82 protein-coding genes and 2 pseudogenes (1 of these 84 running past the window's edge) are annotated in these 115,343 nt (G+C 58.1%); 31 read left to right on the top strand and 53 right to left on the bottom strand.

Going from position 1 to position 115,343, the window contains the following annotated elements; genetic code table 11:
• Window positions 1-270 precede the first annotated feature (270 nt).
• The 11 genes from QA639_RS33930 to QA639_RS33980 all read left to right on the top strand — a co-directional run bounded on the left by QA639_RS33930 (window position 271) and on the right by QA639_RS33980 (window position 13,874).
• A complete protein-coding gene (locus tag QA639_RS33930) occupies window positions 271-615 on the top strand; it encodes a hypothetical protein (RefSeq protein ID WP_283088219.1) in 345 nt (114 codons plus the stop codon).
• Window positions 616-1,519: 904 nt separating this feature from the next.
• Entirely contained in the window at window positions 1,520-2,989 is a 1,470-nt protein-coding gene (locus QA639_RS33935; RefSeq protein WP_283088220.1) for an acetyl-CoA carboxylase biotin carboxylase subunit, read from the top strand.
• A gap of 1 nt (window position 2,990) precedes the next feature.
• On the top strand, window positions 2,991-3,491 hold the full coding sequence (locus QA639_RS33940; RefSeq protein ID WP_283088221.1) for an acyl-CoA carboxylase biotin carboxyl carrier protein subunit: 501 nt from the start codon (window positions 2,991-2,993) through the stop codon (window positions 3,489-3,491).
• Window positions 3,492-3,495: 4 nt separating this feature from the next.
• Window positions 3,496-5,103, top strand: coding sequence for an acyl-CoA carboxylase subunit beta (locus QA639_RS33945; protein ID WP_283088222.1), 1,608 nt, complete (start codon window positions 3,496-3,498; stop codon window positions 5,101-5,103).
• A 782-nt stretch (window positions 5,104-5,885) separates the two neighbouring features.
• Window positions 5,886-6,911, top strand: a complete 1,026-nt coding sequence (gene trpD, locus QA639_RS33950) for an anthranilate phosphoribosyltransferase (protein WP_283088223.1) — start codon at window positions 5,886-5,888, stop codon at window positions 6,909-6,911.
• A 3-nt stretch (window positions 6,912-6,914) separates the two neighbouring features.
• On the top strand, window positions 6,915-7,730 hold the full coding sequence (trpC, locus tag QA639_RS33955) for an indole-3-glycerol phosphate synthase TrpC (RefSeq protein WP_283088224.1): 816 nt from the start codon (window positions 6,915-6,917) through the stop codon (window positions 7,728-7,730).
• A 246-nt stretch (window positions 7,731-7,976) separates the two neighbouring features.
• Window positions 7,977-8,306 carry a hypothetical protein gene (locus QA639_RS33960; protein ID WP_283088225.1) on the top strand — a complete coding sequence of 110 codons (330 nt, stop codon included), beginning with the start codon at window positions 7,977-7,979 and terminating at the stop codon, window positions 8,304-8,306.
• A gap of 465 nt (window positions 8,307-8,771) precedes the next feature.
• Entirely contained in the window at window positions 8,772-9,227 is a 456-nt protein-coding gene (locus tag QA639_RS33965) for a flavin reductase family protein (protein ID WP_283090662.1), read from the top strand.
• A gap of 1,175 nt (window positions 9,228-10,402) precedes the next feature.
• A complete protein-coding gene (locus QA639_RS33970; RefSeq protein WP_283088226.1) occupies window positions 10,403-10,672 on the top strand; it encodes a hypothetical protein in 270 nt (89 codons plus the stop codon).
• Between the two features lie 180 nt (window positions 10,673-10,852).
• A complete protein-coding gene (locus QA639_RS33975) occupies window positions 10,853-12,388 on the top strand; it encodes a class I adenylate-forming enzyme family protein (protein WP_283088227.1) in 1,536 nt (511 codons plus the stop codon).
• Window positions 12,389-12,557: 169 nt separating this feature from the next.
• A complete protein-coding gene (locus QA639_RS33980; protein WP_283088228.1) occupies window positions 12,558-13,874 on the top strand; it encodes a preATP grasp domain-containing protein in 1,317 nt (438 codons plus the stop codon).
• A gap of 206 nt (window positions 13,875-14,080) precedes the next feature.
• On the opposite strand, the gene QA639_RS33985 is transcribed toward QA639_RS33980, so the two are convergent.
• Window positions 14,081-14,746, bottom strand: coding sequence for a 2OG-Fe(II) oxygenase (locus QA639_RS33985; RefSeq protein ID WP_283088229.1), 666 nt, complete (start codon window positions 14,744-14,746; stop codon window positions 14,081-14,083).
• Window positions 14,743-15,717: a GFA family protein gene (locus tag QA639_RS33990; protein WP_283088230.1), complete on the bottom strand. Its 975-nt coding sequence runs from the start codon at window positions 15,715-15,717 to the stop codon at window positions 14,743-14,745. Before QA639_RS33990 ends, QA639_RS33985 begins: the two co-directional genes overlap by 4 nt.
• A gap of 1,244 nt (window positions 15,718-16,961) precedes the next feature.
• Here QA639_RS33990 and tcuC point away from each other — a divergent pair.
• Window positions 16,962-18,308: an MFS transporter gene (tcuC, locus tag QA639_RS33995; RefSeq protein WP_283088231.1), complete on the top strand. Its 1,347-nt coding sequence runs from the start codon at window positions 16,962-16,964 to the stop codon at window positions 18,306-18,308.
• Window positions 18,309-18,473: 165 nt separating this feature from the next.
• On the opposite strand, the gene QA639_RS34000 is transcribed toward tcuC, so the two are convergent.
• From QA639_RS34000 to QA639_RS34055, 12 genes are all read right to left on the bottom strand, one after another.
• Window positions 18,474-19,316 (bottom strand): electron transfer flavoprotein subunit beta/FixA family protein, encoded by an 843-nt coding sequence (locus tag QA639_RS34000; protein WP_283088232.1) that lies wholly within the window; start codon window positions 19,314-19,316, stop codon window positions 18,474-18,476.
• A 505-nt stretch (window positions 19,317-19,821) separates the two neighbouring features.
• Entirely contained in the window at window positions 19,822-21,606 is a 1,785-nt protein-coding gene (gene nifA / locus QA639_RS34005) for a nif-specific transcriptional activator NifA (protein ID WP_283088233.1), read from the bottom strand.
• 153 nt (window positions 21,607-21,759) lie between these two features.
• The gene (locus tag QA639_RS34010) at window positions 21,760-22,545 is read right to left on the bottom strand and encodes an SDR family NAD(P)-dependent oxidoreductase (RefSeq protein WP_283090663.1); all 786 of its coding nucleotides are present in this window, start codon (window positions 22,543-22,545) and stop codon (window positions 21,760-21,762) included.
• A gap of 575 nt (window positions 22,546-23,120) precedes the next feature.
• Window positions 23,121-24,140: a nodulation protein NodZ gene (locus tag QA639_RS34015; RefSeq protein ID WP_283088234.1), complete on the bottom strand. Its 1,020-nt coding sequence runs from the start codon at window positions 24,138-24,140 to the stop codon at window positions 23,121-23,123.
• Window positions 24,141-24,307: 167 nt separating this feature from the next.
• Window positions 24,308-26,341 (bottom strand): carbamoyltransferase family protein, encoded by a 2,034-nt coding sequence (locus QA639_RS34020; protein ID WP_283088235.1) that lies wholly within the window; start codon window positions 26,339-26,341, stop codon window positions 24,308-24,310.
• A gap of 171 nt (window positions 26,342-26,512) precedes the next feature.
• Window positions 26,513-27,301 carry an ABC transporter permease gene (locus tag QA639_RS34025; protein ID WP_283088236.1) on the bottom strand — a complete coding sequence of 263 codons (789 nt, stop codon included), beginning with the start codon at window positions 27,299-27,301 and terminating at the stop codon, window positions 26,513-26,515.
• A 4-nt stretch (window positions 27,302-27,305) separates the two neighbouring features.
• On the bottom strand, window positions 27,306-28,226 hold the full coding sequence (nodI, locus tag QA639_RS34030) for a nodulation factor ABC transporter ATP-binding protein NodI (RefSeq protein ID WP_283088237.1): 921 nt from the start codon (window positions 28,224-28,226) through the stop codon (window positions 27,306-27,308).
• Window positions 28,227-28,228: 2 nt separating this feature from the next.
• Window positions 28,229-29,938 carry a nodulation protein NodU gene (gene nodU, locus QA639_RS34035; protein WP_283088238.1) on the bottom strand — a complete coding sequence of 570 codons (1,710 nt, stop codon included), beginning with the start codon at window positions 29,936-29,938 and terminating at the stop codon, window positions 28,229-28,231.
• A gap of 13 nt (window positions 29,939-29,951) precedes the next feature.
• Window positions 29,952-30,581 (bottom strand): nodulation methyltransferase NodS, encoded by a 630-nt coding sequence (gene nodS / locus QA639_RS34040; RefSeq protein WP_283088239.1) that lies wholly within the window; start codon window positions 30,579-30,581, stop codon window positions 29,952-29,954.
• A 51-nt stretch (window positions 30,582-30,632) separates the two neighbouring features.
• Window positions 30,633-31,955 (bottom strand): chitooligosaccharide synthase NodC, encoded by a 1,323-nt coding sequence (gene nodC / locus QA639_RS34045; RefSeq protein WP_317248070.1) that lies wholly within the window; start codon window positions 31,953-31,955, stop codon window positions 30,633-30,635.
• 15 nt (window positions 31,956-31,970) lie between these two features.
• Window positions 31,971-32,630, bottom strand: a complete 660-nt coding sequence (gene nodB / locus QA639_RS34050; protein ID WP_283088240.1) for a chitooligosaccharide deacetylase NodB — start codon at window positions 32,628-32,630, stop codon at window positions 31,971-31,973.
• Entirely contained in the window at window positions 32,627-33,262 is a 636-nt protein-coding gene (locus QA639_RS34055) for a NodA family N-acyltransferase (protein ID WP_283088241.1), read from the bottom strand. The genes nodB and QA639_RS34055 overlap by 4 nt, the downstream gene beginning before the upstream one ends.
• Window positions 33,263-33,750: 488 nt before the next feature.
• Between QA639_RS34055 and nodD1 the strand changes: the two genes are divergently transcribed.
• The 8 genes and pseudogenes from nodD1 to QA639_RS34095 form a co-directional block, all read left to right on the top strand.
• Window positions 33,751-34,695: a transcriptional regulator NodD1 gene (gene nodD1 / locus QA639_RS34060; protein WP_283088242.1), complete on the top strand. Its 945-nt coding sequence runs from the start codon at window positions 33,751-33,753 to the stop codon at window positions 34,693-34,695.
• Window positions 34,696-35,400: 705 nt separating this feature from the next.
• A complete protein-coding gene (locus QA639_RS34065; RefSeq protein ID WP_283088243.1) occupies window positions 35,401-36,408 on the top strand; it encodes a LysR family transcriptional regulator in 1,008 nt (335 codons plus the stop codon).
• Between the two features lie 509 nt (window positions 36,409-36,917).
• On the top strand, window positions 36,918-37,127 hold the full coding sequence (locus QA639_RS34070) for a hypothetical protein (RefSeq protein WP_283088244.1): 210 nt from the start codon (window positions 36,918-36,920) through the stop codon (window positions 37,125-37,127).
• A 118-nt stretch (window positions 37,128-37,245) separates the two neighbouring features.
• On the top strand, window positions 37,246-37,959 hold the full coding sequence (locus QA639_RS34075) for a MerR family transcriptional regulator (protein WP_283088245.1): 714 nt from the start codon (window positions 37,246-37,248) through the stop codon (window positions 37,957-37,959).
• Window positions 37,960-38,656: 697 nt separating this feature from the next.
• Complete coding sequence (gene hisC / locus QA639_RS34080) at window positions 38,657-39,760, top strand: histidinol-phosphate transaminase (RefSeq protein ID WP_283088246.1); 1,104 nt, start codon at window positions 38,657-38,659, stop codon at window positions 39,758-39,760.
• A gap of 266 nt (window positions 39,761-40,026) precedes the next feature.
• Window positions 40,027-41,055, top strand: a complete 1,029-nt coding sequence (locus QA639_RS34085) for an LLM class flavin-dependent oxidoreductase (RefSeq protein WP_283088247.1) — start codon at window positions 40,027-40,029, stop codon at window positions 41,053-41,055.
• A 1,358-nt stretch (window positions 41,056-42,413) separates the two neighbouring features.
• Complete coding sequence (locus QA639_RS34090) at window positions 42,414-42,887, top strand: NolY (RefSeq protein WP_283088248.1); 474 nt, start codon at window positions 42,414-42,416, stop codon at window positions 42,885-42,887.
• Window positions 42,888-43,244: 357 nt separating this feature from the next.
• A pseudogene (locus QA639_RS34095) lies at window positions 43,245-44,204 on the top strand (IS481 family transposase); the annotation flags it as partial.
• A gap of 3 nt (window positions 44,205-44,207) precedes the next feature.
• Here the strand turns inward: QA639_RS34095 and QA639_RS34100 are convergent.
• Window positions 44,208-44,369, bottom strand: a pseudogene (locus QA639_RS34100) (transposase); the annotation flags it as partial.
• 411 nt (window positions 44,370-44,780) lie between these two features.
• Here QA639_RS34100 and QA639_RS34105 point away from each other — a divergent pair.
• Entirely contained in the window at window positions 44,781-45,515 is a 735-nt protein-coding gene (locus QA639_RS34105; protein ID WP_283088249.1) for an outer membrane protein, read from the top strand.
• Between the two features lie 405 nt (window positions 45,516-45,920).
• Here the strand turns inward: QA639_RS34105 and QA639_RS34110 are convergent, their stop codons facing one another.
• Entirely contained in the window at window positions 45,921-46,646 is a 726-nt protein-coding gene (locus QA639_RS34110) for a LuxR family transcriptional regulator (protein WP_283090664.1), read from the bottom strand.
• Between the two features lie 1,244 nt (window positions 46,647-47,890).
• Window positions 47,891-48,637, bottom strand: a complete 747-nt coding sequence (locus tag QA639_RS34115) for a hypothetical protein (RefSeq protein ID WP_283088250.1) — start codon at window positions 48,635-48,637, stop codon at window positions 47,891-47,893.
• 1,008 nt (window positions 48,638-49,645) lie between these two features.
• On the opposite strand from QA639_RS34115, the gene hemN reads away from it, so the two are divergent.
• Complete coding sequence (gene hemN, locus QA639_RS34120; RefSeq protein ID WP_283088251.1) at window positions 49,646-50,980, top strand: oxygen-independent coproporphyrinogen III oxidase; 1,335 nt, start codon at window positions 49,646-49,648, stop codon at window positions 50,978-50,980.
• A 1,317-nt stretch (window positions 50,981-52,297) separates the two neighbouring features.
• Window positions 52,298-53,602, top strand: coding sequence for a carbohydrate porin (locus QA639_RS34125; protein ID WP_283088252.1), 1,305 nt, complete (start codon window positions 52,298-52,300; stop codon window positions 53,600-53,602).
• A gap of 332 nt (window positions 53,603-53,934) precedes the next feature.
• Here the strand turns inward: QA639_RS34125 and QA639_RS34130 are convergent, their stop codons facing one another.
• The 11 genes from QA639_RS34130 to QA639_RS34180 all read right to left on the bottom strand — a co-directional run bounded on the left by QA639_RS34130 (window position 53,935) and on the right by QA639_RS34180 (window position 62,371).
• A complete protein-coding gene (locus QA639_RS34130; RefSeq protein WP_283088253.1) occupies window positions 53,935-54,972 on the bottom strand; it encodes an EscU/YscU/HrcU family type III secretion system export apparatus switch protein in 1,038 nt (345 codons plus the stop codon).
• Window positions 54,969-55,790 (bottom strand): type III secretion system export apparatus subunit SctT, encoded by an 822-nt coding sequence (gene sctT, locus QA639_RS34135; protein WP_283088254.1) that lies wholly within the window; start codon window positions 55,788-55,790, stop codon window positions 54,969-54,971. The genes QA639_RS34130 and sctT overlap by 4 nt, the downstream gene beginning before the upstream one ends.
• An 11-nt stretch (window positions 55,791-55,801) precedes the next feature.
• The gene (locus tag QA639_RS34140; RefSeq protein WP_283088255.1) at window positions 55,802-56,077 is read right to left on the bottom strand and encodes an EscS/YscS/HrcS family type III secretion system export apparatus protein; all 276 of its coding nucleotides are present in this window, start codon (window positions 56,075-56,077) and stop codon (window positions 55,802-55,804) included.
• Window positions 56,078-56,079: 2 nt separating this feature from the next.
• Window positions 56,080-56,745, bottom strand: a complete 666-nt coding sequence (sctR, locus tag QA639_RS34145; protein WP_283088256.1) for a type III secretion system export apparatus subunit SctR — start codon at window positions 56,743-56,745, stop codon at window positions 56,080-56,082.
• On the bottom strand, window positions 56,738-57,616 hold the full coding sequence (gene sctQ, locus QA639_RS34150) for a type III secretion system cytoplasmic ring protein SctQ (protein ID WP_283088257.1): 879 nt from the start codon (window positions 57,614-57,616) through the stop codon (window positions 56,738-56,740). Before sctQ ends, sctR begins: the two co-directional genes overlap by 8 nt.
• A gap of 236 nt (window positions 57,617-57,852) precedes the next feature.
• Window positions 57,853-58,386, bottom strand: a complete 534-nt coding sequence (locus tag QA639_RS34155; RefSeq protein ID WP_283088258.1) for a hypothetical protein — start codon at window positions 58,384-58,386, stop codon at window positions 57,853-57,855.
• On the bottom strand, window positions 58,362-59,672 hold the full coding sequence (sctN, locus tag QA639_RS34160) for a type III secretion system ATPase SctN (RefSeq protein WP_428841197.1): 1,311 nt from the start codon (window positions 59,670-59,672) through the stop codon (window positions 58,362-58,364). Before sctN ends, QA639_RS34155 begins: the two co-directional genes overlap by 25 nt.
• Before the next feature lie 44 nt (window positions 59,673-59,716).
• Window positions 59,717-60,340: a type III secretion system stator protein SctL gene (gene sctL / locus QA639_RS34165; protein ID WP_283088260.1), complete on the bottom strand. Its 624-nt coding sequence runs from the start codon at window positions 60,338-60,340 to the stop codon at window positions 59,717-59,719.
• Window positions 60,337-60,969, bottom strand: coding sequence for a nodulation protein NolU (locus QA639_RS34170; protein ID WP_283088261.1), 633 nt, complete (start codon window positions 60,967-60,969; stop codon window positions 60,337-60,339). The genes sctL and QA639_RS34170 overlap by 4 nt, the downstream gene beginning before the upstream one ends.
• Before the next feature lie 13 nt (window positions 60,970-60,982).
• Complete coding sequence (gene sctJ, locus QA639_RS34175) at window positions 60,983-61,849, bottom strand: type III secretion system inner membrane ring lipoprotein SctJ (RefSeq protein WP_283088262.1); 867 nt, start codon at window positions 61,847-61,849, stop codon at window positions 60,983-60,985.
• A 9-nt stretch (window positions 61,850-61,858) separates the two neighbouring features.
• Window positions 61,859-62,371 carry a nodulation protein NolB gene (locus QA639_RS34180; RefSeq protein ID WP_283088263.1) on the bottom strand — a complete coding sequence of 171 codons (513 nt, stop codon included), beginning with the start codon at window positions 62,369-62,371 and terminating at the stop codon, window positions 61,859-61,861.
• A 201-nt stretch (window positions 62,372-62,572) separates the two neighbouring features.
• Here QA639_RS34180 and QA639_RS34185 point away from each other — a divergent pair, with 201 nt between their 5' ends.
• Window positions 62,573-63,268, top strand: coding sequence for a secretin N-terminal domain-containing protein (locus QA639_RS34185; RefSeq protein ID WP_283088264.1), 696 nt, complete (start codon window positions 62,573-62,575; stop codon window positions 63,266-63,268).
• A 579-nt stretch (window positions 63,269-63,847) separates the two neighbouring features.
• On the opposite strand, the gene QA639_RS34190 is transcribed toward QA639_RS34185, so the two are convergent.
• Both QA639_RS34190 and QA639_RS34195 read right to left on the bottom strand, forming a co-directional pair.
• Window positions 63,848-64,669 (bottom strand): Effector protein NopP, encoded by an 822-nt coding sequence (locus QA639_RS34190; protein WP_283088265.1) that lies wholly within the window; start codon window positions 64,667-64,669, stop codon window positions 63,848-63,850.
• A 1,056-nt stretch (window positions 64,670-65,725) separates the two neighbouring features.
• A complete protein-coding gene (locus QA639_RS34195; RefSeq protein WP_346283709.1) occupies window positions 65,726-67,318 on the bottom strand; it encodes an NEL-type E3 ubiquitin ligase domain-containing protein in 1,593 nt (530 codons plus the stop codon).
• 612 nt (window positions 67,319-67,930) lie between these two features.
• Here QA639_RS34195 and QA639_RS34200 point away from each other — a divergent pair.
• Window positions 67,931-70,411, top strand: coding sequence for an NEL-type E3 ubiquitin ligase domain-containing protein (locus QA639_RS34200; protein ID WP_283088267.1), 2,481 nt, complete (start codon window positions 67,931-67,933; stop codon window positions 70,409-70,411).
• Window positions 70,412-70,730: 319 nt separating this feature from the next.
• Here the strand turns inward: QA639_RS34200 and QA639_RS34205 are convergent, their stop codons facing one another.
• From QA639_RS34205 to QA639_RS34235, 7 genes are all read right to left on the bottom strand, one after another.
• Complete coding sequence (locus QA639_RS34205) at window positions 70,731-70,952, bottom strand: hypothetical protein (protein ID WP_283088268.1); 222 nt, start codon at window positions 70,950-70,952, stop codon at window positions 70,731-70,733.
• A gap of 10 nt (window positions 70,953-70,962) precedes the next feature.
• Window positions 70,963-73,083: a type III secretion system export apparatus subunit SctV gene (gene sctV, locus QA639_RS34210; protein ID WP_283088269.1), complete on the bottom strand. Its 2,121-nt coding sequence runs from the start codon at window positions 73,081-73,083 to the stop codon at window positions 70,963-70,965.
• Window positions 73,064-73,510 (bottom strand): type III secretion apparatus assembly chaperone SctY, encoded by a 447-nt coding sequence (gene sctY, locus QA639_RS34215; protein ID WP_283088270.1) that lies wholly within the window; start codon window positions 73,508-73,510, stop codon window positions 73,064-73,066. The genes sctV and sctY overlap by 20 nt, the downstream gene beginning before the upstream one ends.
• 3 nt (window positions 73,511-73,513) lie before the next feature.
• A complete protein-coding gene (locus QA639_RS34220; protein ID WP_283088271.1) occupies window positions 73,514-74,026 on the bottom strand; it encodes a hypothetical protein in 513 nt (170 codons plus the stop codon).
• A gap of 23 nt (window positions 74,027-74,049) precedes the next feature.
• Window positions 74,050-74,940, bottom strand: a complete 891-nt coding sequence (locus tag QA639_RS34225; protein WP_283088272.1) for a SctD/MshK family protein — start codon at window positions 74,938-74,940, stop codon at window positions 74,050-74,052.
• 124 nt (window positions 74,941-75,064) lie between these two features.
• A complete protein-coding gene (locus QA639_RS34230; RefSeq protein ID WP_283088273.1) occupies window positions 75,065-75,364 on the bottom strand; it encodes a hypothetical protein in 300 nt (99 codons plus the stop codon).
• Window positions 75,365-75,430: 66 nt separating this feature from the next.
• Window positions 75,431-75,616, bottom strand: a complete 186-nt coding sequence (locus QA639_RS34235) for a hypothetical protein (RefSeq protein ID WP_283088274.1) — start codon at window positions 75,614-75,616, stop codon at window positions 75,431-75,433.
• 644 nt (window positions 75,617-76,260) lie between these two features.
• On the opposite strand from QA639_RS34235, the gene QA639_RS34240 reads away from it, so the two are divergent.
• The gene (locus QA639_RS34240; RefSeq protein ID WP_283088275.1) at window positions 76,261-78,102 is read left to right on the top strand and encodes an HrpF/NolX family T3SS translocon protein; all 1,842 of its coding nucleotides are present in this window, start codon (window positions 76,261-76,263) and stop codon (window positions 78,100-78,102) included.
• Window positions 78,103-78,861: 759 nt separating this feature from the next.
• On the opposite strand, the gene QA639_RS34245 is transcribed toward QA639_RS34240, so the two are convergent.
• The 6 genes from QA639_RS34245 to QA639_RS34270 form a co-directional block, all read right to left on the bottom strand.
• Complete coding sequence (locus QA639_RS34245) at window positions 78,862-79,425, bottom strand: YopT-type cysteine protease domain-containing protein (RefSeq protein WP_283088276.1); 564 nt, start codon at window positions 79,423-79,425, stop codon at window positions 78,862-78,864.
• A gap of 713 nt (window positions 79,426-80,138) precedes the next feature.
• Complete coding sequence (locus tag QA639_RS34250) at window positions 80,139-81,377, bottom strand: alpha,alpha-trehalose-phosphate synthase (UDP-forming) (protein ID WP_283088277.1); 1,239 nt, start codon at window positions 81,375-81,377, stop codon at window positions 80,139-80,141.
• Between the two features lie 8 nt (window positions 81,378-81,385).
• Window positions 81,386-81,877: a hypothetical protein gene (locus tag QA639_RS34255; RefSeq protein WP_283088278.1), complete on the bottom strand. Its 492-nt coding sequence runs from the start codon at window positions 81,875-81,877 to the stop codon at window positions 81,386-81,388.
• Between the two features lie 304 nt (window positions 81,878-82,181).
• Entirely contained in the window at window positions 82,182-88,535 is a 6,354-nt protein-coding gene (locus QA639_RS34260) for a shikimate kinase (protein WP_283088279.1), read from the bottom strand.
• A 272-nt stretch (window positions 88,536-88,807) separates the two neighbouring features.
• Entirely contained in the window at window positions 88,808-89,053 is a 246-nt protein-coding gene (locus tag QA639_RS34265) for a hypothetical protein (protein ID WP_283088280.1), read from the bottom strand.
• A gap of 2,699 nt (window positions 89,054-91,752) precedes the next feature.
• Window positions 91,753-91,959, bottom strand: coding sequence for a cold-shock protein (locus QA639_RS34270; protein ID WP_283088281.1), 207 nt, complete (start codon window positions 91,957-91,959; stop codon window positions 91,753-91,755).
• Between the two features lie 414 nt (window positions 91,960-92,373).
• On the opposite strand from QA639_RS34270, the gene QA639_RS34275 reads away from it, so the two are divergent.
• On the top strand, window positions 92,374-92,550 hold the full coding sequence (locus QA639_RS34275) for a hypothetical protein (protein WP_283088282.1): 177 nt from the start codon (window positions 92,374-92,376) through the stop codon (window positions 92,548-92,550).
• 158 nt (window positions 92,551-92,708) lie between these two features.
• Here QA639_RS34275 and QA639_RS34280 read toward each other — a convergent pair whose 3' ends face one another.
• The 4 genes from QA639_RS34280 to icmH all read right to left on the bottom strand — a co-directional run bounded on the left by QA639_RS34280 (window position 92,709) and on the right by icmH (window position 99,461).
• Entirely contained in the window at window positions 92,709-93,425 is a 717-nt protein-coding gene (locus QA639_RS34280; protein WP_283088283.1) for a sulfite exporter TauE/SafE family protein, read from the bottom strand.
• A 430-nt stretch (window positions 93,426-93,855) separates the two neighbouring features.
• Window positions 93,856-94,764, bottom strand: coding sequence for a serine/threonine-protein kinase (locus QA639_RS34285; RefSeq protein ID WP_283088284.1), 909 nt, complete (start codon window positions 94,762-94,764; stop codon window positions 93,856-93,858).
• A gap of 248 nt (window positions 94,765-95,012) precedes the next feature.
• Window positions 95,013-98,570, bottom strand: coding sequence for a type VI secretion system membrane subunit TssM (gene tssM / locus QA639_RS34290; RefSeq protein WP_283088285.1), 3,558 nt, complete (start codon window positions 98,568-98,570; stop codon window positions 95,013-95,015).
• 12 nt (window positions 98,571-98,582) lie between these two features.
• Window positions 98,583-99,461, bottom strand: a complete 879-nt coding sequence (gene icmH, locus QA639_RS34295; protein WP_283088286.1) for a type IVB secretion system protein IcmH/DotU — start codon at window positions 99,459-99,461, stop codon at window positions 98,583-98,585.
• A gap of 951 nt (window positions 99,462-100,412) precedes the next feature.
• On the opposite strand from icmH, the gene QA639_RS34300 reads away from it, so the two are divergent.
• Window positions 100,413-100,610, top strand: a complete 198-nt coding sequence (locus QA639_RS34300; RefSeq protein WP_283088287.1) for a hypothetical protein — start codon at window positions 100,413-100,415, stop codon at window positions 100,608-100,610.
• Window positions 100,611-100,780: 170 nt separating this feature from the next.
• Here the strand turns inward: QA639_RS34300 and QA639_RS34305 are convergent, their stop codons facing one another.
• From QA639_RS34305 to QA639_RS34320, 4 genes are all read right to left on the bottom strand, one after another.
• The gene (locus QA639_RS34305; protein WP_283088288.1) at window positions 100,781-101,767 is read right to left on the bottom strand and encodes a pectinesterase family protein; all 987 of its coding nucleotides are present in this window, start codon (window positions 101,765-101,767) and stop codon (window positions 100,781-100,783) included.
• A 163-nt stretch (window positions 101,768-101,930) separates the two neighbouring features.
• Window positions 101,931-103,220, bottom strand: a complete 1,290-nt coding sequence (locus QA639_RS34310; RefSeq protein ID WP_283088289.1) for a glycoside hydrolase family 28 protein — start codon at window positions 103,218-103,220, stop codon at window positions 101,931-101,933.
• A 504-nt stretch (window positions 103,221-103,724) separates the two neighbouring features.
• Window positions 103,725-104,678: a class I SAM-dependent methyltransferase gene (locus QA639_RS34315; protein WP_283088290.1), complete on the bottom strand. Its 954-nt coding sequence runs from the start codon at window positions 104,676-104,678 to the stop codon at window positions 103,725-103,727.
• 501 nt (window positions 104,679-105,179) lie between these two features.
• Entirely contained in the window at window positions 105,180-105,401 is a 222-nt protein-coding gene (locus QA639_RS34320) for a hypothetical protein (RefSeq protein ID WP_283088291.1), read from the bottom strand.
• 1,494 nt (window positions 105,402-106,895) lie between these two features.
• Here QA639_RS34320 and QA639_RS34325 point away from each other — a divergent pair.
• Window positions 106,896-107,105 carry a hypothetical protein gene (locus tag QA639_RS34325; RefSeq protein ID WP_283088292.1) on the top strand — a complete coding sequence of 70 codons (210 nt, stop codon included), beginning with the start codon at window positions 106,896-106,898 and terminating at the stop codon, window positions 107,103-107,105.
• A gap of 37 nt (window positions 107,106-107,142) precedes the next feature.
• On the opposite strand, the gene QA639_RS34330 is transcribed toward QA639_RS34325, so the two are convergent.
• Window positions 107,143-107,265 (bottom strand): hypothetical protein, encoded by a 123-nt coding sequence (locus tag QA639_RS34330; protein ID WP_283088293.1) that lies wholly within the window; start codon window positions 107,263-107,265, stop codon window positions 107,143-107,145.
• 1,114 nt (window positions 107,266-108,379) lie between these two features.
• Complete coding sequence (tssA, locus tag QA639_RS34335) at window positions 108,380-109,978, bottom strand: type VI secretion system protein TssA (RefSeq protein WP_283088294.1); 1,599 nt, start codon at window positions 109,976-109,978, stop codon at window positions 108,380-108,382.
• A 1,031-nt stretch (window positions 109,979-111,009) separates the two neighbouring features.
• Between tssA and QA639_RS34340 the strand changes: the two genes are divergently transcribed.
• Both QA639_RS34340 and QA639_RS34345 read left to right on the top strand, forming a co-directional pair.
• Window positions 111,010-112,251, top strand: coding sequence for a cytochrome P450 (locus QA639_RS34340; protein ID WP_283088295.1), 1,242 nt, complete (start codon window positions 111,010-111,012; stop codon window positions 112,249-112,251).
• Between the two features lie 731 nt (window positions 112,252-112,982).
• Window positions 112,983-115,343: the 5' portion of a Ulp1 family isopeptidase gene (locus QA639_RS34345; protein ID WP_283088296.1), read on the top strand. The gene runs 321 nt beyond the window's last position; 2,361 of the gene's 2,682 nt are visible here — the first part of the coding sequence; it begins with the start codon at window positions 112,983-112,985; the stop codon falls past the right edge of the window.

Here is a 115,343-nt window from a genome sequence, read left to right on the forward strand (position 1 = left end):
CGGGTCAAACAAGTATTCCGACCTGCCCGCACAAACGAGGCTGCCGCAGATCATGCGTACGTGCGGCTCAACGTGAACGGAGATCGTCAGTCGGCAAGATATGGGCTTGAATTCGCGCGCCTGCGCTCGGATCTGCAAGACTGATATATATTCACAGGCCCCTTCGACGAGGGACTTGAATCGTACGTAGCGTGAGATTGTACGATCCTCGACAAGTGAGAAGCACCTCGGACACACGAGACGCTTCCTGACAGGTAATGGAAATTGCAAATGTCTGACAGTTCCAAGATTGCGCCGCGACAATCAGTTTCGTTTCTCACACTTTCTATCGAACTCGGACTGCGCTGCGCACTGGATAACACGACCGGCAAGTCTCCACTGAACGACCACGAACGCGTCAAACTTGAGGTATGCCGTTCTCTCTTCAGCGCCTCCGAGGCTGTCATGACGGATGGAACACGTCGTATTGCAAACGGCCTCTGCGGTTCTTCGAACGAGCCGGATGATAAGCCAGAGTTCTTCACCGACCATCGTTCCGGCGCATCGCCCCTCGATGGCTTGCTATTCTCGGTCGGATACGATCTCGGCGACACACCTAACCTCGTCCGCTTTTGATCGTCTCACCGTTACTACGCCTCCAAGTATCATTTCGTATGGGCAACGACGGGCTCATCGACCGTCTTGCCGGACGACTGACTCCCGACCGGAGGCTGCGAGCATGTCACAAACCTAGGCCCAGACCTTGAGATTCCTAGCAATGAAAACGCCAACTGCACGGTCATTGGGAGCTAACGAATCAATTGCTCGGTCAGTCCAGCTGCAGTGCTGCGGGACGCTCGGTAGCGTGGTCCGACTTTAACAACGGCTCGTGCCGCCATTGTCGCACGGAGACGACTTACACAGCGCGTTGTTGAGTCAGCAGATACAAAAGGCAGTTCAAATTGCCACTGATCCTTCGGTTCCGACCTGTTTCCGGTGGGCGGATTATATCGCCCCCTTCGCAGGAATAACAACACCGCATAACAGAACGCACAGAGGACATTATGAATCAAACGCAACGAGCACTTTGGTCTTCTTCGCTGTTCAAGGTCCGCCAACTAGCAACTGTTTTCGTTGTTGCGACGATAGTTCTATGTCCCGAGTGGACGCTTGCGCGCGACCAAGCTCCTACAACCGAGGAAAAGGAGGCCTGCATAGACGACGTATTTCGCCTGTGTAGCGGCCACATACCCGACCGGGCCGCGATCACCGCCTGCCTCAGGGCCAAGCAGGCGAGCTTGAGTAAGCAATGTCGGTACGTAATATCAGTCCGAGATAGTGACAAAGGCAAAGCCGATTTGAAATAGGATAACCACCTGCTCCTTAAGCGGTAAGGGCTGGGCCTATTCCCCGGCCCGAACCGCAGAGCGGAGATGCCGGATCTCGAATACCAGCAGCTGAGCTAACGGAGGCAGTCGGCGTGCGAAACCGATAGCCACTTACGGAACGCCTTCTTCAGGTGTCGTTCGGACAGAAGCAGATGTACACACTACCCTTTGATACTGTTTTAGTCGCCAACAGGGGCGAGATTGCCGTACGAATCGTCAAGACACTGCGCAAGCTGGGGCTTCGTTCTGCAGTTATCTACCACGAGGTGGATGCACACACTCCTGCCATCTCCATGGCGGATACCGCAATTGAGATCGGCGGTCATTCACCCGTCGCGGCCTATCTGGACATCGCGCAAATGATAGCTGCCGCGCGGAAGGCTCGCGCTGGCGCGCTGCATCCGGGTTACGGATTTCTCTCCGAGAATGCGGAGTTTGCCAGGGCTGCAACGAAAGCCGGCATTACATTCATCGGGCCGGCACCCGAAACAATAGAACTGATGGGCGATAAGATCCGGGCCCGAAAGTTCGTTCAGTCCAACGGCTTTCCGGTCGCTCCATCGGCGGTCGACGAAGATGACCCTGAGGAGTTTGTTGTTAGGGCGCGGGCTATTGGTACCCCCCTGCTTGTGAAACCATCAGGGGGCGGTGGGGGCAAGGGCATGCGGATTGTGCGCGACCTTGATTATCTGGAAGACGCGATTGAGCAAGCACGCCGTGAAGGCCAGCGGCATTTTGGGGATAGCCGCGTTTACGTCGAACGTTATATTGAAAAGCCACGCCATATCGAGGTGCAGGTGCTCGGCGACTCCTTTGGAAACGTCGTCCACCTCTTTGAGCGGGAGTGCTCAGTGCAACGCCGCTTCCAGAAGATCATTGAGGAGACGCCCTCGCCAGCACTGTCACCCCAATTGCGTAAACGGATCTGCGAGACTGCCGTTGGCATCGCCCGTGCCGCCAATTATCAGAATGCCGGTACTGTTGAATTCATCTTCAGCGCCGGAGAGTTCTATTTTCTTGAGATGAATGCTCGCTTACAGGTCGAGCATCCCGTGACCGAGATGATTACTGGTATCGATCTTGTTGCCGAACAGGTCTATGCCGCCGCCGGCCGAGCGCTCGGATATACGCAGTCAGATATCGTGTCGAATGGGCATGCAATCGAGATCAGACTGTACGCGGAAGCTCCCGAACGTGGATACGCTCCGACCACGGGCAAAGTCCTACTTCTCGAGTACCCCGATGGAGTACGGATCGACGGCGGCATCTTGCAAGGCCAGAGAATTACGACAGCGTTCGATCCCATGCTCGCCAAGATCATCGCGCACGCGCCGACACGGATAGAGGCGGCGCAGAAGGCGCATCGCGCAATCCGGGAGACGATTCTCCTCGGCTGCCAGACAAATGCAAACCTTCTCGCACGTATACTTGCCGACGAGGCATTCCTCAGAGGAGAGATCCATAGCGGATATCTTGAGGACAATCCGCACATCGCAACGGACAATTTTTCTTTTGGCTTATCCGCGTTTCTCGCTTCAGCCGCTCTACTGACGAGGCCAGTTCGCGAATCGGCCGACGCCGTGCCCCCGCTTCACGCGGTGCTGGGTAACTGGAGGAATTGACGTGTATCATTCCTTCGAGCTTGATGGTGTAGATCATCAGGTATGGCTTTCAGCGTCCCAGCAGGGCTACCGTCTTCACTTGCGCGATCAAGTGATTGCTCCGGTCGCGTTCGCCCATCACAGCAATAGTAGCGGCATCTTGACTATTGCCGGCGAGAGCGAGCCGGTCAGGTTCGTCATCGACGGCGACATGATTCACGTGCATATCCGTGGCAGGACACGCACGTTGCGCTACCGCGATCCGTTGCAAACGTTGGCTTCCGCAAGTCAAGAAGCAAGCTCCCTCGTGGCCCGCGCACCCATGCCGGGTGTGGTCGTCACGACCAGGGTCTCACCCGGCCAACCAGTCACCGCCGGCATGGCGCTTATGATGATCGAGAGCATGAAGCTGGAGACCATTATACGCTCTCCGCAGGACGGCGTGGTCGACCGAATTCACTTCAATGAAGGCGAGAGCTTCGAGCGAGACGTCGCGCTGGTCACGCTTTCGAAGGAAGGATGATGACATGCTGCGAATCGCTTCAGTGGTCGACGTCAACTCGCAGGATTTCCGTCACAACGAGCTGCACAACAAGCGGCTTGCGGCCGATTTGAAGAATCGACAGCGTGCTGTTCGATTCCACCGAGCCGAGCGAGAGCTGGAGCGATTGCGGCGTCAAAACAAGCTATTTGTCCGGGACCGGATTGAGGCCTTGCTCGACCCACAGACCCCGTTCCTCGAGCTTTCGACCTTGGCCGCTAACAAGGCCTACGACGGCGAGGTGCCTGGCGCAGCGCAGGTCGTCGGCATCGGCATCGTCGCGGGGCGCGAGGTGATTGTTCACGCAGATGACGCTAGTGTAAAAAGCGGCGCATGGTATCCGCTCTCTGTCAAGAAGATCGTGCGAGCGCTGGACATAGCGATCGAGAACCGTCTGCCGGTCGTTCATCTGTGTGATTGTGCGGGTGGCTTCCTCCCTTTGCAAGCGGAGTTCTTCGCGGATCGTTACTACGCGGGTCGAATTCTCCGCAATCAATCCGTTCTTTCCAAGATGGGAGTTCCGCAAGTCGCAATTGCCATGGGCCATTGCACGGCTGGCGGCGCCTACGTGCCTGCACTTAGCGAGTACAACATAGTTGTCGAAGGCACAGGAGCGATTTTTCTTGGCGGTCCACCGGTCGTAAAGGCCGCCACCGGCGAGAATGTGTCGGTCGAGGAGCTTGGCGGCGCCAATATGCATACCGCCGTATCAGGCACGAGCGATTATTTCGCAAGCTCCGAGATGCATGCGATTGCAATCGCCCGAGATATCGTCGCGCGTTTCCATCGTCCTGAGAAGACCTGGATCGACCAAGCCGCTCCGGAGCCGCCAGCCTACGATGAATCTCAGCTGTACGGTATCATTCCCAAAGACACCCGAGTGCAGTTTGATATGCGAGAGATCATCGCCCGCCTTGTCGATGGCAGTCGCTTCCACGAATACCAACATCGCTATGGCACCTCTCTGGTGTGCGGCTTTGCGCGGCTTTATGGATACCAAGTCGGGATTCTTGCGAACAATGGTGTGCTGTTCGGCGATAGTGCCCTTAAAGGCGCTCATTTTATCCAATTGTGCGACAAGAACCGGACGCCCCTTCTCTTCCTGCAGAACGTCACAGGATTCATGGTGGGTCGCGAATACGAGCGGCAAGGCATCACCAAGCATGGCGCCAAGTTGATCATGGCCGTATCCAGTGCATCGGTGCCCAAGTTCACCGTCGTTTGCAACGGCTCTCATGGCGCAGGAACTTACGCTATGGCGGGACGCGCTTTTGATCCTCGCTTTGTCTTCAGCTGGCCGCAGTCTACGATTTCAGCGATGGGCGCCGAGCAAGCTGCCGGCGTGCTCACTCACGTCAAGGCAAGACAATTGGCCCGCGAAGGCGGCCGCTTGTCCGACATGGAATTGGCAACCATACGCGAGCCGATTCTCGAGGAGTATCGGGAGCGATCCAGCGCTTACTATGCTACTTCCGAAATCTGGGACGACGGCATTCTTGATCCGGTCGACACCAGAAGCGCCCTCGCAATCGCGCTGAGTGTATCACTAAACGCTCCGATCGCAGCCCCGCATTACGGCGTATTCCGAATGTAGGAGCAGACGTCACATGGATCCGTCCTCCGCTCCCTTGGAACCAGAGATAACTGATGACAAGTTCTGCCATGCACTTGGACGATGCTGCTCGAAACCTCAGCACCGAATCTGACGCAACGTGCCGCCAACTTTGTAGACGCGGCTTATGCCATTTGGGCCGGCGTTCTCCTCATGTTGAATTGTTTTCAACTTCTCTTAGCCGGATCAGATTTCACAGTTGGTCCAGCATCGGTTTCTCGCAACGCGATGAGTTGGTATTGCATCGCCCCGCCTGAATTGGATTGGAGCGAATGGATCACGCTTGTCGGACCCGAGTGGAATGGGGGCTTGAATCTTACGTAACGTCAAGTTGTAGGCTTGCAAAGCAAACCTAGGATCAAGCCAAGAGCTCACAGCGGGGGCTGCTACGCCAGGGGACGGTGGCTCCGTTGGCAATGCCGATATGGATGACGCCCGTTCGGCTCGATGGCCGAGCCGAGGATCTTGGCATTTCATGGCGAGCCTGCGGTCCGGCAAGGCGATCCGCTGAGGATCAGAACAAGGCGGAGGCGAGTCCACGAAGTCCCGCTGAGGTTGAGAAGAATATGGCTGAAGACGTGATCAAGTTACCGCATGTATTCGAACCCGGGACGAGAAGGAGATTTTGACACTGGTCGGAGCGACTCATGATGCAAGGTCATCGGCAGTCGTAGAGCTGAATGTATGGGATATCGGCCGTCGATCTCTCCTATCCGCACCACCTCGGCTGAGATTGTCAACGAAAAGGAGCACTATAGCGCGCGATGGACGTCCTTAGATCGATCATTAGCAAAGTTGCTACCGGCGCCACGTTGACCCGTGAGGAAACCGCTATTGCCTTCGACAGCATGATGTCGGGTCAGGCGACGCCCTCGCAGATCGGCGGGCTGTTGATGGCGATGCGGGTGCGTGGCGAAACGGTAGAAGAAGTCACCGGCGCAGCTTCCGCGATGCGGAGCAAAATGCTGCGAGTGAGTGCGCCATCCGACCCTGTAGACATTGTCGGCACGGGCGGCGACGCCTCATGCTCGGTCAACGTATCGACGTGCGCATCCTTCATTGTTGCCGGCGCAGGCGTCCCCGTCGCCAAGCACGGCAACCGCGCGGTATCCTCACGATCAGGCGCCGCGGACGTCTTGGCCTGCCTCGGCGTGAATATTGACCTCGCCCCTGAAGACGTTGGTCGCTGTGTGCACGAAGCCGGCATCGGTTTCATGTTTGCGCCAACTCATCATCCGGCGATGCAGCGCGTCGGCCGGATCCGAACCGCACTTGGCGCTCGCACCATCTTCAATCTAATCGGACCGCTCTCCAATCCCGCCGGAGTCAAGCGGCAGATCGTCGGAGTGTTTTCACCCCAATGGGTGCAGCCCTTGGCGCAGGTGTTGAAGAACCTTGATGCCGAATCGGCGTGGGTCGTGCATGGCTCGGACGGCCTCGACGAGATCACCCTCACGGGGAATACCTTCGTTGCCGCACTTGAGGCGGGTACGATCCGTACGTTCGAAGTGACCCCGGAAGAAGCTGGACTGGCTCGTTGCGACCCCGGGGCGCTGAAGGGCGGCAATGCCGACGCCAATGCAGTGGCACTGCGAAGCGTGCTTGACGGCGCGCCAGGCCCCTACCGCGATGTCGCGCTTGTGAATGCGGCCGCGGCATTAATTGTGGCTGGCCGAGCCTCGACATTGAAAGATGGCGTCATGCTTGGGCAGAAATCGCTCGATAGCGGTGCCGCGGCGGCGCGATTGGCGCACCTAATCGCAGTCTCCAACGCTCGACTGCCGAGCTGACCTATGTCTGACACTCTGACCAAGATCGAAGCCTACAAGCGCGAGGAAATTGCGGCTGCTAAGCGTGCGTTGCCGCTGCCGGACGTCGAGGCACTCGCGTGTCTTGCGCCGCCTCCGCGCGGCTTCGTCAGCGCGATTCGTGCTAAACACGCCGCGCGTGAGTACGCTCTGATTGCTGAGATTAAGAGAGCCTCCCCGTCCAAGGGCTGCATTCGCGCCGACTTCGATGTGCCCTCGCTTGCGAGCGCCTATGAGGCGGGAGGCGCGGCCTGCCTCTCGGTTTTGACGGACACACCGTCCTTCCAGGGACATCTCGACTTCATGGTGGCGGCGCGCGCGCAGACCAGCCTTCCGGTGCTGCGGAAGGATTTTATGTTCGATACCTACCAGGTTGTCGAGGCGCGCGCCCATGGCGCTGACTGCATCCTGATCATCATGGCCGCGCTAGATGACGGGGCTGCCCGCGAGATCGAGGCTGCCGCCCTGGCCCATGGCATGGACGTGCTGGTCGAAGTCCATGACGGTGCGGAACTCCAGCGTGCCCTCACCCTCCGCTCACCGATGATCGGCATCAACAACCGCAATTTGCGCACATTCGAGACCACGCTCGCAACCAGCGAGGCACTAGCTCCCCTGATTCCGAAGGATCGTCTGATTGTCGGCGAAAGCGGCATTCTCGGGCCAAACGATCTCGTCAGGCTTTCGCGCGTTGGCATATCGACCTTCCTCATCGGCGAGAGCCTAATGAGACAAGCCGATGTGACCGCGGCGAGCCAGCGGCTGCTGCGCGGAACGGCGATGGGGACCGGATTGCACTAATGACCGGAAAAGCCACTCAAGGAGGCCGAATTCGCTTCGAATTCTCATCGCAAACGGCATCAAGGCGTCGCGGTAGTTCGATAAGCAACTCAGAACTTGTCAGTTCATGGCACCGAGTTAAGCCAGCTCTGAAACGCCACGGGCTGTCATTCCAGCTGCGCGCTCCAGTAGACGGGCGCGGAAGATGGAATTGCTACATGCGTCATCGCACCGCCGAAGGCGGGATGCAGCGACGAGCTTGGCGCATTGGGCGAGGCTCTACTGACGACGGACCACTACCAGCTCGCAATATCAGGTGCGACGCTCTCACCGAACAACCAACACGCTGTTGGCGAGATCAAGATTCTCAGCATCGTGCGCGCCGCGCGGCCAAGGAGACAATCAATGACGCCCCCGCCAATGACGGCCGCCTTCGATTTAATCGCACAGATCGAATACATTGTGCGGAAGTTTCGAGAACTGATCGACACAGACGCATCGATCCCGGCAGAGCTGCGCGGTGTGCTGCACGCAACGCTCGATCACCATCTTATCGCTGCTAAAAAGCGCGTTCTCAACGTTGTCAGAACTCAATAGAGGTGCTGATGCTTCACAACAGTGAGAATGCGGAATCCCACTGCTACGGGACTCGACGTCAGTCGGCATCCCAGCGCCTACCGACGTCGTTCAGAGCAACCAGGCACCGATCGCGACCTCGGCTTCTCAAAGCATCTTACCACTAGAGTTTCGCTGCAATCAGCCGAACTGGTCTGGTCCTTGAGACTGCGGTTGTCGAGTGCAGTTCGGCGCCATGCGACGAGCCGTTCCCGGCCTTCTAGGTTCATCTTCGCTACCGACACACGGGATAGTCGTGCCCAGCTGCACTCTGGCCATGGTCACCTCGAACAACAAGCACGAGACGCCAGATTAAAGCAACCAAGGGTGCGCATAGCGATGCACTGGAAACCGCGTACTCAACTCTATAGGCAGGTTATGAGCTCTCAGTTTCCGTTCCCCATGTGGGACATTCCATCCATCCAAGCGAGCGAGTTCCGTCAGGCCATGCGAAACCTGGCGAGTGGCGTCGCCATTGTGACGACCGGAAAAACCGTCTGCCGACGAGGGCTAACGGTAAGTTCTGTGACCTCAATGTGCATTGACCCGCCCTGCTTGCTGGCCGCCATCAATTCCAGATCCGAGACTCATGACGCGATACTCGCCAACAGACGTTTTGGAGTGAGCCTTCTCCGGGGCGATCAGGAGGACCTGGCGCTACGATTTGGCGGCCTTGATGCTGCTAAAGGTGCCCATCGCTTCGATACGGCGCAGTGGAATCAGGGCGTTATCGATGTGCCACTTTTGCAGGGCGCAATGTGCACGCTCGAGTGCATTTTGTACGATCACAAGACAATTAGCACGCATAGCATCTTTATTGGCCGGGTTGTCGCGACCCTTCCCGGTCATGGCGAACCATTGATCAACTTGCAAGGTGCGCTTCGAACCCTATCGCATGATTGAACGCAGCCTCTGTGTACTTTCTATCGGGACCAAACATCGGCCGAGCTAATTCGAAGGCCCAACGAGGAGCCGCGCAAAGGGGATAGAAGTATTCGCTACAAGCGGGGCTCAAGTTGACGATTCGTCTGTATTCTTGCAACTTCGAGGTTGTATTGAAAGATCCGGTTTGCCGTGACATTCTAGCTCTGAGAGAGATCACGCTCGTTGACTAAGACAATGCATTGGTCGGCTGTTTGATCTAGTGGCCATGTTGCCCGGTGGCCCCAAGAACTATGAGACCTGAGATCGGCGTACGCCCAGATGGTTGCAAGCGCCTGGGAACACGGCTGGATTGACCCCGACGCCCAATCCCATTCGCGCTTACTGCAAGCGGCCCCTGATCGGGGTCGTTCCAGCCGACCGATTGTCCACGTTGTGGACTCAGCATTAGCCTCGATACCCCTTAGCTCGGCAGCGCCGAATAATGTCGATAGCCAGCGACAGTTTTTTGCGAGAAGACCAAACTCAGCGCTCACAGCCAACCCACCACAATTGGTAGGTTGGTGGATCTTTCCACTTTCGTGCGGCGAACGTAATCTTCTAAGGTCGCAAGTTCGTGAAAAGAAGCCTTGCTCGTTGCCGCCTTGGCCTAGTCGCCTTGCTCATCAGCGCCCACGCAAATGCCGGGCTTCCAATTCGTGCCAGACGCCGGGGCTGCGTTCAGTCAATAAGCCGGAGCTTCGGACATATTCACAATGCGGAGCCAAAGGGCTTGAATCGGACGTAACGTTAAGTTGTACGGTTTCAGGGAGGTGTCATCAGTCTCGGGACAGGCCGAGGTAAGGATTGCGAATGTCTCAACGTCTCAGAATCACGCAAGAGTTCACTTCAATCCTGCCTACTGATGACGGGCGTCGTCAAAATCCATCTTACTCTCCCGCGCGCTTCCAGAGCTTTGCGCGCTCGAAGCCGAGCTTTTTGGCTGGCTGGAACACGTCCCCAAGTCGGTTCGGCGAACGAGCCTTTTCGTTCTGTTCGTCACAGCTGGCGGGCGGTGCTGATATAGCGCCAGTATCTCTCAAATGCACGAGGATCAATTCAATCGCCGGCCTTCTCAACGGGCTTGGGTTGTAAGTGTCGCCCGAAATGACTGGTGTGACATTGGAAGAGATTGCCGGGCATCTCGGAGCGGCACGGTGAAAAAACCCGATGGCACCAAGAAGGTTCTATTGACCGACCACACCGAGGGACAATGCCGAGCCGTTGTCGGATTCAAAGATGGAGATCTCCGAGCCGCCTATATGTGCGGCGAACCGGTCATTCGACGACCGGGCAAGAAACAATCGTCGTGGTGCGAGTATCACCACTGGCAGATGCATGCAAACAATGCCGAGCAAAACTCGGCCGTGAACCAGGTGCCGAGACTTTCAATTCTCAAGAGAGATCCATCGAGGCAAGGTCCATGACAAGCAACATCGTCAAAAGCTCCACCTTTCCACTGAGACCGCCTGACGATCGTGCGCGCCTGAGAGACTCTCGACGCAAGCGCTCGCGATTGGGATCTCGCGATGAAATTCATGGGCGCAGCGAGCTGACGCCTCGAGGCAGACTTATTGCGGAGATCTCAACGACGGAGAAGAACTGAGGTGAATCTCTGCACACTGATTGAGCGTAACGCAGCGTTCGCTCCCGACAAACCTGCGATCCGTTTCGATGGCCAGACTTTAAGCTATGCCGCCTTCAATCAAAGGATTGAATATATCGCCCGCGCCCTGCAAAGCGAACTCGGCATCGACAAAGGTGACCGCGTCGCGATCCTAAGCCAGAACTGCCCTGACTATCTGGCCCTGCTTTATGCTTGCGCACGGCTGGGCGCAATCCTCGTGCCGCTGAACTGGCGACTTGCGGTCGGCGAGCAGCTCTTCATCCTGTCCGACGCCGGCGCCAAGGTGCTCGTGCTTGAACACGTCTTCGCGGCACTCCTGCCAGCTTTGAAGGAGCAACTGCCCGACACGCTCGTTGTCGGCCTGGATTTTGCGCCTTCCAGCGGGAGCAAGTGGGACAGGCTGCTGGAGCGAGGCTGCGGCGACGGCCGCAATCCCGGGGCAGACCTGCCCTGCCCTTTGCTGCTTGTCTATACGTCTGGGACTACAGGGCGACCGAAAGGGGCCGTGCTGCGTCAGGAAGCGTTGCTCTGGAATGGAGTGATGAGTCAGCACATGCATGACCTCAGCTCGGCCGATCATGTCTTGACAGTTTTGCCTTTGTTTCACGTTGGCGGGCTGAATATTCAGACCACGCCTGCGTTGCATCACGGCGCGACGGTAACCATTCACTCACGCTTTACGCCAGAGGCGACGCTTGCCGCGGTTGAGCGCGACCGGCCTACGCTGGTCGTTTTGGTACCCGCCACGATGCAAGCACTAACCAACCATCCTCGCTGGCCGATGACGGATTTATCCTCTGTGAAGGCCATTTGCACTGGTTCAGCAATGGTGCCGCAACACCTTATCGAACGCTTTGTCGTACGCGGGGTGCCAGTTCTGCAGGTTTACGGCTCGACAGAGACTTGCCCCATTGCAGTGTATACGAAACTCGGCGGCGACCTTGCGCGTAGCGGGTCGACCGGCTTACAGGGTCTATGCTGTGAGGCGACGATCATTGACGAAGCAGGCAATGCCTTGCAGCCAGGCACCCCAGGCGAGATCGCAGTGCGCGGCCCTAGCGTCTTCTGCGGATATTGGGGCAATGAACAGGCAACGCGCGAGGCGTTTCACAACGACTGGTATCGTACCGGTGATATCGGCCACCGCGATGCCGATGGGTATTTCTCAGTCCTTGATCGGAAGAAGAATCTGATCATTTCTGGCGGAGAAAATATCTACGTGGCGGAAATCGAGCGTGTGCTGATCGAACATCCCGATGTCTTCGAATGTGCCGTCATTGGTCGGCCCGATCAGCGCTGGGGTGAAGTGCCTATCGCTTTTGTGGTCAGGCGGCCGGGAGCTCGTATCGAAGCGGACGCACTGACAGCGCATGTCCAATCGCAGCTCGCCCGCTTTAAGACGCCGCGCGAAATTATCTTCACGGAAAAGCTCCCGCGAACGGCGTTAGGTAAGGTCCAGCATTTCATGCTGAAGGAGCTCGATACTCGATCGAGTCGGCAGGAACACCGCACTTAAATACCGCGGAACGTCGCCTGGCAAGACTTCAATTGCCAACCGCAAGGTGACCTTACGTCTCAAGAGTTCAAACACTTGCCAGCTCCTTTACGCGAGGGCGCTGCTGCGAGCTTCTCGTGACGGAGCATTGGGCTGTGTCCATTAGCGCCAAACGCTCCGGAGATTGTTGATGCCACGGATCCTGATTATGAATGCCGGTACCGCGCAAATGTCGGGCGCGGACCTGACAAAAACTCAGCTTTCGCTTGCCGCCAAGTCGGCTTTGCGTTCCGTTTGGTTTGCACAAGAGGACGACCTAATAGTCTCCCCCATAGCTATCCCAACGGAACTGCTATCCTTGGTTGGCGCGACGCTCAACTTCGATGTTTCGACCCTGTCGGTGCTTGTGCCCGAAAGCGCGGGCGAAGCGTCGATCCTTAGCGATTCCACCCTGCAGTCCGATCCCATCGTCGAACGAATCAACCGCCACATTCGTCGGACCACACCTTGGAGAATATCTGCTTGCTACCCTTCCGAAGGTGTTGCGCGCTTGGCCGCAGCGCTCGGCATACTTCAAAACGGGGACGACTTCACTCTGCAGCGGGGGCCTGATCTATTGAATCGCAAGAGCCACTTCCGTCAATTGGCAGCAAGCGCCTCACTTCCGGTACCCAGTGGTTGCGCAATAACAAGCCCAGACGAGCTTTTCAGAGCGGTCACCTCCCTGAGGTGTGAGACCGGAAGCGTGATTGTAAAGCTAGATAATGGGGCCGGCGGGCTTGGAAATGTCATACTAACCGGCACCGAAAGCGATCCATTACCGGGGGCAAGAGAAACCCGGCAAGTCCTTTGGCCGTCGTTTGATCCGAACACAATTTGGACAGAGATGACAACTCCGTCCTGCAGGACAGCGGTCGTCGAATCGTATCACTTGGCTCGCTCTATATTTTACCTTGAGTTCGAAATCGAGGCAAGCGGCTCAATTGCGTACGTCAATACTGGGAGCATACGTCTGCGTCAAAGCAAAGATAGATCCGAAAGGGCTCTTGTGTGGACTGGACTCGAGCTTCCAAGCGATCTGAGCAATGAGCAATGCTCGACCGCTCGGGCGCATGCCAATCGATTTGTAGAGCTTGCGCGAATCTTGGGATATCGCGGAATGATCAACATCGACGCCATCTTCACAACCGACGGGCGGTTGCTGTTTAATGAAGCAAACGGCCGATGGGGCGGAGGCTCGGTGTTACATAGCATTGCTGCCCGACTGCTTGGCCCCGATTATTCCGATTCTTACGTGATTTCGTCTGTGCGAAACGTTCGATCAAACTCCCTCCAAACAGCCGTTGATCATTTCGCCAATGATGGATGTCTATTCGACAGCACACGGAAGGAAGGGGTGATTCCGCTTGCCGCGGACCAAGAGGCAGGCACGGTAGAGTGTATCGTGATAGCGCGAAGCAGGCTGGCGTGCCGCGATTTGGAACATCGGCTGCTGAGGATGACCTGATCGGAATCATTGCGCGCTGTTTTAAGTCCTTCAATTGTCTCGAGCGGTCCTCCCCCATGCCCAACCAGCGCGCTTGAAATCCGGTGCTTGCGACTGCTGGGTGAGCAGTGATGCGCAGAGGCCAGCCAAGCTTACGGATCTACGCCATCTATTTTAGACACGGTACGATCAAGCTATGCACAGCTGCGGCGCGCCGGCCGCCAAGCTCAACCGTCATGGGCGGAGTTCTTGATGATGCGGCGGTTCGCACCACCGCGCTTCGAACAAAAATAGACCAGTGACCGGCGCTCCCCGGCGTGCACCGGCTTTACTTCATGGCGGAACCTGCATGTAGTGATAACTACGGTCCCCAACAGGGGACGAAATACTTGGGCGTCGCGCTCTGTTGGATATACCACAAATTCACCGCCCTCGAAACCTTCGGCGAGCTGAACGATCACCGAATACTCGAAGTCAGGGTCGCTCTCAGCATCCAAATGGACGCCAACAAAAGACCCAGGCGGCATGCGATGCATTTGGCATCGGCGAATGATGTAGTCTGACGACGCTCCGAAGATGTTTCTAAGCGCGAAGGCCCGGTCATTCCTTTCGAGCAATTCGACGATCTGCGCTGAAGCTGTACCATTCACGTTGCTAGGACAACGGCCGGGGCGATCTTCGCGCAGTCGTTTTACAAAGACCCTGTGGGAATCGCCAGCATCTCCCTTCCGGACCTCCGCTTCCGGAATGTCTAACTGCAGCCGATCGATCTCCGCCAAGTCATTTTGGGTGAACAGCGTTCCTGGGGCAACCAGGACCGTACCTTTATCTCTCAGCTCTACGCGGTATTTGGCGAGGACCTCTTCTGAAAGCAGACCAGATTTATCACTCATTGTGGAGGCCTTTCAGGTTCATTCGAAACCTCATACTTCAGGGAGCTGCCTAATGCTCCTGGCATCCGGCAGATCGCCTGTTCCCACTCTTCGCCGTCGAAAACCTCTACGCTTACGCTTTCAATGGTCGTTCCATCTAGGCATTGAACATTTACGCTGAATCCTGAAGGATTTGATCGCGGCCGATAAAATGGCTTTACACCACAAACCCGACAAAATGTGTGCTGAGCGATATTCTTGTTGAACCGGTACGTAGTGAGGATTTCTTCACCGCACTCTATGCTCAGGTTGTCGCCAGGAACGAGCATGTGCAAGAATCCGGACATTCGGCAGATTGAACAATTGCACTTCACCGCGGAGATCTTTTCTGGCGCTCTGACGCTAAACTTGACAGATCCACAATGACAGCGGCCACGGTGCAGGATCTGCGGACGACTATCTCCGTCAAGTTGACGAATTCCGATCAGATCGCGGCACCACTCCAAGCTGACGCTATAAGCACGATCGAATACATCCAAGAAACGATCATTGTCGTCGGCCGGGACCAGTTCGCTAACGAGCCTGCTCGTCATCTCTGCATGATATTTCTCTGCGGGATCGTAGCCACCCACATGGATCCGGAAATAATCGAGATCCTCGGGCCGCACGTCAAAGGCATTGACTAAGGTCGTCCATAGCGACTGGATCATTTCTGCAGCATGTAGCTCGAACGCGACCATATGAGCGCAACGCGCTATGGGATCCCTCGACGCCAAACCATGATACAGCGTGCGCAGGTACCTTTTGGTTGTGGTGCTGTAGTTTGGCTGTATTGCTCGACCAAGTAGCCGCGACGCATCTCTTCTAAACAGCTTTGAGTGAACGTTTTCTGTGTCCAGAATATGCGGTAGCGCAGCGTTGCCGCCTTCAAGAATCCGACTATGGCCTCCCGTCTCATCCCAGCAGATGAAATTCGCGACCACACTGGTCATCTCGACGTCCCGCGGAAGGCCTCGATTCTGCTGAATTGCGTCAAATATGAACTCTTTTTGCGATCCCGCTAGCAAGTACGGGAATGCTTGTGACATCGCGAAATATTCAGGTAATAGCTTGACTAACTTATCTTTTGAGATCTCCGCAGCGAAGGGATGCGGGCCAAACGCAACCCGGACTCGGTCACCCAAGTACTGGTCGACCGGTCTCTCTGAACGCTTATGCAGTTTAAAACGAGAAACATGGGAGGAAGTCATTTAACACCGGCTATGCTGGGAGAACGTTCGTTGGACGAAAGGAGCTAATAGTAGCGAACTGACATGCGCTAACGTTTTCCCAACAGCCCCGCCAGCGCTGAATGTCTGCAAGCGTGGCTTCCGTTTCGTCTTGTATCAGCGCCAATGATATAACGATTCCGTCCATTCGATCGTCGATGACGGCTTTGTAAAGTGAGAAACGAGAAGACTTTTGCTCGAGTTCGATGAAGTGCAATGCTCCATTGTTGAACACGACCACCTTCACCGGCAGTCTGCACTGAGCAGGCATGTCCACCATCGCTAGTTCGAGCTTCCTTGCCAGACTGCGGCTTGCTCCAGATCAGGGTAGCCATCACCGCTGGCATAATCTCCAAGATAGTCTGCTCCGATGCCGCCCGTCGCGGATTGTCTGAGTGACGACGTGTATCTTTTCCTCATCGACTTGAAAGCAGTTGCGCGTGTTGCGGCACGGATTCAAGGAAAGGAGAGCATCGCTCATCTTGCAAGCCTGCGTACACTCATCCCCGCTCCGGGTGGCTCCATGCACTTAGCAACCGCCGTGCCAGCGTTGCCCTTTGCTCCTTAAGTCTACGCCGAGAACTTGCGGCCGACCGATACGCCAGGCGTTTTGCGCCTGACAGGATTGTGCAATGCTAGAAACCGAACAACGATCGCAACGACTGTTGGCATTCTTTCTTCGTGGCCCGCTTAGCCATGAGGGTTGGTCTGATGGCGCATCGGCCTATAATGAAGATCAGCTTATGCTCCGCTCGGTCCCCGGCCGGTTCCTCGCAACAACATGCAACAACCTTCAAAAAACCTGTGCGCCCGTGCGGCATTTGCCGAAAATATGCCGAAAAGATCGGGCGCTTTCGGGTCGGTCGTAGTGTCTATGATGAGACATTCCGGCCTAAGTTGCAGTTGGGCTGGCGTGAAGATTTCCGCAACCGGCCATTTCAGACGGGGAGGAACTCGCAGTGCCACAAATGACCATCGCTCAGGGAGCTAGGGTAAAATCGCGCATCGGCGCAATCTTGCGTGCGACTAGCGGCAATTTTCTGGAGCAGTTCGACTTTTTTCTGTTCGGCTTTTACGCCAGCGCCATTGGGAAGGCATTCTTCCCGTCCGAGAGCGAAACGGCTTCGCTACTCAACACCTTCGGCGTGTTCTGGCTGGGCGCCTTGATGCGTCCGTTCGGCGCGATCGTGCTCGGAGCCTATATTGACAAGATCGGCCGTCGGAAAGGTCTGATCGTCACGCTCTCAATCATGGCAATCGGCACTGTGATCATCGCCTTTTGTCCCAGTTACGCGACGATCGGCATTGCCGCCCCCATCATCGTGCTAATCGGACGGCTGCTGCAGGGCTTTTCAGCTGGCGTCGAAGTTGGCGGCGTCTCGGTCTATCTGTCGGAAATTGCAGCTCCGGGCAAGCGTGGTTTCTACACCTCGTTCCAGTCTTCCAGCCAGCAGGTTGCGATCTTTGTCGCGGCGATCGTCGGCTATGTGCTGAACGAATCGATGGCGGCGGAAACAGTAGCTGCCTGGGGCTGGCGCATCCCGTTCTTTATGGGTTGCCTCATTATTCCCCTTATCTTCTTCCTGCGCCGGACGCTCGAGGAGACGCCAGAATTTCTGACCATGAAGAAGCACCCTACGGCCCGCGAGGTCTTTACCTCGGCCCTCACCAATTGGCGCGTCATCATTCTCGGCATGATGATCGCGATCTTGACTACCACAACGTTTTATTTCGTTACAGTCTACACGCCCACATTCGGCAGGAACGTCTTGAAGCTATCCAGCCAGGACGCTCTCTTGGTGACGCTTTTGGTTGCTGTCAGCAACTTCATCTGGAATCCAATTGGCGGCGCCGTCTCCGATCGAATTGGTCGCAAGCCGGTTTTGCTAACCATTGCCGGCCTTGCGTTGGTGACCACCTACCCGGCCTTGCACTGGTTGGTGAGCGTCCCCACTTTCGGCAAGATGCTGGCAGTAGCAATGATGTTCTCGTTCTATTTCGGCATCTATAGCGGCACCATGCTGGGCGCTCTTGTTGAGATTGTGCCATCGCATGTGCGCACAACCTGCTTCTCTCTGGCTTTCGCACTCGCGGCCGCATTGTTCGGCACTTTTACGCCACTCGCCTCGACTTGGTTAATCGACCGAACGGATGACAAGGCTTCGCCCGGCTTTTGGCTGATGTTTGCAGCCCTGCTCGGCATCATCGCAGCACTTACTGTCTATCCAGGGACCGCTAAGCCATCGAAAGTTGCGAAACCATCCCGGTCTGAACGGCCGGGCAGGGCTTTAAGCGTACACGCCACACCAGGCTAGCATCGCCATGGTCGACGCCTTCCTGGTTTCCGGCGCAATCTGGCCCCGACCATTGCTATCGACCTCTTGGTTTCGATCAGGCCCTCTCATTCCTGGCAGTGGTGTCCCCTCAGCGGGCGAGCCGTGTGCTCTGATAACATTTGCTCATCGCCAAGCTCCTCAAGATCAGGCATCTCGTGCCAGTGTCGCAAGGTCGGTTTCAAGTTTTGGTTGATGCTTGAAGATGGCATCGATCAACGCTTGCGCCGGCTGCTCGGCGGCCTCCACCAGCGCCGCCTTCTCCGCTCGCGCAGAGGGGGCAAACACCCGCTTGACGACGGTCGGGGAGCCCTTGAGACCGCACCTGGAGAGGTCTTCGACACCAGCATCTTGCGCGCTCCATTTCACGATTGGCATGCGAGCGGCACGCAATGCATCGGCCATGGCACCGCGGCGAATTTGGTTGGTCGCCTCCAGCATAGTGATGAGGCACGGCAACCTGGTGTGCAGGACCTGGACACCGCCCTCAGAGCGCCGCTCCGCTTCAATCGTACGCGCGGTAAGATCCAGGGCTTTGACCTTGGCGACATAGGTCAACTGCAGCACGCTGAGCCGTTTAGCGATGCCGGGGCCAACCTGCGCGGTGTCCCCGTCGATCGTCTGCTTGCCGGTAAAGATGAGGTCTGGCATACCATATTCCTTGGCGATCTTTCGGATGGCAGTTGCCAGTGCGTAAGTTGTTGCCAGCGTGTCGGAGCCCGCGAAGCAGCGGTCGGTGAGAAGAACGGCACGATCGGCGCCGAAGGTCAGCGCCTTGCGTAGGGAATCCTCCGCCGAGGGGGGGCCCATTGTAAGTACGGTGATTTCGCCGCCAAACTGATCGCGCAGCTGCAACGCAGCCTCCAGCGCGAAGAGGTCGTACGGATTGATGATAGTCGGCACGCCCTGACGCATGATCGTATTAGTCACAGGGTGCACCCGGATCTGCGCGGAATCAGGGACCTGCTTGATGCAGACGACACTGTGCATTGCTCCTCCAGAAGCTGCTAGCCTGGCGAAGAGAACAGCAAGTGTCATACCAACGCGCGACGGCTCATACTCGACATCAAAGGCAATGACCTAAACGAAACACCGGTACTGCCGCCTCGCGCTCGCCGACGAAATAAACTCGACATTCGTCGTTGCTGCGACAGCTTCTCGCAACGACATGGTGTGCAGCCAATATGATCGAGGAACGCTTAACCGAACGAAAGGCGCCTCTATCCCGAGTCAATCCGGACGCAGAATCAACCCGCCGCAGCTGGTTCAGCGCCTAGGGCGGCCTGGATCCGCACCCAATTTTCAGCGAATGGCGCCTTGCACGGCGAGGAGCAAGTCGATCACTCGTGGAGCATGGTGCACTTCTCCTGTACGCCTGATTAGCACGGCATCGTCGATCATGACCAAATTCGGCACCGGGCGTATCCGATCTTGCACCCGATTGGCATCGTCAGGATCGCTGCGATTAGGATAGGCCTCGCGTCCAATAGCCTGGTCAAAACCGCTTGATCTCGATGCCGTATTTTCTCAGCGCGTAGCCGATCTGGCGCGGCGTTAATCCAAGCAGGCGCGCCGCCTTGGCCTGTACCCACCCGGATCTTTCCATGGCCGCAATGACCCGCTCACGATCAGTTATCTTCGCGCCACCTACCAAGGCTGTGCCAGCAGGTGCCGGCGGAGCGAGATCGCCCCCGACAGGCGAGGCTGGTGCAGCAGCTTCTGCTAGCGGCGCTGCGACGCTCGCGGCCATAGATGCTCTCGGTCCCGGCTCGTGCGCTATCTCGTCCGATCTGCTCTTCCATAGCACCGCAGACAGACACTGGCCATGGCAGCATGCAAAGTCATTTCTGCCGATCGATGGACCGGGCGCTAGAGTCGCAGTACGCGCGACGCAATTATCGAGCTCGCGGATATTGCCGGGAAAGCCGCACTTCATCAGTACTTCAATAGCACTCACATCGAAGGTCAGTTCACGGCCGTTCTCGCGATTGAATTTTTTGAGAAACTCGGCGGCGAGAAGCGGAATATCACTGCGCCGCTCACGCAGTGGCGGCAGCAGCAAAGGAACCACGCTGACCCGATAATAGAGGTCGGCGCGGAACTCATTTCTTGCCACGGCCTCTTCAAGGTTCTTGTTGGTCGCGGCAATCACGCGAACATCGACCTTGATTGTCTGGTTACTACCGACACGTTCGAATTCCCGCTCTTGTAGCACCCGCAGCAACTTCGCTTGGAACGACGCTGAGATCTCGCCGATTTCGTCCAAGAACAACGTCCCTTTGTCGGCGAGCTCGAAGCGTCCCTTGCGGGAATTGAACGCGCTGGTAAAGGCACCCTTCTCATGCCCGAACAGTTCGGATTCCAAGACTGTCTCAGGAAGGGCCGCACAATTAAGTTTAACGAAGGGTCGTTTGGCACGCGGCGAGAGCTCGTGAATAGCCTTGGCGACGAGTTCCTTGCCAGTACCGGATTCGCCCCGTACCAAGACCGTGCTATTCGATTTGGCTATCACCGCGATCTTCTCCAGCAACGCACGCAATGGCGGGCTGTCGCCAATGATCCCGTCGATATGGACCTTTTTGCGTTCTCGCGGAGGTTGTTTGAGCTCTGGCTTCTGCAACCGATCCTTCTCGGTCACCAACCGTTCGCGGTCGCCCGCAGACATGCGATGTAGCTTCACCGCCTGGCCCACCAGATTGGCGATCATGGCGAGGAAGCGCACGTCGTAATCGAGCCGTCCGCTCAAGCTTTCATCGAAGATGCGGTCGATAGTCAGAGTACCCGCGACTTTCGCATCAATCCGAATAGGAACGCCGATGAACGACACTGATATGTTGTCGCCGGCTCCGAGCGCATTTACATCCGCAGCACTGAAAGCCGCCTCCGTTGTTACGTTCTCCGCAATCAGCGGTTTATCGGTCGCTACGATATGGTCAATGGCCTTCTTCGGCAGGCTCATTCGGTAGCGCTCATCGCTATCTTCGCTCCAGCCCGCGCCCACAGTCATGTCCGGCATTCCATTATCGTCGAAGAGCAAGACAATGCCGTTTCGCATTTTCACAAACGATTGAAGAAGATTGACGACATTGGTCAACGTAACTTCGAGCCGGCCTGGCGCCGCCAGTACCTTCGATATTTCGGCAATTCCGGTTAGCGCGCTCTCGCGTGACGACTCAATAGAGACTTCACGGCCGCCCTCGGACTGTGAGATAAGCTTTTCGCGTGCGGAAGGGATATGCAGCATGACACCTTGTTCGGGTTTGCGAGCTTCGCGTTGCATGTCATTGTCGATCTAGCGTCAAGTTTTGACGAGATGACATAGAAAGATGGCATCTTTTCCTGCACGGCAATCAATTGCATACGCGGATCTGGCGGCAAGCAGGAGTTTCATTGACGTGGCTCAAATCAACTGCGAATTGCCAAGTCTCGCCGACTAGAGGTGTTGCCCACCATTGATCGGCATTTCGGTACCCGTGACATAGCTTGCAGCATCCGAGCAGAGAAAGAAGATGACCTTGGCCACTTCCTCAGGTGTGCCGACGCGGCGCAGGGGGATATTTGGCACAAGACGCGCTTCCGTGTCCGGCGACAGCATGTCTGTCCTGATCTCTCCGGGCGCGATTGCATTCACACGAATGCCATGCGGTGCATAATCATGTGCCATTTCGCGGGTGAGGCTCGCGAGCGCGGCCTTCGAAGTCGCATAGGCGCTGCCGGCAAACGGATGGACCCGCGAGCCCGCGATCGAGGTGACGTTGACAATCGATCCTGACGCGGCCTTCAGTTCGTCCAACAAACCTTGCGCCAGCAGGATCGGCGCCACGAGATTGAGGTGGAATACCCTCATCCACGTTTCGATTGATGTGGTCAACGAGGTCAGCCGGGCGCCGTCTGACGTTTTCGGTGAAGTTCCAGCGTTATTGATCAATGCGTTCAACGGCGCACCCGCGAGCCGCCTTTTCACCTCGGCGATCGCGCGGGGCAGTATTCGATGGTCACTGAGGTCAACCTGCAGATGGTCGTCGGCCCCTGACTCCCAAGGACAGCGCCCGCCATCGAACGGTTGACGAGCGCATGAAATGATGCGCCATCCCGCTTCCGAAAACAGCTTGGCGGTAGCGTGACCGATACCGCGGGACGCCCCGGTCAGAAACAGTGTCTTCCGTTGTTCGTGCTGGACGCACGCCCTCTCGACGTGAAACCGACGGCCTACGTCCACCGCCGACCCCGCACCGGCGACCGTGTTGCCGTTTGGTAGATCGATAAGCAAGGGGCACCTCCCATCCTCTAGTCGCGCCCACGTGCGCGCTGCAGGATTTGGGCCACAGCGATGACGCGGAATGCTCGGCAATTTCACGGCCAAATGTCTTGTTCTGTCGGATTCGAGACCCTGTTTGCTTGCTTTCCGACAGCAGCAACGCTTGATCTGGCGAGCCTGGCCTAGAGTGCACTCAACCGTGAACATGGGTTGGGACACCGCGTGTCGTGGATCCTCAAGAACTAACCAACCGAGCCGCGATGCTGGTTGCTTCCTCCGCATCGTCCACGCACGATCTCAACGAATGAGTGGGTCGGATGGCTGCAGCCTCTGATCTCGGCGTTAGCTTTAAGCTACCCTCATATTACTAAACAATGTGCGGAATAAAATTCCAGTCAAGAACTCCACCGGGAAACAGCATGCTGTCCTTCAAATGGGTCATCAGTTGACGTGAAAGGCAAACCTGACGTGACGCACTTGCTAGGTGAGGTTCGTCCGCAACGGGCCACAACTGTTATAGGCCTTCATCGTCTGCTTCAGCGGGAGGAATCGACCAAATTTAGGCTTTCACGGAGCTCGAGATCTCCGGGCAGTTCCTCAATCACGGTTATCCGGCTCGGATCGTTCAAATCGAACTCAACAATCCGCGGCACAAAGAGGCGGGCATAACGTGTAAACGCGCTCGTTGGCGGGAAGCGGATCACGGTGTCGCAGCGCGCGAGGAGATACATCTCGACGAGAGCGGAGACGCCACCATCGACCCCGAGCGCCGGACTGTGCAAGGGGCCGGCCTGCTGGGTGAGAAAGTGCTTTGGGATAGTCATGAGTTCAGGAAACGCGGCCGTGAGCCGCTCAAGCACTTGCGCGCTGTCCGTGCACAAAAGCACCTTCACGGGCTTGGGATGCGGAGATTCCTTTACCTTGTGAATGGCCATGCATACTTGCTGCAACGCGAATTCCGGATCGGCCCAGTATGGAGTATGCCCCATGATATCTTCGCCGTTGCCGTGCCGCACATGAACGCCGATTATGCTATGTCCCGCAAACTGATCTCGATAGATGGCGTCGATCCGCCTCTGGATTTCAGACCGAGGCCGGACGCTCCGAAAGATCTGCCGTTCGGCATCTTCACCGCACCCCCACATCAAGCAGGCGTCACACACGACCGTGTTGGCGTCGCAATCAGCTTGGCTTTCGAACAGCTGACGCAGCTCGTCGCGCTCTCGGAAAATTTGTTCATCTGGACGGAAGATGCTGTCGATCGATGGCTTATTCCACCACCGTGGGAAGAATGGGCCGGGGAACGAGAATTGATTGATCTGATCATCGCAGATGACCCGTACGCCAGCAATGTCTTGAATCGGTTCAAAGAACACCGAAAAGGCATTCACGAATGGCTGATCGAGATAACAGGAGCCCCGCCAGTCGATAGCGAGTGTCCGATGAGTTCGCTTCGCATAACTCCAAGCCGCCGCCAGTGACCACAGGCAATCGCCGAACCCCGTACGTCGGCGAGAAACCACGAATCGCTGATTCATCGAGCCACTAATCTGCATTAGCCCTGCCTCGTTCCCGGTTACCGCCTGGATGGCGGCGCATTTACGTTAGACTCTTCCCAATGCTATCGTCGTCGAACATAATCCAGATCAGTTCCGCTGCTAACGCTTCACAGCATGGCGCGCTGACTTGTCAGGACGACGCAGAAAGCGCCGCATTCGTCGCCTTACGTTTGAGCGGTGCCTGGATGCGTGCGTGCGGCGTGTGAAGGATACAGGTTGACGCGGCGCTGCTCCCACAGACGCCGCAGTTCGTTCACGAGAGCTTCACGCCTCGCCTGATCGAGCGTCACTGCGTCAAGGAGGTCTCCGATAACGCCCTCGCCTTTGATCCGCGTCAGCAGATCGAACACGTCATGTGAGAGCCGCACACTGTTACGACTGGAGTGGCCAGTACGGATTTCGCACACGGTCTCCTGGCGATCTGGCGAGGTATGCGCACGAACTTGATAGAGAGACGCATAAGGCGGCAACGAGATCGAGAACGCTGTCCAGTCCTCAAGCTTTGTCGCCCGTTTTTTGACTAGGAACGGCCCAACCACAAGTCCATCCAGGTCTGTTGTCAGAAAGGTTGCGATCGCGTCTCCAACCGAATCCACGATCGGCTCGGCATTATTGTTAAATGAAGTATTGAGCAGGACCGGAATGCCGGTCTTCCGCTTGAACGCATTGATGACATCCCAGTAGGCCGCATTTGTCCTCTGCGACACCGTTTGCAGCCGCGCTGTGCCGTCGACGTGAGTGACGGCACCCAGCAAGCCGCGCTTATCGTTGCGGACGCGAACGACAAAGTTCATAAAGGGGAAATGGCGCGTGCCATCAGGAAGTTCAAAGAATTCGTCCGCATCCTCCTCGAGCACTGACGGCGCAAACGGTCGATAGCCCTCACGCTTCTTGACCATCGCATTGATTCGGTCCTTGTTGGCGGCCGGCCGCGGATCGGCAAGAATGCTACGGTTACCAAGAGCACGTGGCCCGAACTCTGAACGACCCTGAACCCAGCCAATCACGGCGCCGTTGGCCATCCATTCTGCCGCACTGCCTGCGACGTCATCACTGCGTTCGATGTCGAGGTGACTGGCCCATGCATTCAGTTCCTGCTCCACGGCGCTATCGCTTCCGAGGTGGGGACCCCAATAAACCGCCTCAAGGCGCTCACGGGGAGCGGGCCGCCCCAGCTCGTCGGACACCATAAGGGCGGCGCCTAATGCACAACCGGCGTCGTGCGCCGCAGGTTGCACGAAGATATCTTCGAAAAGCCCCGAATACAGTAGCTTACCGTTCACAGTGCAATTGTGTGCTACGCCCCCAGCCAGGCACAACCGCTTCATCCCAGTGAGCTCGCGATAGTGCCTTACGATATGAAAAACAATCCGCTCCAGAGCCTCCTGCAATGAAGCACTCACATCTCGATGCTGCTGCGTGAATGGCATTCCCTTTCTCCGAACCTCGATGTTGCGGAGCAACGCCGGTCCGATTCGGTCCAGATGGACGCGGTAGCCACCATCGTCTAAGAGTTCGTAGAATTGTTCGAAGAGCTTGCGATAAATTGCAGGATTACCGTAAGGGGCCAACCCCATCACCTTATATTCGTCGAATAGACCGTAACCGAGATATCGAATTGCCTCGAGATAAAACAGTCCCAGAGAGTTATTCTCCGGGAAGGTTGTGAGTCGCGCAATTTGACCGCCAGACCCCACCGCCACGAGGCCAGATAGAAAGTCGCCGCCTCCGTCAATCGAGAGGATCAGGCTTTGCTCAAAGCCAGACATGGCGAACGCGCTAACGGAATGGGTCAGATGGTGATCCACGAATGAGATGCGTGACGGATCAACCTCGGTGCCGAACTCCTGCATTAGCAGCTTTTGCAGCAAGAGTTTGGCATCCAACGGGATCGAGAGCTCCGGCTGCGAAATGAACAAACGTTCAAGCATAGCGTTGCAATAGGCCTCGGTCGCATAGAATGCGATGCGATCGATGTCGCAGAGCTGCACTCCGGCCGATACCAGGCAGTGTTGTATTGCACTGCGTGGAAACTTGTTCGAATGCTTGATCCGATTGAGTCGCTCTTCCTCGACCGCTGCTATCACACGTCCGTCGCGGACCAGTACGGCGGCTCCATCGTGGAGAAATGTGTGAGGCAATTCCAGTGGATTTTCGTGGACCTTGTCTAGACCGCCGCTCATTCCAAGACACAGCATTTTTCTCTCCATTCACTTGACAGCGAGGCCGCGGTGGCCTGTCACACAACATTTCTATTTATGCGTAAGGTGCTAAACGCGCGCCCAGCCGAGGCTCGTCGAATTGGGGTTGGCCGCAAGCCGAGTTCGCAACAGCACCATATTCGTCTCCTTCGTCCCGTCGCGCAGGCGTCAACGCATTAGGCGCCGACGCAACATCGCCGTGGACAGGAAGAACGGCAGGACCGCGTAAACGCAAAGTGCACTGATATGCAGGCCGGCGCTGCCCGCTGGCCGTCCGAGCATCGTAGGGCGGATCAGGTCAACCGAATGTGCTAGAGGCAGAAAGCTCGCTATGTGCTGCACTGTGCTTGGCAATTGATCCGAAGGAAACACGGCGCCGCACAAGAACACCATGGGTGTCATGACAAGCGTTTGGTAGAACACGAAATAATCGTAGCTAGGCGCAAGAGATATCACGACCATGGCCAAGCTTGCGAAAACGACGCCCGTGAGCGCGATCGCCGGCATCGAATAGAGAATGGACGGCCACTCCGCATAGCCTAGGATGGCTGCAACGGTCCAAATTGCCGTTCCTGCCAAAACGGCCTTGCTAGCTGCCCAAACCAACTCACCTAACACGATGTCGCCAAGTGTTAGCTGCGTGGACAGGATAGCGTCCCAAGTGCGCTGACTATCCATGCGGGCGAAAACCGCATACAGAGTTTCGAACGTCGCTGCGGTCATCGCGCTAGTTGCGACCATGCCAGCTGCGAGAAACGCGATATACGAAGTTCCGTCAACGCGACCCACAATTATTCCGAGACCAAAACCAAGGCCCAACAGGTTGGTCATCGGATCGGCGAGGTTCCCGAGAACGGATGCGAGCGCGACCTTCCGCCATGCCAGAAAGTTGCGATGCCACACCGCGATCCAATTGTACGCGTTGGCGGGCATGACCGGTGAATAGCCTTCCCTCATCGCTTCAATTCTCCAACTCCCGTCCGGTCACTCTAAGGAACACGTCTTCGAGATTCGGAGGCCGCTGCAGAAGCCGTAGACCCGCGTACCCACGCAGTTGCGCGCGCACCCGCTCCGGATCTCGCGCGTAGCAAAAGAGGGTCTCGCCGCTCACTTCCATGTGTCGCACATACGGTCTCACCTGCGTACACAGATCATGAGGGTTTCCGCCATAGATCTCGACCACGTCGCATCCGATATGCGCGTCAATCAATTCTTGAGGCTTGCCTTCAGCGATCTTGCGGCCCTGCTCCAGCACGCACAACCGGTCGCATAATCGCTCGGCTTCTTCCATGAAATGGGTGGTCAAGAGGATCGTCTTGCCGCGCGCCAGCAACACACGCAAGCGCTCCCATATCAGGTGCCGAGCGTGGGGGTCTAAACCGGTTGTTGGCTCGTCCATTATCAATAGATGTGGGTCGTTGATCAGTGCACGGGCCAGCGTCAACCGCCGCTTCATGCCGCCGGACAGCTCCGCAACGCGCGCCTCCGCCTTATGCTCGAGGCGGGCGAACTCAAGCAGTGACGGCGTGAGCGCTTCGATCTCACGTACGCTCTTATTAAAGTAGCGCCCGAATACGAGCAGGTTCTCGCGTACGGTAAAATTGAGTTCAAGGTTGTCGAACTGTGGGACGACACCGATCCCCACTCGCGCCAGGCGGGCGCGTGCGGGTACGGGCTGGCCGAGCACGGTGATCTCGCCCAGGTCCGGCGATACCATCCCGAGCAGCATACGCGCGATCGTGCTCTTGCCCGCGCCGTTCGGTCCCAGTAGACCGAAGCACTCCCCCCGCGCGACCGAGAACGACAGCTCGTTGACAACGATCTTGTCGCCAAAGGCCTTCATTACGCCAGCAAGGTTGATCGCTAGGGTAGACATGTTCATTTTTAGGCTGAAAGAAGTCGCCCAGCCGGCGACGACTCCCCTACCGCTGTCTTGGTCCAGAGCCGCCCGTCGCACCAGATATGCTCAACACGTCCCCATTGACAGGCCGCGGCCACATCCGGGAAAAAGCCACGTCCGAGGTGGTTGGCACTTGTATTGCAGAGCAGCGGAATGCCCGTGAGCCGCTCATACTCAATGAGAAGCTCGGCGACCTTATGTTGGGAGGTTCTCGAAATCGTCTGCAATCGCGCAGATCCGTCCAGATGTATGACAGCGGGGATTTTGTCCCGCCACTCCGCTCGCGTCTGGTGATCGAAAAGCATGTAAGGATCTGGTGTACCGGGGTCGAAGATTTCCGGCGCCCGATCCTCCAAGCATATCGGCGCCACCGGTCGAAAGCGTTCGCGACGCTTGATGTCGTTGAGATGATCCTTCATTGCGGGGGACGTCGCCGCTGCGAGAATGCTTCTGCCCCCCAAGGCGCGCGGTCCGAGCTCGGCGCGCCCCGCGAGGAAGATCACGGGCTTGTTGTCGGCAAGAAGCGCCGCGAGCTCGCGCATACTGCACGACACGACCTCCCATTCAGCCGGACTCTCATGAGCTTGCAGCGCCGGACCACTATAGACCGACCATTCCAGCGGCACGAAGCCATTCTGGGCTGCCATCGCGCAGCACGCGGCACCGATCGCCGAACCACTGTCATTAGGAAAGGGCGGTACCCAGACGTCATCGAACAAGCCGGTACCGCGCAGCGCACTGTTCCATTTGATATTGAGGCCGCACCCGCCTGCTATACATAGATTGCGCGCTCCCGGAAGCGACGAATGCCGCAGCAACGCCATCGCGATTTCTCGGACCAGAAGACGCTCGAGGAAACAATGAAACGACGCAAGTACATCTTCATGCCGCTTGTCTGTCAATCGCAACGCGCTTACCTCGAAGAACTCATGCATAGCGGCAAGTGACGATTCCGCGCTATTGATATCGGCGCGGTAACGACGGGCTGACTGCGTGTCGCCTGCAAAATGCCTTTCATAAAGCTCTTGAAATACCGCAATGATGTCTTCATCAATAGACCCAAGCGCAATGTACGCCATCAACTTTCCTGCGACACCCAGGTCCCAGTTGCTGCGATCTGACTTCTTATAGGGTCCGAAGTGATGACCTGCGGCCGCATAAGCATGCCCAATCATCGGAAAGAGACATTCGATGAACCGCGCGCCTCGGCGCTGTACATGGTACAGGCGCGGTGTAATTGACCCGTCCCACACAAGGCAGAACGCCGGCTGTCCGGCCTTGACAAACGGACTGGTGCAATAGGCCGAGGCCACATGGCCTGCGATGTGCGGATAGCTGCTATAAGGGAAGTCGCTTCCGTCGAGCATCAGGCCAAGACCGTCACGTGAATTGAGAACGCCATCGGCATGGCGCTCAACATATGGTGCTCCTTTGAGCGTGACCGATGCCCCGCCGCTGAGGACTTTAAACTGCGACTCGATCTCCCCGTCCCAACCGTCGATGACAAAGCGATCAACGTCCTGCGGGGTAAGACCATGTTCCGCCAAGGTGGCGACAACTATGTCGAGGTTGTCGATAACTTGATACCGCGGGTTATTTCCACGCTTCTCCTGCTCCACGCAAAAGACCAGCCGTCCGTCTTCGACAAGCGCGATCGCGCCGTCATGGGTCAGCTTGATACCGCAGATGCGCATCGTATCTCCGTGCCTAATGCTGCAAATTCAATTGATTCGACGTTTGTCCGGCATTTATGAAGCTTGCGAGCAGGCAATCTTCGTCAGCCGACTCGCCATGACATTCCAGCCTCTCGACCTCGGTCAACGATTCATTCAGCATGGCCATCACCGTCTCGGCGCCAGCCGCATGCCCCCAGCGTCGGCATATCGCATCACGCGCGGACCCGAACACCAGACGCCCTTCTGGCGCAAGCATCTGCACGAAGTTACGGACCGCCGTACGCATTCTGGCCACATCGTCGAGGTAATAAAGAACCTCGGCCACGACGATCAGATCGAAGCGCTCCGCGGTCGAGAATCGTTCAATGTCGGAGATTGTCCAGGTAATGTGCGAGCATAGCTGCATCCGTTGCCGCGCGCGATCAATTGCTCGCGAAGCTACATCGACGACGGTGAGCCGTTTGCAATAGGGCGCGAGCTGTGTCGTGAAAGCGCCGGCCGCACATCCGACCTCAAGAGCATTCCCTATAGCTCCACTTGAACGCGACAGCCTGAGCATTTGTGCGTGGCGCTCCCGCTCGAAGGGGTTACTATCAAGCCGCCACGGATCATCGACGGCTAATTCCCGGTCCAGCAATTGATAAATCTTGTCCAGGCTCACGAGTTGTTCCTTTTCGCCAGATGCGGCTTAAACTCGCCACAGCACATACTCTCAGACGTCATCAACGTCGACGAGTCGCGTGACACTTGCCTTTCTGATCGACCCTGTGACACTTGTCGCGTTTGCTTCAACGATCGGATTTAAGGAAATGACCTGCTCTTTCGCCTTGTCCGCCGGGTTCGTGGACTTGCGCGACAACCAATCGCTGTTGCTCAGTGTGCACAAGGCATACGCTTTTACGGGAAGCAGGAGAAAGAGGTTGATCGGGGTGTGCAGCGAAAAGCCGAGAAAGCGAATATCTCGGGCTCGGAACGCGGCGACACAGCAGCGCACCATGGTCATCGCTGCGATCGTCACACCGGTGAACCAAGGCACAGTCACGGTGAATGCAAGTTGCGCGAGTCCTGTCAACAATGACAGGGCGAGCAACAGCGGACCGAGATTCTGTCCGACCACATCCAGCGTGAGATAGCGCCCGAGCCCCGGCAGCAGGTGGAGCGAAAGCAACGTATCCCGGAATGTGCTCCTTGCCCAACGAAGCTGCTGCCGCAGATAGGGTCCTAGGCGATCAGGCACTACCGTTGCGGCGATTGCGTCCGGCACGTACTCGGTTCGAAAGCCGGCTTGCAGCATGAGAATCGTGAGGTGACGATCTTCGCCGAAGTCGCTTGGCTTCCCACGGAACAACTGCGTCTCATACTGATCCAGCAGCGAAAGAAGCGCGGACCGGCGGTACATTGCACATGGGCCACAGCAACACATAACAGCGCCGAAGCGGGCCTGTGCCGCGCGCTCCTCGTTACAAGCCAGCCAATACTCCATATCGATCAGCCTGGTTAACCAGCTGTCGTCCCGATTGCTGGCAGTCAGCTGGCCCATAGCGGCACCGATCGCCGGATCCCGCATTTTCATTGCAAGTTTTGTGACCACGTCGTCAGCAATCATCGTGTCGGAATCGACGTTCAGCACGAGATCTCCGCGCGAGCGACGTATCGCGGTAATCTGCGCCTTGCGCTTTCCAACGTTCTTGCGTTCCAGAATAATATGGAACCTCGGGTCGCGCGCGTAGGCGTCATAGACAGGTCGGACAGCATCACGGTTTGAAGACCCGTCATCAACAACGTATACCTGCAGCTTTCCCGAATAGCTCTGCCTTGCGATGGCCTCGAGGCACGCGGACAACGTCTGTGGGGTCTCATTAAAGCAAGGAACGATGATATCCACGCTCGGCAACACGCCAGCGTCCGGCACATCGTCCGGTAACGCTGGGTCGTCGCCCTTCATTGCATAAATCGCTTGCGCGCTTTTGTAGACTGCCGAAAGCAGCGCATAACATGAGATCGCAACAGTGCTAGTTGTGGCAAGCAGGTTCATGGGGCCCGGAGCTATTCAGTGGGGTTGAGGAAGCGGGCGAATTGTAAATCCGCGGCCGCGCATAGCTGGAATCAGGCGGGAAAGCGCCTTCACGGTCTGCTCGCGTGGACCTCTGGGATTGTCCCGTTGCAGCTCGCCAGGAGGACATCCGTCATGGAGGAGAACAATTGCTCCCGGTCGAACGGAGGCCATAACCGTGTCGACAATTGTATCGGCACCGGGACGCGACCAGTCCCGCGGGTCGACCGACCAGTGCACGGCAGCGAGTCCGGCCATCGCAGATGTCTTCACCACTTCCTGGGTCCACGCCCCATACGGGGCGCGCATGTATCGCAGGGAGGCGCCGGGGCACGCACTTTTGATCGCCCCGCTAGCAGCTAGTATCTCGTGCTGCACTTCGGCGGGCTCGCATTCGGACAGATACGGATGACTCATCGTGTGATTGGCGACTTCGTGTCCCTCTGCGATTATTCGTCGGATTAATTCCGGCTGATCGCCCGCGTAGACGCCGATGACAAAGAACGTGGCGGGCACATTGTGCTCCGCCAGCACATCCAGCACATCCGGAGTGCAAATGGAGTGAGGACCGTCGTCGAACGTCAAATAGACGCTTCGACCCCCGTTAGCGTCAACGTACTCGCTGCGCACTTCTAGTCCGCGGTCGACATTTCTCACAGCTCTGGCCCGTTCCGATCAATCATCGTACCGCTCGGCCATTCACTCATTGGCCGGCTAATCGGCAAAACTACCAGGAGTGCTTCCTCGACGAGCGTGGGTGACATGTTGAGATATACATCCCGATGGGTCGACCGCACGCGAACTCCCGTCAACACATTGGCCATCCCGTTCCGGCCAATCCGCTCGATATGCTTACGCATCGCGGGCCGCACCGCGGCGAAACCGAACGGAGCATCGAGCTTCCGCAGCATCGGATATCCAACGCGCATCGCTCCCTGATAGGTGACCCCGTGCCCTTCCACGTCTCGGCGTACTGCGTAAAGCCCTATTTCGGCTACCAGGAGATCAGTCTCCCCGACCTTGATGAAGCGTCGTAGGATGCCCGCATGGCCAGCTACGCCGCTTGAGTCGTAAGCGATTATGCGCAGTTCAGGTCTTGCACCAGCCCAACTTCGACTGCCTTCAAACGGCGCCGCATTAAACTCACCGTTTGCCCCGTATGCTTTTCGGAAGAACTCGGCGAGTTCAGTATGATCAGCGAGCGTTAACTCATTTTCCCAACACAATCTCCACCGCACCTGAGAGTGCGCTAGGAGATCGCCTGTAGAGCTGGATACAGACATATTCATCGGTGCCTCCGACGTGCGGCCGGGCGTTCGAGAGTAAACTTGCTTTCAAGACGATTTGACTGCCTAGAGTTGATCGTTTGGGCGTCCTCGCAGAGGCATCTGACACCTACAATCGGCAACTCGCTTGCCGCGAAAGTAGGAGCAACTCGACATTACCTCCAGTCTACGGAGGTAAGCGGCCGATATGGAAAGGGTTGGAAACGCTATACGAAGGTTTATCGGACGCCTTCTTGAGCAGGCACGTGGATGTCGCCGCACGCCTGCGTGATGCGTCTTGCGCGGCTTGAAGAGCGTGCCGGCCAGGATGTCCGTGTGTCTGCTCGGCGTATAACTGAGGCTTCTTGCCAGAGCCCGTGCGAAGACCGCCAGCCATCTTGATGTGCCTCGTCTCGATTTCTACAAACTGATGTTTGCTATCCAACATTCCCCAATTTGGTAAAATCGATTGTATCGATTTAACTCATCCACACGATGGATAGACTCACAGCATGCGGTTCAAGGGCCTTGATCTAAATCTTCTCGTCGCGCTCGATGCGCTGATGACCGAGCGCAATCTCACTGCAGCCGCGCGCAAGATCAATCTGAGCCAGCCCGCCATGAGCGCCGCCGTTGCACGGCTGCGCACCTATTTTCGTGATGAACTATTTACGATGAGAGGCCGGGAACTCGTCCCAACATCGCGGGCGGAAGGACTTGCTGCCCCGATTCGCGAGGCTCTGCTGCACATCCAGCTCTCTATTATTTCGCGCGACACGTTCGATCCAGAACAATCGACTCGCCGCTTCAGGGTGATCCTTTCGGACTTCATGACGATCATTTTCTTTCGAAAGATTATAGACCGCATCGCGCGGGAGGCCCCCGCAGTCCGGTTTGATCTGCTGCCGTTTTCAGATGAACCTGACGAACTCCTACGGCGCGGTGAAATCGATTTTCTGATCGCCCCGGAGCTGTTCATGTCGGGTGCGCACCCCAAGGCGACACTATTTGAGGAGACACTTGCCTGCGTAGGCTGCCGATCAAACAAGGAGCTATCACGCCAGCTTACAATTGAAGGGTACATGTCGATGGGACATGTTGCCGCCAAATTCGGGCGATCGCTAAGGCCCAATATCGAAGAATGGTTTTTGCTGGAGCACGGCCTCAAGCGACGAATCGAGATCGTCGTGCAGGGTTTTAGCATGATCCCTCCAGTCGTGTTGGACACCGTTCGAATCGGGACGATGCCTTTAAGACTGGCTAAGCATTTCGAGAAACTGATGCCCTTACGGATCGTCGAACCCCCGCTCCCACTTCCCGCGTTTACCGAGGCTATCCAATGGCCGGCCTTTCATAATACTGATCCGGCCAGCATTTGGATGCGGCGACTGTTGTTGGAGGAGGCATCCAACATGGCTCTCCTCGCTAAGATTTCCTCAAGTCGCAGACGCTGCTAGTTTCTCTCGTAGCTCTCTTAGCACTCTTACCGAAATAGATTTGTTCGGCTCCTTACCCTGGAGCAGTTCTTATTCCTATGCCCTGGACCGTCTCATGAGCTGCTTGCAGGGCCCAGGCTACATTACGGAAGGCGAGCCGCGATTCGACATTTGTCGCAACGTGCTCGAGTCCCACGTTAAGTGCTGCTCGTGAGTGGCCAGCTCCTCCTCGTTTGCGGCGCTGCGGCCAACGGTCTTTGCGCAGCGTCCGTCATCAATGCCCACGGCAACATCAAGGAAAAGTAGAGTAGGCGTCCATGCCGCACTGACGCTGCATACCGTTTCGTGACCGGCGCTTTCTAGCGCAACCCGCTTGAACCCGACGTAGCGTCAGGTTGTAGAGTTGCAAACAGCACCCCACAGGAGGGACCGCAGCTCTGCGCGTTCCGGATCGCTCTTGCGATCCTTTGCGCAGGCGTCCGGGCTCGTCGCTAACGATCTCCGAGGTGATTGACGTGGTATGGCAATCCGGTAGTCGGACGCAGCACTGAGCCCTTTGGATCTTTGGCGGTCTCAGGGGCGCGGCAAACCCGCTTGCTGCGATCAATCGCGGGCGCATCCTTCGCGCGATAGGCCAAAACGATTCTGGCACAGCCGCGCGATTGAGACTGTCACAGGCGCTATTGCTGGTTTGCACAGCACAAGCGCACACTTCGAAGAGTGAGTATGCGCTTCAAGGGCCTGGATCTTAATCTTCTCGTTGCACTTGATTCTCTGCTGACCGAGCGGACACTCACCGAGGCCGCCCGTCGAATCAATCTCAGCCAACCCGCCATGAGTGCCGCCGTTTCCCGGTTACGCGCCTACTTCGGGGATGAACTATTTGCGATGAGAGGCCGCAGACTCGTCCCGACATTGCGTGCGGAACGCCTCGCTACGCCTGTTCGCGAGGCTCTGCTGCAGATCCAGCTTTCCATTATCTCGCATTATGAGTTCAACCCGACCGAATCACATCGCCGGTTCGTGATTCGTCTCTCGGATTGCAGTACCCTTGTGTTTTTCCGACGGGTCGTGGCGCGCGTTTCGCGGGATGCTCCCAACGTCAGGCTTGAGCTGCAGCCCCCCGCCGACGATCACGACGAGCTCCTCCGCCGCGGTGAAGCAGATTTTGTCATCTTGCCCGACATATTGATGTCCAGCGCGCATCCTAAGGCGAAGCTATTCGAGGACCGGCTCGTGTGCGTCGGCTGCTGCACAAACAAGCAGCTATCTCGCCGGCTCACATTCGAGAGATATATGTCTATCGGACAGGTCGCAGTTAGGTCTGCGCTTGCGCGAAAGTCCGCGGTCGAAGAATGCTTTTTCGTTGAGCAAGGCCTCAAGCGGCGCATCGATGTTAGCGTGCAGAGCTTCAGTATGATCCCAGCCATGCTATTGGGCACGGACCGTATCGGGATGCTGCCCTTAAGGCTGGTGCGGCATTTTGAGAACACGACACCACTACGTATAGTCGACCTACCGTTCTCACTTCCCGCATTCACCGAAACAATCCAGTGGCCAGCTTTTCACAACAGCGATCCGGCAAGCACATGGATGCGAGAGCTAATCATGCAGGAGGCTTTCTGCATGCCCCCGCCCGACGAGTCCACGCAAGCCTCTGGCGTCTCAAAATTAGGTCAAGTCGTCGCGTCAGCTCCCCCACCTTGTGATCCGATCTCCCTGGATTCTCCATGAGAACCCATTGCTATCTCTTGTAATTGTCGTTTCTCGAACCGCTTATGTTCCAGCCACCTCCTTGGCTTGCGTTGTACTCTCGCCGTCCGGCCCGCGCCTGCGCTCCAGACGCACACAGCAGCTCGTCCCCTTTGACTCTGTTCTCACGCTATTGTGCACACCGCTGCAAATTGCTATCGAGCCGGCCGCGCGAGCAACGGCTCAAGCCGGCAGTTGGACTCGCGGTAGATGTAGAGTCCAGTAATCGACAGCAGAAACAAAGTGCGATCTTCGCTTGGCTCAATCTCTCCCGCGCACCCGTGCCCCGCTAGAGGATTGGCGGTAGCACGGTTAGCTCAGATCTATCGCAGGGCCTGGATCGCGCGCTCCTGTGTTGCCCAACCGCATCACTCGAGCGCGCACGGCATCAGTGACGTTCTGCACCGCCGGTACGTCCCGTTTTGGCCCTACCGCGGCCACACGCCTTGCCCACGCGCGCTCGTCTCGCGCAATGATATCGGGAGCTGAACGTGCAGCGCTACTATGATTTCTTGGGGCCGGAGGATCTTTCGGTATTGGGTAGGATCTTTGATAATGCCGTCACGGCTCTGCCAGCGTCTATGCGCACCCCCGAGAATCGAACGGCAATCGCTAAGCTTGTGCTGATGCGTGCAGGTGCAGGCGAGCCACAATTGGCGTCATTAGTGAGTTTGCTGAACCTGATTTCTCCCGCAGCTTGATCGAAGACGATCCAAAATATCCACCATGCTTGCGCCGGAATGGAAGAAGGTTCAGCTAGCCCCTTGAAATAGCTTGAATCTTACGTGACGTCAGGTTGTAGGCTTTGAATTGAAACACATGACCAAAGCTACACCACGAAGGCGTCGATGGCGCATCGGAGAACTTGCAGATGCTACCGGAGTGACGGTACGCACCCTGCATCACTATGAGCACACGGGTCTGCTTGCTGCGTCGGAGCGCACCGACGGCGGTCACCGGATGTACGATCGTGAAAGCGTACAGCGAGTTCATCAAATTCTAGCGCTGCGTGAGCTTGGCTTCTCCCTTCACGAGATACGTAAGGCCATGGAGGGGCGCACTTCGCTTACGGATCTATTGCGCTCCCATTTGGAGCGGATCGAGCTGCAAGTGACGCGTACGACGCTGCTGCGGGATCGCTTGCGCAACATGACGACCGATGGTGATGTACAGGTGAGCGTAGACGAGTTGCCTGCCACCTTGAATGCCATGTCGAGGGTCGAGAAACGTGCCCAGTCCCATCGATGCACATGCAAGCTAGCCGCCGAGCGAGAGGAGCGATGGCGACGAATCCGCGACGAATTGCGCGATTGCATGGATCGCAGTGAGCATCCCTCCAGCGAGCGCGCGAGAGCCGTAGCGCTAGAAGCGCGCTTGCTGTTCAGTGAAATCGCGGGAGTTGAATCGACCGTCTCGACAATCCTGAAGGTTCTTGCACGGTTGAGCGCCCCTCGGAGCCTGGCGGGCTGGGATCCTAATCTAATGCAATATCTCGATCTCGCGCTTGCCGCGCTGGAGAACCAGTCGCACTGACGCGTGGCCCGCGCGATGCGGGCACGTTCACTCTCGGGTTTTAGAAGCCGCGATCCCTAGACGTCGGCGACACATTCGAGTCGGACTCGCGTGTCGTCATTTGAGAACTTACCGCGCCCTCTTACGGTACGGCCTCTACAATCCACACGCCTTGCGCGTAGTGATTGATCGCTTTGACCGACAAGAAAGCGCTTGAAACGCACGTAGCGTCACATTGTACGGTCCAGCGCAGATAGCCAGTGCTTCCTGGCAACGACACGATGATCCTGTGAAGTTGCCAAGTGGACCTGATTGTCTTGGCTCGCGCGGCGCCCTGCAAAGGATTCTAGGTAATGAGACGCCTTGACAACATAGCAGTTGCGATACTCGCGTTCTTTCTCGCGCTCGCAGTTGTCGCGACGTTGTTGTTGCTGGTGGCGGGGCTCGCGGAACTGTCTAATGCTGACGTGCCAGATTGCCAGCCGATACCGGACGGCAAACTGCTGACACCATCGCGGATCTGGTACCGCGGCTCTCAACCGCCTAAGAGGCTGTGACGGTTCCTCTACTTCTGCAGATTTTGCTCGGAAGAGATTCGACCACCACTTGAAGATCTCGCGTCGTCTAGCCAGTTTGGTTTGCCGTTTTCCTCGCCACAAATGACAGCACTCAATTGCTGTCATTACGGCAGCTCTCGGCGGTCAAGAGGGAGAACACCATGTCGGACGAAAAACTGCAAAACGTGCTTTCTTCTCTTTCTCCGGTGGCGCGCCAGTTAGATGTCCTGCCATCCGGCCCGCCTGCCCCGGACGCGAGCTATGTGAAACTGGATACGAATGAGAATCCATTCCCGTTGCCGCTCATTGTCATGCAAGGCGCGCGCTCGGCTCTTGAGCGGCAGTACCTGTACCCAGAACATGACAACATCAGCTTGAGGGAAGCAGCTGGCTACGCTTATGGCATCGCGACGGATCAGGTGATTGCCGGCAATGGCTCATCCGAACTTCTTGGGCTGCTCTACAGAGCTTTCCTGACCCCGGGAGATCGCGTTGCAATGCTTTCACCCGGCTTTTCATTCAACCGCAAGCTTGCGATGTTGCATGCTGCCGAGCTCGTTGAGATAGAAAGTGCGGAAACCCCTTCCTTACCAATCGAGAAGCTGGTTTCGGGCCCAGCGAAAGACGCCAAATTCGTTCTTTTGGCTAATCCGAACAATCCGACCGGCGCCTACGTTCCGCTCGCCGATGTCGAACGTCTGCTGGCACGATCGGACCGCCTAATCGTCCTAGACGAAGCCTATGTCGACTTTGCACCCGACAATGGCCTACGGCTCCTGAGCCGCTATGCGAATCTTCTGATTCTTCGAACGCTCTCAAAAAGCTATGCTGCCGCCGGCATACGCGTCGGCTTCGGCTTCGGTCATCCCGCGCTTATTGGCAGGTTGCGCAACATCCAGAACGTTTTCAATATGAACGTTATCGGCCACGCAGTTGGCATCAGCATCCTCTCCCATCGCGCAGCTTATGAAGATAACCATCGACACATCAGAGATGAAAGGCAGAGAGTTGCAGCTGAGCTATCTCAGCTCGGCTTTTGCGTACCACCTTCCCACGCGAACTTCGTGCTAGCCCGCGCCCCTGTCGGACAAGATGGCAGTTGGTGGCAAGCGGCTCTGGCGAAGGAGAAGGTTCTCGTCGCCTCCTTCCCCGATAAGAGCCTCGAACGCTGTATCCGTATTAGCATTGGCACTAAAGATCAAATGGATGCGTTTCTGGCGGCGATCAAGGCGATTTCAGCCCGCATAAAGACCCGCAGTTGCTAGCTGCGCGCTTCCCAGCCGCTCAGCAGGAAACTGACATGAGGGCAAGATGATCCCAATGGACTTGCGATGAACAATAGTGCCCCGACTTGAGCTCCGATCCGGGCAACAGAGGTCAGCACTTTGACGATCACCTTTGCGGATCGGCACGGGATCAGGTGCCGAACGATACACCCAGAATAGACATCTAACGGCGATCATATGACAGACGTCGACAACGGCCTGAAGCCGACAGGCCCTTCCCGCGTTCTACAATCGGAGACAATCGAGTGACGAATCGCAAGCCTTCAAAACTGACCTGCGGAATTTTCGATCATCTGGACGACGACGGCCGCGATGCCGCGCGACAGTACGCAGATCGCCTGACCTTGGCAGAAGCGTGCGACTCTCTTGGCTTCTATGCATATCATTTGGCCGAACACCATTGTACGCCGCATGGGAGGGGTCCGTCCCCGAATCTGTTCTTGTCAAGCGTCGCTCAACGCACGCAGCGGCTGCGTATCGGTCCCCTGGTAATGTTGCTTAACCTCTATCACCCGCTGCGAGCATTCGAGGAGCTGTGTATGCTCGACCAATTGAGCGGTGGTAGACTAGAACTCGGCATCGGACGGGGCTCACTGCCGATCGAATTGGGTTATTTCGGCATTAGCGCCAACGATGCTCCAGGACGGTATGAGGAAGCCAGCGAAATCCTCTCGAACGCGATGAAAGACCACACGCTTTCCTACCATGGGCATCATTTTGAGCTGAACGATGTTCCCTTGACGCTAAAGCCGCTTCAGCGTCCAACTCCGCCAACCTGGGTCGCCAGCAATCGGCCCGAATCGGCGGCCTGGGCAGCTACCAACGGCGCGAATCTCGCGTGCATAGGCCCCTCCTCTATCATTCGAAAAACTACTGATGCCTTCCGCGCGCATTTACCCCGCACCCCTAATTCTGATGATCGAGAGCCATTCACCGGATTGCTCCGCATGGTTGTAATTGCGCGTTCTGATGAAGAAGCATATTCGCTGGCGGCAACTGCGTACGAACGATGGCTCGAGAGCTTTATGTTCCTTTATGAGCTCAATACCGTTCCGACCCCACCTAATCTGCCGCTGACTTTCGATGCGGCGCTTGAAAGCGAATTGTGCGTCGTCGGAACGCCCGCTTCCGTCCGACAACATCTTCTTAATCAGATGGAAGAGGCGGGCGCCAACTACCTGCTTTGTCAGCTTGCATTCGGCAATCTTCCGCTGGATGTTTCGGTTTACACCGCAGCCAAACTCCAATCAGAGGTTGTCGCTCGGCTTTGCTGACGACATCTTTGCACTATTTGAGCTCACTCGATAACAGGCGAGCTTCTTCAGTCCAGGCGTTACGTGCCACGAAGTGGCACGTACACTACCGAGCGAGCAGCCGTTCCTCGTCCCTCATTAGGAGGTCCACAAACTATCTCCGCGAGCCGCTTAGCGCGTCGGCACGCCGCGGAGCCTTGTCAGCGCTTGGCAGGCGCATTCAAAAATGGGCCGTCTTGAGCACCGGGCACGCCCTGTTAATATTTCAGATCCTGCGAGGACTCCGCGGGCATCGCGATAGCAACGACCGACATCTACTAGCTACCTGCTTCGTTCTCTGACGTTGATAATCGCGCACGACGCATCCCGGATGGCCCATTGGCGATCTGGATGTGTCCCATAAAAACAATCGATTGTACCGCTTTTACACGAATACAATACATAATTGCCTGCCCTAGGAGCAGCTTCCCGGACCGTCGCATGACCATGAATTCTCCACCTTGTACGTTTGCATCCGAATTCCCTATGGAACGCCCAGATGCCATTCGCAGCACCTTGGCGTCGTCTCCGAGTCGAAGCGGCTGCTCGCACAGCGACGTTACACGGTTCGTCTCCATACAATCGTTCGCTTGCAAGGTGAATGTCGTTTGCGGTTGAATTCACACCAGAAACTTGATCCGAGCTCCGCAATGTGTTCGTGCTTCTCGTCCCGTTATCAGCGCCACTTGATCACCACTTCCTGCCTTCGCTTGCTCAGCCCCACTGAGCAAGCGAGCACCCCATGAACCTATTTTCCACAACCGGCTCCGCCGCAACGACATGTCATGCGCTGCCTTCGACAATCATTAGACGCACGCAAGCGCTTGATTGCTTGGCGACGTAACGTTCGTCACTTTCCGACGACGTCGTCGAGATGGCCGCTCTGCCGAGCTGGTGCGTCGGCGCCTCCGCAGCAGCGTCGTTCGGCAGGATGTATATCTCTACCGCGCCATGCTTACGTTGCGCCCGCAGCTCCGGCGGACCCGCCATTTTACGGGAAAGGTCGCCTGACGGCACTTCGCTCGACAGTGTCTCAGTCTTTCGTCATGAGCGGCGTTCATCACGATCGTGCGCTCTGCCATAATGTAAAAGCGGATAGTTTTGCCAACCGCGGCAGGCACCGTGGCGCATGGCGGGCGCTCACCGGCACTACGTGCTCGACATCGTTTTTCTCGACACAGAAATCCCGCGCTCGCTCGCTTCCTATGACACCCGATACGTTGGTCCACAACGGGTAACAACAATTGGTCCTCGTGCAACCTGGAGTTTTACCAGACGGGAATGAAGGACCGGCCCGTCATCCGCACCTCGACTGCATTTAGTTAATCTGGAGAGACATCATGAACTTTGATTGTTGCAATTCGCGCGTCGATCACCTCAGACAAAGCATCGGCCGGCAAGTGGAAGCAGTTGCCGGACTAATCTGCGAGGACAAGAACGCGTTCGACGCGATGCAGTTGCTCAACAAACTGACAAGTGCACTTGTTGCAGCAGAACAGGACCAGGATCAGTTAGACAAGACGACTACCCGCCGCGAGGCTGACGGAGGGCGGAGTATCCCGTCACGAGCGGGGCACAGTGCGATTTACTATCCAGAAGACCTTGAGGTTTTGGGAACACTTTTTGACCGAGCAATCGCTGCCCTACCAGCAGCCATGCAAACTACTGCTAATCGGATTACTCTCGCAAAGTTCATTCTAGCACATGCAGTAGTCATTGAGGGGCGAATAGCTGTCTTAGATGCGGTCGATGACGCTCTTTGTTTCTGTCAATTGATCAAAGAGAGCGCCAGTTCACGCTTATGCTCTGCATAGATAAATACAAGGCACTCCGCCTGGCATTGCTCAAAGCGCTCTCTTCCAATTTGCCAGCCGAGTTGATGCACGCCGCTGCTGGCTCGCCTCCAGTTTCACGGCGCGAAATGACGTTGGCCTTGCCAGCCAAGACCTTAGGTACGTTACCCGATTGCTATTCACCCGCTAGTAGGCACCGCACGGCCGAGAGGACGCAACTGCATCCTCCACTGTCTGACAACGATCAGGGCAATGCACCGCTTGTCCGTTTGATCAGTACCTGCTTCGACGCTACCCGATCTCGATACGAACGCGCTCTAGGTGTTTAGTCCCAAGCTTTGATGGTGCATTCTTGTCGCACGATTCGAAGGATGTGCTATGGGACAGGTTTTACACGGCTGCGCCACCACGACGGAGGCGGTCCGTCGAGCAATACAAAATAGTCAAGAGAGCCTGAGAGCCCTCGCCAAGCGCTACGGGATCAACCAGAAGACTATCGCGAAGTGGAAGCAGCGCGAGACTGTCGCCGATCGTTCAACAGGCCCCAAGGAAGCTAAGTCGACAGTCCTTTCCATCGAGGAGGAGGCTATCATCGTCGCGTTCCGGCGGCATACGCTGCTGCCGCTCGACGATTGTCTCTATGCACTGCAGCCAACCATCCCGCATCTGACGCGGTCATCCCTGCATCGCTGCCTCCAGCGCCACGGCATCAGCCGATTGCCGGAGGTGGAAGGCGGCAAGCCTTCGAAGAAGAAGTTCAAGGCCTATCCGATCGGCTATTTCCACATCGACATCGCTGAGCTCCAGACCGCTGAAGGCAAGCTCTACCTCTACGTCGCAATCGATCGCACCAGCAAGTTCGCCTTCGTGCAACTGGTCAAGAAGACGGGAAGGACCTCAGCCTCGGCCTTCCTCGAAGCTCTGATCGCGGCTGTCCCCTACAAGATCCACGCGGTTCTCACCGACAATGGGATCCAATTCACCTTCCCGCCGCGCTACGCCGACGGCCCAACGGCAAGATACGTGATGCATATGTTCGATATGCGATGCGAGGAAAACGGCATCGAACATCGGCTGACCAAGATCAAGCATCCCTGGACCAATGGCCAAGTCGAGCGCATAAACCGCACGATCAAGGAAGCGACCGTTCAACGCTACCAGCACGATCGACATGATCAGCTCGAAGCTCACTTTGCCGACTTCATCACCGCCTACAATTACGCTCGGCGGCTGAAGACCCTGAAGGGCCTTACACCCTACGAATACATCTGCAAATGCTGGACTTCCCAGCCAGAACGATTCAAACTCAACCCGCTCCAGAAAATGCCGGGACTAAACAGCCTCCGGAAGATCACGCCAGGGAGAGCCCGTGCGAACGATCCAGAGCACCCCTTCCACGAACATCCGGTTGTCGCGTCCGGTCGAACCTTTCTGGTCGGGCCGGCCAATGATGAGCGGCGCCATGCGCTCCCAAGCCGCGTCGCTCAACACCAAACGATCCATCACACCCAAGGCCGCCTCCCAAAAGAAGCCTTGAATCTGATTTGGCCTCAAAAGGGTATCCCTAGAACTGCCGCTTACGGACAACCTGCTCATGCTTCCTTCCGTCTAGAATCGTCCTTATAGACCGAGCCTGCCGCTCTTCGTTATTTACAAGCGAGCGCGTGAGACGATCCATTGCTCTGCGATAACTCTGCTAGGCACGGCCGTTCTGATAGCGCGATTTGATCTCAACACCTTCAACACGCACTGTGAACGCCCAGCGTTTCATCCGAATATCCTGATTACACAACCTCCCGCTACGTGAGATTGAGGCAATTTCTCGCGCTGACATGTTGTGTTGGAGTTACAGCAATTCACAGTGATGTTGCTAATACGCAAATCGCCGGGGCAATGGAAAGGAACGATACTCGAATGAAGAATTTGCTGCTTTTGACTGCAAGCATCATCGCGCTTAACGCGGCGGCGCCCGCGTTCGGCGCGGATCTCGCCGCGCAGCCGGTCTTCACCAAAGCGAAACCGCCGCTAGTGCTGCCTCCAGCGATCTATGACTGGACCGGCCTCTATCTTGGCATCAATGGTGGATGGGCGTCGAGCAACAATTGCTGGGACCTCTCTGCAATCACCCCCGAAGGCTGCCATGATGCGAGCGGCGCCACCGTCGGCGGTCAGGTGGGTTATCGTTGGCAGATATTCAATGTAGTCTACGGCGTCGAGGCTCAAGGCAACTGGGCTAACTTCAGCGGCTCCAATGTCAGCGCCGCCGTCGTGCCGACAGTCAGCAATCGTACCAGAATCGATGCGTTCGGATTGTTCACGGGCCAGATCGGTTACGCGTTCAACAACGTGCTGCTTTTCGCCAAAGGCGGCGCTGCGGTGACCAGCAACAGCTATCGGATCAGCTTGGTGGCCACCGGCTCTGAGTTTGCGAGAAGCGACAATCTTCGTTGGGGTGGCGCGCTTGGAGCTGGTCTCGAGGTCGGTTTTGCGCCAAGCTGGTCGTTTGGCGTCGAGTACGACCACCTTTTTATGCAGGACAATGATATCATCTTCCCCGCGACCGGTGGGTCCGGCGATCGCATCCGCCAGGACGTTGATCTTGTCACTGTTCGGCTCAACTACAAGTTCGGTCCGGGTTTCACCAGATAGCGACATCGGCCCACATCGCGTCGCGAACCGAGAGCCCCGACCTTCGGCCGGGGTTCTTTCTTCAGATAATCTCCTATGCGGCACTGACACGCTCGGCTGGGCTTCCAAGAGCCTACATTTCGTACCGCGCAAAACCTGCTTTGTGGGCGTTCCCCATCTCGGCTGGCCATCACGAGGTACTCGTCAGCGCCGTGTGCCAACTGAAAGCCGAGCCCCTATTGTGTAGTGGGAAGATGATTATTCATGGTCGGAGACGACGCGCTGCGCCTGCAACGACGAGCCTGACCGGGTCTCTATTTGCGAGGTCGAATTTCGTCGAACGATGATGATCACAATTTTCCCGCTCGATACCATCATCATTCAGCGCCGCCACTTGGCAATCCAACTCAACGTCATTGCGGAGATTCAGATGAGATCGAGCCGAATCGTCATAACGATAGCCTGGACCCGACTGGTCGCGCCCAACTTTCGCATTGCGTTCTTGAGATGAAAGTTCACCGTATTCTCGCTGATTTGCAGTATAACGCCAATTTCCCACGACGATTTTCCTTCCGCAACCCATCGCATGCAATCTAGCTCCCGCTCCGATAGCGTCACTTTCCTGTTGCAGCTACTCTCCGAGGGACGCGATATCTCCACACACGCGGTGTGAAAGTTCCAGGCCAGTGCGTGGAGATGACTTATACGGTGCTGAGGATCAGCATCATCGAACCGAGATGCAAATGATACCACCGATAGTCGACCCAAGGGTCCAAACAAGGGCACGCTCATGCCGTGTTTCAGACCCGCCTCTCTGGCCTCTGTGAGCACTCGCCGTTCGTCCGGCTGTAGTTGATATTGCTTGGGGAGTTGGTCCCACAGAAACGGCCGCGAAAGCATTGGTGCGCGCCGGACCACGGGATCGATTGTGTAGTATTTGCGCTCAAAGTATCGATCGCACCAATCCGGCGGCCAGTTCACTGCTACTGTGGGTGGTGGATACTCCGGTAGGCGAAGCGGCTCCACAAAATTGAGAGCCCCGTAGGCAACCTCACTAAAGCCCTCCTCGGTCGCGCAATTCACAAGAAGCTGGAACAACGCTCTAAGGGACTGCGTTTGATTTGCGCATTCTGTGAAGCTAAAGATATCCATTTTAGGCGCGACGGGATCCCGGTCCAAAAGACGACCGGTGTTGCGCTGTCCGATTGAGTTCGTTTCGGGTGGAGCTAGCTTCCAATCCATCACCTGAACTCTTGGCTTCGCTTTTCGTATATGAACGCTCGCGGGCTAAAGCGAATGCTCTTCCCGAACTGCTTGGTCTGCGCGAATGGGCCGCTAGTCGCGGGCGGGTCGATTAAACAGCGGGCCGGCCCCGGTCGACCTCGGGCAAAGGCTGACCGGCGCGGCACGACCGCCGCGCGGACATCATTTCGTCCTCCACCTGGCTCGCCGATGATGCGACCGGCAAGGACGCTGTTGTCGGCCCAATCAAACCTCGGCGCGTTCTCCTCCGCCTTGATGGCGACCATCAGGTCTGCACCTTCCATCCCGAGCTGTATCGTGGCCGCAAACACTGGCAATGACCACAATCCATATGTCCGGTCAGCCGCTCGGATCTGATCCTACCTTTCTGCAAAGGTTGGCAGCCGCAGCCTCCTCGGATCCGAGCAAGTGCAAGGTGGCATGCGTTCGAAGAGTTGACTGTCCGGGGCATAAGCGAGATCGCTCTTCGTGAAAGCGGGCTCCGCTTGGAACGAACGCTCGTCGCTTCGCGATGCCGAACGCAGCGCGATCCCCGGTATGGCGCTTCTGCGAATTAGGTGAGGTGCAGCGCGCCAACCAGTTCCTCCATACTGAGCTCGACCCGAGCGCTAAAAAGGCTGACGTTGCGGTCGCAAGCGAAAATGACATCGGATGGGCCATATTCGTTTTCGCATTCACATCACCACCAGTACGCAGCTGGTCGGGTTCCTGCCAGCGGATTGCGCTGTGCCTGGAGACGATCGGCAGGTCGCTCCATAGCCTCGTGCGGATCAGGGATCGCCTCTCACGCGCATAAGCAGGCTGGACAAGGACATCACCCGGACACGCAAAACATCCCAATACCTGCGTGGTGCATAGAACACTTTGCATGCTCATCTCCAGTAGGAGAGGACCTCGGATGGAAACAGCAAGTGTCGTACCAGTTGGCGCGCTCAGGAAAAACGCGTTTTGCGGCAATAGCTTGAGAGGATTAGGGGGATTGCTCGCATCACATGCATTGGAGCAATCGCGACATCGGGATGGAATGCGACATTACCAGTGACTTCGTTGATCAATTGAGCGCGACTTGACAACGTAGCAGCCGAACGACACCGGTCGGCGCCGGGCTAGCGCACTCCGCAGGTGGGTCGCTATCAATTTGGCCGCCGGTTGCTTTCGTCTTGCTCTGCCGCGGAGAGCGGCTTGGCAACATTTCTAAGGATCGTGGCGCGGCAGTTGGCGAGCAACTCCTTCGTGTACGCCGTGCCAAAATAATCCAGCACGAAAGTGCCAGTATAAGTCGTATCGTCTGTAATGCAGCTGATCAGGCTCTCGAGGATTGGCCCAACTTCGCTGACGCGATTGCAGTACCGGGCGCGAATTACATTAACGGCATTCATTGAGTGAACTGCTTCGTCGGCAATCACCTCCCTGAGCCAAAGCAGAAAACGACTGCTCCCAAGTCCGGCATAAAATTCCCTCTCCGCAGCATAGGCGCGGCAGGTACACATTTCATCAAACGCGATCATAACGATGAGCGAGAATTCATCCTCCAAGAACTCGCTGATTGCGCTAAAATCATGCGTTCGCGCGTCCAATCTTTTTCGAAGATCCGGTTCGGATCCGCCAGCGACGAGTTCCATGATTTGGATGAAACCGTCGGTATGGCGTTCTTCGTCAGCAGCCCAGGCATTGAAGAACGCCTTCGCTTCGTCGGTTTTGATCAAGTTACGGATGCACAGCTCCTTCTTTAAATGCCTTGCGTCGTATTCCGTATACAACTCAGGCCACAATCTGTCCCTACGTGCCCGCACAACCGATGCGTTAGCGGTAAACATCGCCGGCGTCAGAGCATTGAACAGTTCTTTTGGACTCCAATGCCGTCGAACCGGCGTGTTCATTCGACTACCCTGAGAACTACGAAAGGCGTGAGCGATCCGGCAGACGCATTTGGCGCCCGATGCTCGAACCGCATACTTACGGCGCGCGGAGTATGCTGTCGCCCCCTTGTTTTGGGGGGATACACTTTTTGGCGATATTCCTTCAACCCTAAGTGATCGGTTCGACGTCAACAGAAGCGATTAACTCGATCACCAAGGCGCCCCGACGCACTTTGCCGGGATGGAAGTGCGCCGGGTCGTCCCAACCATCATCAGTACATCCGTGATGATGATGGTTGGAATGAAACAACCAGCGTGGCGGAATTGAGGCTCGTCGCTCCTTTGATCTTCCAGTCCGAATATTTCGTGTGCGGTCGTCAAAACGAGCTTGAATCAGACGTAACGTCAGGTTGCACGACGGTACGTGTCGTGCGGGCCGCACAATTCGGTGCCTGAAGACCTGTGATGATTGTCCGTTGAATCAAAGAGCCAGTCCAAAAGGCAGACAATTGTTGCTCTACTTGCGGATCATTCAACCCGATTTCTGCAATCTGCTCGCCGACCGGTCGAAGTCTAGGCCTATCGTCAGCCGCTTCTAAGTCGAGGGACGAGATAATCTAAACGCCTAGCGGTTTGTTCGCAAAGGGCGGCATCGGTACTGATGGAATACCCGGCTTCGGGTCCGGCGTCCGCAGCGAAAGCTTACAACAGAGTTCTCGATCATCATGATTATCATCTTCTCGCGCTAGGCATATCAAAAAAGTCGTTGACCTCTTCCTACACACGGCAGAGCCAGACCAACCGGGTCAAAAACCTCGCGCAGCTTAACCGTTTGATAAATGCAGCTTTAGACGGCGTCCTTTCTCGGACGCTATCGATTCTGACGGCACACGAAAACGATATCGGCCACCTTAGCAAGTTCGACGGAACGGCGGATTTCTCGGCTAACGCGGACCAATTGACATAGCGCAATGACACGGGCGAGCGCAGCCGTCAGCGTCATGCTGGTAAAGCCATGGGGCGGCGCCGTTGCAGATCTCATTCCTGAAAAAGTATTACGACGCCCACCTGCCTTGGTACACCATCTATCCAACTGTACCGGAATTCTCCGCGGTTGTCGGCGCCGAGACTTGTGAGAAATGGCTGAGGAGCTTACCGGCCGACGGCGCTGTGTCGCTCTATCTCCATATTCCGTTCTGTCGCTCAATGTGCTGGTATTGCGGCTTCCCTACGACTTTCACTCGCCGGAATGCGCCAATGTTCGATTATTTGGCGGTGCTGCGTGACGAGATTCGTTTGGTAGCGGAGCAAGTACCGCAAAGTCTGCCTGTGAGTGACGTACATTTTGGAGGTGGCACGCCGACGCTCATCGAGCCTGAGGAGTTCCTGGCCCTGATGGACGTTTTGCGTCTTCGCTTTGCATTTAGGAAAACGGCTACGATCGCAGTCGAGATCGATCCGCGCACGTTTACGATGGAGATGGCCGAAGCCTTGGGAGAAGCCGGCGTGTACCGCGCAAGCCTCGGCGTGCAAAGCTTCGATCCCATCGTTCAAAAGGCGATTAACCGCGTCCAGAGTGAGGCGCAGACCGCAGCCGCCGTCGAAAATCTACGCCAGCATGGAATAGACCGTATCAACTTCGACCTCATCTTCGGCCTCCCTCATCAGACGGTGCAGTCCTGTGTCCAGTCGGCGACGACGGCCGTAGCCATGCGCCCCGACCGGCTTGCGGTTTTCGGCTATGCGCACGTTCCTTCGTATATGAAACGTCAGCGCCTGATAGATGAGGCGGCGCTACCGGATTACGCGACCCGTGCCGAACAGGCAGCGGCCGTGGCCGATACGCTGGTCGCCGCCGGCTACCACCCAATCGGGCTCGACCATTTCGCCTTGCCACACGACGAGCTCTCGCTAGCGCAGAAAACTGGTCGCCTGCGGCGCAACTCCTTGGGCTATTCAGCCGACAGCTGTAGCACCGTGATCCCGTTGGGCACGTCGGCCATCGGCCGTCTCGGTGACGGCTATGTCCAGAACGAAGTTGTAAGAGGGTCCTACAAGGAGCGCATTAGAACCGGCCGTTTGGCGACGTCAAAGGGATATCGTCTCACTAACGAAGACCGCGTCCGGGCTGCAATCATCGAGCGGCTGATGTGCGATTTGGAAGCCGACGTGTCGGCGATCTGTACCGCCCACGGTTTCGATCCGCTCTCTATTCTCGATTCAGCTGAACGATTGGCGATGCTCGCCGAGGACGGGATCGTTCACATACAGAACGGCTCTATCCGCGTGAGGCAGGAGCACCGCTTCATGATTCGCACCGTTGCGGCTGCATTTGACGCCTATCTCGACCGCAAACCTTATTAGCGCCCGCAATCGGCCTTAAAAGATTCAAAAGCATCACCGCCTGTCGCGAGCCGATAATCGCGGGAGGCCAGGCGGCTCGATTTGTAGAAATGGTTCTGCGAACCCGGATTGCCGTCGGCTAGCGCAATGATGGCGACGACCTTAGCGAAGTCTTATTGCGAACACCAACGCCACCGTAAGATTTGGGTACCGTAACCGAAAGCCGCTTGCGAAAGCGGCCTATCCGTTGAATGGCAACGTTAGGCGCAGGACTGCCCCAAAGACGTCACCTGGCTCGTCAGCCTTCGGTCCAATGAGTGCGTGCCCCCAACGGAAACCGCCCCGGCTGGTTCGGCAGGCCGCTGTCTTGGCGGGATTCGAGACGGCGCGGAGTTGGGGTGAAGGAGAAGCCGGAAGAGGAGAAGCTGAGGGTACCTGCGACAAGTCTATTCGTAAAGTCAGAGCGGCGATTGGTCCGAGGGTCGCTTCAAGTCGGCTCCCTGAGCATCGAAACTGCGATTTAGTTCTGCGATCTGATCGCTCGCCTTCTGTTGTCCCGATTGAACCTCAGACAGCCTAGTCAACTACCAACCCTAGCAATTGATTGAGATGAAGGAGGCGTGGCAATCGTCGCCAACGAACGTCGCGCGGCTCAAATGTCAAGGAATTCGGGATGAACGATAGATCCGGCTGCGCCACTGGACCTGATGCATGTGCAAGCTCGTCACCTGCGACGGCAGGTCTGCCTCCACCGCGACCTCGCCTTTCTCACGGAAGTCCATGATGCTCTTTCGGTCCCGCCCACTGACCGTGCCGACTTCAAAGCTGTCTAGGGCCACTGTCCGACACATAAACGCCGACGACGTCGCGGTGCACCCGTTGGTGAGGAGACCCGACAACGCCTGAGCGGATCTTGCTGGGATAGAACGGCCGTTGCGCATCGTGACGGTAGCCACCCTCGGACGTCAAAGATCAAGGTCAGTTGTAATCAGGCCGGAGCGCAATCCGCCAAGGCCCGCAAATACGGTGGCAGAGTTCACTATGCATGCTCGCTCTGTTGTGGCGGTTCCGATCCAGATATGCTCGATCGCAGCGCGCGTTTCAATCCATCGATCAGCTCCAAAGCGAGGAGGGCTTTTGGTCGCTCTTTCGCTCGCAGCGAGTCTCGCAAGCAATTCGACGCCGGTACAAGCGAACAACCTGCTCATCCCGAGAAACGACACTGCGGATAGGGATGTCAAAAGAGGCCCAAAGGATCCGGCCCTGACACTTCAACGCAGCCAACCCAAACAACCAATGTGTGCTTCCGGCCCTTCTGCCCTCGGAAGCATTTCCAGCATGCTTCCGACCAAGTGCAACGGTGCGAATGCAGCTGCAACGAACAGAACTCAAAAAGCTATCGACCCATTCGCAAAGTTTGAAAATCTTCGCGAGAAAGGTATGTGGCTCAATATACCTGGTCCTGCCGACACGATAGATCAGGACAAAGATGGTATTAGATCCGCGCTTGCGGACGTCGGAATCGGTTACGTTGGCGGCACAGTAAACAGCCTCGTCAATAATCAACTACCAGGCGCAGCCAGAACCAGCATCGCCAATCAACTATACATGGGACAGAATCCGACATTCGGTTCAGTGAATTTCATGATCGCCACCTACGATCTCAGTCGCTTTGGAATTCCAGATGGTCAGCTTATCGTGGGCGCTCTCCAGCAATATTGGACATGGAAATCAGCGGGGCCCGATAGGCTTGGCATCAATACAATCGCTTACTACCAGACCTTCTTCGACGGAAAACTCGAACTCAAAGTGGGTTATCTCAGAAATCAGAACGAATTCGCGGGCACGGTGGTGGGAGGCAACGCAAGCGCGAGTGTTTTGGGGCCCTCATCAAATATCCTATTTCAAGCCGGGATGAGCAACAACGCAGCGCCCACGCCAGCTCTCAACCTGAAGCTCAACATCGATGATCACGTATATAACAAGGTCTCAATCCAGCGCGCACTCAGCCCAGATGGTCAGTATGCGCAGATAACCGAAAACCCGACCGGCCTGGACTGGAGCACGGCCAATGCGGGTGTTCTTTGGCTCGATGAGATTGGCTACAAGAGCAAAGCTGCTCCGGGCTCACCCGAGACTTGGTTGCGAGCCGGTATCGGCTTCAACAATAGCAGCTACACAAATATGCAATATCCAACGCAGCCGCGAACCAATGCGAACAGCGTCTACTACGTCGCTACTGACCGACAGATCTGGCAATCTGACCTTAATAGTGCGCCATCACGTGGCATCTATGGTGGGTTCTCTGTCATGTATGCTCCCCCCGACCGGAATCGAGTCAGTCAGTATTACGAGGCACGTCTCTATGCGAAAGGTCTGTTTGACGGCCGGCCAGGCGATCAGATTGCCATCGTTGCCACGAAATCCACCTGGAGCAACTTTGCAGTAGATGCAGCCTTAGCTAAAGGGCATCTCGTGCACCGCGACAGCACAGCAATCTCGGGAACCTACACGGCGCATTTGGCACCAGGGATATACGCAAGCGTCGGAGTGACATACATCAACAACCCAACAAGCATTATACACACGCGCGAAACAGGACATGCTCTGAATTTATTGGTATCTACATCGATCTTCTTCTAAGTCCCTACAGGCCGACCCGAGTCTACGCTTGGTAGCCTGCGCAGACCTTTAGCGTGAGGGTTTTATGGCCAATTCTTCAGGATCGTTTTTCGTGTTCGTCGGCCCATCAAAATATAGCAGATCCATACACGAACGTTCTGCCGATGGGTTGTCAATCGCGCTCGTCGACACTAACGAGTCTGCACGTAGATTACCACGACTGCTCGAGAGGGTAACAACAGCGACTTGCGCACAGCTAACAACAAGGCGTCGACAGATTCCACGTCAGCCGGCACCCAGGCCGTGCAGATAGCGAACCTTCACCCGAAATGCGACGCCATTCACAACACGCACTAGACTAGGCCGGCCGCAATGAGTGCTCTTGCGACGATCTCGAAATACTGGGCAGGAATCGGGTTACCGAGCTTGGCGTTGTGGATTAGCTCACTGACTAACATGTGGTCATCGGCAATACTGAGCCCAAGTGCCCGCGCCTCATCAGAGAGTCTCGAAGCCGCTTCGCGCTCGCCGCGGCAAACCAGGACCGGCACAGCGGTTTCGCCACGGACGTAGCGTACTCCGACCAGCATCTCCCGCCCAGTCAAGATCAACGTTGCGCGACGCACGCCGAGCGGAGACTCATTCGCCTGCTCCCGGCGCAGACGACGGTGTTCCCGTTTCAGCTCCGGATTGCCCTGCTGCTCCTTGAACTCGCGCTTCACTTCGCTTTGTGTCATGCGCATGCCGCGCAAAAACAACCAGCGCTGGACGAGGAGATCGATCAGTCCGCCAATCAGAAACGCACCGCAGGCAATCCCGATCAACAGTTTCACTTCCATGAAGACGAAGCCGAAGCAGCCCATGCCGCAGACCGGCAGATAGACCAGCGCCTTCCACGCGCCGACAACGATGAGGAGAAAGATCACGCCGAGGGCAATGACCTTGAAGACGGTCTTCCCAAGCTCAACTAAGGAGCGCAAGGAAGCGACGCGCTTCAACCCTTTTATGGGATCAATGTTCTCGAAATTCAGCTTTACCGGCTCGAAGGAGAAGACTATTCCACCATTCGCCAGTACTGCCGCCAGAGTCGCTCCGGCGAGAATAGTTCCGAGAAGCGGACCAACAATTCGCAGAGCAAGTTCGGGCAAGACGCCGAGCGCCAGCCGGACCGCAACATCGAACGGCTCCTCCAGCAGCTTGTCAGCCAGCACTAGCGCTGCTTCGCACCTATCCTGGATTGAACCGGCCTCCAACCAGAGATAGCCGAGACCGGCGCAGCTGCTGACGGCTCTAACAAAATCGCTGCTGTGCGGAACCACTCCCTTCTTGCGCGCATCGTTGAGCTTCTTGTCAGTGGGGGCGAGCGTTTTCTCTTCGCTCGTGTCGCTCACTTCAGTTGCCTTTCAAACCTCTCCAACTCGCCGCCGGACTGGATGAATTCCGATTGCATGTATTCGATCAGATAAACCGCATAGGTGACCATGACGATCGCAAAGCCGATATTTTTGATCGTCAAAGACAGATCCTTGTTGTTGAATTGCGGTGCAAAGCGTTGGAGCAGCATCGCTGATATATCGATCAGTAGCAGGAAAACCACCACGGGCCCCGCGATCAGGACGGTGCCACGTATCATACCGTCGAGCATGCCCAGCAGCTCCCTTATCCCTTGCACGGTCAGCGTGGGTCGAAACTGATACACTGGCAAGACCAGATAGCTGCCATAAAGTCCGCTGATCATGGTCTGTAGGCCTCCGGATACGACGAAAATCGTGATCGCGGTGATACCAAGAAACAGTCCTGTCGCCGAAGCCTGACTGTGCGTCGCGGGATCAGCGGGAGCGACCACGCTGGTGACGCCTCGTTGGACGTCGATGATCTCCCCGACAGCTTGGATGGTCCATAACGGAATGCTGAGCACGGCGCCGATCAGTAGACCGACACACGTCTCCTTCAATCCCAGTAGCGTGATCCTGATCAGATGCGTTTCTGGGTCCAGCGTCTTCAGGCCATCGCCGATTTGCCCCAAATACGGTAGCTCGATCGCAACGGCCAGGCAGCCGCGGATCAGCCTGCCGATCTGCGCGCGCGTAAATACGGGGAGAACGAGCATGATGCCAGCGGGTCGGGCTGCACCAAGGCCGGCAGCAACAACGAGTTCGATGGCCGCATGGATCAGACTTTGAGTCTCGGTGGTTGACAGCTCAGACATCGCGAGAGGCGCTAGTAGCCCGCCGTGAGCGCGGGAAACTCCGTGAAGATCTGCTTGGCTTGTTCAATAAGTGGGGCGCTCAGCACCGGAGAAAACAGACCGATGACCGCAACAACGACCAGAAGCTTCACCGTCAGCGGCAGCGTCTGGTCTTGGATCTGCGTTGCCGCCTGGATGAGGCCAATGGCTGTTTCGGCAACTGCCGCCGCAATCAGTGGAGGCAGGACCCAGATCATGAAAAGCACGAGCGATCGGGTCATGTGAGTAAGAATGGTGGTCTCATCCATATTCAACCTCCGGGCATCGCGTAGCTCAGTACCAGTCCGTGCATGAGACGAGACCAGCCATCAATGGCGACGAATAGAAAGAGCTTAAAAGGAACCGATATCACCGTCGGAGATACCATTGACATGCCCATCGCCATCAGGATGGTCGTTACGATCAGATCGATGGTGATAAAGGGAAGATAGAGCAAAAACCCAATCTCGAAAGCGCGCTTGAGCTCCGAGATTAGAAAAGACGGGACTAGAATGACAAAATCATCAGCTGTGGCTCTGCCGCGCATCTCCTCCGGCCAGACACGTTCGGTCGAGGACATGAAAAAGCCTCGCTGTTCTTCATTGGTGAACTTCTTAAGATAGCTTCGCAGCGGCTCCTGCCCCTCTTTCCCCGCGCTGACCCAATCCTCGAGGGTCTGATAGCGGAGTTGCAGTTCAGCAATTCGATTGTAGCTCTGTTCAAAGACGGGGGCGCTGGTGAAGGCGGTGAGAATCAAAGCTGCGCCGTATAGAACGATGTTCGGTGGTATCGACTGGGTCCCAAGAGCATTGCGGACGAGGAAGAGAACCACCGATACCTTAATGAACGCCGTGGTCGTGACGACCGCGAAGAGCAACAAGCCGAGACCGGCCGTAACCGCAAGAAGCGCCAGGATTGCCGGTTGAACCTCAGTCATTGCCTGCTAACCTGCCACGGAGCCTGATACCGAGCTCATCCCCAATACGCACGATGTCGCCGCTTCCGATACGTAGGCCGTTGGCACGGATATCGATCGGGCCGTCGACCGGCCGGCCAAGTTCGAACACATGTCCTTCGCCGGCACTCCTCAATTCTCCCAGCGTGATCTGCCACCGGCCGCATTCGAAGACCAGCGTGACCTCTATATCGTCGAGATCGGCTTCCGAGGGCGGCTGCTGCGATTCGGGCTGTGTCGTCATATGTGCATACTCCAGAGGGCGCGGTAGCAACCGAAATGGCCTCCGCAAGGTCAGGCGACCGCCAGCGACATCTGCCTCGGTCCATAATCGGCCCGCAGTGAGGATGATCTGGCCATGGGCGAATGGCATTACGCCCGGCAGCAACGCGTCGCCTGCATTCGTTTTGCGAAGAAGCGAGGCCGTAGCTCGCAGGGCGCCCATCTCTCCAGCAACTATGACCGGTAGCTCCGCGGAGAGCTCGCACATTTCTCGCGGCAGTTGACCGAGCAACTCGCCTAAAGCGCGAAACGCCGGCGGTATCGGTCCATCGATAGACGAGAAGAGAAACAGGCGACCTTTGCTCCTGAGCGGACCGTAGGCAATGTCGAATTCGACGTAAGGCCCTATCGTTTCGGCCTTCCCAACATGCACAAGTTGCAGCCTCCGCTCAATCTTTCGCTCCAGAGGAGCGAGCAACGGTTCGAGCGCAAGTTCGAGAATGAGCGAACCACTCGGCTCAGAGGGGACAGCGAGGCCCCTCTGCACTGTCGAGATCAACGCCTCGGCAAGGGCATAGGGTATCGATAAGACGACCGCTTCGTCACCGACATCCCAAGTGCAGTCGAGCATCGATATAGCCGAAGGTTCCTCCTGCCACACGACTCGTCCCAGTCGCACCGATAGCGGCTTATCACCAAGGCTGGTCTGCACAGACGTGCGGGGACCCGCGATTCCATTGAGCCACGAGACCAACGCATGAGTCAGAACCAGAGACGGCTTGTACGTCGTGCATACGCCCGCACGACGCGCGGAAGGCGGCTCTGCATGACAGGCCGTTTGTGTCACAACACAATGACTGGCGCTCATCAGATTGAACCGTCTCCCACCTTTGTGGGTAGCCGACGCCCATAGCGAAGCAGGACTTCATCATCGGCGTCTATCTCTGCTGTGAGCTCCGAATGATCATGGGCTGCACGCCGGACGTCGGTCTCGATCTGCCGCCATTTGTAAGTCGCAGCCGAACGTTTGGCCCAGTGCGCCCGCTTTTCCGATGCCGCCGTCTCGGCCTGCTGTTGTGCGATACGCGCGCCCTCGAGCTTCTGGCGTTTCGATGCAATCTCACCCGCGAGCTTCTCCAGAGTAAGCTGGCTGCGATCGAGTTCGATGACGGACAAGGTCCCGAGCGACACCAGTTGCTTGTAAACTTCCCGCTCCGCCCGTGCGTGATGCTCTTCTGCGATTATCAGTTCGCGCCATGCGCGCTTCGCGGCCAGGACCGCAATATTGCGTTTGGCGTCCATATTAGACAGTTCACTGCGGGCACTACATTCACGCAGATCCTTGACGTGCCGCAATTTGGACGCGTGAATGCAACTCATGCGGTCAGACGGCACATCCATGTGACGGTTTCCTCAAAAGTGGACGCATCGTTTTCGCTTTGGCGCAAGAAGTTGTTCAGATCATCGATCGAGGCGATAGCTCGGTCCGTCAGGGGATCGCTACCTTGCTTGTATTCGCCGACCTTGACTAGGAACTCGGCCTCCGCGTGGCGTGAGAGCAGATCGCGGAAGAAAGATGCTGCCTCGCGATGCTGCGCGGATACGACGGCATCCATGACGCGGCTGCGGCTCGACAGGACATCGATAGCGGGAAATTGAGATCGCGCGGCGATGGAGCGTGAGAGAACGATATGACCATCTAGAATGCCGCGCGTTTCCTCGGCGATTGGATCGCCGACCCCCTCACCTTCCACGAGCACGGTATAGAAGGCTGTAATTGAGCCGCACGCATCCATGCCCGCACGCTCGAGCAGTCCCGGCAGCATGGCAAAGACAGAGGGAGGAAAGCCCCGCCGGGTCGGCGGCTCACCCGCAGCAAGACCGATTTCGCGCATGGCGCGGCCAAATCGCGTCAATGAATCCATCATCAGAACGACGCGCAGCCCCTGTTCGCGAAAATACTCGGCGAGCGCGGTTGCCATATAGGCACATTGCGCGCGCTCCATCGCCGAGCGATCGGAGGTCTCAACGACTACGACCGTGCGGCGAAGGGCTGCCTCCCCAAGATGGCGCTCGATGAATTCACGTACCTCCCGTCCACGCTCGCCTATCAGTGCAACGACCGTCACGTCAGCGACCGCGCCCTTTACGATCTGCGCCAATAACGTCGACTTGCCGCAACCAGGCTCTCCATATATGCCGATCCGCTGGCCCTCGCCGCATGTCAAGAGACCATCTAGGACGCGCACACCGAGTGGCAAAGGCCGCTCGATGATGCGCCTCGTCATTGGGTTTGGCGCTTTGCCGCGCAGCGGACGAGTTTCGGTGACTTTGACTGCACCCTTGCCATCGAGCGGACGGCCGAAGCTGTCGATCACCCGGCCAAGCAAATCGGGTCCGACTGGCACCTCATGCATTCGTCCGGTAGCGACGACTTCTGCGCGGCTGGACAAGCCCTGCAAGTCTCCGATCGGCGTCAGCAGCACGCCATCCTCCCGCAGACCGATCACCTCGGCCTCAAGTGACCACCCGGTGCGCGGATCCTGCACGACACAAAGCTCTCCAATACGGGCATCGGGCAAGACTGCATGGAGGAGCGTGCCGATCGCCCGCGTGATTCTTCCGTGTACGGCACGCGTGTCGACATGCCTTGCTGTCGATCGCAGACGCGATAGCACACCGCGCAGGTTCGCCTCGGCAACGGCATTGCCACGGTTTGCTCCGCGCGTCGTCACGGCTCGCCTGCGGCGGGAGTTAACCCGAGTCCAAGACGCATCGCGCGGAGCTGCGCGGCAAGTCCGAGATCAACATTGCCGAATTCGCTCCGCAGCACGCATTCGTGCGGGGATAGCGCCGGGTCCGAAACAATTCGGACCGTTGGACGGCCCTCCCGTCCGTCGCACCCACCAAATTCGTGGGCAAGGGCATCGGCGTCCATGGAGGACACATGAAGAGAAAGCTCCGCCCCGCCATATTTTCGCTGGATGGCGTGACGAACCGTCCTCACCAACATCTCACCGGGATCGAAGGCGCCCAGCAGATCAGTGACCATCTCCATCACGAGCTGTGGCAATTCCTCCTCCAGAACGGCGTGTTTCTGTGCCATTTCCGAGGCGGCCTGCGCGACCAGCTGTGCCATTTCCTCGGTACCGGCCGCCAGCCCCTCGGCATGCCCGCGCGCTCGCTCCAACTGATAAGCCCTGCGCGCCCAGCTGCGAACCCGCTGCAGATGCCGCTCTGCAGCGGCTCGCGCCTCGGCGGCCTCCTGCCAGATCTCGAGATCCTTTGCCGCTATGAGAGGGCCAAGTGGGCGCATGTGCGGAGCTATCGGTGGAGCGGCCTCGTCGACTGTCATAACGCAGAGGTTTCCTTCGCCAATTGAGCCAACACCAAGGAAAACAAACGGTCTGCGGCTTGGCGGTGTTCGGTCGCTGGATTGTCGGCGGCAGTTCCGACAGCCAAGCGTAGAAGCACGCGGCTGCGATCAAGCGCTGACGCTTGGTCGAGCCAGGCGCCGAGACAGGCATGCCCGTCGTCATCGATTTCTTGCGCGAGCTGGTGCGGATCGGTAATGACTCTGGTTGAAGCTGCATGCGCGGCGTGTCGGATACCGAAAGCCTGCGCTTCGGCACCGACATGCCCGATTAGCACAGCGACATCGGCCTTTGAGATCAACTTGATCAGCGAACGGGCATGAAAAATACAGCCGGCGAGCACGGCAGCCCGTTTCGGATCATGTCCGAGCAGAAGGTCCGGCGTCCAGCCACTGCGGTTAAAGTTAATATCGCTGTCAAGCAGCAGCCCCGCCATCCTTGTCTGCAGCCTGCGGCTCTTCTGTAGCTGTACCAACGTCGCAACCGAGAGGTTCGCATCAAGGCACGCGGCAAGGCGGGTCGGATGAATCGAGGCGGCAAGCTCGCTAATACCTTCAACTGGCGCTTTGAGCGAACGACGTCGCTCGGCAGACGGCTTCGGTGTCGCCATGTCGAATATTTCCCTAGGCTGCATTAGGCTTGATCGCTTTACGCACGGCCTCGATCGCGGACGCACCCGAACGTCCCGTCGCCACGGCCGCCTTGGGAGATGCTTGCCCGCGCTGACGCACACGGGCGCCGAGCAAGACATAGGATAGTACGCCTAATCCCGAGCCGCCGAGACCCACTCCTATCGCAAGCAATGGCGTTGAAATGAACCCGGATGCTTGGGCTGATGCAGCCGCCGACCCAGGCCGCTGCTCGAGTGCAGGCCGCTCGACCGGCACGAACACGACTGCCACCTTGTCATAGGATAGGCCCTCGATGCTGTTGACGACGAGCATCTTAATCTGCGGCAGCAGGCTTGAGAGATCCGCCCGGGAATCATGGCGGATGAAAACCGACGCCGAAGACGGCGTGGTGTCTCGCCGCAACAGGTCGTTCTTTGGCAGAACGACATGGACGCGCGCTGAGAGGACGCCGTCGATATCGCTGATCGTCCGCGACAATTCTTCGCTTAGGGCATAAACGTAACGGGCGCGCTCCTCAGTCGGCGAAGCAATTAGGCCCGCCGCATTGAACACCTCGCCGAGACTTTTGAAAGAGTGGCGTGGCAGCCCTTCGGCATTCAGCAGGTCAATCGAAGAGGCCAGCTGGTTCTGTTCGACCTGGATCGTGCTGGTCCCGTCCTTGGCAGCAACACGGACCGCATCAACCCCGTTCTTGAGGAGGACCGCAAGCATCTCGTTGGCCTCGCGCTCCTGCACTTTGGTGTAGAGATCGGCCTTGCAACCAACAAGGGGAAGAAGGAGCGATAGCAAAGCCGCGACGCGGAACCGCTTGGCGGAGCGCGCGCGACAGCCGCTTTCGTGACAGATTGAACCGATCATCCGCCCCACTCAGCCTGCCGATATCAGCTTGTTCAGTGAGGAACTGACGCTGCCAATGGCATTTGAAACGAGCGTCATCTGAATGAAGCTGTCAGAAACGTCCTTCAGATTCGCCAACATAGCCTCGAAGTTATCTGCGCGTTGGGGAACAACCGGCAAACTTGTTTCCGCCCCGCTCGGCTGCAACAACGGGGGCTGCGATGCCGATCCGGGCTCAACGGCCTTCGGAAGAGCGGGTCCGCCCGCGGCTACAGCGCGAGGATCAGCATTGACCCGATACAGTGAAGACAGATTCTGCAGGATTCGCTCGCCCAAAGGAGCCGCTTGCGTAGTTGTTCGCGAAACTTCGGATGTCGGGGACACTGGCGCTGCTTCCATCACCGGCGACGCAACGCCTGGGGTCGAGGCCGCCTGCGAAACGCTCTGCTGGAACTGGACTTGCTCGCCGACCGCTGCTGATGAGCAGGTGTTGCCCAGACCTTCGGTCAGATTGGAAGAAATCGGCACAGCACCTAACATCATCGTGGAAGAACCTTGCTCTCTTCGGGATGTGATAGGACCTGCCGCTCAAGACCCATGAACGGCTCAATATCCTACAGAGGATTCCTAGAGAAGCGAGCTGACGAGAAGCTGACCAGTTCGTCGCACCTAGCGCCATCTAATGATCACGTTTGGCCGTCTACATTTGCGCGACTCCACTTGGCTACGTCGAAGAGAACCTTAATGTTCATCCCATTTATGATTCAGTGCGTTTTGATTGGAATTCTATGTGTCGGGGCATTCGTTTCGACCGGAAATCGTGCGGCGTTCGGCGCTCCTCTGTCGCTCTCCTCAACACCTTATCGCTATACGGTTCTGGACCAGGACCTCCCCGCTGCGCTGCAGGAATTCGGCAACAACCTCAACGTCAGAATCAACATCAGCAGCGAAGTGAAGGGCCGGATTCGCGGACACATGCCGGATCTGTCACCGCGGGAGTTCCTCGACCATCTCACTCAGCTCTACAATCTGCAATGGTATTACGATGGGCTCGTGCTTTACCTGTCTGCCGCAAAGGAGGCGCAAACTCGTTTGCTTCTACTGGGTCCGATCAGCTTCGGCGCGTTCACGGCGGCCCTCGATGCGCTCAACATCTCCGACGAGCGCTATACAATAAGAGCCGCGCCCGGAAATGGTCTGGTCCTGGCGTCTGGTCCGCCACGCTTCATCGCACTCGTGGATGAGACCCTGAAAGGCCTCGTGGCTGAGGCGCAGGCCCGACCACGCGCTGTCGAGACGCCGACGCGGGACTCGGTGCTGACGCTATTTCGGGGCTCCTCGACGACCATTATCCGCGATGGGAAACCGGAAGGCCCCTATTCTCTCGACAACCCGCACCAGGACGGCACCAGGCCCGCGCCCGCACTGGGCCAAAAATGATATGGAGAAGCGTCAGTTGTCGCAGCGCGGCCGCCGGTGATGTCGTGCCGTTGCATCTGCGGCGCAGATGTATCGGCGGCCGGGACATCGCTCGATTAGCCGCTGCAACAGATCAACAACGGCGATGTCGTTATGGCTGAATCGGCTATTCCCGATGAGGAAGCGTCACCGGCCTCCGCGCACCTGATCTACTTTCGCTAAAGCCGGCAGGACGAATGGTTTGTAGCTTCGTGTAACCGCACATGAAGACGGACACGCGCAAGGCGAGCAATTGCCGCTCACAAATGAGGTGCGAGCGAGGCGGACGTTGCGCCTGCGCGAACACACAAGGACGCGCGCGCAGGCCTCGGTCCGCCAGCCGGCGCCTGCCTGTCTGATCTCATCGGCCGATAGACAGGCCTAATCGACCGGCTCAGCTCCTTTTGTCATGGAGGCCGAAACCGAGTGACGGCAAACAAGTGCCAATGCTGGCGCCGGTACTTCGAACTCCGCCAGCGAGCCGCCTTCAGCAGGCGACCGACGTTGTCAGGTCAGGTCCTGTCGGCCGCGGCTTGTCTGCCAGGATTCTCGAAAAGGATCCTACATAAAGTCATAGTCATCGTCGGACCGATACGAGACGTGCCCCGTTTCATTCTCCGATTCGCTGGACTCAGCTTTGGACAAATATTGCGTGGGTTTGTCTGCCCGTTGCCATTCATCGTTACAGTTCTTCGTCCACTTTTCGGGATGTTGGGTGGGATCAAGCACCATGTTATCGTCATCCACGGAAGCAAAACCCAACTCCCGCGAGCGGGCCGCCGCTTCAGCATTTGCGGGACGGGTACGGAGCAGTGCCCGATCGCCGTCGAGGCGAAGCTGATGCTCAAGCAAGATATCGCCCGCGTTATCGACGAGCGGATGGGCAATCTGAAGATCTACAGTGGATGTGACTTCGGTTCGCCCCGGGAACATTTTGCGCCACTGATCTCCGTCGAACTCGTCGCTCATCTTGCAGCCGCCTTCTGTTCTTAGAAGTCCGACGCTTGTGTTGCCTAGCTGATAGCTGAAATAGCGCGCATGTTCTGAATCTCGGGTGTTGCCGTATTTCTTAGCAACCTTTTTTACGAGCTTGGCCTTCGAGGATATGCGAGGCGAGTACTCTTGCGGGTTCGCGGCGATATGCCTGATCTCGTCGCCGTGGAAGGCTTTCGCTTCTTCAGCGAATGAGCGCTTGGAGATCTCCACGACGGGAGGCTTACCAACCAGCGAGTACGACCGCGACGAAGAGGAACTAGCATCCGATCCCAAGTGCATGTTTGCAAGCGTTTCCGCAAAGCCATGGCCGTCCGCCGAATAGCTGGCCTCATAGGCATCGCCGGCGTTGCTGAATTGGCTGAATGAGTCATTGATTCGGTTGTACATGTAGTTTACCTCTGTAGCAGTGAAGTTTCGTTGGCAGCTTAGTTGAGGCTGTCGAAACGAGCGCACATTCATAGTTGTTGCAGCTGACGCCAAGCTGACGTGCAAGTTGGCCTGCGCAAGCGTCTTCTACATAGCGAAATGCGAGCGGCGATCGGAGCGCGTTGGCGGTTTCGGCCATTGAATGCCCAGGGGAAAATCGCAACTTTTGCGCAGTCTGACTGCCTGGCGGTCTCGCGAGAGATACCGATATGGTACCTTGCCCGTCATTCATCTCCCCAAAGGCTCGGCGCTCGACTGAACCGGTGGCATTGCATTGGACGATGTTGCCGAGACGGCCGGCAACGGCAGAACCATCTCTTGACTCGTGGAAGCGGCAGAGTCTTCGATTCCAGCCTCACAAAGATGAGCTCAGGTCACGGCTCTCGCTTAGGAGCAATTGAACGATCTCTGAAAAAATCGCGCCCGGTCGAGGCGTATTGGAAGAAATGGACCACGCACAAGCCGATACGGGCGAAGACATTGCGATGTTCGTAGCATGAATCTTCTGGCGCCCCCAAGGGAGGACATTCTTGAGAGCGGCTCAGAAAATTGGCTTCTCGATACGCCGCAGTGAGCCGACCTCGACGTATCGTGCTGTAGCGCGGGCATCTAAAGCGGTGGCCGTCCAGCCGTGCGGCAATTTGGGTGGAAGCTGGCGTTAATCAGGCTGAGAGAGCTTCGTCGCGCTCGTGAAATAGGGAGAGCGTAGCCCGACCGGAGTTACGAGCCCGGCGTCGGCGCCATCCACAGGGGATAGATCCGACACAGGGCGTAATGCTCGAGGGTCAAGACTCCATCAACCGGCAACATCTCTTGACGGGACCGAAGGCGGCCTATCCACGAGGCGCGGCAGGTTTCAACGAGGAAGCTGGGAAGCTCGCCAGGCCCTGCTTGCTCTAGAGAAACGGTGGAATCTATTCCAGATTTACTGGCCGAAGCAGATCGTAATCGGTCCCTGATCTAGATGTTGGCTGAGCGGACGCGCTTTAGCTGTTTCTCGGTAGTTGGATGTCTATTTTACAGCTCAAGGCCGTGGTCGGCGAGCACCTGGTGCATCAGCGCACTTTTTATCTCGCAGGCGATTTCGTCGCGGATCTTTGCTCCGAGCCGCAGCTCGGCATCGCTGTCTCCGGTCAGGTCATGATCGGCGAGCCGCTGCGCGAGGCGGCTCTGGAAATCCTCGTCCATCGCCTCGATCAGCCGGTCCTGCATCTGTGCGTGGGCCTCGGGGGCGATCCGGCTCACCACCGTCTCCCAAGGTTGCCAGCGGGTCGCCAGATGGTCGGCGAATCCCGTCGCTTCCTCATTGCGCACCAGGGTCTCGGCCACGGCGAGGTCTTCCTCAGTGACGTAGGAGACCTTAAAGAAGCGCATCTCCGGAGCGATGAGCCGCAGGTCCAGCCGCTCGCGTAGCTTGACCTGATAGGCCAGATAGACCTCGATCTCGTCGACGAATTGGAGCGAACCGACCTTCTGACGAGCAATCCGCTCGAGCGCGCCCAGGCGGAACAGGACCCGCGCCTGGTCGACGAGCTCGCCGAGCCGATTGTCATAGGCCCCCTCTTCGACATCAGCGTTCACGCGTGCGGTCTGCATGCTGTTCCAGGTGAGGGTGATGCGATCTTCGCACGTCTCGCTAGCCCCAAACGCCAGCTGGAAGTACTGCTGGCGCAACCCCGGCCTGATCGCTGCTTGCCGCAGATCATCGGCTACTAATTTTCGGAACTCTGGATTGGCATAGCTCACGGTCTTTCGCAGCCTGTCGAGGAACACCGCGTATTCCGACGCGCCCGCCTCGCCGGCAAAGTTCTGCCAACTAAATGCCGGCTCGCTCTCCGTCCAGTCCGCTACCACCTCGCTTAGGGGGCAGGCTGGAGCGCTCGCCGTTCCTTCATCCATCGAAAAGAAGACCCGCGGACCGCTATAGCCCGGGGCATTCAGGGCTGTCGCCAGACTCGTCCGCACCCGCTCGGATAGCGGGTTACCTGCCAGCTCAACTCTGCAGGCAGAGCCTAGCTGGCTTAGCAGCGTCTCCGGCAGGCTGGTCAGCCGGTTGCCGGCGACCCCGAGCTGCCGGAGCCCCGCGGGAAGGACACCAGGCAGACTGGCCAGCTGGTTGTTGCTGACGTAGAGCCGCAGCAGCCCGGGCGGGAGCGTATCGGGCACATTGGTCAGCCGGTTACCGCTGGCGTAGAGCCGCAGCAGCCTAGGCGGGAGTGTATCGGGCAGGTGGGTCAGCCGATTGCTGTTGAGGTGGAGCTGCTGAAGTCCCGCCGGGAGGCTTTCGGGAAGGCTGGTCAGCAGGTTCTCGTCGGCGTTCAGATCCCAGAGCTCAGCCGGAAGAGCCGCGGGCAAATGGGTCAGCCGGTTTCGGCTGACGTCGAGCTGCTGGAGGTGCGGCGGAAGTGCGGTGGGCAAAGTTGTCAGGGACAGCGATGACAGATTCAGCGGCAGCGGCACAGAGACATCGGCGCTCTCTCGCCAAGCTCGGATTTGCCTTACCGCCTGTTGCCGGTTCTCGCCCTGCCCCTGATTCACTTCGCCAGCCCAAGCGTCCAGGATCTGATCCTGCGACTCCTGCGGGCGAGCGGATGCCCGCGCTCCGGTCAAGGCTTCGACCCAGTGAGCCGCAGCCTGCGTGAGACCGCATAAGCAACCTTGTCGGTGGCCTTGTTCGGAAGGAGCGCCAGCGCTCGACTCCGCCCGCCCTGTGTTCATCAATGCTCGTTCTCCTGTGGCCAGCTGAGTGTGTCAGTTTCCGTAGATGACTTATTTAGCTGTCGAGGAGCTGACGAGTCTTCCTATGATGCGGCGATGGAAGGCACATTGGTCTGTTTCGAAGCCGCGGCACCAGTGCCGCATCCGACTAAAGCCAAGCGAACGACAAAGGAAGTGAGTGGTCGCTCGGTGGGGCACCGCGGGAGCATCGGATCGACAGCCTGTCGGCCGCCTCCTGCAATCTCGATCGCAAATGCGAGGGACGATTTGACCCCCACCGCGCTCGAACGCAAACGTGGCCCGGACGACCGCCTCGCACGCGACATCCAAAACTGTTGCTGATTGATGCTCCCCCCAGATTGTCGCGCTATACTGTCACGCGGAAATCCCAGGATAGTTAGGATCGTTTTGATTCTTCGTCAGCTTCTCGAAAGCTTAGGCTCTTAGCGAGGACTTGTTTATCCAGGTCAGGCGTTAGCTCCTCATATCCGCCAGGAGGATGAGATGGATCCGTTCAGCCGCCTCAACCCATCCGAGGTCCCGGATGTCGGGCGGACGTATGACGAGGGCCTGCAACAGCAGCAGGCAGACCAAGCAGCGTTTCAGCAGCACCTGAACGAGTTGCATCCGCGCGCGCGTCCATCTCCGCCCCCCAGTTCAAATCGCCGCCGCACTCCTTATGCGGGGTCGAACAGAGATGCGGAACCTTTGGGATTGCCGCATGAGGATCACGTTGGACAAGGCCCCTCGCGGCGTCCCTCGGAGCCCCCCTCCTACTCTGAACAGGGGATCAATCAGCATGTGCTTTTTGCGACCGCAGATCGCGATAGCCAGTTGCCAGACGGAAGTTTCAGTCCGGCGGATGGTTGGCACGACATGGATGCAGCTGCCGATTGGCCGACGCATGATGTCGATCAAGAGCAGCATTGGTGGGCGGGAGCCGATGATGTGGTGCCGGAGTGGCAAGCTATCCCGGCAAGTCCCTGGGAGCAAAATCTCGCAGCGTCGGTCCTTGGCCGACAGCCCCGGCCGGGCGATGGAAATACTTCAAGAGGAGGCCAGCGGCTCCCCGCGGCCGCGGCGCAGTGGACCGAAACCTTGCACGGCACGGAGATCTCCACTGCAGACCCGGCCGGCAACCTGACGAACCTTGAAGCCCCAGTCCTCCAGGAGGCGCGGCTTGACCGGATCCTAGACAGCTGGGTTGGCGAGGAAGGGCAGACGGAAGATGAGGACCGGCAAGAGGCGGCAACACGAATAAGAGCCTGGGCAGAAGCCGGCGACGTCTATACGCGGCTGGAGCTGTCCGACCTGGGTCTAACGACATTGCCCGCCGCCTTTCCTCACGGGCTGCAGTCGCTGGACGTGAGCCACAACGAGCTGGTGCACCTGCCTGACACCCTCCCGGCCGGACTCCGGACGCTCACCGCCAAAGGCAACCGGTTGACCAGCCTGCCCGACGCCCTCCCAACGCAACTCCAATCACTCGAAATCGGCAGCAACCGGCTGACCAGGCTGCCCGAAACCCTTCCGGAGGGACTATTGACGCTCGCCGTCGGCAGCTGCCGGCTGACCAGCCTGCCGGACCTCCTGCCGGCCGGGCTCCAGGACCTCGATGTCCGCGGCAACCTGCTGACCAGCCTGCCCGACGCCCTCCCGAGTGGTCTTCAGTTGCTTGCTGTCGGCGGCAACCAGCTGACCAACCTTCCGGATAGCCTCCCCCCTGAACTCCAGGAGCTCGAGGCTGAGGGCAACCGGCTCATCAGGCTGCCCGACACTCTCCCCGCCGAGCTCAAGTTGCTTTTCGCGCGCGACAACCATCTAAGTAGCCTGCCCGAGACCCTCCCTTCGGAGCTTCAGAGACTACACGTCAGCGGTAATAGGCTCACGAGCTTGTGCGAGACCCTCCCGGCTGAGCTCTGGGTGCTTGAGGCACGCGGCAACCGGCTAACGAGCCTTCCGGAAGCCCTGCTGACCCAGCTGGATTTTGACTGCATGGTTTATTTAGATGGTAATCCGCTGTCCGAGCGGGTACGGACGAATCTGGCGACAGCGCTGAATGCCCCGGGCTATAGCGGTCCGCGGGTCTTCTTCTCGATGAATGAGGCAACGCCAGGCGATTCACCGCGCCCCCTGAGTGAGGCGGTGGCCGACTGGATCGAGGGCGAGCCGGAGGTGATCGCCGCATGGCAGAACTTCGCCGGCGAGGCGGGCGCGTCGGAATATGCGCTTTTCCTCGACCGGCTGCAGAGCACCGTGAATAGCGGCAACCGGGAATTTAGGAACGCAGTAGCCGATGATCTGCGGCAGGCAGCGATCAGGCCGGGGTTGCGCCAGCAGTATTTCCAGCTGGCGTTTGGGGCGAGCGAGACCTGCCAAGATCGCATCACCCTGACCTGGAACGGCATGCAGACAGCACGCCTGAGCGCTGATGTCGAGGAGGGGGCCTATGACAACCGTCTCGGCGAACTCGTCGACCAGGCGCGGGTCCTGTTCCGCCTGGGGGCGCTCGAACCGATCGCCCGTCAGAAGGTCGGCTCGCTCCAATTCGTCGACGAAATCGAGGTCTATCTTGCTTATCAAGTCAAGCTACGCCAGCGGCTGGACCTCCAGCTCATCGCTCCGGACATGCGATTCTTTGATGTCTCCTACGTCACTGAGGACGATCTCACCGCGGCTGAGACGCAGGTACGGAATGAGGAGGCCGCTGGTTTCGCTGATTATCTGGCGACGCGATGGCACCCCTGGGAGACGGTGGTGAGCCGGATCGCTCCCGAAGCCCATGCACAGATGCAGGACCGGCTTATCGAGGCGATGGACGAGCAGTTCCAGAGCCGCCTCGCGCAGCGGCTCGCCGATCATGACCTGACCGGAAACAGCGATGCCGAGCTCCAGTTCGGAGCAGCGATCCGCGACGAGATCGCCTGTGAGATCAAGGGCGCCCTGATGCACCAAGTGCTGGCTGACCACGCCCTTGAGCTGTGAAGCGTCATCAAATTGCGAAGGGCTGCAAACGGACGTACGCGATGGGGTTCGCCCCCGCAGCGTTCGCGCCGACCGCTGCCGATCACCTGATCTTGTCACGCGGCATTTTTTCTCGTCCGCCGTTGCTTACCTTTGCAGCGCTTCTGACCTGACCATGCCTCCCCGTGGGTCGAGCATAACGCATTCGTTTTCAGGGTGTAGAAAAACCCACAAGATATTGAGGAGTAGCTCAGCCGATCTTACGCGGGCGCTCTTGTGTCGACAGGGCCAGCCCGATCAACATTTCGCAGTTCCTGATTCAGCGAATTGCACAAAGCCTCTAGTCGGCATTCCGGCCGATCGCGCGCTCAATGCGTTCGCGCATCGCCGGATCGATATCTTTGGCGCCAAGCAAATCTGGCGGCGCCGTCTCCTGCACTTGAAGAGCGGGTCTATCCCAACGAGCGCAACCGCCGAGCCCCAAAATAACGAGGAAAGCCGAACACAAGAATAGACAAAATGGACCAAAGCGCGGCCGGACGGCGTTCTGACGTGAATTCATGCGGTGTTTCTCAGATCGATTGCTCGGCCGATTTGTCGGCTGCGGCGATCATGTTACGAGGTTGCTCCAACGACGCATTGTCCTTGGCAGCAGTCAGTGTGATTGATCCAACGGGCTGGATTGTGAAGTCGGGGGCAAGCTCCTGATAGGATAGAACAGGAAGATCGATCCCATTGCGGGTGAGAAAACCGCGGACAAAGCGCCGTACATCCATCGAAGCAAGGATCACTGGGCGGGCCTGACCTCGAACCATGTTCGAATGGATCTGACGCATTCTTGAAAGCAACGCCTCGCTTTGACCGTCCGTCAAAGTCAGGTAGGGTCCTTTAGCCGTATCGCGCACAGCGCCGCGAACAACCTCCTCGGTTTGCCGTTCGATGATGAAGACAGGCACGACACGGTGTGCGTTGGCATAGCGGTGGCAAATCTGCCGCTTCAGACCCGAGCGAACATATTCAGTGAGCAAGACGACGTTTTGCTCTCGTCCGCTCCATTCAGCCAATGCTTCCAAGACCAGCCTTGTATTGCGGATCGGAATTGCCTCCTCCAGCAGGCGCCGCAGGACGTCGGCTATCTTGGGGATTGGCGTCGTACGCAAGACTTCCTTCACCAGATCTGAATATTCGATCTCCATTCGAGCCAGCAATTGACGGGTCTCCTGAATACCCACCAAGGACGGGGCATGGCGGGTCAACGCCGAATTAACGCGCAAGGCCAGGATCTCAATGGGACGGCGATACCCGATGCCGGCCGCTTTGAGGGCCGATTGATTGCTTTGTTCGATCCAGATTCTATCCGTCTCCGGGTCATGCCGGAATGGGATGCCACTCAATTCAATGTTGGCCAGATCATCGTTGAGCACGAGCTGCGTTGGATCAATAAAATCCTGATCGACCGGCACGCCCTCGACATCCACCCTGAACGCTAACTTTGGCAAGCGCTCGTCGACCTCGACGGGGATGCGCGGAATCGTGATGCCTAGATCTGTTGAGACTGATCCGGAAACCCGTGCAATGTGCTGTTGCAATTCGTCCCTGTCGATCGCCTGTGTCAGACTGGGTGCGAGGAATAACGCAACGGGAAGCGCTTCCGCCGGCACGGTTTGCTTGTGAGGCTGTGCGGGAACCGGACTAGAGACATCAGAGCCTTTCTTGGCGCCTGGGACCACACCGTCGGTAAAGCTCGCTGCCGCAAAGACCGCGGCCAAAACGAAAAAGACCGGCAACGGGAAGCCCGGGATGATCCCCATGACAACCAAGACGCAGGCGGCCAGTCGTAAGGCGTAAGCATTGGCGGTGAGCTGGTTGACGATATCGCTACCAAGGTTGAGCTGGGTCGCTCCATTTACGCGAGTGATAATCGTTCCGGCTGTAATCGACAGCAGGAGCGATGGAATTTGCGAAATGAACGCATCACCTATCGTCAGCAGGGTATATTGATGCAACGCCTCCGCGAAAGACATTCCCCTGGAGAGCACGCCGATAGTGATCCCGGCCAGCATGTTGATGCAGATGACCACCAGCCCTGCGATGGCGTCACCCTTCACGAATTTCATGGCGCCGTCCATGGCCCCGTAGAGCTGGCTTTCCTTCTCCAATGCAGCGCGCCGACTGCGGGCCTCGTTCTGGTCGATATGACCGTTGCGCAGCTCCGCATCGATCCCCATCTGCTTGCCCGGCAGGGCATCGAGCGTGAAGCGCGCCGCGACCTCCGCCACGCGTTCCGCGCCCTTGGCGACGACGATGAACTGCACCATGGTTACAACTAGAAAGATGACAATGCCGACGACGATATTCCCCGATATGACAAAGTCACCGAACGTGTGAATGATGCTGCCGGCATCCCCGTCAGCCAGGATCAGCCGCGTCGTCGAGATCGTGAGCGCCAGACGGAATACCGTGGAAATCAGAATGACGCTTGGCAAGGACGAGAAATCGAGCGGGGTGCTGATGTAAAGAGCAACCATCAGCAACAGTATGGCGATGCCCAGATTGAAGCCAATGAGCGTATCGATCGCTACAAGCGGGATCGGCATGATCATCATGCTGACCGTCAGAAGCAGCATCAACGCAACCATCAGATCGGAGTTGGCCGACGCGCGCGCAATGATGTTACGCAGGACGTTGGTCATGGAGGCCTTCTGATGATTGTTTGATAAGAACTGTGCCGACGCGCAACGAAACATAGTCCTGGAAAACGGCGCGCGCCTCGTCCATGCGGCCTGCACGCCGCAGGGCATGGCTTCGTAGCAGCATCAAATGGGTGCGCGAAGACGGCTCGTCATCAAGTGTATCCAGTCTGTCCAGGATCCGCAGTGCTTGATCGCCAAGGCCCTCCGAAATGAGGGCGTAGGCGAGAATCCGTAGCAGGTCGACGTCTTGTGAGTTATCGCGGACGATGAGCCGCAACAGAGCAACGCATTGTGCGCCCTGCCCACATGCAAGATGGAGATAGGAAAGTGCGCAGACCAAATCGCGCTCTTGCCCGGAACTCAGCGACACGTTGCCGGCATTGGACCCGTCCGTCGTCGGCTGCTGCGCTCCATCACGGAGGACCATTGGCTAGGCTTCGATCAAGCTGTTGCGGTTCTGCCGGAGCAGGCTCAGCCACTGCAGTCCCTGCCGCAGGACGAGGACACCATCGCGCGCCATCGAATCCGCGGGCGCGGCCGAGAGCCTGAGGGTCAGACGTTCCAGAAGAACGCCGTACCGCTCTTCCCGCAGCATGTCCGGATAGCGCAGCCGTGGTGTGACGAAGGCGAGCAGATCATGTCTAATATCGCCCCCATGGAGCGGCGTCAGCCGCTCGACATCATTGCCGCGGGTGCGCATCTTGCTGAGACTGACGCGTCCGACTGCGTCAACATCTTTGGCCTCCGATAGGGCATCGATCGTCACATCGAGCGGCAAATGCGACGCGTTCAGCTCCCGCCAGATCGACGCCTGCTGATTCTCATCATTTGCCGGGGTACTGTCGATCTTGGCCTTGCTGAGGTCAATTACCGGTGCACGGTCCTCGTTGAGTCTCTGCGAAACAGTGCCAGGCCCGACATCACGGCGTGACAGCTTTGACATGACCTCTCCAATTTTCCTTCGCGCTAATAGGGCACGGCAGCAAAACGGCCATTTCGACTTAGCAGCACGCGCCCTTCCTCGATTCGATCAACCGACCATCCGTCAGCCAACAGAGCACCGACGAAATATTTCTGTCCGCCGATCAGCAAATAGGGCTGGATTCCGTGCCAGACAGCTTCGAGAGCGATTGGAGAAGGTGGCTTGTCCTCCTTAACCCGCACGCCGTTTACCAGGGTTAGCGCGCCATCTGTGCGACGATCGAACCATTGCTGGAGCTCCTGCCATTTCGCAACTGCTGCAGGAGTGACTGTTCCCTCAGCACTGACAAAACCCGGCCCCGAACCGACCCTGATATCGAGCAGGCCGGCCTTATCAACCTCCTGTTTCAAGACTTCGGCTGTGTCCTGGGCACGCCGATCATCAGGCCGGTTCGTGATGCGCTTTTGTACAATCTCGGCTGCAGGCGCCGCACTGGCGCTTGGTTGACCTCCGCCGCCTTTGGATAAAGCCGTCGTCAGAGCACCTATGCCGACAATGCCGAGCAACGCGATGGCCAGCGCCGAGACCGAAACACGCGATGAGCTGATCGAACTGGCCTCGACCGCATTGTGCATCGACCAACGAATAGACATCGCGCCCGCGTGGACAACGGCCGGAAGAGAACGAACAACGCGCTCACCTGCGCCAACATCCCCCTCGCCCTCCATCGTGCCTATGGGAGCAAAGGCCTCGATCTCGATCGAATTGCCGACGAGGGTGACACGAAGGTGATGCGGCTCAAGCCCTTGTTCGACAAAGATCATATCCGCGTCGAGACCACTGCCGATAAGGCGTGTTCCCGCTGCCGCTTCCCCGCTCAGCCCGGCATAAAGCCCCGACAGCACCTCGAAATGGAAGGAGGCAGCCTCATTCACGGACAATCCCCCGAAACAAGAGGAGCACGGCAGGCATTGCCAGACAGCTCATTCCCAGACCGTCACCACTCACATCGTCGCCACGACTGGAAAAGCGGGGCGAGGACACGCCCCGCTTCCAGCCTTACCCGTTGGCGCGCTCGCTCGCCGCCTTCTTCTCACTCGAGAGCTCGGTCGACAGCGCGCGCAAGCGCATGTCCTGCACCATGCTTTGAAGGTTGACAGCTTTCAACTGCGTGATCAGCGCCTCGTAAGTTGCCACCCCCCCGACCTGATCAATTACAGCACCAGCTCCTGATCCGGCGGTAGACGCCGTGGTACCACCACCACCGGAACCTGAGGCCTTGTTGTCAGCCTTGTTGTCTGCCTTGGTATCAGGGGTGTCACCACCATGAGAGCCAGAGCCACCTACTTTGTTGACCATATCGCTTCACCTTCCGTTTGAATTGCCGCCACTACTGGCGACGGTTCCCGACGTCGCGATTCGGCGTCAGGCATCTTCTTCTGTTTCAGCAACCGCTTCGTGAAAATTTGCCATGCCTCGCTCCATACTCTGCACTGCGGCCATGGCAAGAACCGAACCAAAAGCTGATTCGAATTCTCGACGCTGGTCCACGGACTGCGACGCGTCGCTATCAAGATTGGCATGAACCACACGTTCGATTGCGCCGGCCATCTGCTGCCTCTCAGTTCAGTTCGATCAGAAAGGTGGCATCGCAACCGAGCGAACCACGATGCTCACGCTAGCGGGATGAGCTGTCGAGAAGCTGACGAGCCGAAGGATGAATCCGGCAATAATCCCAATATCAGGATCAACATCAACCTAAGGTGAGAGATGCCGGGGCTGCACCGAATTTAGTTTCTCCGCCGCGCGACCTCGTTTTTACAACATCTCCTATGAATGAGCGCCAGACAGTCCTGGCGCACGGTCCACCACACGCCCATCGCACCCGTTGGATCAGACACTTAATCGTGCGATGGCAAGGCACAGGCAAAACCGCGTGTCGTTCGAAATGCCGCTGCGGGAATCGGGGGTGATGCTTCGCGGCTTCGCCACGACGGCTATTTGCGATGACTGGAAGGGGCATACTCCTCCAAATCCATCAGGACAGCGTCGTGCTGCGTGCGCTGGGTCGGAGATGACATTTATGAGCACGCCGGCGCCTCTTCCGAAATAAATCGAAGATGACCGCAATTGGCTCAACGCGAGCCTTCTCAAACTCGTCAGCTTCTCGAAAGCTCGGCCTCTTAGTCTAGCACGAACGCGTCGTTCTTGCGACCGCCGACGTCACCGATTGACCGCAATGGAAATGAACTCAAATGCAGCTCAATAGCTTTTCACTGCCCACCAGTGTGGATCCAGCTCAGTTTGGACTCGTTCCGGCGGCTTCGTCGACGTTGCGACCATCCGACCCGATTGGGGAAGGCAAACCTTCGATCTTCGAGTCGATGGTGTCCGTCAGTTCGCGGGAAGACAAATCCGATGTCCTCTCCACGTCAACTGATCCGCTGCAGCCAGAGCTGCCGATGCCGCAGGACCCACTGGACGCGCTGCCAGCTGATGTGAAGGCGGCGATCGAGGCACTGGACAAAGACACGCTTCCTTCTTCCTCAGCCGACCCTTCGTCCGCCGACAAATCGGCACCGGCTGCGCCTGCTCCAGCACCTGAGGTGGCGACCGCTCCGGTAGCAAGCTCGAGGATCACATGGAATGGCGGCACACTGACCGATTCCGAGCTGGAGATCGTCGCGGTGCTGAACCGGCACAAGGACCAATGCCCGCTCAGCTGGGACTCGTTGGCAGAGAAGGCCAACGACCCCTCGACGCCACCGGATCTGAAGGAAGCGATCAACAAATTGCGGCAGGACCCGGAGCTCTTCTATGCGATCGGCTCCCAGGGCGACGGCCGCTGCGGGGGCAAGATCAAGGCGAACGATCTGTCCGAGTTCTCCGACAGCCACGCACAGGTTGCTGCATTCCAGGAGCGGAAGGCGCACAGCTACGAGCAGAACTACATTCCATCCGACGGTACCGGAAATGGACAACCGTCGGCGATGACCGCCAATGATGCATTGCGCGAACTCTACCGGTATTCTGACTACCTGCCTAAGACTCTCAGTCTGGACGATTTCAAGAGGATCGTCGACGGCAACGCCAAGACCGGCAAGTGTCCGCCCCAGGTGATCGCGGCGGCTCAATACTTCCTCGTCCATACCGGCGCCTGGAAGCAGTTGTACGGTGGCGCGATTGATAAAGTCCATAAAGAGGATTTCCTGCAAGTCGCCTCGTCGTCGATGAACCTCACACAGAGCGAACTCGACACGCTCGGCACGATCAACAAGAATCAATCCGCATTCTTCGGGAACGGCGACCTGACACGAGAGAAGCTGTCGAGCATGGCAGACGACAAGAGTCTCGATCCGGACGTGCGCCAAGCAGCGTCACAGCTGCTTTCGGACCCGCTGTTGTTTGGGTTACTGAACAATTCGATCACTGGCTACAAGACACATCATAAGATCACGGACTTCGGCGGCGGGCATACGGTCGATTCGGGTAACATCAGCAACAACGACTTCACGCACTTCTACGACAACATGTCGACTGCGAACCGTACCGTTCAGCAGACCAAGACCCATGTCCCGACGACCGCCGCGGATAAACGCGCGGTTGCGGACATGATGATGGGGGTAGACGACCAACCCGATATCAAGTCTGCGAAAAAGAATGGCGGAGCCCTCATGCACGTGGTCGACGACGTGCTCAAGGTCGGCACGAAAGTGCTTGATTTGGCGGCCACGGCAGTCGGCGTGCTCGGCTTCATTCCCGCCTTGGGCGAAGTCGCCGATGCCGTATCGATGGTACTGGAGTTGGAGTCGCAAGCAGCGAATTTACTTCATACGGCCATTAGCGGGGGCGATATGAAGAAGGCGCTGAAAGAGGTCGGCATCAACCTTGCGGCGCAGGCCGTTGGCTGTATCTCTGGACCTGAGGTCAAGTTAGCGCTGCGCGAAGGTCTCGCAAAGAAGGTTCTGGAAGAGGCCGCGACCAGGGGGATCGACCTGTCGGTCTCGCAGGCGCAATCCTATGCCCAGAACTATTTGGACGACCTGAAGGCCCGCCTTGAGACCGGACCCATGCAAACCGCAGGTGTTCCGAGCTAGGTCGCCGCCAGGCCTCGTCTTGGAAGCTGACAGGCCAATTGGGCTGACAGCCTGCGGCTTGGAGTTCGCCCGCTGCAATGACCAGAGCTGCACACGATTTGGCGCTGCATACGAACGCGCGACTGCATAAGATCGCGCGTTTGAGACCTCGTCTCGTCACCGCGAGGTTGCCACTTCGCGGGCCGCAGAAGCACCAGGCGTCGCCCAAGCACTTGCGGCGCCACTGCGAGGATCGTGTCATCTCCTTAGGCGACAGCACCATCGCATGCGCAAATTCTGTAAAGGCCCAGAGGCAGCTTCTTAAGACCAAGCTGACTGGACGCGCGATTCGCTCGGTTGCAGCCGGCGCTGATTGTGCGACCCGAAGTAGCGCCGCTCAAGGCGCAGGATGAGCGCTAGCCATGTCTGCTGCGAACGAAAGGAAGACGATCTTGAAGGCCTAGACCTAGCACTTGAGCGGTCTTCTCGACCGAGCCATCTCGCCAAGCGGACAGCGGTTTAGAGTTTCGACAAGATATGATGCCATATCAGGCGACAGAGGCGGCTCGTCATGAGACCGCCCCGCGACCAGCTCTTGGACTGATATCCGAGCCGTGGGGATGGACCTGTGCAGCTCTGTCCCGTTTGCACAAGCCCTCGAGCGTTGCCGCCCGCGCGAAGATCTCCTGTTCCGGCGCTTTGTGCAACAAGGCTGGGGGATGGATATAGTTGTTCGCCCTTACGGAACGAGCTGATCGCCTGCCGCCTGCAGGACCGACCTCAGTTTATTTTCTGTGTGGTGATGGTCGTCAACTGCCGCCCGTTGGGGTTCCTGTAACGATTGGCGAGGCTTTCAAGCAATCCTTCCATCTCGTCTGGTTGAGCAGTAAACTCTCCATAGTTCGGATCGAAGAGTGTCGTCCTTCCATCCAGCGTTGCCGTTGCAACGACGTGTGAGCCGCCGTCGGCGAAATACAAACTGAGCAAATATTTCGATCCGCCGTCGGTGATTTTCCTCACCATGCGCAAGAGGCTCGAACGCTCGCCGAATTCGTATACCTTCTCCTTTCCGGATGGATCCAAATTTGCTTCCCGAAGAACGCGGTTTTGTGCCTCAATGTCTGCCTGAGAAGCATCTGCTCCCCGACTTCGCAACTCTCTCTTGAAGTCTATATACCGCTCCTGGCGCACAGCCGCTGAGTCATGCATTCGCGATCCGGGTGCTAGCGCATCCATTCGAGTTGATGGACTGTGGCTGAGAATGCCGAGCCACTCCGCAGCTAGTCCGACGCAGATGCCGTCCACATTGGCTTGATGCAATTCGGCCGTCCGGTATTGGAACACTGAGTTGCTCGGCCTCGCCGGAGAGGACGTACTGGGATTGTGTGGGTCGGTGGCCTGGGGTGTGCTGACGCAACATCCCATTTTGTCGGGCAATTCTCCAAGTGGCAGCCTCGTCCGCGGCCTAAGATTTTGTTTGTTTGCGCCAAATGGAAGCTTTTCGAATTCCATGATAGGAGGCTCGGAAACAATCGAGCGCAGCCGTGTTGGCCCCGAAGACGAATTCGCATGTGGATCTGTCATCGATCTGGACGACACACCCGCAAGAATCTGTCGAAAGCTGTCGCTGTCCACCGACTCACAAGCTTCGTGAGTTTGGCTCGGACGTGTGGATGGTCCACCAATTCGATTATGCATGGCGATGCTCGCTTCCCTTTGGCGCGGGTCTCTTCGCAGTGGGTAAGACGGTGCTGTGAATGATACCCAGACAAGCTGATGAGAAGCTGACGGGCAGGCGTTGCCGAGCTTAGCGAGCATGACGAAGACGGCAACGTTTCGGCGAGCGAGCGCGACGATGGCCATCCTGGCAGGCAGTGTGCCCGCTCTAGCAGGTGCTTGCGCGTACCAGGCGATGGCGCATGCCCGCTAGACCAGGTTGGCGACGGATCGTGGATAGAAGGAAGCAGGAATGCGCGGCGCTTGTCTTGCCGAAAGATCAAGCGCTGAACAAACGAGCTGCTGAATGTGGATTGGCCTTTTTTCAGAACCCAAATTGATCAATCGGGCTCGCCTCCGCTTTGGCCTGCACGCACTCTCAATACATGCTTCACCGCGACATTTAACTCCTCGACTGTCGCGTACATGGGCACTTGGGCTTCGTTAAGCCAACCGAAGCCGAGATATCGGAAGTGATCGGCTGGCACTGCCACTCGACTGGGGTAGAGCTCGCGAACGAATTCCTTCGACCAGTCATGGATCGTATACGCCTCAATTGTGTTGATCATCGCTTCGCAGCGCTCGATGCGCTCCTCGCGCGGCATTTCGATCGCCGCTGAAATCGCCGCCGCGATGTCGTCAGGAGAGGTTGGATCCACGTGCAGTGCCATATTTTCGTTGAGCTCCTCTGCCGCCCCCGCGAACTTCGACAAGACTAGCACGCCCGGATCGTTCGAATCTTGCGCAGCAACATACTCTTTCGCCACCAAATTCATACCGTCACGCAACGGCGTCACCACACCAACGTCGGCAGTCCGGTAATACCCGGCTAGCTCCACCTGCGAGAATTGATCCTTCCAATAGCAAATCGGCTCGCTGCCGTCGTCTGTTCTTTGCTTACGATTGACATCTTCGACGAGGCTGGCGATCTCGCGCTGATATTTACTGTATGCTGGAATGTCGGCGCGCGACGACGTCCCAATCTGCAAGAGCGAGATGCTGTGCGGCTTGTTTGTCAAAAGCTGATCGACAGCCTTGATCCGGTTGTCGATACCCTTGGTATAGTCAAGGCGATCCACGCCGATTGCCAGTTTCGTGCAATTGAGCTTGTCCTGGATCGATGAGATCTGCTGTCGGTACTCCGCGAGCGATTCCACAGCATATTCTGCGAACTGCTTCGGATCGATACCAATCGGAAAAACCTGACAACGAGTGAGGCCTCGCTCCGAGATCACAACATCGCTCCTGCTTTCCATCCCAAGATGCACTTGGAGGCACGATAGGAAATTGTCCAGATCCCAGCGGGTCTGAAAGCCGACAAGATCGTACGCCAACATGGATTGCATGAGATCGAGATGGTGGGGCACCCTCTCGATCACATCAGGCTTCGGCCATGGCGTATGTAGGAAAAAGCCGATCGGCTGCTCAATCGTAAGCTCGCGCAGTTCCTTGCCGAGGGAAAGAAGATGATAATCATGCACCCAGATCGCGTCGCGCTTTCTAAGGCGTGACAGGGCGCGTGCCATGGCACGGTTGATCTCGCAATAGCTGCTATAGTGCTCTTCCGATGCAGGTGACATCCGCTCGGTCAGCGAATGAAGCGCCGGCCACAGAATAGAATTTGAAATTCATGATAGAAGCCGGCGTAGTGGGCGGCCGGCAGATCTACCTTTGCAACTTGACCTTTGCCGTGCTGCTCGAGAGGCGTCAGTTGCTCACTGCCGTCGCTTAGCGTTCCCGAGGCTCCCATCCAAACAGCGCCAGAGCGTTCGACGGCTGGCTCGAGGGCCGCGGCAAGACCACCCGTCTTGGGTTTGCCGGCATCGAAGCTCGATACACGATTGGAAACGAGGATAAGTTGCATATCCGGCTGCTGAGCCACCATGCCGCTGCCGGCCTCGTGCCCGGCAAAGACGCTATGACGGGATAGTTCTATATCGGCCTGCCTCGGCAGACCCTGTGCGGCTTCGCTCAGATGCGCTTCAAAAGCGGCTTGGTTTACTTTCAGCTGTTCCGGCTTGGCGCGCGACGTGCGAGGAGAAGCTGTAGCTGCAGCGAACCTGACGCTAGATGGGTCCATTCCAGATCTCCGATTGAGCTATCAGAACGGCTAGCTCGTGACTGCCCCCTTTCTTATGTTAGCAGCTCGATCTTTCGAGAAGCTGACGAGACTTAGGTCGCCCGTGCCACGTGCAGGTGGGACGCCTCTGTTTCGAGATGGCCGGTCTGGCTCGGCCCGTTTGAATTGACGGACGAGGTTGATTGGAAAGCACTGAGTAGGGCGATCTTCGCCTGGCTCGCGCGGTGTGCCCACTCGAGGCGAAGAGGCTGTTGATCTCGATCGGTGCCCGCGATATCGACAATCAACCGTGTGAGCGACGAGGTCACGGTACCGCTCCCATGACATTGGCCGGTATCCGGTCCGCGCTCGCCTCGCCGCAAAGATGCGCATGCAGCGCGGCCACGCATTCATCCGCGCTCCTGTTGTGACGCCGTCCCGGGACGATGGTGAGATCGGCAAGTTGATAGAACGGTTCGCGCTCGCGGATCAATTGCGTGATCTTGTCCCCCCGGTCCTCGGTCTGCAACAGCGGGCGGGTGGTGTCACGAGCGAGGCGCTTCCTGATCTCATCCGCGTCGGCATTGAGCCAGATCGAGACCCCTTTCTTGGCCACGCGGCGGTGCGTCTCCTCACGCATGAACGCGCCGCCACCGGTGGCGAGCACCACGGGTCCCCGCTCGAGAGACTCCGCGATCAAACTCGCCTCGAGATCCCTGAAATACTGCTCCCCTTTGGTCGAAAAGATGTCCGTGATCGACATGCGAGTCATCGCCTCAATCTTTTTGTCAGAGTCGATGAAAGGCAGCCCTAGTCTTCGCGCAAGATGTGGGCCGATAGTGGATTTGCCGGAGGCGGGCATGCCGACGAGCACGATCGGCCGGCCGTCGAGGGCCGCGACAACGTCCTTTGCAGTCGGTGATCGCTCGGGCGTCCCTGTTTGTTGGCCAGATCGCAGCGCAAAGGTCGCGCCGACGCCAGCTGCACGCGCCCCTTCGATTGAAAAGTGGGGAATGTTTCTGACACCCTCCGGGATCGCAACTTCTTTGCAGACCTCGCGCGTGAGCTGCGTGAGCTGCTCCATCTTGGCGGGATCCGGTGTATCGCTTCTACTTCGTCGCTGGAGTTCCTTATAGGTGTTGTGATTGGCCATTTTGGCCTTGTAGCTGCCCGGCGTATGAAACTCCGCCTCGAAGCGGTAACCATCCGGCGTGGCAAGCACAGTCTTGATGCCGGCAAAGGTCGGAGCGCTCATCCTGAACCAGTTTGCTGTGCTGATTTCGGTGTAGCCTTGCTTCTCAAACGACAGAATGGCTTTCCGGAAGGCCTTTGCAAAATCCTTATCGGGCGCTTCGAAGACATGGCGCACGGCGTTGCTGATCAGCTGTGAGGCGCCTTCGGGGACATCATTCACAACCATGAGCTGGTCTGTGAGGGAGCGTTCTGTCTTCAATCGACGGCCGAGATGGGGCATCTTCACATCGATGCCCGTTTGCCGGAGATCCTCGGCAACCTGAAGCGCCGCTGCAGTGATCGCCTTCTCTTCGACTGCGGCGCGCGCCACCTCGGTTTGGGCGCGCTCCGAGGCCAGTTCGCGAGTTAGCGTCAATTTGATGGCAGAATCCTCGGCAGGCTGCCGGTCAAAGGGGCGAGGCAGAATCCCTTTCTCCGCAGCAAGATTGATCGAGGCCTCCATGATTGAAGCCGCCAATGTGGGATTGTCCTTCAGATCCTCCAAAGTCGTGTCGACATTGAACATCCCGTGATTGAGGGTCGCCGCCATGCTCTTGACATAGGGCACCGACTTCAGGCCTGGCGCCTGCTGCAGGAGGCTCTGGAGCCCTTGGCTTTTCTTCATAAACAGCTGGACGCTGGTGTCGGATTTAAAGGCGTCCGTTCCGACCTTGATGCCGAGGCTCAGGAGGTTGCTTGCGCTTTGCACGAGGTCATCGGCAATGTACCCATCCGGCCGTGGACTGATGCGCGGAGGGTAGTTGTCGAGCAGGGCCTGGATACGCTCGCGCGGGTGAGTGGCCGCCGGATAGGTCTCCGCCAGGTTTGGGAAAAGCTCTGCAAGCGCCGGGCTCACCGTCAGCTTGGTATCGCGCGCGCTTTCGACTGTTTCGGGCAGCACCTGCTCATCCATGCTTGCTGCCCATGCCTCAAGGTCGGTGACGAGGAACTCGGCAATTTCGTGGGCGACTGCATGGTCTGCAAGCTTGATTTCGGGCCTCGCTCTATCGAGCATGTGCTCGACATCCTGGGCGCTCACCTGCTCCTGGGTCAGTAATTGACGGATGTCGCGCTGAAGTTCGTGATGAAACCCCTCGTAGGTTCCAAACACTGCGCGCTCGGCAAACCAACGTCGTGCTTGATGGGATTGCGCCAGAAAACTCCGCTGCAGGCCGCTATAAGTCTCCAAAGTATCCCGCGTCGCCGCGAGGATCTGGCTGGCACGACTGAATTTGTAATCATTGCCCTCGATTGCCGGCGTATGCGACTTTGGTGGCTTGAGCGAGCGGACCCCGCGGGCTTGCTCCTTGTCATCGAACAGGCGAACATGCTCATAAAGCTGCGGCCGGTCACCGACGATAACAATCGTATCTCCGTCGAAATCACCGTCGAGCTTTTTTTGCTCACCGGTCGGGACGGCGACCAACGAGCCCGGAGCGAACACCTCGGTCGCCTGCAGGATGCCGACGCAGTCTACCAGCGTATCCGCCTTGACGCGGTCCTTGCGCTCTGTCCAGCTCGAATGGCACTTGACGTCCTCAGCCGACATCACCAGGCCACGATCGGCGTAGTCGGCCGGCCACAGCTCGTCCGGCACCACAATCAGAATGCCTTTGGCAAAGAAGCTCGGATCGTCGGCCGCCAGTTGTTCCCGCGACTTCTCAGCGACGCTGAAACTGTATTGCATCGACACGCATCTATCGAGGAATGCCGCAGTCGGATCCCCATCAGCTGCTGACTTGACGCGTTCGTAGGCAAGCGGGCGCAGGTTGGGATTGTCATAGGGCGACCGCCCGATCAGCACGCCCCCCGTTCCCGTCAACGTCTCGCTCTTGCGCTGTGACACATGGAGGTAATCGTCACTGGACGGGACGGCAACCGCGCCGGATCCGTCGATGTGGCCTGCTGTCACCATACGAAAAAGATGCTCGCCTATCAGGCTTTCCCCTCCTCTGCTCTCCAGCCAAGCCTTGGCTTTCTCGCGCGCCTCGCCCGCCACTCGCTCACTACGCGGATAATGTTGCAGCGCTGAGGCCGGGACGAACGATCTGCTTGCTTCGCCATAGGCCGGCATCCGATCGGGACCTTCCTTCGGGCCGGCACGGCGAACGGCGAGCATACGCTCGGCGAGCGAAGCCTTGATAAAGCCACAGCCGTCATGCGGTCGCAGAGCAATCGGGCCTTCCGGTCCGGTCAGTCTGAAGGGATGCGCCTCGTTGGCCGGGCGGTCTGGCGCAAGCAACAGCTTGAAGGCGCCCTCTAGCGCGTAGTCGTGAGGGCCGAGATCCTTGATTGCGGGTGGCGCCGCAAATCCCCTACGCTGAGTGTACCAATAGGCCTCTTTGAAGGGCGCCCAGGCGCGCATGAGCTTCTCGAAAGACGTTCCCGGAGCGGTTTCAGCATAGGGAATGGCGAGCAGCTTTCCTCCCGAAGATGCTGCTGCCGGCTTGGCTGCAGCATGGGCGGCGATTTCGAGCACGGTCGGTTTTGGTGCCTTTAACTTGTTGCCGCCGAACAGGTCCATGCGGTAGGGCACCCCCTTATACGTGAACGTGCGCGCCAGCATGAGGGCGCTCGGCTTTGCTGGCAGCTGGACCGCGACCGCCTCGATCGCCCCCGAGGTCAGCCGATGAAAGATCGAGTATCGTGTCTCGGGCTCCGTGGCCAGAGGCCGTCCCTGCATGTCCACCACCGGCAACCGCATCAGACCAGCCTTGCCCTGTGGGGGCCGCGGCTCGTGATCCATGGCTCGCAATACCTCGTGAACATCGAATATGGACGCAGGATATTTGTCCTGGATCGTTGCGGCGTTCTGCTCGACGAATGCGTCCAGCGCATCGACCGGGCTCTCCGCCTCGATTTGCGCGATCAGGTTCCAGCTCATGTTGGAAAGATCGCCCTGGATGAGGTCGCGTGTCCTGACCAGGGTCTCTCTGGTGCCGTGCCGCAGCTCTTGCTGCCTCTTGCGCAAATCGGCCTTCTTGCCCTCGATATCCGGTCGCTTGAACATGTTCGCCAGGACCGCACGAGCCTTGATTATCTGATAGATCGAAAGCGCAGGACCGCGACTGGCGAGCGGCCCACGGGTTCGCTCTGCCGCGCTTGCATTGAAGTGTGCCTCGATCTTTTGCTCCACGACCGGCTGGAGATCGTTCAGCAAGTGGAGAGCCACTCTGCGGTGCCAGCGCAGGTGCGCGCTGCGCGCCAGCGGCACCAGCGCGGCACAGAGATTGCCCATGGCTTCGAGGTTGTTCTCAGCGGCAAAACCAGGGGCACGATGCAGTTCGTTGAGCCGATCCAACCCGGTCGGGGCGAGTGAGCCCAGATCCTCGAACAGCCGAGCCTTCGCCAAGGCCTTGAAAATGCTGGCGATGGTCCGAACATCGCTCTGCTCCAGCCGATCACTGTCGTAGTGAAGGTGATGGGCCAACTGATGCAAGCGATCCTTTAGCAGAGCGGTTTCTGTGATCTCTCCCGCCTCCTCTCCTCTCACGATGCTTCGCCCCAGCGCATTGGCGATCATGCCGAATTGAGGCGTCGTGAAGGCACCGAAGCGTTGGCCTGCCCGGCCTAGTCCGCGTGCGACGTCCACCAGCGCCCGGTGACACGCTGCGTCGTCGGGCCACTTGCTGAAGCCATTCAGCAGATGTGCCATCTGCTGCGGCGTGAAATCGGAGAGCGGGCGGCGACCGACCTCACCCGCGATTGCGGCCGCAGCTTGGCAAGTGTCCGGGTCTTCCGACCACTTGCTGAATCCGTTCACCAGATTCGCCAGCGCCTGCTGAGTAAAATGGGAGAGTTGATGGCCACGGCGACGGACCTCACGAGCGATTGCGACCGTCGCTTGGCCCGTGAATGCTTCTTCGGGCCATTTGCTGAAACCGTTCACCAGGTTCGCCAGCGCCTGCGGGTCAAAGCGCAAGAGCTGGGACGGCACCCTACCTGCGATTGCGACGGCAGCCTCGCGACAGCCCACCGCGTCCGGCCATTTGCTGAAACCGTTCACCAGCTTCGCCAGCTCCTGCGGGTCAAAACGCAAGAGCTGGAACGGCACCCTACCTGCGATTGCGACGGCCGCCTCGCGACAGCCCACCGCGTCCGGCCATTTGCTGAAACCGTTCATCAGGTTCGCCAGGTGCTGCGGGTCAAAACGCAAGAGCTGGGACGGCACCCTACCTGCGATTGCGACGGCAGCCTCGCGACACTCTACCGCGTCCGGCCATTTGCTGAATCCGTTCACCAGGTTCGCCAGGTGCTGCGGGTCAAAACGCAAGAGCTGGGACGGCACCTGACCGGCGATTGCGACGGCAGCCTCGCGACAGCCCGCCGCGTCCGGCCATTTGCTGAATCCGTTCACCAGGTTCGCCAGCGCCTGCGGGTCAAAACGCAAGAGCTGGGACGGCACCCTACCTGCGATTGCGACGGCAGCCTCGCGACAGCCCGCCGCGTCCGGCCATTTGCTGAAACCGTTCACCAGGCTCGCCAGCGCCTGCGGGTCAAAACGCAAGAGCTGGGACGGCACCTCAGCGGCGATTGCGACGGCAGCCTCGCGACAGCCCGCCGCGTCCGGCCATTTGCTGAAACCGTTCACCAGGTCCGTCAGCTCCTGCGGGGCAAAACGCAAGAGCTTTGACGGCACCTCAGCGGCGATTGCGACGGCAGCCTCGCGACAGCCCGCCGCGTCCGGCCATTTGCTGAAGCCGTTCACCAGGTTCGCCAGCGCCTGCGGGGCAAAACGCGAGAGCTGCGACGGCACCCTACCTGCGATTGCGACGGCAGCCTCGCGACAGCCCGCCGCGTCCGGCCATTTGCTGAAACCGTTCACCAGGTTCGCCAGGTGCTGCGGGTCAAAACGCAAGAGCTTGGCCGGCACCTCACCGGCGATTGCGACGGCAGCCTCGCGACAGCCCGCCGCGTCCGGCCATTTGCTGAAACCGTTCACCAGATTCGCCAGGTGCTGCGGCTCAAAACGCAAGAGCTTTGACGGCACCTCGCCGGCGATTGCGACGGCAGCCTCGCGGCAGCTCGCCGCGTCCGGCCATTTGCTGAAACCGTTCACGAGGTTCGAAAGCTCCTGCGGGGCAAAACGCAACAGCTGGAACGGCACCCGACCTGCGATTGCGACGGCAGCCTCGCGACAGTCCGCCGCGCCCGGCCACTTGCTGAAGCCGTTCACCAGGTTCGAAAGCGCCTGCGGAGCAAAACGCGAGAGCTGGGACGGCACCTCACCGGCGATTGCGACGGCAGCCTCGCGACAGTCCGCCGCGCCCGGCCATTTGCTGAAACCGTTCACCAGGTTTGCGAGCGCCTGCGGGTCAAAACGCGAGAGCTGGGACGGCACCTCACCGGCGATTGCGACGGCAGCCTCGCGACAGCTCGCCGCCGAGGAATGTCGGCCGAACGATAATGCGAACAGAGAAAGTGCGATGGGATCAATTTGCTTCATAAGCGCCTTGTCGAGGCGCGACAACCGAACCGCTAAGGCCTGGCAAGCTCTCATGCCGGCCTCACCTCCAGCTTCGCGGCTCACCACATTGCATGTCGTGGCGTACCCCCAGGAGGACCGAATATTTTCCTCCAACTGCGGCACAAATCGAGCATCGAAACGGGCAGCTGCGGTTTGCAGAAAGTCCGATAGATCCTGCCTTCCCAGCTGCTTGCTGTAACGTACAACTGCGCGTGAGAAAACGCTGATGTCGCGAGCGCTGGCGATTTCCCTTAAGGCGGCATTGAGTTCATCTGAACGTCTAGAATGCCTTTGCGGTATTCCAACTTGGACATTCTGCCGGGCAACATTGTCGGCATGCGACCTCCCGGTTCGGCCACTTCGGTCAGAGATGGATTGGCCATGCTGCGCCAGCCTGCCTGTTTGCGGGCGTTCGGCGGCTCGATCGGCGCGTCGCCGGTCACCATCCGAAGCCGATGGAGTAATTTCCAGATTGGCTGCGCCACGATAAGTTCCATGGACTCGCTCCGAGCTCCCAGGCTGGAATGGTTGCGCAGGCGCATCGGCCACGCACCACCTTCCTGGTCTGCGACTTCCCTCAGACACGGACTGCGTATCCAGTGGGCGTCCGCTTGCGTGCGAGCTTTCAGCCTCTCGATCGTCGCGCCAGGACTCCTCGCCACTCGGACGCGAGAAGCCCGCATCTCGCCTTGGTCTCCCACTGTACGTTCTATAAGGCCGCTGCAGGCCCGGGGTTTCGACATTCTGAGTAGGCGCATCGTGGACGCGCCCCCCTTCTGGTCCATCCCTCCCGTGCGACGGGAGACGGCGTCCTAGCGAGCTTTCCGCCTCTGGATCGTCGCGCCGCAGTTCCCCATCAGTTCGCGACGAGCCGGATTCCGGCAAGGAGCGCAAACGACGACGACTTCCACCGATTGCGCCCTGCAGCGCGGCGCCAAGGAGCCGATGTGCGCCGGAGGAGGGAGCAGCAAATCGGCCCGCACCGCTGTCGCGCTGCATGCTGCGAGAATCCGAAGGACCTGAATCCTGAAGCTCGGAACGCATCCGATCCACAATGGAACTGAACGATCGCCCCTCTTCACCAGGAGCACAAGCCGGTCCAGCGCTCGAACCGTCAGCGGCTCGACCTTCACCGGCACCAAATTCCGAAATGGGCGATTTGTCGCGCTCGTCAATGCGTCTCATATCTTTATCCAATGTACTGGATGCCTTGCCCTCACGAGTGCGACAGCCACTTGTCGGCTCGACCGCTTATCCTCGTTGTCTGATGAGCCACCGGACGTCCATCCACTCGAGCCGGCGAGGTGAGCGCGAGGCAGGTCTACGCTGCAGCGCGTGCCGCTGAAGCGGATATTTTGCCCATTCGGCTGCGACGGCATTCGCATCGAACCAGTGATATCAGAGCGGCGGATCTGGTCCCCACCCTCTGAAGAGCTCTCATCGAAGGAACTGAGCCGCAGATCGCTTAGCTGCTGCTCAAATCCCGCTTCACCTGTAGGCGTGTTGCCCGATTGTTGCATCGGCCGTCCCAGCTCTTGCGTTTTAACCCGCAGGCGCCGGCAAACCTGGTGAACGGTTTCAGCAAATGGCCGGACGCGGCGGGCTGTCGCGAGGCTGCCGTCGCAATCGCCGGTGAGGTGCCGTGCCCAGTTGCGTCACCTGGCTGCCGAAATCGACAATCAGAATCTTGTCATGCGCCGAGGCCACGGAGGGCGTCGACGCCCATCTCGCGGACGCGGCGGCCGGCTGCCGTTCCTGCAGAGCCGCGTATCCCTGCATCCAAACGTCCGTGTCGAATAGTGCATTTGGATCGATCGGCTTCAGATTGCGCCTCCTTGAAGAGACCGCGCTTCTACCCTCAGAGCCAAGTTCCGCTCTGTTGGACGGCAACGACGCTCGCAGTTTGAGAAAATCGACGAAAGGCCAATACCTCGGTCGAAATCAGATATGAGCCCATCGTGATCGAAGTTTTTGCGTTGACCGCCCCACCTAACGCATACCTAGCTGCGTTTGCTTACGAACAGCTGACGAACTCCAGCAGGATCCAGGGAACCCACGGCGAACGCATGATTCTCCGGCCTTAGCGCGAGCCGTCGCCGGCTTTGGCAGGCGTTGTAGGGGAGCGTTGACGACTGCCTGATGATGAATCCACAGATCAAGTTCAGGAGGACTATCGTCGTTTGCAGGATCACAGGTCGGCAAGGTCGAAAAACGCGACGCTCGCGAGATCTGATTTGGACGCGACGGACAATTGCGACAACCAGCATCGTCGAAATTCTCCCTGCGGGCGCAGATCGCTTCAATGAGTGACCGGTTGCTATAAGAATCCAAGCAACCATTCCTTTAATCATAATCATGGAGTTGCACGTAATGAATAGAATTACCGGTTACGTAGGTCATTCTGCATTGGGGCATATCGAAGCTGGTGCGCTCGGACATGATGACGCAATCCGCGTCCGGATCGTACAATGCTTGATGTATTTCCCCCGAAAGCTTGTTCCTGCTTTTCGTTTGCGGTAAGCCATAAGCCAATGATGGAAAGACAGAACGCGATAGCGATGGACGTGATTTTTCGCTAGCGGTTGGTCCTTAGGGCGACTTCGAAATCGAGATTCGGCACAAGGCTATTAATTGGAGAACTGCATGAAACGAATAGACAAGGGCGGTCAATTTGTTTCGGAGACCGGCAGCGTACTCCGCGTTGCACCCAACAAACCAGGAACAAAGAAGCTTACGGCGACGATGAAACGTCGCGCGTTGAAAGTCCGCAAATCTGAGCGAAAGCGCGCCTCGTCTTGCTAAGCGGAACATGCTCGGCGCCTCGCAGGCCATTCGAAACGCACCGCGTGTTGCTGCTTCAATGGGGAAACCGCCGGAGTTACGCCTCGAATGCGAGCGCGCCTTATGCCCTTCGCGTCCTTGATCCTGGGCGGCAACGCGCTGCTACCGCAAGAAAGAGTGCTGCGCTCGACCGCGCCAATGCCTCATGTCTTATCGGCCCAGCCGATGTTCTGGCAGCTGCCGATCGCATCGGTCCCACCACCAGGTGCGTTGCCATCGATCCGTTGGAGATTCTGCAAAGGGTGAGATGTTCCGCGCGGGCCAATGACTGGGTCCGCAGGGCTGCCGAAGGCCTCGATCGGACACCGCGGTCCGCAACGGCGGTATCCTCCAGCGTGTCTCTATAAGGGCGACCTCACCCAATCCGCAGGTTCTCAGCAGAGGCTTTACCCGAACTGCCGGTCTTCAGTTCGTAGCTGATCTTCGCTCCCTCCGCGAGATCCGGGTAGCCGGCCTTTTCAACGGCACGCATGTGCACGAAGACGTCGGGGCCGCCATCGTCCGGTTTGATGAAGCCATAACCTTTGCTCGGGTTGAACCACTTCACAGTACCAATTGCCATTATCGAACTCCTAAAATGAACCCTTGCGATCTAGCCAAACTCTAGCAGGGGCACAAGCCCCTGAGCTGAGCCGGCTTGGCGAGGCTTATGACTTCCGCGGCTTGGCGCTAAGGCAAAGCCAGGTGTGCATCGGAACGGATCATCTCGCTTAGCCGCCGGACTTGGCTCCATCAGGCTGGTCACCAGCGAAAAGCGCAGAGGATTCGTTCGCACAAGCGCAACAAAACCCATCGGCCGTGAGCGGCAATCCGATTATCGACAGCTGATGGCATCACCTCCACCTGGAGAGATTCCAGCCACGGTAGTCCTGCGCTGCCTGCGACAGATCTCCTCATAAAACCCCTCCGGATCTTCGATCCGCCTCGCCGGCTACGGTAAAGCAGGTGCGCAATACCTCGTGGAGCGTAGGCCGTTTTGACGTCTATCGTCGTATCCAGCCTTAAGGCAGGCGATGATCACGATGACATCCTCGAATCGGCGGCGTCAGACGCCCTCGTAGATGTCGCCTTGGCGCGGAGCGAATCGATGGTCTCGGTGACCTTGTTGTTGCCGGACGTGATCCGCGAACTCTCCGAGAAGAACACGTCGTGATGCAGCCTGCTGCAATTCGTGGGCTTCGGTCTGCCGCGAATACTACATCAATGACGCTGAAGCCCCGGTCGACGTGCTCACAGGCAATGGAACAATCACCCTCAAACCGCCTCGAAAGCCGGGAGGCGGGACAGAAAAGCGTAAATCCGGATATTGCCTTACCGAGACAACAAGAGCCTGGCGCCTGCAAAGAACAGGATTGTCGCAAGAACATATCGCGTGGCCCAATCGTTCATCCACCGCAGCCCAATGCAGGTTCCCAGCATGGCTCCAAGAACCGCACCGAATATGTAGAAGGCAATCTCGGGGTTCACTGACTGACCGGACAGCAGTACCCCCGCCAGCGCGAGTACCGAATTGCAGAGGATGAATGGCGGTGAGAGCCCAGCAGCCTGCCTCGGAGAGACCCAACCAAGCATCAGGATCAGCGGAACGAGAAATACACCACCGCCAATTCCCGTGAATCCGGAGAGCAGGCCCGTGGCAGCGCCGACCAGCGCGGCGCGACCAAGCGGCACCTGACGATGCTTGACATTGCCAACGCGACTCTTGAGCAACGTCAAGAACGAGGCCGCAATCAGCAGCGTACCGGTCATGATAGAGTAGAGCGATCCACCGATCGCCAGCAGCCCGCCGATGAAGGCCGTCAACATTGACGGAATTGAGATCTGCCAAAGCAGATTCCATTCAATCTTTCTGTGCCGATGCAGCCTCCAAGTCGCATAGCTGGCGGCAACAACGTTTAAGACAAGTGCAGTCGGGCGCGTCTGCTCGGCCGAAAGGCCTGCAAAGGCCATGACTGCGAGAAATGCTGTTCCCCCGACCTGGCCGGCGGTCGAGTACAACAATGAGACCAAGCCGATCAAAAAGGTCACGAGTAATGTCGTTTGCATGGTCCGGAATGGCCTGGGAGACAAGAGAGAACAAGGTCCATGCTAGTCCATTTGTTGGTTGGCTCACTTGAGCTTGCGCAAAGAGGAGCACGCAATTGGTACGCATTGCGCGTCATTGTAATCTTTCCACGGCCTGCGAAATCTGGCGCTCAGCGGCGGTCAACAGCCCACCTCACATGAGATCGCGCAGCGTTCAAGGGCCGGCAACTCCTGTCGGCAACCAACATCCAAAACGTCGTTTTTATGCTGAAGGTCGCGAGGCCGCATCACTTACCGAACAGGAGATCAATTGCATCAGGGTGCCGGGTCCGCACGCCATCAGCGGCGCGGAGGATTCTCCCTCGCGAGTGGCGATGAACACTCAAGGAGAGATCCTGGCCGTCGTGGCGCTGACTGCCCGATAATGTAAACTTCAGCTGAGCCTATTAGACTCCCAAAACAGTATACGCTCGCCGAACAACCGGTAGAGCCAGGGCGGGTGGCCGAGGCGCTGGACGAACTCGTCGACGGTCTCGATACGGTCGCGGCGCTTAAGGGCAAGGCCTGAAGCGAGCACCCGCCATTGTGCTGGCGAAATGGTCCGCGGCGGTGCCGGTATGAGGTTCGACTTGATTGCCTCATTGGCTGCTCGATGCGCATAAGGACGCGCACCAGTCAGGGCCAGATAGGTTACCACCGCGAGAGAATAGACATCGTCGCTCTCTGCTGGCGGCTCTCCCATCAACAACTCTGGCGAGGCATATGCCGGTGTTAACACGCCGATTTGGTCGAGTATGGCCATGGCCCTGTCGTGGTGCGCCGGAACGTCGAGCATAAGCGCTGCTCCGCCATCAAGAATTTTGATTTCGCCCGCCGAAGTTATGAAGATGTTGCCTGGCTTGAGGCCGCCATGGACGATGCCTAGACGGTGCATGTGGGCGAGCGCTTGCCCGACGCCACGGACGATCTGAAAGGATAGCGAGGGCGATAACGGCTGTCCCTGACGATCGGCCAGGATCCGCGCTAGCGAGCGGCCCTTTAGGAGCTCCATGACCAGGTAGTGATACTTGCCGTCGTAATCGGAATCGTAGATTTGCACCAAATTCCCGTGCACGAAGTTACGCAAAAGGCGTGCCTGGCGATGTAGCAGTTCGACAATCTTCTGGCGCATCTTCGAATCTGGGTGAATGACTTTCACGGCCACTTCTGGATTTTGTTCGCGCGCCCACAGGCCGATCCGATCGATCGCACGATAGACGGTACTGGCGCGACCCTCATTGATCGCCTCTAGCAGGTCGAAACGACCGCCAAGCACGTATCCCGGCGGGGCAGCTGGATTCACTGTATAGCTCCAGCCAGGTGATCGACGGTCGTATTGGTATCGTAGGTTGCCTCTTGCATGAGCAGGCAATGCAGGATCATCTCGAAGCCGATGCTACATATCGTGGACGTGTGGAATGGCCACTTGCGCTCATCGGGAGGCGGAGTTTCGGCGTCTCGGTGGAACCGAATATTCCGCCAACTTGCAGCCGGCTGCATTTAGCCCTTTCATCCCGAAATCAGTTAGGAACCGCGCTCACAGCATTGCCGTCACAGGTTATTCGGACAACGGAACGAGCGAAGGACATTCGAGCTGAACGGATTGCTTTTACTTTCCGCGCGCAGCTCGTAAGTCACACTGGGTCGGTCAGGTCCGCCGATCGTGAAGCGATTGGAGTTGCCACGTGACGACAGCCGCGGGGCACCCACAAGCCGGAACAATGCCCAAGGGCCTGAGCTCTCAATCTTCTCCTCGGTCCCGTCCAAGGCGGTGAGCGTGATGGAGGTAGTGCTTGCTTCGGTTCGGCTCGGCCACTCGAGGTCGTAGGAGCGCGGCGCCTCGTGACGATAGAAGATCTCCTTGCCATCCATGGCGAAAGTCGCGCGCCGCAGATGGGAGGCGAGATAGACAGGCTTGATGCTGAGTTTAACGGCGGGTCCGGAGCCGGGGCCGCTGAAAAACGACTTCCGAATCTCCTGCGCGCGCTGGAACTGAGCCAGGGCATTGGCATGGATCGGGAGCTCAGCGCCATCGATGGTCGCAAGCGCAAGGCCGTTTCGGCTCTGGAGGACCAGCGGCGACAAATATCTTCGAAAAAAGTCATCGAGAACGCCGCCGGGTCGGAACAAATCGCTAAAGTCCTTCAGAGTTATGTCCTCAGTCGCCGCCGCATACATTGGATAGCGTTGGAAAATGGCGGCCGCGCAGAGCGGAAAGACTTCGCCCACCCAAACTGCATTGACATAGCCGTGCGCCTGCTTGAGCAAGATGCTCCATGTCGAGAGCGCGACGTCATTCATGATGGTGCGGACCAGCTCCGGTCGCAGCGCCGAATCGGCATGCAAGGCGCCGAAGGAATCGCCATTTGGGTCCTTGGCGCGCCGCTGAACGAGCTGCAATGCCGTCCGGCCCGGGTCCGGCGCTGACGCGATGTTGGCCATCGTCGCATAGAGGCCACCGAAGCGATCGCGGATTTGATCCAGGCCGGCGGGCTGTCCCGGGACTTCGGCTGTGGCCAGTTTGGCCAGAGGCCGGAACGCTTCGGTAATTCGTGCTCCTGGCCAAGGCGCTTCGCCGAATGCTGCCGAGAACGCGGCGGACGCAGCAGCACCGGTCTTGGCGGAGGTCATCTCTCCACTTAGTGGCAAGCTTGTATGGTCGCGTACCAGGGAAATGATCTGCAGCAGCGCGCTTTGTGAGCCGGCGAGCCGACGCAAAATCACTCCGCCGCGCTGCATGTCGTCAAACTTGACGACGCGAATGTTGCTTAGGGCACGTGTCCAGGTGCGAATATAGTCGTCAACATACCGGTCAATGACCTTCAGTGCGAGCTGCTGGGTATCGGCCGCGTCCAAGGGATCACCGGCAAGGATCCAGTCGTCGCTTTGCTCTTCTTTGATGAAGAGCGGGAGGCGGTGCGGCAGAAATTCGAGGAACCCGTCGCGCGTGAAGATGCCAGGGATGACAGCACCATTGCTCGAACTGGAAGGGTCGTGCTGTAAAATGGCGGGAGACACAATCTGCGGAGCACGCATCTCAAGCTCGCCGGATCCGAGCAGACTGACCAGGTCGATTGGCCGGAGCTTTGTGTCTTGCGCTGCTTCGCGCAACAAACGGATGTAGACCTGCTCGACGAGAGGGCGGCGCTCCATCAGCTGCGAGCCGACCGCGATCACGAATTTCTGGTCAGTCGTGATGGGCTTCGGCAACAACTCAATCAGCCGCGAGAAATGCTCCTTCAGTTCGCCCGATGATGTCGCATCGAGCCCGAACGCCAGTGCGACTTCGGTGAGCGCCGCCTGCTCGATCCTGCCGCGGTTGAAACGCCTCGGATTGCTCAGCATCAAATACGTGCGGAACGCTTCCTTGGCCTCGTCCAGCAAAGTATCATTGCCCGAACGCAATGACGCCTCGATGCGGACAGCCAGCCTGCTGGCGAAAACGGGTAGCAGTCGGTCGACCAGAATATGGTCATAGGCCTCTTGCGCGGCCGGCGCCAGCGTCGCCGAGATGCCGAAGTCTTCAAGCCACGCATACCATGTGCCCTCTCGGGCAGCCTGAGGCAACCGGCGCGCGGCATTAAGGATCGGCAGAAGCTTCTTCAAGTCCAGCGGTTCGTGGATTTCTTGAAGGTGCGCCTGCAACGTCTGTACGGCTATTCTGGTTTCAGAGATGCGTACCTCGCTTCGGGCGAAGGCACCATACCACTGGGCCAATGCAGCCACCGCCAGTGTGATCGCCGCGATATAGAAGCAGCCATGCAGCAGCGCGAGCTTGCCTTCGAGCCTCAGATTGCGACCGATCAGGCCCTGCTCAGCGAAGATGACGTCGCTCAGCAACCGCTTGATGAAAAACGCCTTCCCCGGCCCGATTGAAGACGAGGGCGGCGCGGAGTGCAGACCAAAACTTCGGCTGATCGCTCCGTTGACCCGCCCGATCGGCGCGCCTTCCTGCGCGCCGCTGGTAAAGTAGATCCCGCGCAGCATCGGCCGCACCTCGAAGCGGCTCATCCGGAACACTTCGCTCACAAAGCCAGTGATTGCTGTCCGGGTGCTCCAGAATTCCTTCGGAAACGCGTACATGACTAAACGGCGGCTGAGATTACGTTCTTCCTGCATGCGAAAGGCCAGTTTGCTCTCGAGGCGCTCGGCAAGCTCCTGAATCTCAAGGGTCACGACGTCACTGATGTGATCGCGCGGCGCATCGAGGGGAAAGGTCCTGCCCCAAACCTGAGCGCGGCCTTCCTGGTCGAGATTGTCGAAGTATTCGGCAAAGCCAGACACGAGATCGCATTTGGTCACCAGAACATAGACCGGAATGGGCCCGCCACACTTCTTCAGAAGCTCCTGTATCCGCGAACGGATAGAGCCGACGAGCCGCCGCCGCCGATTGTTGTCGCTCAGCAAGAGATCGGACAGGCTGATTGCGACCAGGACGCCATTGATCGGCGGCTCGCGCCGATGCTTAGTGAGAAAATCGAGAAAGCCGCTCCAGGCCGCGCGATCGACCTCGGTATCCTTATCCTTGGTCATATGACGGCTTGCGGTGTCGATAAAGACTGCTTCGTCGGTAAACCACCAGTCACAGTTTCGCGTACCCCCGACGCCAGCAACCGGATCGACGCCAAGTCGTTCGGTAAGCGGAAACCCGAGGCCTGAATTGCGCAGGATCGTCGTCTTGCCGGCGCCTGGTGGACCGATGACGATGTACCAGGGCAGCTCGAACAGATAGCGTGGGCCCCGCTTGCCGGCGAACACTGTATCGCGCAGAACTTTGAAGGCATGCTCGAAGCGCCTCCGGATCAGTTCGACCTTCTCCCGACTACGATCGCTGGAGGACGAGACGAGCCCTTCGCTCTCCATCAGCGACATGATGGCGCGTCGATTAGCGGGGCGCGCCAACCAGCCTCGGACAAGGATGACGAGCATGGTCGCCAGGAAGACGCCGGCGATTGTAGCGGCGCGAACGGTGACTGACTGGAGCGGATACCGGCCGAACAGGTCGAGACAAGGTCCGCCGAACCAGATGAGCACGCCGACCGCCGACAAGCCGATCAGCGTCACGATGCCTCGGACCGTTAAAGGTGCCGCGAATTGCGCGCCGAACACCTGCACCTCTCCTTAGTGCGGCCCGGACCGGCCGAGCAAGTCAAGTTGCTGCTCGACGGGCGCCAGTTCTCCAGAGAGGCACCACCAAAAAAAGCCGTAGCCGATGAGGACGGTGAGGGCGGCAGCCGTAAAGACGATCCTCAACGGCACGTAATTGCGCACGCCCATGCGCGCACTGACGCCCCGCCATTGGCTTGATAGCTCGGCGGGCGGCCTGATCGTATGGTTCCGCAAGCAACGCGCGACCTCGCAGCGCAAGTCTTCAAGTCGCTCGCGGCCGCCTTCCACCACCCGATATTTTCCTTCGAAGCCCATCAACAGGCAGACATCGATGAGCTTAAGCAAGGCGAGGTGTTTGGCTGGCTCGGCTTGGATGTGCTCGAGTATCTGAAAGACTTTGTCGCCGCCCCAGCTCTCGTTATGGAACTGGTTGAGCAGGCTATTGTCGCTCCAGGCGCTTTCAGCGCCCCGGCGCGTGGTCATCACGGCCTCGTCGATGAGCGCGCATATCACATAACGAGCGGCTATGACGTCGCTCGCCTGATGTTTGACGACGACCCGCTCGTCGAAGCGACGGATTTGCTCGACAATTCCACGATGGAACGCGCCGATATCGGCGTTGTTGACGAATTGCAGCTGCGCGACGACCAAAAGGAGCGGTGCTGCTGCCGCGACCAAAGTGTCCTCCACCGCTTTTGGCTCGAAGAGACCGTGCGCTACGATTTCGGCATCGGTGACTGTCGAGCCTTCGCTCGCGTCGGATGTGGGCACCGGCGCATAAGGGACCCTCGGAGCTGCGCCCCTCGGTTGAACACGACCGGAACGTTGTCCACCTTGGCTGACGCGGATTGGACCAACTGGCCTGCGTTCAATGACTGTCAGCTCATCCATGTGTACGGATCTGGAAGTTACCACGTACAGCCAAGCTCTCGCCCCACCGACCCGCCCTCCGGTCAAAACGCCTGTGTTGTGTTACAGCCCAAGGCCTTCTCGCCGACGACTCGCAGTATGAGAACTACCTCGCACCCTCAGCCCTGCTCATCAGCTCGGTCGTGCGTCACATGCGGATTGGCTGCGGCGGGATATCGCCCCCGCTGCCTGCAATTGTTGAAGGTCGATCGGCCGGTTGATGCGCCAGCGGATCTTCTGTCGTGCATTCAAAGTCCATATTCGCGCACGCGTTGGTCTCCTCTCTGCGGAACGAGGCGCCGTGGCCAAGGAAAGGGAAGCATCGCTCATCTTAGGCATCTACGTGCACCAACCACTCAGTGTTGCGGCATCTCGGTAGCAACGCCTGTGCCAACGGCTTAAGACATTGATTTGGCTTCTAAACAGTGCGCTCGACAAAAGGTGAAAGATACAAAGGCTGCGTGGTTTGTCAGAGAGCGGACAAGCATCGACGTGTTCGAGACCTCAGTTCAGCACGCCAAGCATCGCCTCGGCTCCCTCTAGATAACCGTCAGCTCCTCGGTTCGCCCCCGTCATCATGCCGCCCGCCGAACATCGAGATCCGAGCGCGCTTGCACTCCTCCTGTCCAGGCTCAATTGAGCCGAGATGAACAGCGGCCAGGACGTCCCAAATGCTGGCGTATCTGGTGCGATGGGGCGGAAATCCTTGAGCCTGCAGAAGTTACGCTCGATCACCTTTCGAGACTTTCTAGGCACGTTTGTTGAAGCGATGGATGATGATACGGTTGAACCTGTCGGGGATTACGGCATTGGCGCGCAACGACGAGTTCAGCGCGAACGCAGGCGCCTTCCGGCGATGAGCGCGCGCATGGATGGGCGAGCGCCAGGACATGGGATGCAGCGCCGATGTCGGCATCGTGGCGCGGGATTCGAATGAAGGACGATCGGCCGGCAGAATGGATCGCTCAGCGCATGGATTTTGTCGAGCGGCCAAAGGAGCTGCCGATCGCCTTATTGTGCTTTCCCCTCCCCGGCGGAGCTTTGGTCGCGGTCGAACCGAGCGGAGCGCGGCGAAATCTTTCCAGCCCTCAAGCGATTGAGCAGCATCGCCGCACTTGGCGCAATGATTAAGGCGATCGTAGATGGTCTGTCAGGATCACATTTATGCGAAACTCACGCCGGCGTGCAGCTGATTGAGCGCATGTGAACGAAACCGCTGATGGTGCGCCGGTCGTCGGCCGGTCAGTCCCTTCGCAGGTCGATGCGCGCAAGAGCATCACATGACGCTAATTAGGCACGCTCTATTTTGGTTGGTACGACAGCCAATCTGTAGCACCCGCGAAGAACGCTTTGAGAGACCATCGGGCAGCCTCGTCGTCAGTGAGCTGATGAGCGTATGGCTCGCGGCGTATGGGATTGGCCCCGATGCCGGTTGACTTGTACTCGGCATAATAGGCCGTCCTCAGGGTATTGGTCTTGCCGGGTGTCCATTCGCGCCAGCCGTCGGGGATTACGGCCGCATCCATGTCGGTTGACAAGAAGATCACAGCGGCATAGGGGCGCCAGGCACGGCCGAGGGCAATATCGCGCGCGGCTGGATCGGCGCTCAACCTGCAATGATCAAATACGTAGGCACTATCCTCGTCCGGTGATGCTCTGCTTTGCGCGGTATAGACGACTGCATGGTTGGCGACACCATGCAACTCACAATGCCGGAAATAGGCTTTGGCGTTGCCAAATATAAAATCAACATGCCCCTCGATGTAGCAGTCCAAGAAGTACTGGCGCGACATCCGGCCATTCGGCCCCTTGTTGGCGAACAGGGTATCCTGCGCGCCGAGCAGGCGGACTCTAGCGATAATGTCCTTGTCTCCGGTCAAGGACAGCGCCACGGCCTGCGAAGGTGGATTAGCCGGATTGAGGGAGTAGTCGTTCTGGACGGTCAAATTATCGAGCCGAAAGTCGTCACCTGAGGCGTCCAGCGTCGCGGAACGAGAAGTTCCCCCAACATTGATTGCGCCGTCGCCATAGACAATAACCGTGTCATGCGGTTGCTTGCCGGTGCCTTTGATATGAACACCTGGTTTCGAGACTTTGACCTTCTCACGATAGGTGCCCGGCGCGATCAGAATAGCGCCGCCATGCGGCGGTAGGGCGTCTATGGCTGACTGCAGAGAGTGATAGGCCTTATCAGAGGCTTGCGAGACCAAAAGTGGCTGCGCAGATGCTTCCGAGAAGCGCAAACACCCAGCCAGCACTATAGCGCAAAGCGCGAGAGCTCTCATCATCGTCTTACCTTCGTCGAGCCGAGTGCAGGCTCGTATTTCGGGCACGCTCGGATGTTGCGCCTTGTGCCATCAAGCGCAACGAAAGCCAGGCCCCGTCAATGTGCATGGCACGGCAGCTTCACTTTGGCGGTGCCCAGGTCAGCGTCCCCGGTCTGATGGCTACCTAACGATTGGGAAATACTTTTGCGCACTCCCATCCGCGAGATAGTAACCCCGCAGCTCGAGTTGGGAGCGGTGGCGACACGCCGGAACGCCCAACGGTCACGTTGGCATTTTCCACCTGCCAGCTTGCGGAATCGGCAAATCGCACATCATCCAGCGTGATCTCGAGGGCATGCGTCTTGTCAATCCCACGCATCACCAGGGAACCTCCATCGCCACGAACATGGCGCAGCACAATTTGGCGATAGAGGGGAATGCTGTCACCTTCGGCGCGAGGATCATACCTTGTATCGAACATGATCGGCCAATGGTTTCCGCGCAGGCACACATTCTCATAGGTCACTCGCTCCACCAGGCCGCCCCGGCTGACATCACTCTTGATGCGCAAGCCCGATGTCGTGCCGTCGAGAATTAGGCCGCGCACGAGGATGTCGCTCACGCCGGAGCTCACCTCACTGCCGATCGACATTCCATGTCCCCAGCCGAAATAGTTATCGACGATGGAGACATAGCGAGTGGGACCGTTATTGCCGGCCTTGATTGCCACATTGTCGTCTCCGGTACGGATCACGCTATGGGTAATGGTCACATCCTGGCTGGCGCCAGGATCGATGCCGTCGGTGTTGCGGGCGTCGGCAGGTGCTTCGATCGTGACGCCCCAAAAGGTAGCACCTTCGACGCGGTTCATCGCCACGTGAAAGTTGGGCGCATTGCGCAGCGTGGTGCCGTGAAAGGTAATGTCCTGCGCGTGGTCGATCTGGATCAAGCGCGGGACGTTCTGATAGCCACGCTCGTTTTGCGCCCGGCGAGCCAGCTCCCACCAAGTTTCGGCGCTGCCGACCATGGGTGTGCCGCCCTGGCCATCGATGATGCCCTCGCCATAGATGCCGCCACCGCGCGTTCTTGAAAAGCTGATGAACGGGCGGCAGCCGTCACCTTTACCTGCGATGCGACCGCAATGTCCCGAGCCCCTGTCATACGCGTTCGGGTCGGACATCGCAAAAAGCGTGGCACCTCGCTCGATCCATAGCGTGACGTCCGATTTCATCTCGAGTGGACCTGACAGGAACTCGCCATGCGCCAAATAGACCGCTGCACCGGCGGGGCAATGGGCAATGGCGTCCTGCAACGAGGCGGTGTCGTTCGTTCCAGAGGCCATCGGGCGGGCGCAAACATTGCGCGGCGCAATTGGTTCAGCGACAATGCGGCGGTCTTTCGCCTGGGCGGCTAGGCAAAAAGCCATAGAGATCGTGATGAACAGTAGAGCCCGGTAGCGGGAAGGGTTTGTCATCTACATTCTCATGCATTATTGCGGGCACTTTGCCGCGCGAACTGTTCCCGAGCCGAACGCGAGCTCGAGCGAGAGCCGCCCTGATCCGTGGCGCGCGCAAGGTGTCCCTAATAAGACAACACCAGGATAGCGCTCCCGCCCGTTTAAGACTGCGGGTGAGTCGGATACGGTTCGAGGTGCTGGCGACGAGTGTCGCAGCGGCCGGCGAACCGGCGGTCCAGCCAGCGTTCTCGCCACTATCGTCCGGAGTGCACCCCTGAGGCGAATTGTCTTCAGCCGCGCCTTCCACGGCATTGCCAATGGCCTTGGGTCTGGCGGCCGCAAAATGCTGGCTTTCGCACGCTATCCAGTTGCGTCTCGAATATTGCCGGGCACGTCAAAATCACGGACCGCGTTGGCCACGACGTGCTTCCTTGCAAATTTGCAGTGGTTGCGGAGCTCGCAATCACCGATACCGCCATTCCCTGGGCCACATCCAGGGCCATCATCGGAAAAACGAACCCATCACGGCTCCAGCGCGACCTGCAAGCCCTCATTCCCCTCAACGTGAACATAACGTGGCCCGATTGGTCGTCCCCTGCCGCTGGCGACGGTGACAATGTCTTCCAGTGGGTTGGCGCGCGCATCCGTCTCGGGTCGGGACAAGATCAGATCGGCGTGAAATAGCCCTTCCGATTCAAGACCGGTCGCATCGACGCCAAGCCTCGTCAAGGCGGCCAAACAACTTTCAAACTCTTCAGCATCGCGAAAGCGACGCTGAATGAACGTTGCGCCGGTAAGGCGTTGCGACACAAGGCCATGCTTCGCGAACGTCGCAGCCAAGGAGTCAAATGGGAACATTCTTAGCACGAAGGAGATGATCCATGGACGCTTCTCCGTCGCATCGAGAATCTTGCTGAACGTCTTCTCGGTAACGTAGCCGATGCAGCCCGTCGACATGATGACATCCGCGGATCTAACAACAGGCGCGCTGTCGGTCGATAGCGCCTCCGTTTCAAGATCCGCGACAATGCCCTGCTCAATCAGGCCAACAGCCGTTGCATAGCCGATCGCCGGCGCCGATACATCGAGACCGATAAATCGCGCCAGACCGACATCGGGCCAAGCTGCATAAAAATTGCGATCGAGACGCACCAGTGTCTCAGAACTAATCGCCCTCATCTCGCGCCGGGCGTAGCGATGACGCAAGCCCCCGAAGGTCAGTGGAAACCGATGCACCGCGGCGTTGATGCCGTATGAACAGCCAACATCAAGCACGACCGGCTTACGGCCGGTTGCCGACGCTTTCGCTGCCAGAATCTGGCGCACAACCGGCTCAGCCACGTCCGGGATCATATAATCCAAGTCTCCCAGGACAGAGAAATATGCTCTCGGATCATCCAAAGCATAAATATCATCGAAGATAGCTTTAGACTGGTTGATACGCGAAAAATCTGTTCGCAACTCAACATCCCCCATTTCATTTTACAGGCCGCTCGACGGTTGCGGCCTTCAGTCACCCGGCGCCTTATCGCAGAGATCAGTCGACGCTTAAATCTCATCTGGCCGATACGGATCTACTCCGAGCGATCAGGACCATCAAGAGGCCCATCATCATCGATGCGCAACCGCGAACCCAAGGCAAACGACTAGATTTCCGTACTGCGCTGACGTGTTCGCGCGTGACTCCATGCCGCTCTTGCAATCGGCGGTGCTGCCACCGCGCGGCTTGGCTCACTCGGTAGCTCCCCTGATACTTTTCAACGCTGGGCTCACGGAACCCCAAGTCACGCGCGTCTCGCAGCTGACCTCGCGAAAGATCAGATTTCGTGCGCGAGTCCTATTGATGTCGGGGGTTGGAGCAACTCATACCTTGGTTTAGACATCCGAGGCGGATATCTGCCACATCTTACTGATGATTTGATCGCGCAGAGCTCAAAGCTCGCACATCATGGCCGGACGGAGACGGGCGGACGCGCTTTAGCGATCGATCAGGCCTCGTAGGATGGCTTCCGCGCGCATCGAGACGGCTGTGTAAAGCTGCGCGGCCTTGATGGATTTGAGCCTTCCTGGGTCATTTTGAGCGATGTTGGGATCAGATAGAAGGCGCTGGAAGCGAGCCCTACGCCACGCTTGCACGCGGCGAAGGCGCGGCAGTATCGCCGACTGCTCCTCAATATTGACCCGCTTCTCACTCGCCACGCGGCCGCTCCTCTTGAGGTTGCAAGCGTAGCGCAACCTCGGCGCACGGGGAAGCGGTTTCCGGAATCCTACGGGTAGGCGCACTCCACGCCTTTTTGCCATGTAGCTAACCAGCATGAGGTAAGACGCGGGACCGTGCGAGAGCATCGTCGTGTCGTCATATCCGCCAGTCGTCCGAACGCAGATCGGTCAGCTGCGCGATCAGTGGCCGGCGGATGTTCTGGCAGGCTTTTGGTGACTAAGTCCTCGCGGATTATTTAGGGTCGCCTCCTTTGTCCCTTGCCTGAGTTCCGTCGTGTAAGGCCGACCATTATGTAAAATGTGCCGCGACCGGAGAGGTCTCGCCGGCAGGATGCTTCTTTGTCCATCGAACCGACCTGAGGATCGGATGCCGCTCGGCAATCATGCTCCCATCCCAACTTGGGATATGTGCGAAGTCTTTCTGCATGTCTGAAGTCTTGCATCCGCAGACCATGGGCGGCGAGATGGCATTCGGCATCGATCGTCGCCCTCCTCAGCCTTGAGCATCGAAAATTCACGGCAAATGTATCTCGTGTTGCTGCTGAACGTCGGCGCTGTATCCGGCGAGCATGGAGAGTTTCCCCGACGTCGGGAACGGCCGCAGTATCGTAAGGGCCGACACGGGGGCAGTTATTTCCCCAGACCATCCGATCGGGCGCAGACGATCGCGCGCTCATGGTCGCTTGCCTTCCGCGATTATCGGGTCCGTCGATGGCATCATCGACCCGTCACGACTGAACACGAAACCAATCTCGCCATCCACGATCGCGCGATCAGCAGCTCAACGCCCACGCCCAGCGCCGTTGATCGATGACCCTGGTCTCACCGGCGCGATCTCAAAATTGGTCGGCGTTAGAGTCACCGCGCGCGCGATACCGCCGTCGTACGCATGCCCTGCGTCAGAGCAGCAGTGACATATAGTTTGATCCAACAATCCGTTGTTCGGACTCAATCCCCAACTGCAAATGGCAATAGAGCGCCCAGTATTTGCGCCACAAAGGATCGATCGACGGTGTCGCTTAATGGTGGCATGAGAACGCCGCAGCTGCGCGCCGGTGAGTACCGGGCTTCAAGACCTTGTAGGTCGTGCGATTGATCTTGATCTCGAAGGTCTTTGGGCGGTCGGGCCGTTAGTTGCCGTCATCGGCTTGTTTGCCGCTTATAGCACGTCTGCGTATTGAGACCAGGACGCCGCGCCAATTGACGGAGAGGGTTGAGATGGTGCAGAAAACTACCATGAAGCAAGCCAAAGCGATGGAGCGTCCGTCTTTCCAGGAAGCAGGCGCAAGCCCTTGAGTTGGTCGCAGTATCGAGAATCTGCCTGTCTTCGGTCATCCGCGCCTCGGTCACGAGCCATATCGGGACCCGCTGGCGTGATCTTGGTTCCAAGCGGGCTTAAACGACCGGATCTCCCAAGCGCACAGATTGCTTGAATGTTAGTCGACCCGGCGAGCTTCGATACGACGAGGACCCATGAAAAAGACGATCAAGGGACTGAAGGCCAGCACGATCGGCCATGTCCTCGGCCAGCGCGCCTTCGCTGCGATCACCGCTGTTGAGGGGATCAGCATGAGCGCCGCCAGCCACAAGCGGCTCGCCGATATGAGCAAGCGGAAGCTGTCGCCCGACGATCAGCGCTCCGAGGTCATCCGGGTCTATCAGGAAGCCAAGTCGCGCGGCTGATGGCGCCCGGCTACGACGCCTACGATGGCCCTTATGTCTACAAGGGCACGACCACCTTCGAGAACAGCTCGGCCCGCACGACGTGGCGCAGTTCGAAGCGTTCGAACTTGAAATGACCACGCGTCCGCGAGCCGCTGCCGCGCGGCAAGCTTGACGCCATTATTGCAGCGTCCTCCGCCATCGCTTCCAGGAAGTCTACAGCTGAGCCGGCAAGTACCGCAGGGTGCGCACGGCAAAGGGCCGCAGCCCCTTCTGCTATCCTGAGTATATTGACGGCGAGATGAGCAAGCTCTTCGCTCCCCTGCCCGCGGCGGTCGGCGCGGACGGCCCGAGGACTTCATCGCGGAAGCAACGTGGTTTCCTCGCGAGCTCAACGCCATTCGTCCCTTTTCGTGAAAGGCAATGGCCGCTCGCAACTCGCATTTTTGGCGATGCTCGGCGAGACTGCGGGCTTTGCGCTCGACTTCGCGCGCGTCCGGCACGCAGCTTCATGGCGGCCACTATCACGAGTCACGCTGGCAATCTGGTGCCGCATTCGGCCGACCTGAGGTCCCTGCTGCGCTGTCTACTGAGAGGCATAGTAAATGTTCTAGACCCATCAATTACTATGGGACGTGGTCCGTTTCTGATCGCTCGCCGAGCGAATGTGCCGTCGTTCTCCGTGGTCAACGGAGCTCTTATCGAACGCGCACAAATTGCACTAGCTTGTTGAGTCGCCGGGTCGTAGGTTCCAGCGCCAACGCAGGAGTTGTGCCATATGGCAGCCACACTTGACAGCGTGATTATTGTGCCTTTTGGGCTGAGCCCACTCGTCATGATTGGCATAGTAATGTATGTGCAGTACGGGATATTTCTTCTGGCCGGCGCCTACGCTTCTTTGCGCGACCTTGCCCTCGGGGCGGGTAGATGGTCCCAGCAACCGCCGCTACACAGGCCCCCAAAGGTTGCTGGGGCCACTTAACAGAAGGCCCGGTTAGTTGGCGGCCTCTGGCGGATTCTTAACGAGCCGATCTCATGCAGCCTAGTCGGTCGTACCCTCATCGTGTCGGGTAATCTTGGTTTCAACGAGAATCTGATCCAGGAGCGAGACCTCGGTGGTCGAAGCGACGACGATGGCCGATGGTCGTTGCGCTTGTATCGATCACAGAGCCGGCTCTCCCCAAGACAGCTCATTGATCCGCTCACTCGCGCTTACTGGAGAGCTCGCTCAAGAGCTGCGGCCGCGCGCTCTTTGCTACGCCATATGCGGTAGCCCGACCTAATCCCTGACAAAATCAGTCGCGACCGAGTTCGCTCATGCGGGCTATATCGATGCTCGCTACCCGCCTTCGGATCTGTTCAAGCGCGGCGCGACGAGGAGGTCCGTCGATGAGTTGTGGCGCCTCGGGATGGGTTATCGCACGGTAGCGCAGTTCGGCAGCATCGAGCGCAAGCGTAGGCTCCCAGCTTTCGAGCCTGCGTTCGACAACAACCTGTTCCAGGTGTTCGAGCAGTGGAATGGCTGTTGTGACGAAACCGGTGTCGATGCAAAAACGTGCCTGCGCAAGTCGGCCGATGAACCGCCCGCGTTCCGAGGTTACCCCGTCCAACACACCCGACAGCTTCTTGAATGCGGCCTGCGGCTGTCCAACATCGATGAGCCTGTCAGCCTCGGCAACCGTTGCCTCGACAGGATCACACCGCTCCGTTTCCTCCACGGCGAGCCAGGCGCGCGTTTCCTCGTCGGCGTACGGCCGGCCGTCGTTGAACTGACAATCCAGGATTCGTGGATAACATCTGACCAGCAAGGCGACCGCCGCGCGCACAGCCGTAGCAGCTGGCGCAAATAATGGCCCCATTTTCTCCAGAGCATTCGCAGCGTGCCGGTGAGCGTCGAGCCAGAACGGTTGTGTCCAGACCAGCTCTTCGGCCATATTCACGACTTCCGCGTGCTGACCTGCCGCAACCTTTGCTTCAAATGCGCAAATGTCATCGCCGGGCGGCAATATCGTCGTGCGGCCCTCCATATCAGGCGGCAGTTCGTCAAAGCGCATCCACGAGCCAACGCGATTGAGCAGATACACTTTCGGGTCTGCGGGGGCGACGACGCGCCGGGCGGCAGCAGCTTGCCGTAGCATATTGAGCAATCGGTCGATCAAGCGGGCCCAGTCGCCGTCGGCGCCAACCGACCCGATTGCGCTCGGCGCTGCCGGTTGAGCAGCCTCGGCTGGAGAGGTTGATTCCACCGGCTTAGCGAAGGCTTGCGCGTCAACTTGGGCCGCCTCAACCGCAAGCTCTGCTGCGGCGGCAATCGCATGCTTGGCTTCATCGTAATGCGATTTCAGCGCCCTGAACAAATCCTCCAAAGCGACCTGCTCGTTGATGAGCTTCTGGCTGAGCTGGCCAGCAAGATCATCAAGGGCGTCATAGGCGTCGAGCACAGCCGGATAATCGGCTTCAGTCGGGGCATTCTCCACTATTGTCAGCCTCAGGCGACCAACGAGCCAATTGATCGCGCCGGCCCGCGCGCGTTCCTGCTTGACCGGCGGAAAAAGCTCCTCCCAGTAGGCCTCCAACATGCAGCGCAGAACGCCCAAGCCGACGGCGAGCCCCTGATAGCCTTCGGTATGAAACAGGCCGTTGGTCGCCCAACAGGCGACCAGAATGTCTTTTGACTGCTTCGACAGGATGTCGAGCGACAGCACAACGACCGTCCGCCAATCAACCGCCAGCGGCCCGTCGGCGTCGATGCGTCGCACCTCAGCTTCGAGCCGTTCGAATTCAGCCGTCTCACGTATATTGCTCCCTGCCGGTGCTGGGCCCGGCACTGGCGCAGCGCCCAGTTGCGCGCGCGCATCGATGTCGCCACGAACCGCAATCCAGTAATCGATCATGCACAAAGAGCCATGCAAGAAAAAGGATTGCGACGGATCGCGGCATCGGCATGGTCGGCGGCGCATCCGCCGCGCAAAATAAACCGAAAGACGACAATCTTGTAAGCCATCGCTGCCACTCCTGCAGGCGCTACTGGAACCCATTCCTTCTCGAGTCCTTCAAGCCTTGTGCCAATTGCGATAGCTCGGTTTGCCGAAACAGTATGCCTAGTCGCCCGTGTCATGGTCCTGACCGCATGTTGCAGGTCCGACATCAGAGACGTTGGTCTCCTGATTAGCTGGCTCAATCACCGCCCCGAGGCGCGAATTTTCCAATACGAAATCCTCTGCTATTTCGTCGCTGGGACAACTCAAGTCGTACGTCACGATAAAGGAAATCGCCCGAGCCGTGCCGGACCCAAACTAGCAACCGCGTCGACAGAACGTCCTTTTGGGCCAGGCAAAGGCGGTCTAATCGTATCTTTCGGGGTTCCCGCCTTGTTCTGACGGGCCGGCGATGTCTCGCAAGGACGGCGGTCGTTGCGAGCTTGCAATCGCCTAGTGGCGGCTGGTCCGCACTCCACTGGAAATGTTGAGCCGTCCGATCCGGACATCAATCATAAAGCGAGGTCGCCTCGGCAAGACCGTGACCGCAGCATCGGTATCAAACAGGTCATAGTTCGGTTCAATGCCCAACCGCGTTTGCGCTGTCTCCGCTACCCGACCAGTGCGACGACGGAAACGAGACCTTTGAGCCGCCGGGAGGCCGAAGCCTAATAAGGAACCGGAATCCGCTCGATAAGCTGACCATCGCAAGTGTTCCGGACAGCGAAGTGGGCGCCTCATCAGACGGCGTTCCGCTTGCATGTCCAAAGCGACAGCGGTCGCGCTCCTGTCGGAAATGGTAGGGAGGCTAGCGCCGGGCTTTTGGATATTCTTTGCCTAATCGGGCGAGAACCCTTGCCGACTGAAGCATCCGGCAACGAAACTAAACGATTGAAGTCCTGCAGAGATCATGAGCTCTCCAGAGAGCCAAGACTAAGGAGGCGGCCATGAAAACCGTCTTGGAAGCACGCGGAGACAAAGACGCCTGCGGTATTCCGTTGACCAGCCTTGATGTAAGCGAAGCAAAGCGCTTTGAAGATGGCAGCATATGGCCCTGCTTCGAGCGGCTACGACGAGAGGATCCCGTTCACTACTGCCGGGACAGTCCATACGGTCCATATTGGTCGATAACGAAATACCGCGATATCGTGTCCGTCGACACCAACCATAAAATATTTACGTCAGAGCAAGGTGTGACGATCGTCGACGTGCCCGAGGAGCATTGGACTCCCAGTTTCATTAAGATGGGCCCGCCTAAACATGCCGAACAGCGCAATACAGTAAGTCCGATAGTCGCACCGGACAATCTGGCGAAACTCGAAGGATTAATCCGCCGTCGCGTCAGAACGATTCTGGATGGCTTGCCGCGCAATGATACCTTCAACTGGGTCGACATGGTTTCGATTGAGTTGACGACGCAGATGCTGGCCACGCTGTTTGATTTTCCGTTTGAGGACCGGCGGCTCCTGACGTACTGGTCGGACATAGCCGTCACAACACCGAAAATTGGCCACGCCATCGACAGCTGGGACAAGCGAAGCGCCGTCCTTTCCGAGTGCCTGGACTATTTCACTCGGCTTTGGAATGAGCGGATAAATGCCGAGCCGCGCCTTGATCTCATTTCGATGATGGCGCATTCATCCGCGACCCGGCAAATGGAGCCACGTGAGTTCCTCGGAAATCTTATCCTCCTGATCGTTGGCGGGAACGACACCACGCGCAATTCAATCACGGGGGGCCTGCTGTTCATGAAGGAGCACCCGTCCGAGCTGCGAAAGCTACGGGATAACCCCAATCTGGTCTCGAGCGCTGTGTCCGAGATTATTCGATATCAGACGCCGATCGCACACATGCGCCGCAACGCCACGGCTGATACCATCATGAGGGGCAAGCAAATCAGAAGAGGCGACAAGGTCGTCATGTGGTACATCTCTGGTAACCGCGACGATGAGGTGATCGAGGACGCCAACAGATTTGTGATTGATCGCAAGAACGTGCGTCAACATCTCTCGTTCGGATACGGCATCCATCGTTGCGTCGGTCGACACCTTGCGCAGCTGCAGCTGAAAATCCTCTGGGAGGAGATGCTGAATGCACGCTTGGAGGTCGAGATTGTTGGCAAACCGCAGCGAATTGCATCGAACTTCGTGCACGGTTATTCCGCGCTCCCTGTCCGAATTATAGCCTAGGCTATCGGATGCACTGAAATGAGGGATGGCCTACACGGCAAAACCGTTCGGTGCATTGGAGGTTGTACCACTGCATGGGGGACCGGCGTGCCCCACTGCAGTTGTCATCGCGGCAAGCTCGGTACTTCTCGACCAAGACTTGCATTGGTCCGCGAGCTAGCTTTCGCAGGGCTCCCAACTGCTTGGAAACCCACAAAGACCGCACGAGAAGCCCGGCGTCTGTGATAAGGCGTGACAAAAATGTGGCGTTAGACGAGCTGCATGCGTGACGACGAACGCCCCCTTCCTTTCGGCCGAAAGGTGGCAGCCGCGGCCAAGCGATCAGTGGTTCCATGCCGCAGGGCTAAACCACCACATTAGGTGAAAGCTTTCAGGCCTCATACAGTAATCGGCCGACACCATACGACCGTTCCGGTATACTCTCAACACGCGTAGCGTCGATCCAGACCAGGCGGTAATCAGGGTGATAACTCTCATCCTGATCGCTGCCCCTACCGCGCATCGATCGACAAGCAAATCCAAAAACGCAAGGAAGTGAGCCACAGCATCTGGCTTTCGGCGAGAGCGATGCCTTGTGGCGACGACTTCCGGCCCTTTCGATGCCGACCTGCATCCTCCACGGAGGATTTAGTTTTCTTGTGATGCGTCAGGTTTCTGACAGCTGACGCTGATACCAAGAGGCTGAACGGCGACGCAGAGGCAATTCGAGACCGCTCCAGCGGAGCAGGAACATGGATTCGCTCAATAATACCAACCGATTCGATCGACATCCGGATACGTACGATGCTGCGGCGGAGACTCCCCAGCTGCAAGCAGATTTTGAGCAACACATCAGCGCGGCGGCGCAAGAGTTCGATACCGCATATCCGCACAAGCAGCTCTTCGATATCGCTGAGGAAGACGACCGCCTCATTCAGGCGGCGACCGATTTAGCTCGCGCTCGGCGCGTCCCGGCGAGCCCAGTCACCATTGGCATTTATGATCGCCGTCTTCGCGAATTGGCTCAGGAGCTCAAGCTTTCCGGCAAAACAATGGCGCCGTTAGACGATGCAAAGTTGCGCGATTGCGCTCAGCAGCTATTTCCAAACGACAGGCTCATGCTATCGGCGTTGTCGCTGATCGATCGCTATCGTGATCCGAACGCCCCTGCTCGCCTCAGCTCAACAAAATATCGTGCGTCGAAGGAAGACGAGCGCCTCCTCAAGGAGGCGGTCCTTGCGGGCTTTGGTCGAATGATCGACCAGAAGAGCGCCGGCACCTATGCAAGCAGCCTTCGCAAACTAGCCGCGCAACTCCTGCCTTCCTCAATAACTCGCCTCGATTACAAGACGCTGGTCGGCCATGCTGGTAGGTTGTTTCCAAATGACAAGATGCTCTTCATTGCGTTGAACCGGCTTCAAGAGTACCGCGCGAGCACCGGCCAAGTCGTTTCGCGTGAGAACGTATACAGTTCGCGGAACTCGCCAGATCCGATCGATCATTTGCCTATGTCTTTTCTCGATCAAGAGCAGCCTTTGGATCGTGATGGAAACTCGTGCGGCGCGGGGGGCGTCGTCAGGTTCGATCTATCTGAGGGGTGGCCGGGAATGGATTCAGCCGGTTACTGGGGCGCGCAAAATTCGGAAAAGGACGGGCAGCAGCTCGGCGCCGCGAATCTGGGCCATCCGCTGCCGGCCGACCGCTTCGATCAACCCTCAACGCATTTCACGCATCAACGATCGGGCAACGCGGCCCAGCAAGAGAACTCACCCGCTGCAACTCATGCGGGTTTTGGCTGGCAGCTGAGCGAGGTCGGTGGTCCGAGCGATCGCATGCTGATGCAGACCCCTCTCTATCAGGCCGGACTATCGCAATCGGAGGCGGCGCCGTCCATACCAGGGGCTACTGGGCACGAATATGTCTCAGCGTCGCGCGGCGAAGGCGGCAATGTTGCATCGCCAGTGGTCCTCTCCGCGGAAGATCATGATCAGGATCTCTTATGGGGAATGTTGGAAGAGGCCGGGCCAGAGTCGTCTCTCCCGACCTGGCACGATCCGAAAGGTCTGGATTTCGCTGAGGCTACCCGTCCCATAAACCGGCCGCACGAGCACCACCCCGCTCCGGCCGCGCAGATATTCGCGCTGGATAGGAGCGGCACCGAGCCGAGCCAGGAGAACCGACCAACCAGATTCGTGATCAACGCTGACAATTACACGGCGCTGTTGGTGCCAGCAGGAGTGAGAAGGCCAAGCAATCCATTCAATCCGCAAGACGCTCACGTTCAGCTCGGACATCAATCGGAGGGCGTTCCCCAGCAAAGCTGGCGGCCGGAGAATTCCGCCGCCCGGGAGTTCATTGGCCGCACCATCGAGCAAACCGGTGCTGGGGCCTTCCCGGGTGAGGCGAAGCGCGCCAAGCTCAGCGAGACTTTTGACGTCCCATTCGCCGCTCCTGAAGACCTTTCCCATCGCACCCAAGTGGTCCCGGAGGTCGCTACGCAGCGCCGCGTGTTGCGTGGCGTGGCCGGTTCGCCGGTGGTCCTTCCGGCGGAAGGTTATGATCAGGATTCGCCCTGGGGAATGGATAAAGACCATTTCCCGCGCTCCGGACCGGCGTCACTTGACCAGGCGCTGGAGGCCGACAAAGCTGGATGGCAGGAACCTGTCGGGTTCGCCTCCACGTGGTGGGCGCAGCCGCTCGACTTTGATTGGTCTATGCCGTCCACATCTCTTGAGCCGATTGCCGGTGCTCCCTCTGCCCCGGAGTTCCAGCGCACGGCATCCGATGCTCAGATCGGCGCGTTAGGTCCGGCAGCGTCGCTGCCCGGCCACAGCAAACTAGAGCTCAGCGCCGAGGACTGGCTAGGCGATGAACATATAGCGGCGGATTATGCGCTCCTGGAACAGGACTTGCTGAGGGACAATCCGGACCTGGCCGCACGGGCGCGGTTCGGGGATCCACTTATAGCCAATTATCAGCTGCGGTTGGGCGCCGACGATGTCGCGCTGCGCGCTTTCCAGCGCATGGTCTTTGATCGGAATGGAAACGACACGGCCGACTTCCTGTTCCTGCCCGTGAATGATGCCAGTGCGACCGACCCCGATCGCCGTGGC

Source organism: Bradyrhizobium pachyrhizi (assembly GCF_029714545.1).
Lineage (GTDB): Bacteria > Pseudomonadota > Alphaproteobacteria > Rhizobiales > Xanthobacteraceae > Bradyrhizobium > Bradyrhizobium pachyrhizi.

Excerpts from the sequence above, each read along its gene's own strand:
- QA639_RS34240 (WP_283088275.1), top strand. The coding sequence starts at position 76,261 with ATGCAGCTCAATAGCTTTTCACTGCCCACCAGTGTGGATCCAGCTCAG.
- QA639_RS34255 (WP_283088278.1), bottom strand. The coding sequence starts at position 81,877 with ATGGACCCATCTAGCGTCAGGTTCGCTGCAGCTACAGCTTCTCCTCGC.
- QA639_RS34115 (WP_283088250.1), bottom strand. The coding sequence starts at position 48,637 with ATGAACACGCCGGTTCGACGGCATTGGAGTCCAAAAGAACTGTTCAAT.
- QA639_RS34170 (WP_283088261.1), bottom strand. The coding sequence starts at position 60,969 with ATGGCGACACCGAAGCCGTCTGCCGAGCGACGTCGTTCGCTCAAAGCG.
- QA639_RS34090 (WP_283088248.1), top strand. The coding sequence starts at position 42,414 with ATGAACTTTGATTGTTGCAATTCGCGCGTCGATCACCTCAGACAAAGC.
- nodU (WP_283088238.1), bottom strand. The coding sequence starts at position 29,938 with ATGCGCATCTGCGGTATCAAGCTGACCCATGACGGCGCGATCGCGCTT.
- nodI (WP_283088237.1), bottom strand. The coding sequence starts at position 28,226 with ATGAACATGTCTACCCTAGCGATCAACCTTGCTGGCGTAATGAAGGCC.
- QA639_RS34190 (WP_283088265.1), bottom strand. The coding sequence starts at position 64,669 with ATGTACAACCGAATCAATGACTCATTCAGCCAATTCAGCAACGCCGGC.
- QA639_RS34300 (WP_283088287.1), top strand. The coding sequence starts at position 100,413 with ATGAAGGACGATCGGCCGGCAGAATGGATCGCTCAGCGCATGGATTTT.
- QA639_RS33985 (WP_283088229.1), bottom strand. The coding sequence starts at position 14,746 with ATGAGTGATAAATCTGGTCTGCTTTCAGAAGAGGTCCTCGCCAAATAC.
- nodC (WP_317248070.1), bottom strand. The coding sequence starts at position 31,955 with ATGAACCTGCTTGCCACAACTAGCACTGTTGCGATCTCATGTTATGCG.
- QA639_RS34235 (WP_283088274.1), bottom strand. The coding sequence starts at position 75,616 with ATGGCCGGCGCAATCGAACGTGTGGTTCATGCCAATCTTGATAGCGAC.
- sctV (WP_283088269.1), bottom strand. The coding sequence starts at position 73,083 with ATGACCAACGTCCTGCGTAACATCATTGCGCGCGCGTCGGCCAACTCC.
- hisC (WP_283088246.1), top strand. The coding sequence starts at position 38,657 with ATGTCGGACGAAAAACTGCAAAACGTGCTTTCTTCTCTTTCTCCGGTG.
- QA639_RS34265 (WP_283088280.1), bottom strand. The coding sequence starts at position 89,053 with ATGGAACTTATCGTGGCGCAGCCAATCTGGAAATTACTCCATCGGCTT.
- QA639_RS34310 (WP_283088289.1), bottom strand. The coding sequence starts at position 103,220 with ATGACAAACCCTTCCCGCTACCGGGCTCTACTGTTCATCACGATCTCT.
- tcuC (WP_283088231.1), top strand. The coding sequence starts at position 16,962 with ATGACCATCGCTCAGGGAGCTAGGGTAAAATCGCGCATCGGCGCAATC.
- QA639_RS33980 (WP_283088228.1), top strand. The coding sequence starts at position 12,558 with ATGCCACGGATCCTGATTATGAATGCCGGTACCGCGCAAATGTCGGGC.
- QA639_RS34065 (WP_283088243.1), top strand. The coding sequence starts at position 35,401 with ATGCGCTTCAAGGGCCTGGATCTTAATCTTCTCGTTGCACTTGATTCT.
- QA639_RS33965 (WP_283090662.1), top strand. The coding sequence starts at position 8,772 with ATGCGAAACCTGGCGAGTGGCGTCGCCATTGTGACGACCGGAAAAACC.
- QA639_RS34105 (WP_283088249.1), top strand. The coding sequence starts at position 44,781 with ATGAAGAATTTGCTGCTTTTGACTGCAAGCATCATCGCGCTTAACGCG.
- tssA (WP_283088294.1), bottom strand. The coding sequence starts at position 109,978 with ATGATCGATTACTGGATTGCGGTTCGTGGCGACATCGATGCGCGCGCG.
- sctQ (WP_283088257.1), bottom strand. The coding sequence starts at position 57,616 with ATGCTCGACTGCACTTGGGATGTCGGTGACGAAGCGGTCGTCTTATCG.
- QA639_RS34220 (WP_283088271.1), bottom strand. The coding sequence starts at position 74,026 with ATGTCAAAGCTGTCACGCCGTGATGTCGGGCCTGGCACTGTTTCGCAG.
- trpC (WP_283088224.1), top strand. The coding sequence starts at position 6,915 with ATGTCTGACACTCTGACCAAGATCGAAGCCTACAAGCGCGAGGAAATT.
- QA639_RS34110 (WP_283090664.1), bottom strand. The coding sequence starts at position 46,646 with ATGGATATCTTTAGCTTCACAGAATGCGCAAATCAAACGCAGTCCCTT.
- QA639_RS33990 (WP_283088230.1), bottom strand. The coding sequence starts at position 15,717 with ATGACCAGTGTGGTCGCGAATTTCATCTGCTGGGATGAGACGGGAGGC.
- QA639_RS34270 (WP_283088281.1), bottom strand. The coding sequence starts at position 91,959 with ATGGCAATTGGTACTGTGAAGTGGTTCAACCCGAGCAAAGGTTATGGC.
- QA639_RS34200 (WP_283088267.1), top strand. The coding sequence starts at position 67,931 with ATGGATCCGTTCAGCCGCCTCAACCCATCCGAGGTCCCGGATGTCGGG.
- icmH (WP_283088286.1), bottom strand. The coding sequence starts at position 99,461 with ATGGATGAGCTGACAGTCATTGAACGCAGGCCAGTTGGTCCAATCCGC.
- sctJ (WP_283088262.1), bottom strand. The coding sequence starts at position 61,849 with ATGATCGGTTCAATCTGTCACGAAAGCGGCTGTCGCGCGCGCTCCGCC.
- QA639_RS34075 (WP_283088245.1), top strand. The coding sequence starts at position 37,246 with ATGACCAAAGCTACACCACGAAGGCGTCGATGGCGCATCGGAGAACTT.
- QA639_RS34155 (WP_283088258.1), bottom strand. The coding sequence starts at position 58,386 with ATGGATGTGCCGTCTGACCGCATGAGTTGCATTCACGCGTCCAAATTG.
- QA639_RS34340 (WP_283088295.1), top strand. The coding sequence starts at position 111,010 with ATGAAAACCGTCTTGGAAGCACGCGGAGACAAAGACGCCTGCGGTATT.
- QA639_RS34025 (WP_283088236.1), bottom strand. The coding sequence starts at position 27,301 with ATGAGGGAAGGCTATTCACCGGTCATGCCCGCCAACGCGTACAATTGG.
- QA639_RS34250 (WP_283088277.1), bottom strand. The coding sequence starts at position 81,377 with ATGTCACCTGCATCGGAAGAGCACTATAGCAGCTATTGCGAGATCAAC.
- QA639_RS34055 (WP_283088241.1), bottom strand. The coding sequence starts at position 33,262 with ATGAATATGTCTGTATCCAGCTCTACAGGCGATCTCCTAGCGCACTCT.
- QA639_RS33935 (WP_283088220.1), top strand. The coding sequence starts at position 1,520 with ATGTACACACTACCCTTTGATACTGTTTTAGTCGCCAACAGGGGCGAG.
- QA639_RS34020 (WP_283088235.1), bottom strand. The coding sequence starts at position 26,341 with ATGCTGTGTCTTGGAATGAGCGGCGGTCTAGACAAGGTCCACGAAAAT.
- QA639_RS34000 (WP_283088232.1), bottom strand. The coding sequence starts at position 19,316 with ATGCACAGTGTCGTCTGCATCAAGCAGGTCCCTGATTCCGCGCAGATC.
- QA639_RS34315 (WP_283088290.1), bottom strand. The coding sequence starts at position 104,678 with ATGGGGGATGTTGAGTTGCGAACAGATTTTTCGCGTATCAACCAGTCT.
- sctR (WP_283088256.1), bottom strand. The coding sequence starts at position 56,745 with ATGACTGAGGTTCAACCGGCAATCCTGGCGCTTCTTGCGGTTACGGCC.
- sctL (WP_283088260.1), bottom strand. The coding sequence starts at position 60,340 with ATGACAGTCGACGAGGCCGCTCCACCGATAGCTCCGCACATGCGCCCA.
- nifA (WP_283088233.1), bottom strand. The coding sequence starts at position 21,606 with ATGCAACGCGAAGCTCGCAAACCCGAACAAGGTGTCATGCTGCATATC.
- QA639_RS34260 (WP_283088279.1), bottom strand. The coding sequence starts at position 88,535 with ATGAAGCAAATTGATCCCATCGCACTTTCTCTGTTCGCATTATCGTTC.
- QA639_RS34230 (WP_283088273.1), bottom strand. The coding sequence starts at position 75,364 with ATGGTCAACAAAGTAGGTGGCTCTGGCTCTCATGGTGGTGACACCCCT.
- QA639_RS34185 (WP_283088264.1), top strand. The coding sequence starts at position 62,573 with ATGTTCATCCCATTTATGATTCAGTGCGTTTTGATTGGAATTCTATGT.
- trpD (WP_283088223.1), top strand. The coding sequence starts at position 5,886 with ATGGACGTCCTTAGATCGATCATTAGCAAAGTTGCTACCGGCGCCACG.
- QA639_RS34180 (WP_283088263.1), bottom strand. The coding sequence starts at position 62,371 with ATGATGTTAGGTGCTGTGCCGATTTCTTCCAATCTGACCGAAGGTCTG.
- QA639_RS33945 (WP_283088222.1), top strand. The coding sequence starts at position 3,496 with ATGCTGCGAATCGCTTCAGTGGTCGACGTCAACTCGCAGGATTTCCGT.
- nodD1 (WP_283088242.1), top strand. The coding sequence starts at position 33,751 with ATGCGGTTCAAGGGCCTTGATCTAAATCTTCTCGTCGCGCTCGATGCG.
- QA639_RS34325 (WP_283088292.1), top strand. The coding sequence starts at position 106,896 with ATGAAAAAGACGATCAAGGGACTGAAGGCCAGCACGATCGGCCATGTC.
- QA639_RS33930 (WP_283088219.1), top strand. The coding sequence starts at position 271 with ATGTCTGACAGTTCCAAGATTGCGCCGCGACAATCAGTTTCGTTTCTC.
- QA639_RS34140 (WP_283088255.1), bottom strand. The coding sequence starts at position 56,077 with ATGGATGAGACCACCATTCTTACTCACATGACCCGATCGCTCGTGCTT.
- QA639_RS34205 (WP_283088268.1), bottom strand. The coding sequence starts at position 70,952 with ATGAATTCACGTCAGAACGCCGTCCGGCCGCGCTTTGGTCCATTTTGT.
- sctY (WP_283088270.1), bottom strand. The coding sequence starts at position 73,510 with ATGGTCCTCCGTGATGGAGCGCAGCAGCCGACGACGGACGGGTCCAAT.
- QA639_RS34125 (WP_283088252.1), top strand. The coding sequence starts at position 52,298 with ATGCTTCCGACCAAGTGCAACGGTGCGAATGCAGCTGCAACGAACAGA.
- sctT (WP_283088254.1), bottom strand. The coding sequence starts at position 55,790 with ATGTCTGAGCTGTCAACCACCGAGACTCAAAGTCTGATCCATGCGGCC.
- QA639_RS34330 (WP_283088293.1), bottom strand. The coding sequence starts at position 107,265 with ATGGCGTCAAGCTTGCCGCGCGGCAGCGGCTCGCGGACGCGTGGTCAT.
- QA639_RS34015 (WP_283088234.1), bottom strand. The coding sequence starts at position 24,140 with ATGCAGATTAGTGGCTCGATGAATCAGCGATTCGTGGTTTCTCGCCGA.
- QA639_RS34305 (WP_283088288.1), bottom strand. The coding sequence starts at position 101,767 with ATGATGAGAGCTCTCGCGCTTTGCGCTATAGTGCTGGCTGGGTGTTTG.